Annotated in this window: 120 protein-coding genes and 5 riboswitches (2 of these 125 only partly in view); of the genes, 81 read left to right on the forward strand and 39 right to left on the reverse strand. The window is 38.5% G+C overall.

Translation table 11 applies throughout. The features are described 5' to 3' along the window. From nagE to MMB68_RS14155, 4 genes are all read left to right on the forward strand, one after another. Window positions 1-1067, forward strand: the 3' portion of a protein-coding gene (gene nagE, locus MMB68_RS14140; RefSeq protein ID WP_277549113.1) for an N-acetylglucosamine-specific PTS transporter subunit IIBC. The gene continues 811 nt to the left of window position 1, outside the view; 1067 of the gene's 1878 nt are visible here — the last part of the coding sequence; the start codon falls outside the window, past its left edge; its stop codon occupies window positions 1065-1067. Window positions 1068-1256: 189 nt separating this feature from the next. Continuing rightward, the gene (locus MMB68_RS14145; protein WP_277549114.1) at window positions 1257-1973 is read left to right on the forward strand and encodes a DUF554 domain-containing protein; all 717 of its coding nucleotides are present in this window, start codon (window positions 1257-1259) and stop codon (window positions 1971-1973) included. A 259-nt stretch (window positions 1974-2232) separates the two neighbouring features. Further along, the gene (locus MMB68_RS14150; protein WP_277549115.1) at window positions 2233-2493 is read left to right on the forward strand and encodes a VOC family protein; all 261 of its coding nucleotides are present in this window, start codon (window positions 2233-2235) and stop codon (window positions 2491-2493) included. Window positions 2494-2572: 79 nt separating this feature from the next. Continuing rightward, window positions 2573-2890 carry a hypothetical protein gene (locus MMB68_RS14155; protein WP_028407839.1) on the forward strand — a complete coding sequence of 106 codons (318 nt, stop codon included), beginning with the start codon at window positions 2573-2575 and terminating at the stop codon, window positions 2888-2890. Between the two features lie 54 nt (window positions 2891-2944). Here MMB68_RS14155 and MMB68_RS14160 read toward each other — a convergent pair whose 3' ends face one another. Beyond that, window positions 2945-3262: an iron-sulfur cluster biosynthesis family protein gene (locus MMB68_RS14160; protein ID WP_057241684.1), complete on the reverse strand. Its 318-nt coding sequence runs from the start codon at window positions 3260-3262 to the stop codon at window positions 2945-2947. Between the two features lie 517 nt (window positions 3263-3779). On the opposite strand from MMB68_RS14160, the gene MMB68_RS14165 reads away from it, so the two are divergent. The 4 genes from MMB68_RS14165 to MMB68_RS14180 are packed head-to-tail and all read left to right on the forward strand — an operon-like array spanning window position 3780 to window position 8561. Further along, window positions 3780-5474, forward strand: a complete 1695-nt coding sequence (locus MMB68_RS14165; protein WP_277549116.1) for a DUF6583 family protein — start codon at window positions 3780-3782, stop codon at window positions 5472-5474. 14 nt (window positions 5475-5488) lie between these two features. Continuing rightward, entirely contained in the window at window positions 5489-6712 is a 1224-nt protein-coding gene (locus tag MMB68_RS14170) for an ABC transporter permease (RefSeq protein WP_277549117.1), read from the forward strand. After that, window positions 6709-7854: an ABC transporter permease gene (locus MMB68_RS14175; protein ID WP_277549118.1), complete on the forward strand. Its 1146-nt coding sequence runs from the start codon at window positions 6709-6711 to the stop codon at window positions 7852-7854. Before MMB68_RS14170 ends, MMB68_RS14175 begins: the two co-directional genes overlap by 4 nt. Beyond that, on the forward strand, window positions 7851-8561 hold the full coding sequence (locus MMB68_RS14180) for an ABC transporter ATP-binding protein (RefSeq protein ID WP_221782284.1): 711 nt from the start codon (window positions 7851-7853) through the stop codon (window positions 8559-8561). Before MMB68_RS14175 ends, MMB68_RS14180 begins: the two co-directional genes overlap by 4 nt. A gap of 52 nt (window positions 8562-8613) precedes the next feature. On the opposite strand, the gene MMB68_RS14185 is transcribed toward MMB68_RS14180, so the two are convergent. The 3 genes from MMB68_RS14185 to MMB68_RS14195 all read right to left on the reverse strand — a co-directional run bounded on the left by MMB68_RS14185 (window position 8614) and on the right by MMB68_RS14195 (window position 10822). Further along, window positions 8614-9969: a hemolysin family protein gene (locus MMB68_RS14185; RefSeq protein ID WP_116737495.1), complete on the reverse strand. Its 1356-nt coding sequence runs from the start codon at window positions 9967-9969 to the stop codon at window positions 8614-8616. A 59-nt stretch (window positions 9970-10028) separates the two neighbouring features. After that, window positions 10029-10394 carry a MerR family transcriptional regulator gene (locus tag MMB68_RS14190; protein ID WP_129706973.1) on the reverse strand — a complete coding sequence of 122 codons (366 nt, stop codon included), beginning with the start codon at window positions 10392-10394 and terminating at the stop codon, window positions 10029-10031. A 227-nt stretch (window positions 10395-10621) separates the two neighbouring features. After that, window positions 10622-10822, reverse strand: coding sequence for a hypothetical protein (locus tag MMB68_RS14195; protein WP_221782286.1), 201 nt, complete (start codon window positions 10820-10822; stop codon window positions 10622-10624). 147 nt (window positions 10823-10969) lie between these two features. Between MMB68_RS14195 and gloA2 the strand changes: the two genes are divergently transcribed. After that, window positions 10970-11368, forward strand: a complete 399-nt coding sequence (gene gloA2 / locus MMB68_RS14200; RefSeq protein ID WP_014461134.1) for an SMU1112c/YaeR family gloxylase I-like metalloprotein — start codon at window positions 10970-10972, stop codon at window positions 11366-11368. 5 nt (window positions 11369-11373) lie between these two features. Next, window positions 11374-12240 (forward strand): gamma-glutamylcyclotransferase family protein, encoded by an 867-nt coding sequence (locus MMB68_RS14205; protein ID WP_221782289.1) that lies wholly within the window; start codon window positions 11374-11376, stop codon window positions 12238-12240. Between the two features lie 154 nt (window positions 12241-12394). Here MMB68_RS14205 and MMB68_RS14210 read toward each other — a convergent pair whose 3' ends face one another. Next, entirely contained in the window at window positions 12395-13270 is an 876-nt protein-coding gene (locus MMB68_RS14210) for an aldose 1-epimerase family protein (RefSeq protein WP_221782291.1), read from the reverse strand. A 140-nt stretch (window positions 13271-13410) separates the two neighbouring features. Between MMB68_RS14210 and MMB68_RS14215 the strand changes: the two genes are divergently transcribed. Next, window positions 13411-13857: a YndM family protein gene (locus tag MMB68_RS14215; RefSeq protein ID WP_277549119.1), complete on the forward strand. Its 447-nt coding sequence runs from the start codon at window positions 13411-13413 to the stop codon at window positions 13855-13857. A 36-nt stretch (window positions 13858-13893) separates the two neighbouring features. On the opposite strand, the gene lepB is transcribed toward MMB68_RS14215, so the two are convergent. The 3 genes from lepB to MMB68_RS14230 all read right to left on the reverse strand — a co-directional run bounded on the left by lepB (window position 13894) and on the right by MMB68_RS14230 (window position 15902). Then, complete coding sequence (lepB, locus tag MMB68_RS14220; protein ID WP_013055900.1) at window positions 13894-14445, reverse strand: signal peptidase I; 552 nt, start codon at window positions 14443-14445, stop codon at window positions 13894-13896. Window positions 14446-14636: 191 nt separating this feature from the next. After that, on the reverse strand, window positions 14637-14972 hold the full coding sequence (locus tag MMB68_RS14225) for a LapA family protein (protein WP_014461129.1): 336 nt from the start codon (window positions 14970-14972) through the stop codon (window positions 14637-14639). Between the two features lie 591 nt (window positions 14973-15563). After that, the gene (locus MMB68_RS14230; protein ID WP_013055902.1) at window positions 15564-15902 is read right to left on the reverse strand and encodes a YmaF family protein; all 339 of its coding nucleotides are present in this window, start codon (window positions 15900-15902) and stop codon (window positions 15564-15566) included. Between the two features lie 253 nt (window positions 15903-16155). On the opposite strand from MMB68_RS14230, the gene MMB68_RS14235 reads away from it, so the two are divergent. After that, window positions 16156-16563: a DUF1259 domain-containing protein gene (locus tag MMB68_RS14235; RefSeq protein WP_016763340.1), complete on the forward strand. Its 408-nt coding sequence runs from the start codon at window positions 16156-16158 to the stop codon at window positions 16561-16563. 212 nt (window positions 16564-16775) lie between these two features. Here the strand turns inward: MMB68_RS14235 and MMB68_RS14240 are convergent, their stop codons facing one another. Further along, window positions 16776-17528: a M48 family metallopeptidase gene (locus MMB68_RS14240; RefSeq protein WP_028414208.1), complete on the reverse strand. Its 753-nt coding sequence runs from the start codon at window positions 17526-17528 to the stop codon at window positions 16776-16778. A gap of 301 nt (window positions 17529-17829) precedes the next feature. Between MMB68_RS14240 and MMB68_RS14245 the strand changes: the two genes are divergently transcribed. From MMB68_RS14245 to MMB68_RS14265, 5 genes are all read left to right on the forward strand, one after another. Further along, window positions 17830-18024: a hypothetical protein gene (locus MMB68_RS14245; RefSeq protein ID WP_260506578.1), complete on the forward strand. Its 195-nt coding sequence runs from the start codon at window positions 17830-17832 to the stop codon at window positions 18022-18024. A 203-nt stretch (window positions 18025-18227) separates the two neighbouring features. Then, window positions 18228-18734, forward strand: a complete 507-nt coding sequence (locus MMB68_RS14250; protein ID WP_221782298.1) for a GNAT family N-acetyltransferase — start codon at window positions 18228-18230, stop codon at window positions 18732-18734. Window positions 18735-18781: 47 nt separating this feature from the next. After that, window positions 18782-19936, forward strand: a complete 1155-nt coding sequence (locus MMB68_RS14255; RefSeq protein ID WP_221782300.1) for an amidohydrolase — start codon at window positions 18782-18784, stop codon at window positions 19934-19936. Between the two features lie 63 nt (window positions 19937-19999). Then, window positions 20000-20101, forward strand: a riboswitch (SAM riboswitch). A 68-nt stretch (window positions 20102-20169) separates the two neighbouring features. Continuing rightward, window positions 20170-20412 (forward strand): hypothetical protein, encoded by a 243-nt coding sequence (locus MMB68_RS14260; RefSeq protein ID WP_028414204.1) that lies wholly within the window; start codon window positions 20170-20172, stop codon window positions 20410-20412. Between the two features lie 469 nt (window positions 20413-20881). After that, the gene (locus tag MMB68_RS14265) at window positions 20882-22495 is read left to right on the forward strand and encodes a M20/M25/M40 family metallo-hydrolase (RefSeq protein WP_277549120.1); all 1614 of its coding nucleotides are present in this window, start codon (window positions 20882-20884) and stop codon (window positions 22493-22495) included. Window positions 22496-22513: 18 nt separating this feature from the next. On the opposite strand, the gene MMB68_RS14270 is transcribed toward MMB68_RS14265, so the two are convergent. Together MMB68_RS14270 and MMB68_RS14275 are read right to left on the reverse strand one after the other, a co-directional pair. Then, window positions 22514-23311, reverse strand: a complete 798-nt coding sequence (locus tag MMB68_RS14270; protein WP_277549121.1) for a VOC family protein — start codon at window positions 23309-23311, stop codon at window positions 22514-22516. Between the two features lie 147 nt (window positions 23312-23458). Next, entirely contained in the window at window positions 23459-23863 is a 405-nt protein-coding gene (locus tag MMB68_RS14275; protein ID WP_277549122.1) for a CotG/ExsB N-terminal domain-containing protein, read from the reverse strand. Between the two features lie 113 nt (window positions 23864-23976). Between MMB68_RS14275 and MMB68_RS14280 the strand changes: the two genes are divergently transcribed. Then, window positions 23977-24438 (forward strand): GNAT family N-acetyltransferase, encoded by a 462-nt coding sequence (locus MMB68_RS14280; protein ID WP_221782308.1) that lies wholly within the window; start codon window positions 23977-23979, stop codon window positions 24436-24438. Here MMB68_RS14280 and MMB68_RS14285 read toward each other — a convergent pair. Further along, on the reverse strand, window positions 24365-24625 hold the full coding sequence (locus MMB68_RS14285) for a hypothetical protein (RefSeq protein WP_221782390.1): 261 nt from the start codon (window positions 24623-24625) through the stop codon (window positions 24365-24367). The two genes, MMB68_RS14280 and MMB68_RS14285, sit on opposite strands and share 74 nt — an antisense overlap. Window positions 24626-24719: 94 nt before the next feature. Beyond that, the gene (locus MMB68_RS14290; RefSeq protein WP_277549123.1) at window positions 24720-25889 is read right to left on the reverse strand and encodes an MFS transporter; all 1170 of its coding nucleotides are present in this window, start codon (window positions 25887-25889) and stop codon (window positions 24720-24722) included. Between the two features lie 174 nt (window positions 25890-26063). Here MMB68_RS14290 and MMB68_RS14295 point away from each other — a divergent pair, with 174 nt between their 5' ends. Beyond that, window positions 26064-26258: a hypothetical protein gene (locus tag MMB68_RS14295; RefSeq protein WP_013082184.1), complete on the forward strand. Its 195-nt coding sequence runs from the start codon at window positions 26064-26066 to the stop codon at window positions 26256-26258. 31 nt (window positions 26259-26289) lie between these two features. On the opposite strand, the gene MMB68_RS14300 is transcribed toward MMB68_RS14295, so the two are convergent. From MMB68_RS14300 to MMB68_RS14310, 3 genes are all read right to left on the reverse strand, one after another. Next, window positions 26290-27591: an NCS2 family permease gene (locus tag MMB68_RS14300; RefSeq protein ID WP_014461116.1), complete on the reverse strand. Its 1302-nt coding sequence runs from the start codon at window positions 27589-27591 to the stop codon at window positions 26290-26292. Window positions 27592-27809: 218 nt separating this feature from the next. Further along, window positions 27810-28760 carry a sensor histidine kinase gene (locus MMB68_RS14305; RefSeq protein ID WP_221782312.1) on the reverse strand — a complete coding sequence of 317 codons (951 nt, stop codon included), beginning with the start codon at window positions 28758-28760 and terminating at the stop codon, window positions 27810-27812. A 17-nt stretch (window positions 28761-28777) separates the two neighbouring features. Beyond that, window positions 28778-29476 carry a LytR/AlgR family response regulator transcription factor gene (locus MMB68_RS14310; RefSeq protein WP_016763353.1) on the reverse strand — a complete coding sequence of 233 codons (699 nt, stop codon included), beginning with the start codon at window positions 29474-29476 and terminating at the stop codon, window positions 28778-28780. A 175-nt stretch (window positions 29477-29651) separates the two neighbouring features. Between MMB68_RS14310 and MMB68_RS14315 the strand changes: the two genes are divergently transcribed. The 7 genes from MMB68_RS14315 to msrA all read left to right on the forward strand — a co-directional run bounded on the left by MMB68_RS14315 (window position 29652) and on the right by msrA (window position 34754). Further along, on the forward strand, window positions 29652-30389 hold the full coding sequence (locus MMB68_RS14315; protein WP_098333623.1) for an ABC transporter ATP-binding protein: 738 nt from the start codon (window positions 29652-29654) through the stop codon (window positions 30387-30389). Between the two features lies 1 nt (window position 30390). Then, on the forward strand, window positions 30391-31557 hold the full coding sequence (locus MMB68_RS14320) for an ABC transporter permease (protein WP_277549124.1): 1167 nt from the start codon (window positions 30391-30393) through the stop codon (window positions 31555-31557). A gap of 114 nt (window positions 31558-31671) precedes the next feature. Then, the gene (locus MMB68_RS14325; RefSeq protein ID WP_221782316.1) at window positions 31672-31851 is read left to right on the forward strand and encodes a hypothetical protein; all 180 of its coding nucleotides are present in this window, start codon (window positions 31672-31674) and stop codon (window positions 31849-31851) included. A 66-nt stretch (window positions 31852-31917) separates the two neighbouring features. Continuing rightward, window positions 31918-32373 carry a hypothetical protein gene (locus tag MMB68_RS14330; protein ID WP_277549125.1) on the forward strand — a complete coding sequence of 152 codons (456 nt, stop codon included), beginning with the start codon at window positions 31918-31920 and terminating at the stop codon, window positions 32371-32373. A gap of 130 nt (window positions 32374-32503) precedes the next feature. Next, window positions 32504-33004, forward strand: a complete 501-nt coding sequence (locus MMB68_RS14335; protein ID WP_028407862.1) for a MerR family transcriptional regulator — start codon at window positions 32504-32506, stop codon at window positions 33002-33004. Between the two features lie 202 nt (window positions 33005-33206). Further along, window positions 33207-33635 (forward strand): MarR family winged helix-turn-helix transcriptional regulator, encoded by a 429-nt coding sequence (locus MMB68_RS14340; RefSeq protein ID WP_221782318.1) that lies wholly within the window; start codon window positions 33207-33209, stop codon window positions 33633-33635. A gap of 156 nt (window positions 33636-33791) precedes the next feature. Beyond that, complete coding sequence (gene msrA, locus MMB68_RS14345) at window positions 33792-34754, forward strand: peptide-methionine (S)-S-oxide reductase MsrA (protein ID WP_269871751.1); 963 nt, start codon at window positions 33792-33794, stop codon at window positions 34752-34754. A 25-nt stretch (window positions 34755-34779) separates the two neighbouring features. On the opposite strand, the gene MMB68_RS14350 is transcribed toward msrA, so the two are convergent. The 3 genes from MMB68_RS14350 to MMB68_RS14360 are packed head-to-tail and all read right to left on the reverse strand — an operon-like array spanning window position 34780 to window position 38537. Then, window positions 34780-35904, reverse strand: a complete 1125-nt coding sequence (locus tag MMB68_RS14350; protein WP_221782321.1) for a GerAB/ArcD/ProY family transporter — start codon at window positions 35902-35904, stop codon at window positions 34780-34782. Between the two features lie 12 nt (window positions 35905-35916). After that, window positions 35917-37002, reverse strand: a complete 1086-nt coding sequence (locus MMB68_RS14355; RefSeq protein ID WP_221782323.1) for a Ger(x)C family spore germination protein — start codon at window positions 37000-37002, stop codon at window positions 35917-35919. 14 nt (window positions 37003-37016) lie between these two features. Then, entirely contained in the window at window positions 37017-38537 is a 1521-nt protein-coding gene (locus MMB68_RS14360) for a spore germination protein (RefSeq protein WP_221782324.1), read from the reverse strand. 202 nt (window positions 38538-38739) lie between these two features. Between MMB68_RS14360 and MMB68_RS14365 the strand changes: the two genes are divergently transcribed. From MMB68_RS14365 to sigI, 5 genes are all read left to right on the forward strand, one after another. After that, window positions 38740-40395 (forward strand): alkaline phosphatase, encoded by a 1656-nt coding sequence (locus MMB68_RS14365; RefSeq protein ID WP_277549126.1) that lies wholly within the window; start codon window positions 38740-38742, stop codon window positions 40393-40395. Between the two features lie 751 nt (window positions 40396-41146). After that, window positions 41147-41890: a LytR/AlgR family response regulator transcription factor gene (locus tag MMB68_RS14370; protein ID WP_264408983.1), complete on the forward strand. Its 744-nt coding sequence runs from the start codon at window positions 41147-41149 to the stop codon at window positions 41888-41890. A 159-nt stretch (window positions 41891-42049) separates the two neighbouring features. Further along, entirely contained in the window at window positions 42050-45073 is a 3024-nt protein-coding gene (locus MMB68_RS14375) for a PAS domain S-box protein (protein WP_260506581.1), read from the forward strand. Between the two features lie 76 nt (window positions 45074-45149). Then, a riboswitch (yybP-ykoY riboswitch) is annotated at window positions 45150-45245 on the forward strand. Between the two features lie 95 nt (window positions 45246-45340). After that, window positions 45341-46156: a TerC family protein gene (locus tag MMB68_RS14380; RefSeq protein WP_013082199.1), complete on the forward strand. Its 816-nt coding sequence runs from the start codon at window positions 45341-45343 to the stop codon at window positions 46154-46156. Between the two features lie 355 nt (window positions 46157-46511). Next, entirely contained in the window at window positions 46512-47222 is a 711-nt protein-coding gene (gene sigI / locus MMB68_RS14385; protein ID WP_277549127.1) for an RNA polymerase sigma factor SigI, read from the forward strand. A 51-nt stretch (window positions 47223-47273) separates the two neighbouring features. Here the strand turns inward: sigI and MMB68_RS14390 are convergent, their stop codons facing one another. From MMB68_RS14390 to phaQ, 3 genes are all read right to left on the reverse strand, one after another. After that, window positions 47274-47471, reverse strand: a complete 198-nt coding sequence (locus MMB68_RS14390) for an alpha/beta-type small acid-soluble spore protein (RefSeq protein ID WP_013055933.1) — start codon at window positions 47469-47471, stop codon at window positions 47274-47276. 143 nt (window positions 47472-47614) lie between these two features. Next, window positions 47615-48127, reverse strand: a complete 513-nt coding sequence (phaP, locus tag MMB68_RS14395) for a polyhydroxyalkanoic acid inclusion protein PhaP (RefSeq protein ID WP_014461097.1) — start codon at window positions 48125-48127, stop codon at window positions 47615-47617. Window positions 48128-48295: 168 nt separating this feature from the next. Further along, window positions 48296-48736: a poly-beta-hydroxybutyrate-responsive repressor gene (gene phaQ, locus MMB68_RS14400; RefSeq protein WP_013055935.1), complete on the reverse strand. Its 441-nt coding sequence runs from the start codon at window positions 48734-48736 to the stop codon at window positions 48296-48298. Between the two features lie 392 nt (window positions 48737-49128). On the opposite strand from phaQ, the gene phaR reads away from it, so the two are divergent. From phaR to MMB68_RS14435, 7 genes are all read left to right on the forward strand, one after another. Next, window positions 49129-49728 (forward strand): polyhydroxyalkanoic acid synthase subunit PhaR, encoded by a 600-nt coding sequence (gene phaR, locus MMB68_RS14405; RefSeq protein WP_057238759.1) that lies wholly within the window; start codon window positions 49129-49131, stop codon window positions 49726-49728. Between the two features lie 81 nt (window positions 49729-49809). Then, the gene (gene phbB, locus MMB68_RS14410; RefSeq protein WP_216142587.1) at window positions 49810-50553 is read left to right on the forward strand and encodes an acetoacetyl-CoA reductase; all 744 of its coding nucleotides are present in this window, start codon (window positions 49810-49812) and stop codon (window positions 50551-50553) included. A gap of 76 nt (window positions 50554-50629) precedes the next feature. Beyond that, the gene (locus MMB68_RS14415; RefSeq protein ID WP_013055939.1) at window positions 50630-51718 is read left to right on the forward strand and encodes a class III poly(R)-hydroxyalkanoic acid synthase subunit PhaC; all 1089 of its coding nucleotides are present in this window, start codon (window positions 50630-50632) and stop codon (window positions 51716-51718) included. Between the two features lie 121 nt (window positions 51719-51839). Then, window positions 51840-52124, forward strand: a complete 285-nt coding sequence (locus tag MMB68_RS14420; protein ID WP_277549128.1) for a hypothetical protein — start codon at window positions 51840-51842, stop codon at window positions 52122-52124. A gap of 118 nt (window positions 52125-52242) precedes the next feature. Next, window positions 52243-53622 carry a TrkH family potassium uptake protein gene (locus MMB68_RS14425; RefSeq protein WP_277549174.1) on the forward strand — a complete coding sequence of 460 codons (1380 nt, stop codon included), beginning with the start codon at window positions 52243-52245 and terminating at the stop codon, window positions 53620-53622. Between the two features lie 258 nt (window positions 53623-53880). Further along, the gene (locus MMB68_RS14430) at window positions 53881-54042 is read left to right on the forward strand and encodes a hypothetical protein (RefSeq protein WP_013055942.1); all 162 of its coding nucleotides are present in this window, start codon (window positions 53881-53883) and stop codon (window positions 54040-54042) included. A 2-nt stretch (window positions 54043-54044) separates the two neighbouring features. Further along, complete coding sequence (locus tag MMB68_RS14435; protein ID WP_013055943.1) at window positions 54045-54218, forward strand: thiamine pyrophosphate-dependent enzyme; 174 nt, start codon at window positions 54045-54047, stop codon at window positions 54216-54218. A gap of 27 nt (window positions 54219-54245) precedes the next feature. On the opposite strand, the gene MMB68_RS14440 is transcribed toward MMB68_RS14435, so the two are convergent. Next, the gene (locus tag MMB68_RS14440) at window positions 54246-56015 is read right to left on the reverse strand and encodes a B12-binding domain-containing radical SAM protein (RefSeq protein ID WP_060746702.1); all 1770 of its coding nucleotides are present in this window, start codon (window positions 56013-56015) and stop codon (window positions 54246-54248) included. Between the two features lie 192 nt (window positions 56016-56207). On the opposite strand from MMB68_RS14440, the gene MMB68_RS14445 reads away from it, so the two are divergent. The 8 genes from MMB68_RS14445 (at window position 56208) to MMB68_RS14480 (ending at window position 65815) form a co-directional block, all read left to right on the forward strand. Then, entirely contained in the window at window positions 56208-56927 is a 720-nt protein-coding gene (locus MMB68_RS14445) for a FadR/GntR family transcriptional regulator (protein ID WP_014461089.1), read from the forward strand. Between the two features lie 138 nt (window positions 56928-57065). Beyond that, window positions 57066-58586, forward strand: coding sequence for a nicotinate phosphoribosyltransferase (locus MMB68_RS14450; protein ID WP_277549129.1), 1521 nt, complete (start codon window positions 57066-57068; stop codon window positions 58584-58586). 35 nt (window positions 58587-58621) lie between these two features. Continuing rightward, on the forward strand, window positions 58622-59452 hold the full coding sequence (gene nadE / locus MMB68_RS14455; protein ID WP_277549130.1) for an ammonia-dependent NAD(+) synthetase: 831 nt from the start codon (window positions 58622-58624) through the stop codon (window positions 59450-59452). A gap of 391 nt (window positions 59453-59843) precedes the next feature. Beyond that, complete coding sequence (locus MMB68_RS14460) at window positions 59844-60563, forward strand: (Fe-S)-binding protein (protein WP_114897360.1); 720 nt, start codon at window positions 59844-59846, stop codon at window positions 60561-60563. A gap of 17 nt (window positions 60564-60580) precedes the next feature. Then, entirely contained in the window at window positions 60581-62020 is a 1440-nt protein-coding gene (locus MMB68_RS14465) for a LutB/LldF family L-lactate oxidation iron-sulfur protein (protein WP_013082211.1), read from the forward strand. Further along, a complete protein-coding gene (locus MMB68_RS14470) occupies window positions 61998-62711 on the forward strand; it encodes a LutC/YkgG family protein (RefSeq protein WP_277549131.1) in 714 nt (237 codons plus the stop codon). The genes MMB68_RS14465 and MMB68_RS14470 overlap by 23 nt, the downstream gene beginning before the upstream one ends. A 430-nt stretch (window positions 62712-63141) precedes the next feature. Further along, window positions 63142-65298 carry a PAS domain S-box protein gene (locus tag MMB68_RS14475; RefSeq protein ID WP_269871742.1) on the forward strand — a complete coding sequence of 719 codons (2157 nt, stop codon included), beginning with the start codon at window positions 63142-63144 and terminating at the stop codon, window positions 65296-65298. Between the two features lie 19 nt (window positions 65299-65317). Further along, window positions 65318-65815 (forward strand): methylated-DNA--[protein]-cysteine S-methyltransferase, encoded by a 498-nt coding sequence (locus MMB68_RS14480; RefSeq protein ID WP_277549132.1) that lies wholly within the window; start codon window positions 65318-65320, stop codon window positions 65813-65815. Between the two features lie 3 nt (window positions 65816-65818). Here MMB68_RS14480 and MMB68_RS14485 read toward each other — a convergent pair whose 3' ends face one another. From MMB68_RS14485 to MMB68_RS14505, 5 genes are all read right to left on the reverse strand, one after another. Further along, the gene (locus MMB68_RS14485) at window positions 65819-65983 is read right to left on the reverse strand and encodes a hypothetical protein (RefSeq protein WP_013055953.1); all 165 of its coding nucleotides are present in this window, start codon (window positions 65981-65983) and stop codon (window positions 65819-65821) included. A gap of 74 nt (window positions 65984-66057) precedes the next feature. After that, window positions 66058-66297 (reverse strand): hypothetical protein, encoded by a 240-nt coding sequence (locus MMB68_RS14490; RefSeq protein ID WP_221782348.1) that lies wholly within the window; start codon window positions 66295-66297, stop codon window positions 66058-66060. 126 nt (window positions 66298-66423) lie between these two features. Beyond that, window positions 66424-67482: an S-methyl-5-thioribose-1-phosphate isomerase gene (gene mtnA / locus MMB68_RS14495; protein ID WP_277448332.1), complete on the reverse strand. Its 1059-nt coding sequence runs from the start codon at window positions 67480-67482 to the stop codon at window positions 66424-66426. A gap of 35 nt (window positions 67483-67517) precedes the next feature. Then, a complete protein-coding gene (gene mtnK / locus MMB68_RS14500) occupies window positions 67518-68690 on the reverse strand; it encodes an S-methyl-5-thioribose kinase (protein ID WP_277448333.1) in 1173 nt (390 codons plus the stop codon). 135 nt (window positions 68691-68825) lie between these two features. After that, a riboswitch (SAM riboswitch) is annotated at window positions 68826-68976 on the reverse strand. 91 nt (window positions 68977-69067) lie between these two features. Then, window positions 69068-69850, reverse strand: coding sequence for a carbon-nitrogen family hydrolase (locus MMB68_RS14505; protein WP_028414170.1), 783 nt, complete (start codon window positions 69848-69850; stop codon window positions 69068-69070). Window positions 69851-69961: 111 nt separating this feature from the next. Between MMB68_RS14505 and MMB68_RS14510 the strand changes: the two genes are divergently transcribed. From MMB68_RS14510 to MMB68_RS14555, 10 genes are all read left to right on the forward strand, one after another. Then, window positions 69962-71134 carry a pyridoxal phosphate-dependent aminotransferase gene (locus tag MMB68_RS14510; RefSeq protein ID WP_264409231.1) on the forward strand — a complete coding sequence of 391 codons (1173 nt, stop codon included), beginning with the start codon at window positions 69962-69964 and terminating at the stop codon, window positions 71132-71134. Window positions 71135-71264: 130 nt separating this feature from the next. Continuing rightward, a riboswitch (SAM riboswitch) is annotated at window positions 71265-71371 on the forward strand. 80 nt (window positions 71372-71451) lie between these two features. Next, complete coding sequence (mtnW, locus tag MMB68_RS14515; protein WP_277448335.1) at window positions 71452-72696, forward strand: 2,3-diketo-5-methylthiopentyl-1-phosphate enolase; 1245 nt, start codon at window positions 71452-71454, stop codon at window positions 72694-72696. Then, entirely contained in the window at window positions 72693-73358 is a 666-nt protein-coding gene (locus MMB68_RS14520) for a 2-hydroxy-3-keto-5-methylthiopentenyl-1-phosphate phosphatase (RefSeq protein WP_277549133.1), read from the forward strand. The genes mtnW and MMB68_RS14520 overlap by 4 nt, the downstream gene beginning before the upstream one ends. Further along, window positions 73355-73993, forward strand: a complete 639-nt coding sequence (locus tag MMB68_RS14525) for a methylthioribulose 1-phosphate dehydratase (RefSeq protein ID WP_042992255.1) — start codon at window positions 73355-73357, stop codon at window positions 73991-73993. Before MMB68_RS14520 ends, MMB68_RS14525 begins: the two co-directional genes overlap by 4 nt. 15 nt (window positions 73994-74008) lie before the next feature. Further along, on the forward strand, window positions 74009-74524 hold the full coding sequence (locus MMB68_RS14530) for a 1,2-dihydroxy-3-keto-5-methylthiopentene dioxygenase (protein ID WP_013055961.1): 516 nt from the start codon (window positions 74009-74011) through the stop codon (window positions 74522-74524). Between the two features lie 122 nt (window positions 74525-74646). Next, window positions 74647-75723 (forward strand): sugar ABC transporter substrate-binding protein, encoded by a 1077-nt coding sequence (locus MMB68_RS14535; RefSeq protein ID WP_277549134.1) that lies wholly within the window; start codon window positions 74647-74649, stop codon window positions 75721-75723. A 16-nt stretch (window positions 75724-75739) separates the two neighbouring features. Further along, complete coding sequence (locus tag MMB68_RS14540) at window positions 75740-77245, forward strand: sugar ABC transporter ATP-binding protein (RefSeq protein WP_277549135.1); 1506 nt, start codon at window positions 75740-75742, stop codon at window positions 77243-77245. Continuing rightward, the gene (locus tag MMB68_RS14545; protein ID WP_042992251.1) at window positions 77242-78276 is read left to right on the forward strand and encodes an ABC transporter permease; all 1035 of its coding nucleotides are present in this window, start codon (window positions 77242-77244) and stop codon (window positions 78274-78276) included. Before MMB68_RS14540 ends, MMB68_RS14545 begins: the two co-directional genes overlap by 4 nt. A gap of 86 nt (window positions 78277-78362) precedes the next feature. Continuing rightward, window positions 78363-79703: a CoA-disulfide reductase gene (locus MMB68_RS14550; RefSeq protein ID WP_277549136.1), complete on the forward strand. Its 1341-nt coding sequence runs from the start codon at window positions 78363-78365 to the stop codon at window positions 79701-79703. A gap of 240 nt (window positions 79704-79943) precedes the next feature. After that, window positions 79944-80183 (forward strand): aspartyl-phosphate phosphatase Spo0E family protein, encoded by a 240-nt coding sequence (locus MMB68_RS14555; RefSeq protein ID WP_013082228.1) that lies wholly within the window; start codon window positions 79944-79946, stop codon window positions 80181-80183. Window positions 80184-80247: 64 nt separating this feature from the next. On the opposite strand, the gene MMB68_RS14560 is transcribed toward MMB68_RS14555, so the two are convergent. Together MMB68_RS14560 and MMB68_RS14565 are read right to left on the reverse strand one after the other, a co-directional pair. Beyond that, a complete protein-coding gene (locus MMB68_RS14560; protein ID WP_221782362.1) occupies window positions 80248-80979 on the reverse strand; it encodes a ZIP family metal transporter in 732 nt (243 codons plus the stop codon). Between the two features lie 156 nt (window positions 80980-81135). Beyond that, window positions 81136-81903 (reverse strand): DUF4931 domain-containing protein, encoded by a 768-nt coding sequence (locus tag MMB68_RS14565; protein ID WP_025749436.1) that lies wholly within the window; start codon window positions 81901-81903, stop codon window positions 81136-81138. Between the two features lie 199 nt (window positions 81904-82102). Between MMB68_RS14565 and MMB68_RS14570 the strand changes: the two genes are divergently transcribed. Further along, window positions 82103-82573 carry a MarR family winged helix-turn-helix transcriptional regulator gene (locus MMB68_RS14570; RefSeq protein ID WP_221782364.1) on the forward strand — a complete coding sequence of 157 codons (471 nt, stop codon included), beginning with the start codon at window positions 82103-82105 and terminating at the stop codon, window positions 82571-82573. Window positions 82574-82743: 170 nt separating this feature from the next. After that, complete coding sequence (locus MMB68_RS14575) at window positions 82744-84438, forward strand: M3 family oligoendopeptidase (protein WP_277448422.1); 1695 nt, start codon at window positions 82744-82746, stop codon at window positions 84436-84438. 24 nt (window positions 84439-84462) lie between these two features. On the opposite strand, the gene MMB68_RS14580 is transcribed toward MMB68_RS14575, so the two are convergent. Further along, a complete protein-coding gene (locus tag MMB68_RS14580) occupies window positions 84463-86046 on the reverse strand; it encodes a PAS domain S-box protein (RefSeq protein ID WP_277448344.1) in 1584 nt (527 codons plus the stop codon). A 340-nt stretch (window positions 86047-86386) separates the two neighbouring features. On the opposite strand from MMB68_RS14580, the gene MMB68_RS14585 reads away from it, so the two are divergent. After that, entirely contained in the window at window positions 86387-86653 is a 267-nt protein-coding gene (locus MMB68_RS14585) for a hypothetical protein (RefSeq protein ID WP_013055972.1), read from the forward strand. A gap of 50 nt (window positions 86654-86703) precedes the next feature. Here the strand turns inward: MMB68_RS14585 and MMB68_RS14590 are convergent, their stop codons facing one another. After that, window positions 86704-88818, reverse strand: coding sequence for an ATP-dependent Clp protease ATP-binding subunit (locus MMB68_RS14590; protein ID WP_264409002.1), 2115 nt, complete (start codon window positions 88816-88818; stop codon window positions 86704-86706). Between the two features lie 420 nt (window positions 88819-89238). On the opposite strand from MMB68_RS14590, the gene nhaC reads away from it, so the two are divergent. The 3 genes from nhaC (at window position 89239) to MMB68_RS14605 (ending at window position 92009) form a co-directional block, all read left to right on the forward strand. Continuing rightward, complete coding sequence (gene nhaC / locus MMB68_RS14595; RefSeq protein WP_264409003.1) at window positions 89239-90621, forward strand: Na+/H+ antiporter NhaC; 1383 nt, start codon at window positions 89239-89241, stop codon at window positions 90619-90621. 293 nt (window positions 90622-90914) lie between these two features. After that, entirely contained in the window at window positions 90915-91796 is an 882-nt protein-coding gene (locus MMB68_RS14600; protein ID WP_264409004.1) for an alpha/beta hydrolase family protein, read from the forward strand. 87 nt (window positions 91797-91883) lie between these two features. After that, window positions 91884-92009 (forward strand): DUF6254 family protein, encoded by a 126-nt coding sequence (locus MMB68_RS14605; protein ID WP_013082238.1) that lies wholly within the window; start codon window positions 91884-91886, stop codon window positions 92007-92009. A 65-nt stretch (window positions 92010-92074) separates the two neighbouring features. Here the strand turns inward: MMB68_RS14605 and MMB68_RS14610 are convergent, their stop codons facing one another. Next, window positions 92075-92794 carry a 3-ketoacyl-ACP reductase gene (locus MMB68_RS14610; RefSeq protein WP_221785714.1) on the reverse strand — a complete coding sequence of 240 codons (720 nt, stop codon included), beginning with the start codon at window positions 92792-92794 and terminating at the stop codon, window positions 92075-92077. 207 nt (window positions 92795-93001) lie between these two features. Between MMB68_RS14610 and MMB68_RS14615 the strand changes: the two genes are divergently transcribed. The 9 genes from MMB68_RS14615 (at window position 93002) to MMB68_RS14655 (ending at window position 100759) form a co-directional block, all read left to right on the forward strand. After that, window positions 93002-94600, forward strand: a complete 1599-nt coding sequence (locus MMB68_RS14615; RefSeq protein ID WP_269871866.1) for a spore germination protein — start codon at window positions 93002-93004, stop codon at window positions 94598-94600. A gap of 24 nt (window positions 94601-94624) precedes the next feature. Next, a complete protein-coding gene (locus tag MMB68_RS14620) occupies window positions 94625-95824 on the forward strand; it encodes a Ger(x)C family spore germination protein (RefSeq protein WP_221785712.1) in 1200 nt (399 codons plus the stop codon). 11 nt (window positions 95825-95835) lie between these two features. Further along, window positions 95836-96072, forward strand: a complete 237-nt coding sequence (locus MMB68_RS14625; RefSeq protein ID WP_013055980.1) for a hypothetical protein — start codon at window positions 95836-95838, stop codon at window positions 96070-96072. A 26-nt stretch (window positions 96073-96098) separates the two neighbouring features. After that, on the forward strand, window positions 96099-97220 hold the full coding sequence (locus MMB68_RS14630; protein ID WP_277549137.1) for a GerAB/ArcD/ProY family transporter: 1122 nt from the start codon (window positions 96099-96101) through the stop codon (window positions 97218-97220). 72 nt (window positions 97221-97292) lie between these two features. After that, window positions 97293-97336: riboswitch (PreQ1 riboswitch) on the forward strand. Window positions 97337-97566: 230 nt separating this feature from the next. After that, complete coding sequence (queC, locus tag MMB68_RS14635; RefSeq protein ID WP_221785719.1) at window positions 97567-98229, forward strand: 7-cyano-7-deazaguanine synthase QueC; 663 nt, start codon at window positions 97567-97569, stop codon at window positions 98227-98229. Continuing rightward, entirely contained in the window at window positions 98229-98669 is a 441-nt protein-coding gene (gene queD / locus MMB68_RS14640; protein WP_013055983.1) for a 6-carboxytetrahydropterin synthase QueD, read from the forward strand. Before queC ends, queD begins: the two co-directional genes overlap by 1 nt. Continuing rightward, window positions 98662-99393: a 7-carboxy-7-deazaguanine synthase QueE gene (gene queE, locus MMB68_RS14645; RefSeq protein ID WP_025749424.1), complete on the forward strand. Its 732-nt coding sequence runs from the start codon at window positions 98662-98664 to the stop codon at window positions 99391-99393. Before queD ends, queE begins: the two co-directional genes overlap by 8 nt. A 98-nt stretch (window positions 99394-99491) precedes the next feature. After that, on the forward strand, window positions 99492-99989 hold the full coding sequence (queF, locus tag MMB68_RS14650) for a preQ(1) synthase (RefSeq protein WP_013082243.1): 498 nt from the start codon (window positions 99492-99494) through the stop codon (window positions 99987-99989). A gap of 68 nt (window positions 99990-100057) precedes the next feature. Further along, on the forward strand, window positions 100058-100759 hold the full coding sequence (locus tag MMB68_RS14655; protein WP_013055986.1) for an NAD(P)H-binding protein: 702 nt from the start codon (window positions 100058-100060) through the stop codon (window positions 100757-100759). A 33-nt stretch (window positions 100760-100792) separates the two neighbouring features. Here the strand turns inward: MMB68_RS14655 and MMB68_RS14660 are convergent, their stop codons facing one another. Together MMB68_RS14660 and MMB68_RS14665 are read right to left on the reverse strand one after the other, a co-directional pair. Continuing rightward, the gene (locus tag MMB68_RS14660; RefSeq protein WP_221785709.1) at window positions 100793-101020 is read right to left on the reverse strand and encodes a hypothetical protein; all 228 of its coding nucleotides are present in this window, start codon (window positions 101018-101020) and stop codon (window positions 100793-100795) included. Between the two features lie 313 nt (window positions 101021-101333). Further along, window positions 101334-101519: a YkvS family protein gene (locus MMB68_RS14665; RefSeq protein WP_013082245.1), complete on the reverse strand. Its 186-nt coding sequence runs from the start codon at window positions 101517-101519 to the stop codon at window positions 101334-101336. Window positions 101520-101826: 307 nt separating this feature from the next. Between MMB68_RS14665 and MMB68_RS14670 the strand changes: the two genes are divergently transcribed. The 5 genes from MMB68_RS14670 to MMB68_RS14690 all read left to right on the forward strand — a co-directional run bounded on the left by MMB68_RS14670 (window position 101827) and on the right by MMB68_RS14690 (window position 104757). Continuing rightward, window positions 101827-102672 (forward strand): patatin-like phospholipase family protein, encoded by an 846-nt coding sequence (locus MMB68_RS14670; RefSeq protein ID WP_013055989.1) that lies wholly within the window; start codon window positions 101827-101829, stop codon window positions 102670-102672. Window positions 102673-102689: 17 nt separating this feature from the next. Beyond that, complete coding sequence (locus tag MMB68_RS14675) at window positions 102690-102884, forward strand: hypothetical protein (protein ID WP_013055990.1); 195 nt, start codon at window positions 102690-102692, stop codon at window positions 102882-102884. 147 nt (window positions 102885-103031) lie between these two features. Further along, complete coding sequence (locus MMB68_RS14680; protein ID WP_014461050.1) at window positions 103032-103358, forward strand: hypothetical protein; 327 nt, start codon at window positions 103032-103034, stop codon at window positions 103356-103358. 312 nt (window positions 103359-103670) lie between these two features. Continuing rightward, a complete protein-coding gene (locus tag MMB68_RS14685) occupies window positions 103671-104372 on the forward strand; it encodes a cell wall hydrolase (RefSeq protein ID WP_221813071.1) in 702 nt (233 codons plus the stop codon). 130 nt (window positions 104373-104502) lie between these two features. Beyond that, window positions 104503-104757 carry a hypothetical protein gene (locus MMB68_RS14690; protein ID WP_264409006.1) on the forward strand — a complete coding sequence of 85 codons (255 nt, stop codon included), beginning with the start codon at window positions 104503-104505 and terminating at the stop codon, window positions 104755-104757. Here the strand turns inward: MMB68_RS14690 and MMB68_RS14695 are convergent. Further along, window positions 104710-105069: a YueI family protein gene (locus MMB68_RS14695; RefSeq protein ID WP_277549138.1), complete on the reverse strand. Its 360-nt coding sequence runs from the start codon at window positions 105067-105069 to the stop codon at window positions 104710-104712. The two genes, MMB68_RS14690 and MMB68_RS14695, sit on opposite strands and share 48 nt — an antisense overlap. 675 nt (window positions 105070-105744) lie before the next feature. Here MMB68_RS14695 and MMB68_RS14700 point away from each other — a divergent pair. The 5 genes from MMB68_RS14700 to MMB68_RS14720 all read left to right on the forward strand — a co-directional run bounded on the left by MMB68_RS14700 (window position 105745) and on the right by MMB68_RS14720 (window position 108829). Further along, entirely contained in the window at window positions 105745-106029 is a 285-nt protein-coding gene (locus MMB68_RS14700) for a hypothetical protein (protein WP_277549139.1), read from the forward strand. A gap of 230 nt (window positions 106030-106259) precedes the next feature. Then, complete coding sequence (locus MMB68_RS14705) at window positions 106260-107558, forward strand: NCS2 family permease (protein ID WP_221785675.1); 1299 nt, start codon at window positions 106260-106262, stop codon at window positions 107556-107558. Window positions 107559-107731: 173 nt separating this feature from the next. Next, the gene (locus MMB68_RS14710) at window positions 107732-108106 is read left to right on the forward strand and encodes a cbb3-type cytochrome c oxidase subunit I (protein WP_050689415.1); all 375 of its coding nucleotides are present in this window, start codon (window positions 107732-107734) and stop codon (window positions 108104-108106) included. 204 nt (window positions 108107-108310) lie between these two features. Further along, window positions 108311-108574, forward strand: coding sequence for a hypothetical protein (locus MMB68_RS14715; RefSeq protein ID WP_013055998.1), 264 nt, complete (start codon window positions 108311-108313; stop codon window positions 108572-108574). Window positions 108575-108622: 48 nt separating this feature from the next. Beyond that, on the forward strand, window positions 108623-108829 hold the full coding sequence (locus tag MMB68_RS14720; RefSeq protein WP_013055999.1) for a hypothetical protein: 207 nt from the start codon (window positions 108623-108625) through the stop codon (window positions 108827-108829). Window positions 108830-108886: 57 nt separating this feature from the next. Here the strand turns inward: MMB68_RS14720 and MMB68_RS14725 are convergent, their stop codons facing one another. The 3 genes from MMB68_RS14725 to MMB68_RS14735 form a co-directional block, all read right to left on the reverse strand. After that, entirely contained in the window at window positions 108887-109684 is a 798-nt protein-coding gene (locus tag MMB68_RS14725; protein ID WP_013056000.1) for a Cof-type HAD-IIB family hydrolase, read from the reverse strand. 325 nt (window positions 109685-110009) lie between these two features. Then, window positions 110010-113453, reverse strand: coding sequence for a methionine synthase (gene metH / locus MMB68_RS14730; protein WP_034268190.1), 3444 nt, complete (start codon window positions 113451-113453; stop codon window positions 110010-110012). Then, window positions 113454-114920: the 3' portion of a bifunctional homocysteine S-methyltransferase/methylenetetrahydrofolate reductase gene (locus MMB68_RS14735; RefSeq protein ID WP_277549140.1), read on the reverse strand. Its footprint extends 372 nt past the window's final position; 1467 of the gene's 1839 nt are visible here — the last part of the coding sequence; its start codon lies off the right edge, out of view; its stop codon occupies window positions 113454-113456. It abuts the gene before it with no gap.

The following is a 114920-nucleotide window of genomic DNA, read 5'->3' on the forward strand; positions in this document are numbered from 1 at the left end:
AACCAATTGAATTTCTATTTATGTTCGTAGCACCGCTATTATACGTTATTCATGCCGTTTTAACAGGAATTTCGATGGCTTTAGCCGTTGCTCTTGGCATTCACGCTGGATTTGGATTTTCAGCAGGGGCCATTGATTTCTTCTTAAACTATGGAATTTCACAAAAACCGCTTCTGTTAGCGGGAATTGGAATTGTATATGCAGTCATTTACTTTGTCATTTTCTACACGCTCATCAAAGCATTAAATTTAAAAACACCGGGACGTGAAGATGATGAAGAAGTAGACACATCAAACGAAACGGTTGTGGCAACAGGCGATAAATATGTGGATATGGCGTCGTATTTTATTGAAGATTTAGGCGGAAAAGAAAACTTAACCGTAATTGATAACTGTGCGACTCGTCTTCGTTTACAAGTAGGTGATGCTAGCAACATTAACGAAGCTGCCTTAAAGCGCCACGGAGCGAGAGGAATCATGAAGCTCAGCAAAACAAATGTTCAAGTCATTGTCGGAACAGAAGTAGAGTTCGTTGCAGACGCAATGAATCAGCTAGTTAAATACGGCACAGCGTCAACCGCTGCACCTGTTGAACAACAGGCTGTTCAAGCAGATGCACACACAGAGTTTGTGTTACCGTTTGAAGGTGTAGTAAAGCCGCTTAGTGAAGTAGAAGATCAAGTATTTTCACAAAAGATGATGGGTGACGGTTTTGCGATTGAACCGATTGAAGGAACGCTCGTATCACCGATTAACGGTGAAGTCATGACCGTGTTCCCAACAAAACATGCGATTGGCTTAAAAACAGTAGAAGGAATTGAAATCCTGATTCACGTTGGATTAGATACTGTGAATTTAAAAGGAGAAGGATTTCAAGCGCTTGTTCAAGAAGGTGACAGCGTTCAACAAGGAACACCTCTTTTACAGGTGGATTTAGAGTATGTTAAAAAGCATGCACCGTCTATTGTGACACCGGTTGTATTTACCAACTTGCCAGCGGATAAAGAAGTGAAGCTGTTAAAAACAGGCTACCAAAAGCAAGGTACAAAAGACGTTATTACATTTTAATAAAAAGGCTGGAACAAATGTGTTTTAGTTAAAGATCCGAATGATTCATCGTTCGGATCTTTTTCTTTTCTTCATAATTGCAAGAATTTTGTGTTAAAATTTAGTGTGTTTGATACAGCTAGTGCAGAGCAGAGAGGGAGTAGAACAAATGAAAACAGAAACGGCATTATTCAGAGTAAAGGTGACAGCATGTTTATTATAGGAGCATTAGTAAATGGACTAGCGATTGTTGTAGGAACATTAATGGGCAAGCTTGCTCACCGCATTCCTGAAAAAGTAAGCGTGACAGTGATGCAAGTGATGGGTTTATCCGTTATCACGCTCGGTTTGCAAATGGGCTTTAAAAGTCATCAGTTTTTAATTGTAATTTTGAGCTTAGCCATCGGAGCGGTTATTGGTGAGTTCATTGATTTAGATGAAAAGCTAAACCTTTTAGGCAATATGATTGAACGAAAATTTCAATCACCGCAAAATGACAAGCAAACATTCAGTATTTCACAGGGCTTTGTAACAGGGACGTTAATCTTTGTCATTGGAGCGATGGCGATTGTCGGGGCATTAGACAGCGGAATACGCGGCGATCACAGCGTATTGTTTACAAAAGCGGTGATGGATGGATTTATCTCATTATTATTAACGACTACGCTTGGAATAGGCGTCATTTTCTCAGCAGTGCCCGTGTTTCTATACGAAGGCATCATTGCGTTATTTGCCACGCAAATCAATGCGGTCGTGCCGCAAGATTTAATGAATAGTATCATTGCCGAAGTCACAGGAGTAGGGGGCGTATTAATTTTAGCGATTGGAATTAATTTATTAGAAATTATTAAAATTAAAGTTGCGAATTTACTGCCTTCGATTTTAATTGCGGTTGTGATTGTAGTTGTACAGCATACATATTTTTGAAAAAACGTTGCGCATGGTTCTGTTTGTGAATCAGCATTGAAGCTAATGGAAGTATTATAAAATAAATGGACAATCTATCTTATTCTGATATTTGCACTTATTCTGATATTTGCACTTAGATTAAAAAACAAAAAGGAGGGTAAAAATGCCGAGTCCTGTTTTCAACAAAATGAATACGGTATTTATCCACGTATCTCATTTAAAAACTTCAGTAAAATGGTATAGCGAGTTATTGAATCAAGAATAAAAGATAAGCGAGGTGAAGAACCCCGTTTATAATCTTAACATTGATGGAGAAACAGGGTTAACACTAGACGCGGGTCCTGAAGGAACAGAAAAACAAATAGTGGCTAGTCTCCATCCAATTTTTAATTTCCATACGGAAGATATTAAAGAAGCGTATGAATTTGTTAAAGAGCTGGGCTATACGATTGATTCTCCGATTACTTCTTTTGAGGATTTTTCGTTTTTTACTATAAAAGATCCGGATGGACATGTGGTCATGATTTGTACAGGTTAAGTCGTTAGCTCCAGAAGTTTGAGGTATAGTATACTAATAATAAAACCCTAATGAGATGAAGTAAGGAGAAATACTGCTTATGAAAGATAATCAACAGATTACAGCTCTTATTGCTGCACAAGTGGAGAAGTTAGCACGTCAATTTGGCTATGACTTTTTATCTGAAAAACAAGGGGATCAAACGCTTTGTCAAATTCTTCAGCGAGATGAAGACGGATCTATTTTGGCAACGCCGCTTAGTTTTCATTTACATATGAATGAAGACAAAGGAACGGGAGATATTATTTACTACCATGAACAAGGGGAATTTAAGCGTCAGCAAGTGAATGTATATGAAGAAAATAGCCTTGTGAACGTTTTGTTATTTATCCAAGAGCGGTTGAAGGTCAATCGATAAAAACGATTGTACTAACATATGCAAGAAAAAAAGCAGGGAGCTCCCTGTTTTTTTCTATGAATTAATATAGCGTAGTCCTACGCGATTATTAAAAATTTGGTTGTGATTTTTAAAGACAAAAGCACCTGCTGCGTGATCAATCACCAGCTCATTGTCGTACACTTCTTCCATGTCATCATCAACAATAAATTCTAAGTCTTCAACCGTTACAACTTTTTCATAGGGTTGAAGGCTGCGCTTTGAGATGATCTTCATTTCATAAATTGTATTAACAATATCGCAGCTTCCCCGATCAAAAGAAAGCTGGATCATTTGATTTTGTTCTACGTTCCGCAACGCTTCTTTTGCAGAAGGGGTGACGCGTATATTCATAATGATATCCTCCTTTTTCTATCCTCAAATTAAATTGTGTAAAATGTATTTAGCAATACTTTACTCGATGTTTATATCACCGGCAAGAAAAAAGCTTTCTTATATTTATTGTTTCCCTTTCGAACCAGAACAAAACGCTGCTTTTTTTATCATGTTTTCATAAAGACGTACATAGATATCACCTGTATGTGATTAAAGGAAAAAGAGATTAGCTATAGAAAAACTGCGCTTCGTAATTCTTAGGTGTAAATGCTTAATTATAGGAATATATTGTAAAAATACAAGAAGATAAGTCATTTACCTATTTTAATAGTTATTGAGATAGTTTTGAATAATTGGTTTTATTTTCAATATATTGGGTACTTAAGTAGAGTACTTTGCACACGATATTGCACCGAAAGACATCGGTTTATCGGACTAATTATTGTCTTATTTTGTCGAAGTAGTAGAATTTATGGAAACCTTTCCTTATCATGTACAAAGTGACTAACAAAATACATAGGAGGTTCTGGTGTAGATGAGTGAGAAAGATCAAAACAGAACAACAGACGAAACAGCGGCTTCGCTAGAAACAGCGCCCGCCCCCAAAAAAGCGCCGGCTAAATGGATTATCATTTTAGCAGCTTTGATTGTGATTATTGGAGGAGCAATTACATTTGCTACGGTATTTAAAAAATCTCCTAAGCAATTATACTTAATTTCTGAAGTAAATACGTATCAAAAAGCAGCAGATGAATTAGAAACGAAGTACAGTGAAACGGTGGCTTATCAGGAAAAAGCGATGAAGCAGCCTTCTACTACAAATGCTACTATCAAAGGCGGCTTTAACATGGATTCACTTTCGTATGATCCAAGCTTTAAAATGATTCAAGATCTTATCAGTAAAGCTGAAATTAAAATTAAAGCGGAACAAGATCCGAAAAAAAGTGAAGGATACGGTTCACTGGCTCTTAATATCGGCGGTTCAAAAGCGCTTGACCTAGAAGGCTTTCAAACGAAAGAAAGAATAGGCTTTAAAGCCCCGATTCTAGCAAATGAATATTTCTATTTAAACTTAGACGAATATGGACAGGTAGCGCGTAAGTTCGATCCTTCTTACTCAGGTCCTGAAACGCTTGATATTAACACGAGCAACGTGAGTTTAGAAGACTTAAAGTTAACGGAAAAAGAAAAAACCTACATTGCAAAAGAGTACGGAACGTTCATTTATGATGAACTAGACAGCGATTATTTTACAAAAGAAAAAAATGTGGATTATAAAACAAATGGCAAAACGCTTCAGTTAACAAGCGTGACGCTTAACATGTCTGACAAAGAAACAAAACAATTTATGGATAAGCTTATTGCGAAGGTAGCAAAAGATGACAAGCTTCATACCATCTATGCAAATCACGTATCTAAGCTGTTTAAATCTTCGGCAGCAACGAATCCAGAATTAAAAGATATGGCAGATCCAAAAGAATTGAAAAAATCAGTAAAAGAAAGTCTTCAAGACTTCCAAAAAGAAGCAAAAGATACGACTTACCCTGGCGGTGTGAAATCAACTGTGTACGTTCAAGATGATGTTGTGGTAGCTCGCGATATGGACATGGGCGTAAAAAATGCTTCTAACGATAAAGGCAAACTTAACGTGGTGACTAAAAATGTTCCATATGAAGATAACAAAACGGCTAAGCAGTTTAAAGCAGTTCTAGCGGATAGCACTACCGATGATGCGTTTACGTTTGATATGAAAAATGACGTAACAACGGAAAGTGAAAAACGAAAAGAAAACATGTCTATTCATTTGTTAACAAAAGATTCAAAAGATGAAGACACGAATATGACGTTTAAAATGGATTCGGTCATCAATGGTAAAACCGATGCGAAACAAACGGCTGACCGTACTTTCTCTTTAGACTTAGGTGATCAAGAAGATCTAGTAGTAAACGGGGAAGTAAAGCAGAATCAAGCAATCAGTGCTTCAAAAGGAAAAGCAGATTATTCGTTTGATATTCGTACAAAAATAGGACCAAAAGCAGATCCGGCAAACGTTACGTTAAAAATTGACTCTGCTTCTCAATTAAAAAAATCAGCAGCTATTCCAGAGCTTGACGCATCTAATGCAACAAACGTAAAAGATGTAACCCCTGAAGATATGCTGTCGATTCAAGAAAATTTCGCTAAAAATGTTCAAGGTCTCATGATGAATATGGGAACCGCTGGTTACTAAAAGGTGCAAAGCAGATGAAGATATATTTCTCTTTGACTCTTTTTACATGTAAAGCTCTATTGAAAAATATAAAATCTCTCATACTGCTAATAATGATCCCTGCTCTGTTTTTACTTGGAGCAGGGATCATTATTAGTCAGACCATGCAAGGTGAGGAGAGAGTAAATCGGTTCCCCGTGGCAATTGTAGATAAAGATGATACTGCACAAACGAAGTACGTCATCGAACAGCTGACTGAAGGTAAGCTTCGCAAGATCATGAAACCTCTTTACACGAATGAACAGAAAGCTAAACAGCTGCTGCAGCAAAATAAAGTGGCAGCCATTGTGACGCTGCCAAAAGGTTTTAGTCATGATATTGCTCATGGAAAAAATCAGCCTTTACACGTCATTGGGAATAGCAATAAGCCGCTTCAGTCACAGCTGTTTCGCTACGTGATGGAAAGTGCAGCTGACTACACGTCAGCTGCTCAAAGCGGTATTAATACGGTTGATGCCTTTTTAGAAAAAGAAAATGTTTCCGATGAAAATAGACGCGCAGAATTTAAGAGAAGCTTGGTGACGTTTGGGCTTCACGTACTAGATAGAGGAAGTTTATTTGATGAACAAATAGAAACGAGTTTCTTTCAGCAGGATATGAAGCAATATTATGTCCTGTCTTTTTCTGCTTTGCTGCTTATGATTTGGAGCTACGGCGGATGGCTGCTTGCTAGTGAAACGCAAACTTCTCCCGTACTGGCTCGAATGAAAACAAGAGGTGTATCGTTTCTCCACATTTATTTATCGCAGCTGACGGCTCTGTTTGTTCTTTTGCTACCGGTATCTGTCGTTTTGTTTGGAAGCCTCATTAAAGGACTGAAACTGCCTGTAACCGGTACGTACGGAGAGCTTTTTTCAGGGGTAAGCGGAAGCTTGTTTGCTTTTTTATGTTTGTTTTTACTTCTTCGAGTTCTTTTTTTATCACAAAAAGCTTATCAACTAACCGGTTTGCTGTTTATTTTGCTGAGTACGATTTTAAGTGGACACGTTGTGCCGGTCGTCTATTTACCGGACTGGGCAAGTGTTTTTCAGAAATGGTCACTCAACACCCGCGTCTTGGAGCTGTTATTTTATGAATTTGCTGGATATAACACAAACGAAGCTTTTCCTTACCTTAAGCCTATTCTCATTACGGCAGCGGGAAGTTTTCTTCTTACTGTTGGCTACGTGATGACTTTGCAAAGGCGGTGGAGAAAATGATCAGTGAAAAAATAAAGCAGCTGCTGAAGCGCCCTATGCTTGTTATCATGATCTTCTTTTTACCTTTAATAGGAACGGTCATCAGCAGCTCGTTTTTAGCAAAAGTACAAAGTGATTCAAAAATACCCGTTGCTCTTGTCGATCAAGATCACAGCAACATGTCTAAACAAGTGAGGGATCGACTACGGAAAACAACAGAAATTCAGTTTCTTTCTATGAATGAAGAACAAGCGAGAAAGCAGCTGGCCAAAAATAAAATTGACAGCATTTTTGTGTTTCCTAACGGATTTCAGCAAGAAGTAGAAGCGGGGAATTATCAAGGAGTCATTGATTTGCTTACACTGCCTTCTTCTGTTGCCACAGAAGCGGTTCGAGAAGTCGTGGCGAGTGAAGTGACAAGGTTAACGACAAATGTTAAAGCGGCAAATGAAGTGCGTTTTTTATATAAAGTCTATAACATTCATGCAGGACCGGATTTATGGAAAGAAGCGTATCACTATACCGATAACCAGTGGAAGCCAAAGCCGCTGATGACAATTGATTACGAGGTGCAAGGAACGAAGAAGCATACAAAGCAAAGGAACGTTCAAATGACCGGATACGTGCCGGTATGGGGATTTTTTACGCTTTTACTTTGCTGCATCACATCAGATTGGATGATTAAAGAGCGGAGTCATCTTTTTAAACGAATGAAAACAATGCAAAAAGGACTTTACGGTTATATTCGAAGCGTCAGCGCCGCTTATGTGGTGCTATACGTGCTTCAAGCTCTCATCAGTTTTGCTCTATTTAAATGGCTGTATGGAGCGGAGTCTTACGGTGTGCTGCTGTATATGTGTATCTATGTGATTGTGTGCGTTGCTTTTAGCACGTGGCTTGCAAGTGAAAGTCAGCGAGTTGGATCTTATTATATGATCAGCGTTGTCATGGTCACAGGACTCAGTATAATAGGAGGGAGCTTTTTCCCGGTAGGAGAGCTTTCTGCAACGATTGAAAGAATAAGTCAGTGGCTTCCGCAGCATCTGCTTCTGTATCAGCATACACTGCCGCTTACGTTCCTTTGGAAAGAGATAGCTGTTTCCATTGCATGTATATGTTTGTGCGCGTTTAAAATAGTGTGGAATGTGAGGAGCATCAAATGATTGAAATTAAAAATGTTAGCAAAACATACGGAAAAAAACGGTCGTTAGCAAATGTTACGCTGACCGTAGAAAGTGGAGAAGTCATTGGTCTTTTAGGACCAAACGGCGCTGGTAAGTCGACGCTTCTGTCTATTTTGTCTACCATTACGGCTCCTTCAAGCGGTAATGTCATGATTGGAGGCTTATCGCTTAAGAAAAATCAAAAAGCAATTCGAGAAGTCATTGGCTACGTTCCACAAGACATAGCGCTGTGGGAAGAGCTTAGCGTAAAAGAAAACATGAAAATGTGGAGCAAAATGACTTCACGCTCTCTGTCGAATGAACAGCTTCAGTCTCTTTGCTCAGCTGTACAGCTAGAAGGAAAATGGAAGGAAAAAGTGAAAAATTTATCAGGAGGCATGAAGCGAAAGCTAAATATAGCCGTAGCGCTTATTCATGAACCGTCCGTCTTGTTAATGGACGAGCCGACGGTCGGAATTGATTTGCAATCTAAGCTTGAGATCATTCGTTATATTAAACAGCTGGCTGCAGAAGGAAAGACGATTATCTATATCACCCATGATTTGAATGAAATCTTAGACGTGTGTCATCGGTTTGCGGTCTTAAAGGAAGGAAAGCTGGAATTTGTCGGCACGATGGACCAAGCGAAGGAAAAGACTGGGGAAGAGGCAGAAGAGAACGTTGTGTATAAGCTGCTGCATGATTAAAGTAAAACAATAATAAAAAAAGAGCCGCTTCATGAAGAAGCAGCTCTTTTTATTATGCTTGTGTAACTTCTTGTTCTGGTGAATGGCTTTCAGGCTGCACGCGTTCTTCTTCAGGAAGGGCGCGTACTTCTACTTCTTTCATTTGGTGACCGTCCATTTCTTTTGCAATAAACTCGTATCCAAAAAGTTTGAACGATTCGCTTTCCTGGATATCGATATTTTGCATTAGCATCCAGCCGCCAATTGTATCGATATCGTCGTTTTCAATTTCGATATGAAGGACTTCGTTGACTTCTTCAAGCAGTACTTTTGAGTTAAAGACAAAGTGCTGATCGCTGATTTTTTGAACAAGCGGCTTTTCATCTGTATCAAACTCATCTCGAATTTCTCCAACGATTTCTTCTAAAATATCTTCAACGGTAACGATACCAGCCGTACCGCCGTACTCGTCAATCAACACAGCCATATGCGTACGTTTCTTTTGCATCGAGCGCAATAGGTCTTGAATCGCTACGGTTTCAATTACTTGAATAATAGGATTCATATAAAGCTTCACGCTTTGCTTTTTTAACGCATCGTTAATGACGACATCGTTTAGAATCTCTTTGACGTTGACTAAGCCGATAATGTTATCTTTGTCTCCGTCAACGGTAACAGGGTAACGAGTGTAGCGATCTTCTACAGCAAGCTTTAAGAAATCTTCAATGCTGTCGTCTTCAGAAACAGCTGAAATTTCTGTTCTTGGTACCATGATTTCGCGAGCAACACGGTTATCGAATTCGAAAATGTTGTTCACATACTTATATTCAGACTGGTTAATTTCCCCGCCTTTAAAACTTTCTGATAAAATAATGCGCAGCTCTTCTTCACTGTGCGCAAGTTCATGCTCTGAAGCTGGCTTTAATCCAAACATTCCAGTTAATAAACGGGCAGAACCATTTAACAACCAAATGAAGGGGAACATAATTTTATAGAATAAAATTAACGGACGAGCAAACAATAACGTAACTGTTTCAGCTTTTTGAATGGCAAATGTTTTTGGCGCTAATTCACCAACAACTACGTGAACAAACGTTACAAGCGCAAATGCGATAATGAATGAAAGGATGTGTGTTAAAGATGCAGCAACACCCAGTTCTTCAAACAGCGGTTCTAAAATCTTCGCAACAGTCGGTTCTCCTAACCAACCTAAACCTAAAGCAGTAATCGTAATACCAAGCTGACACGCAGATAAATACTCATCTAAGTGTGTCGTTACGGTTTTAACCGCATTCGCTCCTTTTTTTCCTTCAGCAACAAGTTGATCTACCCGTGAACTACGAAGCTTCACAATTGCAAACTCTGAAGCAACGAAAAAAGCAGTGAGTACAATTAAAATCGCAAAAATAATTAAGTTAATGGTTATCAATGAATATACTTACTTTATAGTGCTATAAAGTAAGTAAACACCTCCTGTAAATAATAAATTTACGACAGCAGCAGCAGTAAAGAGTGCAAAAGAGTGACGCTTTCTGGTGAGAGCCGATTCATCATTACTTTTCGATCTTCTTCATTAAGCTTTTCCATAAGCGGTGCAACTTCTTTTAAACTGTCGTTTAGTACGTAAAATTTGGATGCTAATTCGTCTTTGGAGTGGCTATTCTCGGATTGCTCTATAGAAAATAGAGAAGAAATCTCATCAAGAGAACGGCCTTCGCTTTTTAATTTTTCAATTAAGTAAAGACGTTTCAGCGCTTCTTCGTTATAAAAGCGATAGTTAGAAGCAGAGCGTTCTGCTTTTAACAACCCAATGTTGGTATAATAGTCAACCGTGCGCTTCGTTACATGTGCCATCTCTGCAAGTTCGCCAATTTTGTATGTCGCAACCCCATCAGAATACCACCTCCTTTAACTATATCAACCATCACGTGATGGTTTTTATCTGCGTAACTATTTATCTTTTATCCTATCGTAATTAAGTATACGCGCGTAAGATCAAAAAGTTTCATTTTTTTATTAGCATTCAGTATATCTCAAAATAAGGTAGTTTGACAAAGATTTTATAAAAAAACTCGCTTATATTAAGCGAGTTTTTTAGTAGGATGACGTACGATAATGTGCATGCGTTCATACACATATTGAATACGTTCAGTATATCCTATGAACTCAGGGCTCATTGGAGATAGCTGATCAGCAATACGGTGCATAATAGCAGCTTCTTCTTTTAACGAATCTAAATTTTGAGTTCGGTCAATTCTTGCTTTAAATGTTAACGAAATCATGTTATTCACCTCGTTGTTATATTACTTGTTATGAGGTGCTATGTCCGTGACTTTTATCACTCTAGTCAAAGGTGATAACGTAATTATTTGATGTTTGCCGGCATTTTGTGTAGGATGATTAGAAAAGGGTTTTTATGGGAGAATGAAATGAATTTAAAACGAATGCACCACGTAGCCATTATAGGAAGTAATTATGAACGTTCAAAAGCTTTTTATGTAAATGTGTTAGGATGCAAGATTATAGAAGAAACATATAGAAAAGAAAGAGATTCATATAAGCTAGATTTAGAAGTAGCTCCTGGCTATCAAATTGAGTTGTTCTCGTTTCCAAATCCGCCACAACGTCCTTCAAGACCTGAAGCGTGCGGCTTACGCCATTTAGCTTTTGCGGTTGAAAGCGTAGAGGATTCCAAGCGTGAACTAGAGCAGCAAGGGATTGATGTGGAACCTATTAGGGTAGATGAACTAACGGGAAAAAAATTCACATTTTTTGCTGATCCGGACGGGTTACCGCTAGAGCTTTATGAAGAGAAAGAGGGGGAATAAGAAGTATGTGCAATTATTTATTTGTATACGGAACGCTTCTTGAAGGAGAAGGTAATCACGGATTGCTGCATCATGCGCGCCCTATTGCCAAGCAGGCAAAAACGAAAGGGAAATTATATGACACAAAGCAAGGCTACCCTATGCTCGATATCGACAGTGAACATGTTGTATACGGAGAAGTGTATGAAGTGACCGATCAGCTTATGTGGAAGGCGCTTGATGAATTAGAAGGATACATTCATGAAGGTCATAAAGACAATGAATATGATAAAGTTGTGCAAACGGTTGAAACGGACCAAGGTGAATTTGAAGCCGTTGTGTATGTAGCAAGAGACCGTTCCCTGCTGCAGGAATTTATCCCGGGCGGAAACTGGCGCGTGTGGAAAGAAGATCTATTAGAAGGTATGCTATATTTTGCTTACGGTTCATGTATGGATAACGATCGTTTTATTAAGCACGGGGTGGATCAGCATTTCCAGGACTGTCTCGGCAGAGCGGTTTTTAAAGGCTATACGCTTCGATATAACCACGTTATTCATGACGGAGGACGTGCAGACATGGTTGAAGAAGGCGGAGTCGTTGAAGGCAAACTATACCGCGTGCCGCCCGAAGCGATTACGTACTTGTATGGCAGAGAAGGCGTAGATAATAACGGCTATCGTCCTGCTATTATTTCTGTCGAGCATGAAGGCAAGATGGTGGATCATGTTCTTACTTTTTTTGTGTTAAATAAAGAAAAAGAAGTCGCACCTCCGGATCACTATTCGACTGAAATTATTCGAGGAGCAACAGGTGTACTCAGCGAAGAATACGTTCAGAAGCTAATAGAGCAAGTCCATGCGCTAAAAAACAGCGATGTTGTAAGTAACTAATATAAAAAGAAGCAGAGACAAAAGTAGTTTAGTTGAAGAAAGCTCCGAACGAGTACTCGTTCGGAGCTTTTTATTGTTATGGTGAACGCAGGCTTAATCTATTTAGCTGCTTCTAGCTGTTGATTGGATTGATTTTGTTATGTTATATGTTGCATTAGCTAAAGGCAACAGAGAATTCTGTTTGAAATACACCGTCTTTTGATAAACGGTTGATGCCTAATTTTTCTTTGAAATTTCCGTTGTGGTCATGCGTATCTGCAATTCCAAACCAAGGTTCGATGCAAAGAAAAGGAGCAATTGTATGATTTTCTGCATCATACTTTGACCAAATACCGACATACGGGAAATCATTAAACTGAACGTTAATTTGGTTTTCATTAACCGCCGATTTAATCGTAATTCCGTCAATATGGCTAAAAATTAACGCATCATGTGCAAATAAATCTGCGCTTAGCGGCATCTGGTGCAAGTTTTCTGCATCTCCTTTTTCATGAATAAGAGCGTCTTTTAATACAAATTCTTTCGGCGTAGTTTCAGAAGGCTCTATTTCTAAAAAGTAATCAGAAATCTGCTCGTTTTCACGTAACGGAATACGAAAAGCAGGGTGGGCTCCAATTGAAAAATACATATCCTCTTTATCTTCATTTACTACTTTCCACTGAAACGTTAATCGGTTGTTTTCCAGACGGTAGCTAATTTCAACTGAACATTCAAATGGATACGCGTCTTTAAACCGGCCGTTTGTAGCGAATTGCAGCCGTGCTGTTTCGTTTGTTTGCTCAATCACGCTGAAAGTAGAATCACGTAAAAAGCCGTGCTGAGGCAAAGAGTATTCGCGCTGATCAACGGTATACTGATCATTTTTTAATCGGCCTACGATTGGAAACAATACGGGCGATACTCGTCCCCAATAAGCGGGGTCTCCGCTCCACATGAACTGCAGGTCTTTTTCTTTATGAAATACTTCTACAACTTCCGCTCCTTTTTCTTGAATGCTGACTTTCATTTGGCTATTTTCTAGTACAATCATTACAACATCTCCCAAATCATTCTTGTACGATTGAGCAGCCTCAAACGTACTGGCTTTGCTTATATTATACCCTTCTTGGCAAAAAAGGTATTAATTTCCCTATTTTTGTTCAAATTAAATAGAAAAAGGAGGGTTCAAATATGAATCATGCAACATTATTGCTCATTAAATTTGCAGCGGCACTTATTGCGTTTGGTATAGGCCTTGATTTGTTTTTTGATGCAACCATCGGAGACATTATTTCTTTTAGCTTGCTAACAACAGTTGTGACATATTTAGTAGTAGATCGAATTGTACTGCCTCGAGTGGGCAATCGCGATGCCATTATTGTTGAATTTGTTCTAACCTATATGAGCGTATGGATTTTTGGCACATTGTTATTAGACAGCTACGTTCAAATTGCTTGGGGAAGTATTATTTCTGCAGCTATTATTACATTTGCTGAAGTTTTTGTTCACCGCTACTTATTCAATTATATTGAAACCAAACATACAGCGAGAACGCGTCCGGCTTTTAAGCGAAAACTAGCGTATGACACAGAATTTGCAGAAGAAAAGCATGTAGAAAATAAGGAAAATCCAAAATAAAAAGAAGGCTCACTTTTGAGCTTTCTTTTTTATGTGTTAATGCATAAAAGTCATTTCCTTTAAAGGCCAGTATTTCATATTGACTTCTCCCATGATTGAAGAAATCGGAGTGAGGCCAAAATGCCTGCCATCTCGGCTAATGCGTCTGTTGTCACCTAGCACTAATACGTATCCATCCGGTATCGTGCCGTCTGGAGACAATTCGTACGTGGAAAAATTTTCAGTAAATCGCTCGTAAGCGGGCACTTTGGATAAATATTTATGAAGATGCGGCTCTTTTTTGACTTTGTTATTTATATAGAGAACATCATCTTTGTATTCGACCGTTTCTCCTGGTAAGCCCACAATCCGCTTTACTAGAAAATCACTGCTATAAGGAGCTTGCAAAACGACAATGTCAAAGCGCTCCAGCTTGCTGTGTTTGTTAATAATAATTCGATTGCCTTCGTGCAAAATAGGCTTCATAGAATCGCCTTTTACAGTATAGGGCTGAAACCAATAGTGCTGAACGACAACAGAAAGCAAAACGGTGCCGAGGATGACGCTTGTGTATGTAAGAATTTCACGCTTTATTTTTTTATTGACCATAATGGATGAACACCTTCTTAACGGTAAGACTGTCAATTTAAGTTTTTCATAGAGATATAACAGTGTTGATTGTACCACTCAGAACTAAAGTTTTCCATATCTATCTGTTTATGCGTATATGCCAAAAATATGCTTGGCGGAACAAAAAAATGAAAAGAGCCGCTATTCGAGAGAATAACGGCTCTTCTTTATTATAACTGAGCGCGCTCAGTTCGAGTAGCTGGTTGATTTGGTTCTTCTTCCACAACAGGCTCAACAGGCTTATGCTGCTTGATTTCTTCTTCCAGCTCAGCAATTCGCTTGTTTTTCTGTTTCACTTGTCCTCTTAGTTGAACAATTTTTACAAAGCTCAATGAAGCAGCAACAACTCCTCCAAACACAGCCGTTGTTAAGATAATTAAAATAAGAGGCCATTTTTGTGAACCAAATACATAGTTAAATTGTACAGGATCGTTGTTAATTACAGCTAAAACAGCAATGATAAGAGCAAATATAAGTCCTAAAATAAAAAAGCTCTGTCCTTTCATAAGCTGCACTTCCTTTCTTTACATGGTCATTACAACTTTTACAGCGTAACCACTCATCTTAAGTGTTTGCTATCTTGCTTATAGGTATAGGTATCCAAATTTAAACAAAATCAAACATTTTCTTGATTATATATATCTTTCTTTTAAAACACAATATATCGATTAGTGTAGAAACTTTGACATGTCCAAAGACCTGGTATGTCGAATTTTTGGAATAAAGAGCTCGCGTATCCTTTTTCGCTTAAGCAGATTAAGCATAAGCAGAGGGAGAGACTTGTACAAAGAGGCTGGGACATAACCAAATGAATCCAACCTAAAGACGAACAAATGAGATACATGAGCTGAACCGCTTATGACACCGCAGTTGATTTCTGTGCAAGGCTTCGCTTTGCCCTTCAATCACCTGCTATAAGGGACGAAACAGATGAAGCTATATTCACCATCACAAAAAAACGAACCACTCATCAAACATGTTGATCAATGGTTCGTTTTTCACTTGGGCTAAGATACTTTTGTCCCAGCCTCACTTTTATTAAAGAGGTTATATAAACGCAAGCTGAGACTTTGGCTTTATTGCATTAAATTATTTCATTATCTATCGCCCGGAGCAGGATGGTCTACACCTTTGACATGATGCCGATGCTGGTTGTCTTCGCTGGTGTAAAAGTCATAATAGTGAACATGCATACCGTTGCCAATAGGAATAGCGGGACCAGAGTAGGCTTTGTAATGATGGGTATGTCCGTCTTCAAAAACAACATAGCCTTCTGTATAGTGAATGTGGCTTCCATCCTCGCTTTGAATTGGAGGAGACGTTACATCGAGGCACTGATGGACATGTCCTGACGCAACAGAAGTGTAGTCCACTGAGCCATGATTATGATGAGGAACAAACCCTGAAATAAAATCATCTTTGCCTATTTTTTTCATTTTACTTCCCCCTACAAATTCAATTTTAAAAAATTGTTTAAGTAAATTCTTTAAATGGGCATTTGAATTTCTCTTTTTAGTTAAATTCAAAAATACATGCTATTGATATGAACAAAGAAAAATAAATATGACTTTTGATAAGCAGGATTCATAAAATGGGTAGTTTCCCTGTGTGTCTGCCGTTTCTACTTGACAACTTTCACATATATTGATTAAGGAAGGACAAGTTATTATAAGAGAGGAAGTCAGCATAATGAGTTGGGAAAATAAAAAGAGTCTGTGTCAGGAGTTTGCGAGAATTCTAGGTGGACAAGGCAGTTTAGATGAAAATGGCGTTTGTTTGGTACAAAAGTTTCGTACGATTCGTTTTAAAATTTTAGGGCGTCCAACACGCTCTCCGTTAGTTACCCCTCAATTTTTCACTTTTGAAGATTTAGACAGCAAAGGAAGAGCGCTAAATCTAGGTGAAACCGTGCTTTTGCAAGAAGAAGTAAATCCATTATTAACGGAGCTTAGAAAAAGAGATATTAAGGTTACGGCCGTTCACAACCATTGGCTATTTGAAGAGCCGAGAGCAATGTATATGCACTTTGAATCCGTAGAGCCACCGTTAGATTTTGCACGAAAAGTAAGAGAAGCGTTTAGAGTATTAAAAGGATAAAAAGCAGCTTTTTATAGAATCAGTTTAGTCTTACTTACTGCTTTTAAAATTAGGTTAATAACATTTTAAACATGTATATTATATATTTGTTTATAAGATGCACTTGAATGAACCTATCAGGTTAACTAATTTTTGAGCAGTGAGATTATTCGAGTACTTCTATTTAAATAAAAAAAGCACGCGTTCGCCGCGTGCTTTTTTTATGTATAAACTTAAAATGCGTTTAGGGTGTTATCGCTTAACCACTGTTTGCGTTCAGCTGCATCTTCGAATAACTCATCTGCATTTGTAAATTGAGAAGCGATGACATATTCAATTGTTGCAAGAGGAGCTGTTAGCAAACGCCAGTTTAATACGATTGTATTATCTTGAGTCGTAGCGTATTCTTCACCTAACTCGTCCCACTTAACAGATTCAGGAGCATTGTCAGCTGCTTTTTTAACAGATTTCAAAGCTTCTTGGAATTTTTCACCTGCGCGGCCTTGGTACCACTCTGTTAATAGTTGTCCAATACCTTCATTTGTTTGCTGCTCGTTCCAGCTTTCAGGTACTGTAGCAATGAATTTTGCACGGAATGTCATTTCAGCCTTTGCTACATCTCCACGAACGATGTTTAAGCGGTATTGACGTCCTAGGTAAGGGAATTTGTCTCCTTCTTCAAAAGAACCAGTTTTAGCTGCAGAAGCTGCTGCTTTAGGAGCCTCTTTTTTAGCTGTTTCTTTTTTTACTGCTTCTTTCTTTGGAGCAGCTGGCTTTTCCTCAGCTGGCTGTGAACCGTTTAGTTGTTTTAAAATCCATGTTGCTTTGCGTGCGATGATTGAACGCACATTGTTTTCATTAAGACCTCTTGGGATAATAACTTTTACCCCTTCTTTGTCACAAATTTGCACCGTGATATCGGTTCTATTTGGAACGACTTCAATTTTGTAGTCAATTGTTTGATTGCCTGTTTGATACGTATACATAAAATTTTTCGTACTCCTTTCTACAAATCTTCATTTTATAAGCAAAGGTAGAGTTTGGTCAAATGAAAGAATAATCAGACAGTTATCAACTGCTGTTGCAGCGCCTTGCAGAATGATATGTATTCCAATATTTAGTGGAAAAGCGCCAATAATAATTGCTTCAATTCTTCTTTAGTTTTTACAAAAACATATAAAAATATGCCGATACTACTAATATAGATTAGACATTCTATGTCTTTAGATGGTATAGGGAATGAAAAATAAAAAAAGCGTTTCAAAGTTTACATGTGAAATGCTATATATGATGGTCATAACACTTACTGTAATTGAAGTGACAAATTATTATCTTATTATGAAACAAGAGCAAGCAGCCTCGATTATGCTAGTGATTACATTTCTGTTTGCTTTTCTTACAACTACCGTGTTCTATTTTATCATACGTGGCTCTATAATTGCGGTTGAAAATTTAACGAAAGTAATGAAAGGGGTTTCGTAAGGGGATTTATTGATATTTGTTCAGTATAATAAACTGTAAGTATTGGTTTTTATGATAGCTTTCATAGAAAGAGATAATGAAATTTGACACGTTATAAAAGCAGTTGTATAGTGAGTACGCAAGGCGGCAGTCTGTCTTTTTTAATTCTTAGTAAACTTATAAGTTAAATGAAATATTTAAGCACTACATAAGGAGACGAAGAGATGAAAAATGAATTCCGTTTGGCAACAAATGACGATGCAGATAACTTATTGAACTTGACTCTACAAGCATATAAGCCTATTCGAGAGCTAGGCATTCCTTTCTTAGCAGCTACTGCTGATCTTGCCCTCGTTAAGAAAAACATTTCTCAAAACCTTTGCTATGTATATGAAGAAGATAAAAGAATCGCTGCAACTGTGTCTATACGAATGCCTTGGGGAGAACATCCAGGTCCGTTTGCTGTTCCGCACCTTTGGTGGTTTGCAGTGGACCCGTCGTTTGCCAGTAAAGGCGTTGGATCTAAGCTGCTGCATCTAGTAGAGGAAGAGATAATAAAAAATATGTTTAAATCACCAGGTGTGTCTTTAGGAACAGCAAAAGAACATCCTTGGTTAGTTGAGATGTATGAACGAAAAGGATATGTTCAAGCTAAAGAAAAGCACCTTGCAGAAGGTTATACGACTGTATTTCTTTATAAAAAATTCAACGAGGTACATTCTTTGTCGTAAAAGATAGAGAAGTGATCCAAATTAAGACATGTGAAAGAGTGATAAAGATGACAGATCAATTACTACTAAATAAGCTAATAGACATACGCCGTGAGCTGCACCGGTTTCCAGAACTTTCAATGAAAGAATATGAAACAACTAAACGTATTAAAAAGTGGTTAAAACACTATGATATTTCTATAGCGGATGAATTCCAATTAGACGTAGGAGCAGTAGCAGAAATTGTGGGAGGAAAGCCGGGACCTACTATCGCTATTCGAGCTGATATTGATGCGCTGCCAATTGAAGAAAAAACCAATCTGCCCTTTGCTTCTGAAGTGAACGGTGTTATGCACGCATGCGGCCATGACTTTCACACGGCTTCTATAATCGGAGCAGCCATTCTTCTCAAAGAGCGTCAGAAGGAGCTTTGCGGCACGGTTCGATTTATCTTTCAACCAGCTGAAGAAACGGCTTCTGGAGCAAAAATGCTAGTTGAAAAAGGTGTGCTCGAAGGAGTGGAAGCGATATTTGGGATGCATAACAAACCGGATCTTCCTGTAGGAACCATTGGTATCAAACCGGGACCTTTAATGGCAAGTGTTGATCGTTTTGAAATTGACGTCAAAGGAGTAGGAGGTCACGCGGGTATTCCTGAAAAAACAATAGATCCGATTGCTGCTGCTGGTCAAATTGTTACTAGTTTACAAACCATTGTCAGCCGTAATCTCAGCCCCTTTCAAAATGTTGTTGTCAGCATAACTCAAATCCATGGAGGGAGCTCGTGGAACATCATTCCTGACAAAGTAACGCTTGAAGGAACGGTGCGTACCTTTCAAGAAGAAGCGAGAGAAAAAATACCGGCTCTTATGAAACGAACTGCTGAAGGGATCGGCGCAGCTTTCGGGGCTTCAGTAGACGTTAAATGGTATCCATATCTTCCTGTAGTAAACAATGATGATACGCTGGAAAAACTGGCTATTAAAGCGGCGGAGGATCTTAGTTATCAAGTCGTAGAAGCTGAACAATCGCCTGGAGGAGAAGATTTTGCCGTATATCAGCAGCATGTACCAGGATTTTTTGTATGGATGGGTACAGCTGGAGAATATGAATGGCACCATCCTTCTTTTTCATTAAATGAAGAGGCATTGCTTGTAGCAGCTGCGTATTTTGCTAATCTAAGCTTTCATTTTTTGAATTCATTCCATTACCTAAAAAATTAAAATATTTTTATTTTTCTATTTACGCGGATGAAATTGTTTGATAAAATAAATTTTAAATTAAAAAAGTTATCACGAGTGGACGAGAGATCTGGCTCTTTGACTCCACAGCAACCTACGAATGTAAGGTGCTCCTACCAGCAAAGCATGTGCTTTGGGTGATAAAACGGGTGAAAAACTCATTTTGCATCAAAGCAAAATGAGTTTTTTTTATTTTTCTAAAAGGAGAGGGTTTTATGAGTCATACAGCAGTTGCAGCACATACAGGAGAGAAAGCATTAAAGGAAGCGGTGAAATTATTAGGAAAGCATTATCAAGTAGCTTATCGTGAGTTAGAAACATTTTATGAAATTGTGGTCGAAAACCATGTTCGTACATATGCTGTAGGCATAGATATTAAAGATGTACAAAAAGCAAATGAACTAGAAATTTATTCATCATGCTGTTCCAAACTTGAGCGAGTAGGCTGTCTTTTATAGAAGAAGTCTGCTCGCGCCTCTATTTTTTAAGTATTTTTAAATAGAAAGCATGGTTTTTGACAAGCAAAGAATCTGGTGGGTATAATCAATATTCACTAGGTTTTAAGATTAATCATAAATTGTCGAAATTTTTACACAAATTAAAGGTTACATTCGAAATGAATTGTGGTATGTTATAAAACAAGAATATTTTATGAAAGGAGCATTGAAATGGAAATGTCTCTTGAACACGGAAACGATGCAGGAAGCGAACAGCTTATTGATCGTATCCTAGACTTTTTAGAAGATGACGAAAAGTAAAAAAAGAGTGTGCGGTGCTATCCCTAGCCGCGCACTCTTTTTTTATCATGTGCGTAAAGGCAGCGCCATACTATGATACATAGGGATAGAATGAAAGGGTCTCTGTCAAAGGGATTGACGAATGGTTTTGTTTGATAGAAAATTTAGAAAAAGGAAAGAGATGAAGGGTATGTCGAACAAAACATCTTTGTATCAAACAAAAGAACAGTTAAAAAAGCTTGTAAGCGAATTGGTTTCTATACCTAGCGTGACAGGAACGATGGCAGAAGTGGAAATGGCTGAATCGATAGCGTCGTATTTATTGAAGCTGCCTTACTTTCAAAAAAACGAGCAGGTCGAGCTTCATTCAACAGGAGACGGGCGATCAATTGTCACAGCTTTTGTTCAAGGGAAAAATACGAATAAAACAGTTGTATTAGTAAGTCATTACGATGTAGTGGATGTACAAGATTATGGACAGTGGAAAAAGGATGCTTTTCACGCTGATACATTAACGAGTACTTTTTATAACCATATGGAACAAGTTCCGGCACACGTACAAAAAGATATGATAAAAGGAGACTGGCTTTTTGGCCGAGGAACGATGGACATGAAAGCAGGCATTGCCTTGCATATCAGTATGGTTGAACGAGCGTGCAACGGAGAGTTTGACGGAAACATCCTGCTGCTGTCGGTGCCGGATGAAGAAGTAAATTCGCTTGGGATGAGAAAAGCAGTGCCTGTTCTTTTAGAGATTGCCCGCAAACATAAGCTGGATTTTTCTCTCATGCTGAATGCAGAACCAGTGTTCAGCCGCTATCCTGGAGATCAAACGAACTACGTGTACTCAGGATCGATTGGGAAAATCATGCCAAGCTTTTTGTGTTATGGAAAAGAAACTCATGTAGGGGAACCGCTAGCTGGTTTAAATGCTAATTTACTAGCTTCTTATTTAACAAAAGAAATAGAATTAAACGTTGATTTTTGCGAAAAAGTAAGAGATGAAACAAGTCCACCTCCTACGGTGCTGATACAAAAAGATTTAAAAGAAGAGTATTCAGTTCAAGTTCCGCACTCTGCCGTTGTCTTATTTAATTTATTTATGTTAAACCGCTCTCTTAAAGAAGTAACAGGTCTGCTGTCGAAATCGGCTGACCAAGCGGCTTTGAATGTGAAAAAACACTATAATAAAGCCGCTAGGCAGTACGCTGCGGGAATGGAGGGTTCATCTCTTGACGTGAACGTATGGACGTATGAAGAACTTTATACTCATGCAGTCAAACAGCACGGTGAAAAATATGTGCAAGAAATGGAAGCAGCACTTTTGGCACAAGAGGATGACGATAGAAATAAAACCATTAACTTAGTAAACTCTTTAGCTGGTTTATGTAAAGAAGCAGCTCCGATGATGGTCTTATTTTTTACGCCGCCTTTTTATCCGGCCGTTTGTTCACATGATGATCCCTTTGTACAAGAGATTTTGTCAAACGTACAGGCAACTGCCAAAGAGCAATTCCAAGTGGAGCTAGTTGAACAAAGTTATTTTGGCGGAATTTCGGATCTAAGCTATGCCAGCCTGCAGCATCCGCTTCATACATTTAACACGTTAGTAGCAAACATGCCCCTATGGAATAAAGGGTATCATATCCCGCTAGAAGAGCTAGAGGAGCTGAAGATGCCGGTGCTGAACATTGGACCGCTGGGAAGAGATGCGCATCAATGGACCGAAAGATTAGACGTTCAGTATTCCTTTGAAATTTTGCCTCATTTCATTTATCAAGCTATAAAAGAAGCACACAAATAAACATCCGCCGGCGGATGTTTATTTGTTGAATTTAAAAGAAGCTCCTTGTACGGTAAATTGTTGCGGTGTTAGAGCGTGATCCAATTCAACCAAAAATGGACGCTCTCCAACTTTTTTTAATGTATCACCGACAACACCTTGGGTTCCGCTGCAAAAAATAAGGTTTCCTCCATTGACATATAGTTTTTGACAACGTGCATCAAGTAAAGAGTCTTTGTAGCTTTCGGCAGACTGAATGTCCAGCAATTTCGTCCACTTGCTGATGGATTCTTCGAGGTTATGTACAGCACAGTAAATATTTTTTAGCTGCAGCTGACCAGCTTGGTGAGAAGAAAGAGCCGCTAGCTTTGGCTTGCGTTTTTCTTCTGGTTCACCCCATTCAATAAAAAAAGGAAGAGGCAGGGAATGGTGGTCAGCTTCAATAAAGCACATTTTCCATTGAAGTCTTTCTCCATCATTGGTTTGACGAGAACCCGCTACAGGACCTTTTACAGTGACGTTCTTGCTTTCCAGCTCTTTTATCAGCAAATCCATATCATCTGTACGGAATGCAAATCGACCAAAATGACCAACCGGTGTATGTTCGTTAACAAGCTGCTGAATAAGGTCATTATCTGTAACAGTTTGAGCTAACGCGATATCTCTAAGCCCAAGCCATTCAATATAGCTGAGGTTAAAATAAGCCAACGTGTTAAAAGTGCCCCATTTTTCATGGATGCCGCCTTTGACGACATTTATTCCGTATTCGTTTAGTTCTTTCTGAGCTTTAATAGGATCAGGTGAAAAATGAACAAGATGATCAAAAGATAAGTGCACGGATAGGCCTCCTTTTAAGAGAGATTCTTTCCCACTATTATACGTCGTTTTCTTTTTCAAGAAGAGTAAAACGAATGATTATGTAAAATAAAAATCTTTAAAAAAGCAAGCCGCGTATGTTTTAAACTCGACTTGCTTTAGATTTATTTAGCGACGACAGCCATGCCCTTTAAAGCAGCAGCCAAATGATTTATTAAACCATGGATATGAGCAGCAAGGTGAACCGCAGCGACAGCGGCGACGGCTAGAACGGCGAGTAGAACGGCGAGTAGTGCGAGTAGTGCGGCGAGTAGTGCGGCGAGTAGAACGGCGGGTAGTGCGGCGAGTAGAACGACGAGTAGTGCGGCGAGTAGTGCGGCGAGTAGTGCGGCGAGTAGAACGGCGGGTAGTGCGGCGAGTAGAACGACGAGTAGTGCGGCGAGTAGTGCGGCGAGTAGAACGGCGACGAGAGCGTCTGTGGCGTGCAGTTGGCTCTTGGTACATAAATGTTTCAAGCTCAGTAGAAGCAATCGCTTCTGTTGCTTCTCTAATTCTTTCAGCAGTGATATGCATATAAACACCTCCTGGCTAATTCGGTACATAATACAATATGTACAAGGAAGGCGTTTGGATATAGTGAAAACATGGAATTTGTCTAAATTTGTGAAAGAAATGGAGTGGTTTTCATGCTTCAAATCCTCGAACATCAAAGAGTGGATATCGCTCTTCAAATAGTAGCTGTGCAAATAGAAGCTTATCAAGAAGAAGCAAGGCTTATTGGTTTTTCAGACATTCCTCAGCTTACAGAAAGCAAAGAAGATATTATGAAAAGCAAGGAAGTGTTTATCGGAGAAATGATTGAAGGTAAGCTAGCTGGCGTGCTGTCGTTTGAAATAGAAAATGAGCGATTGACGATTTGCCGCCTCGTTGTGCGTCCTCGTTACTTTCGAAAAGGAATCGGAAGCCGTCTTTTAACACATGTACTTCAAAGATATTCTGAATGTGAATGTATGGTGTCTACAGCCGAAAAAAATATACCTGCGATTAAGCTATACGAAGCTCATCAGTTTTCAATTATAAAACGTACTGCAGCTGCTGATAATCTTGTGTTAGTAACGATGAAAAAGATTGAGACATCGCTAAATTAATCCAAAGGCCAACAAATAAGCCACATGAGCTAGTAGGAATCGGCTGTTGATTTCCGTGCAAGACTTCGCTTTCCGGAGGCGGGGATGGGCCTCCTCGTCGCTTCCGCTCCTGCGGGGTCTCATCTATTCCGCTTATCCCGCAGGAGTCTCCGTCTTGCTTTTCAATCAACACAGCTAGAATACTCATAACAATGAAAAATCCGAACGCGTTGGATTCTCCATCAAGAATCTTGATTCACCGTTCGGATCTTCTTTCAACTAAAATAATGTTGTTCCAGCCTCTACGATGAGAGTGTTTGTTCAGAATAATCTAGAGCTGTATGGCGCTGAATCAACAGTAAAGCAGCTAGAGTTACAACTGCTCCGATAATAAAAGGCAGCGTCATATTGAGTTTAAAGGCAAATGCACCAAGCAGAGGGCCAAAAATACGCCCTAAGCTATCCATTGAGGCGGTTAGCCCCGAAGCAGAGCCATATCCTACTTTGGTTCTCATCGTAATTAATGAGAGGACACAAGGACGAATAAGGGCATTTCCTGCTGTAAATATGCACAAAAATAAGGTAGCATTAACGGCACTGGAAGATAACAAAATAGACGTAAATCCCATTGCTGAAACCAATAAGCCAATGGCCATCAGCTTTTTTTCATTTCCTTTTTTAAATCGCTGCAGCACACCGCCTTGAATCAGCGCTTGAGTTAAACCGCTCGCCATAAACATCCATCCGATTGTCGTAGGAGTAGCATTAATTTTCGCTATTTGAAAAAATTGAAAAGTAGCTTCTAAACCAGCGAGCGTAAAAGTCGCTAAAAATGAAAGAACATATAAATACTTCATAGCTCCTTGGAAATCTGACGTGAAGTCATGCCATCTCGATGTCTGTACTTTATCAGTAGATTCTTTTCGTAACGATTCTTTTAACGTAAAGAATGAGAACGCTGTCATAATCAGTGACAAGATACCAGAGATAACGAAGGGAACAAACAAGCCGAAAGATGAAAGGACACCGCCTAATGCCGGTCCAAAAATAAAGCCTAAGCCAATCGACATTCCTAACAGTCCCATTGCTTTCGTGCGGTTTTCTTCATCTGTACTATCAGAAGCGTATGCAAAAGCACAAGGAATAACAGCTCCTGCAAACAAACCTCCGATGATGCGTGACGTATACATTAAAGTCAGGGAGTTTTCTGCCACCGAAAAAAGAAAAAAGCTTGCGCTAAAGCCGAGTAAGCCCCAAAGTAAGATGGGACGCCGGCCTTTTATATCGGAAAGCTTCCCCCAAAAAGGTGCAGTAATAAAAGATGCGATCGAATAGCTAGCCATTAGTATTCCTAAATTGACCGTGCTTGCACCCGTGGCACGAATAACTTCAGGTACGATCGGGATGATCACTCCAAAGCCTACAAATACCATAAAAATAACAAACATTAACGTTCCAAGCTGTTTGTTCATATGCAATTAAGCCCCTTTCTCTGTAGAACATGCCGTGAGTTTAGTATACCAAATACAAAGACGTTTTTTGCGTATATTTGGTAAAAAGCGTTTTATTTATAAGTGAAGAAAATATGTTAATATTTACCTGTTGTGCTGATGATGATATAATTTTAAAAAAAGGGAGTGAAGCAATTGCCGATATGGATTGTATTTGCTGGGATCATAGGCGGTCTTTTAGGATTTGGGGCACTAGTGGATTATATAGCTAAAAAGAGAAGTATCGAGCTAGATCCAGAAGAAGGGATAAAGAATGCTTCTGACGCAGAACAAATCTATGTGGAAAATTATCTTTATCAAACAAAAGAAAATAACAATCACTTTCAATAAAAAAAGCTTGGAGACGAATCTCCAAGCTTTTTTAATGCGGTAAAAAGATGAGCTGATAGAGAAATAAAACAGCAAAGACATACACAAGCGGATGAACTTGTTTGCCTTTTCCTTTTACCAGCTTCATTAACGGATAAGAAATGAAGCCAAGCGCAATTCCTGTTGCAATACTTGATGTAAGAGGCATCGCTAGAACAACTAAAAAGGCAGGGAACGCTTCATCAAAGTCATTCCAATTAATTTTAGCTACAGCACCCATCATCAAGCTTCCGACAATAATTAATGCAGGTGAAGTAATAGCTGCTACGCCAGAAACCGAGCTTACAACTGGACTAAAGAATGCTGCCACAATAAATAAAATAGCTACTGTCACACCCGTTAGACCCGTACGTCCGCCTGCTGCTACACCAGATGAAGATTCAACGTAAGCCGTTGTTGGGCTTGTACCAAATAAAGCGCCAATCGTTGTACCAAATGAGTCAGCAAGCAATGCTTGACGGACGCGAGGCATCTTATTACCTTTCATAAGACCGGCCTGTTGAGCTACTCCTACCATTGTACCTGTTGTATCAAAAATCGTAACAAGTAAGAAAGAAAAAACAACTGTGTACAAATCATGATGAATAACATCTCCAAAAGCAGCAAAAGGATTTGAAATCATTAAGCCGTCTGGAAGGTGAGGAGATGCAAACAAACCTTTATCAAATGAAAGCTGTCCTCTAAAGAAAGCAATTAATCCCGTAATAATCATACCGAAGAATAGAGCGCCGTTTACATTTAGCGTATATAAAATGATTGTAATTGCAAGTCCGATTAGTGTTAACACTACTTTTTCAGACTGCAAATCACCAAGTCCGATTAAATTTGATTTATTTGCAACAATAATACCGGCTGAACGAAGCCCGATAAAAGCAATAAATAAACCGATACCAGCACTAATCGCGTGCTTTAAATTGCTTGGAATAGCTTCAATTAATTTTTCACGAAACGATGTTAACGATAGGATGATAAAGATAATACCCGCTACAAATACAGCTGAAAAAGCAGTAGCATAGTCGATACTTCCATTTGAACCAACAACTAAAGCAGCAAAGTATGCGTTCATTCCCATACCGGGAGCAATAGCGATTGGATAGTTAGCTGCAAGAGCCATCCATAGCGTAGCTACGACCGCTGAAATAATAGTAGCTGTAAAAACTTGATCAAAAGGAACGCCGGCGCTGGACAAAATAACTGGGTTCACAATGACGATATAAATCATGGTTAAAAACGTTGTAATACCAGCTAAAATCTCTGTTTTAGCATCCGTGTTATATTCTTTTAACTTAAACATAAGTAACCTCCAAAAATAACGAACATTAAAAGCAACATGATATATAATATTCGTTTTTTACTTGAAATGCAATAGATTTGCATATAAAAAATCAAAAACTAAAAAAGTGACGATAAAAGAGCTAAAACAAGTGTGAAATATTTCTTTTTTTCGGTGCTTTTTATAGTGTGTACGTATAGAAGAGGCTCATACGAAAAAAGCCGCTTGGGCTGCAGCGGCTATGTTGCTTGTCTTGATGAAACGACTATCGGAAATTTTATTTTAATGGAAAGAGTTAAATCGTGGTACGTATATTCCAAGCGTCCGTGGTAGTTGGAAACAAGTTCAGAAATGATCCACGTGCCAAGGCCTTCGTGGCGTTCTTTCTTTTCCGTAACATGAAAAGAAGTAAACAAGTGATCTTGACGCTCTCGTGATAAAGGAGCGGTAGAATTGCTGACTTCTAAAATGTAAATGCCACTTCGAATCATACTCGAAACGGTTATCTCTTTTTTCTCAGAAGAATGAGCGGCTTCTAAAGCATTATGCATTAAATTCATGATGAGATTCATTTGGTCAAGGTGCTTTAAAGGCAGCTGTGATAACGGTGAATCTAATTGAACATTCATATGTATTCCCCACGTATGTGCTTGATTCTTGCTTTGATGTACAACAGAAGCAACGTGCGAATGTTCACCTTGAATATATGAATGGGTATCATTCAAAGCTTCAACGTAATCTTGAATGTACTCTTGTGCCTGCTGTCTTTGGTTTGTTTCTAGAAGATAGGATACGGCACTGACATGTTTAATAAAATCATGTCTTTCAGCTCTTAACGCTTGAAAAAGCTCATTGCTCTTTTGAATTTCACGTGAAGCACTGCTTTCCCGGTTAGTTACGAATATGTATTGTTGATAAGAAGAAAACATGTCGGTCATGTAACTAATCATTGCGATAACGGTTAGGCTAACACTAAAAGGTGAAGATAGGCTAAATAAAAGCAGAAAAAAAGACGTCAGTACGATTGCTTTTTTTATAGTTATTAAAGGAGCCGTTTGATATTTTTTTCTCCATATAAAAAATGAACCAATTATAAAAAAACTAAGTAGGAGATGTAAACTAACAGGCAGGTCTTTAAAAAAGAGGAGCACGAAAGCAGTTAGTAAAACTAGTGTGTAAAATAGTTTCATTTTAGATAGTCCCTCCTTTAAAAGTATTCTTTTTGCAAGATGTCTAAATTTGTTTTCGTGATTAAAGCTGTTTTTTCGGTGCTTTGAAACATCACTGAGTAGGAGTGCTTAGTATACAGGGAGAAATTTTGAATATAGGAAATGTTGATAATAAAAGCTCGATGCGACCTTAGAAAATGACTCGCTGTTAATTCTTTTTCAATTTCGTTTAATGATTGATAGGTACTAAATTCTCCATTTGTCGTTATGATTGTGGTAGAACGACCCGTTCGTTCTGCAAATATAATATCTTGTTTGTTCAGCACTTGCATTTCGGTTTTTTGTTTTAAAATAAGCTTATCTCTTGTGTCAGTTGATTGTTTTTTTTGATGAAAACGCTGAATGCCTTTTAACAGACGCTCTTTAGAATAAGGCTTCATAATGTAGTCTAAAACGTTGAGTTCAAATGCATGAACGGCAAAGCCGCTGTGCCCAGTGACAAAGATGACTTGAATATCAAGTGCGTAAGCATTGATAAAGTCTGCAAGCTCATAACCTGATAGCTTTGGCATTTCAATATCTGTAATTAATAAATCAATTTCATTTTTTTTAATTTCGTTATAAGCTTCCTCCGCGCTGCTAGTCGAAAAAAGTATGTCTATATCATCTTCTCTTTCTAAAGAAATCCTCAATTTTTCTAAATCATATGAATGATCGTCCACTAATCCTACCTTCATAAATAAAAACCCTCTTTGTTTCATTCTATTGGATATTACCACACTATTTTACCATGATTTACAAGATGGAAAGGACGTTTCGCGACATAAAAAACCCTCTTTATGACAAGATGGAAGATGCTGTATAAAAAAAAAGCTAAGATATAGTCAATCACAGTAAAAGGGGAGAGCGGATATGATTGAAATCAAAGGTGTTACAAAATATTTTAAAGAGAAAAAGCAAACAATTGCAGCTGTTCAAGATATTCATGTAACCATCGCACAAGGAGAAATTGTAGGACTATTAGGTGAAAATGGAGCGGGGAAAACAACTCTTTTACGTATGCTGTCGACTGTACTTGAACCATCGGAAGGTAATATGTTCATTCACGGAATTAACATTCATAAACAGCCTGATAAAATAAAACAAAGAATTGGCGTGCTTTTTGGCGGTGAAACAGGTTTATACGACCGTTTGACCGCTCGTGAAAACTTGGCTTATTTTGCTAAGTTTTATGGCATGAGCAAACATGAAACAAAGATAAGGATTGAGGAACTGGCCAAACGTTTTGGAATGAAAGACTACTTGGATCGCCGCGTCGGAGGCTTTTCAAAAGGAATGCGTCAAAAAGTAGCCATTGCACGCACTATTCTTCATAACCCGGACGTTATCCTGTTTGATGAGCCGACTACAGGATTAGACATTACATCAGCAAACATGTTTCGTGAGCTTATTAAAAGTCTGCAAAGAGAAGGGAAAACGATTATTTTTTCCAGTCACATTATGGAAGAAGTGGAGATGCTGTGTCAGTCTATCATCATGATTCATAAAGGAAAAATGATTTATCAAGGAACAAATGAACAGCTGTATAAAGAAGAAGAAAGCACAGACTTAAACTACATCTTTATGTCGCGTATCGTGAGGGGGGCTTAATATGATTTGGCACATTTATAAAAAAGAGTTAATTGATTGTTTACGAGATCGCAAAACGATTATTTTTAGTGTGTTGATTCCGATTTTGTTAAATGTAGGGATGCTGTTTTTTGTAGATAGAATGATGTCTAGTAATCAACCTGATGGTATGTCCATAGCTGTTGAGAAAGGCTCAGATACAAGTGTAGTGGAATGGTTAAAGGAAGATAGAAACCTTCAAGTTGTGGAAAGCGAAGATCCACTTCAAACAGTAGAAAAAGGCAAAGCATCAGTAGCTTTAAAAGTTGATAAGAAATTTTCTGATAAAATTCTCCATATGCAATCGCCGGACGTAATCATTTATACAAGTCCAGATAGCGTGGAATCTTCACGTACAACAGAGTACGTTACAGCTATATTAAATAAACAGAGGGACGGTATTATAAAAGAACGTTTAACACAATTAAATATTAATGATCAAACGATTCAGCCCTTCTATGTCAAGGAACAAAGCCTTTCAAATAAAGATAATAGTTCATTAAGTATGGTGGCAATTTATGCTCCTATGATTATTGCTATAGGGGTGTTAGGAGGTATTGTACCTTCCGCTAATGATATTTTCGCAGGAGAAAAAGAGCGAAAAACGATGGAAGCTCTACTCATGGCTCCTATTAAAAGACTACATATACTAATAGGAAAGTGGTTCACTATTTCTACATTTGGAGTCTTAAGCGGAGTGCTTTCTACTATTTCATTTGTGCTTTTTGTACGCTACTTTACCGTGACGTTAAATGATGCCTTGAACCTAAATAATCATCTCATTGCTTTTAGCGCTTCATTACTAGTGGCTATCACTTTGTTTGCCTTATTAGCAGGGCTAATTCTTTGTATCTTTAGTCTCTTAGCAAGTTCCGTTAAAGAAGCGCAAAGCTATACATCGCAAATTGTTACAGTAGCGATACTGCCATGCTTTTTACTGATGGGAAAATCCGTAAACGAGCTGCAGTCCAATGCCTTTTTAATTCCTATTTATAACGTATTTGCACTTATGAAACAGCTTCTCTATGGTGTCTATGACATGCAGAGTCTTGCGTATACAGCAGGAAGCTTGTCGGTTTGTATTATTGCTTTATTTACGATTGGTTATACAATGTTTAACAAAAGCCGTTGGGTGCTTGGTAAAGGGTAAGAGATTGGGCAAAAGTAGTTTAGTTGAAGAAAGAGCCGAACGAGTAATCGTTCGGATTTTTTTATTAGAATGGTGAACGTAGGTTTCAAGTAAATAGTTATTTGCTTCTAGCTGTTGATTGGAGGGAAAGACGGAGACTCCTGCTGGAAAAGCGGAACAGGTGAGACCCCGCAGGAGCGGAAGCGACGAGGAGGCTCCGCGGAAAGCGAAGTCTTGCACGGAAACCAACAGCGGCGTAACAAGCGCTTCATAACAGCTCATTTACCACATTTGTTTGTTTCTAGATTAAAGTGATTTCGTTATGTCTTATCCTTTTTGTAGGGAAAGAGCAATCAAAAGAGAATGTAGAAAGAAATGAGAGTGAGACAGCTGCATCCTATTATAATAGAAGAAATTCTTTATTCAATAAAAAAATATGTAAAGCAAATGGAAAAAGTGACGTTTCCAAAGCAAGGGTGTACCTCAGATGTTGATAGCCTTCATACGGCTAAAGGGAGATATGTTTTAAAGAGAGCAAAAAGGGAAAAGTACAGAAAATGGTTATATAAGGAATATTATGTATTAAAAAATATACGGGCACTGGCGGACTTTCAAAGCCCGAGTGCTTACAAATTCGTTCTAACAGCTGTTATTGACTGGAGCGGAGGAAGCTGCGGAGATGCTCGTTATGTGATATGGCGCTTGCTGTGCGCTTTGAAGACGGAATCTTTACAGGTAAAGAGCGCGCGTCTTTTTTTAAGGGATATGGCAAGGGGATTTCACAGCACGAATTTTGTTATTTTGCAGAAGGATTGTACGAGTTTTTCTAAGCAATAATGACATCATTTTCTTCATTTGTTGAACGTCCACTTTCTTTGACGAATTCATACTAGTTTTGTCACGTATGAAGGGATTTGAAAATTTCTCTCGAAATGGCTAGTAAATGAAAAAAATGGAGGGATGGAACATGACGATGAAAACGGTAGATGTGGCAAAAGCGCTGGGAATACATCCAAGTACGGTATTAAAGTGGGTCAAAATGGCGGATATCGAGCTAGAGAGAAATGAATCGGGACACTGTGAGTTTACAGAAGAAAATATTGAAGCACTTAGAAACTTTCAAAAAAACCGCAATCGTCAAGCCGTCGTCAAAGTGGTAGAAAAAGTAGTAGAAAAAGAGGAGGTCGTTATATCTGATGAACGTGCACAAGACATGCAAAAGCAGCTTGATCAGCTTTTTTTAAGGCTGATTGAAAATGAAAAGCGTACAGAAGAAAAAGCGGGAGAAGTAGTGACGTTTCAAATTTTAGAGCATCGTTCAGAAATCGATCGATTAAATAAAGTTATTACGAAATTAGAAAATCGAGTAGTGGAACTTGAAAGTCAGTTAAAAAGTGAAGACAGCTTAAAAGGTAAAAAGCCTGTTCCGAGATGGAGAAGCTTTTTAACCGGTATTTTTAGCTACTAGCAGCGATTTACCATAACGGTAAATCGCTTTTTTTATGGAATTTTATGAAAAATACATCAATTCGTACAGAATTGTGGAAAAAAATCTCAATAATAGTTGACGAAACGCTTAGTAATTTGATAAAACTAATTAAGTTAAGAAAGTGAAATACTTTCGTAAATACATATTCGTTATCATGCGATAGCGTTAAGGAGAGTGACAAGTGAAAAAAAGAGAAGAGCTCGTTCAAGAAATGGAGACGCTGTTTCGCTTTGTGTTCAGACAGCTTCGCCAAGAAATTAATGAAGTATACAATTCAGAGCTATCAACAAATGAATTTATGGTGCTTCGTATGCTGGTTGATTCAGGTAGACAGCGATCAACTGATTTATCCAAGTATCTTCAAGTGTCAGCAAGCCACATTACGGCGGTAACCGACTTGCTTTTATCAAAAGGCTACATTGCACGCAAACGGTCTGAAAACGATCGGCGTATTATTGATATTGAACTGACCAAGGAAGGACAGGATATTTTTAATGCTATTCAAGAGAAGAAACGAGCCTATTTCCTTGAGCGTTTTGAGCACTTTACAGATAAAGAAATTGAAACGATGAATCAGCTGTTTCACAAAATTAAAGGCCATCAAAAATAAAGCGCTTTAAATACGGAAGAATAATCAGTGAATATGAGCTTCACTGATTATTTTTTTGTTTTAAAACGCAAAGAGTATAAAAGGCAAGTTAGTTGGTGAGAACATAAAATCAGCGTATAATAATAATAGAAAGAACACATGAAGGAGGTCATCTTTTTGACAGAACAATATGAAGTAGCAACTTTTGCGGGCGGCTGTTTTTGGTGTATGGTGAAGCCCTTTGATGAACAGCCAGGCATTATAAAAGTTGTATCTGGCTATACAGGCGGTCACAAAGAGAACCCGACGTACAAAGAAGTATGCTCAGAAACCACGGGCCACTATGAAGCGGTCCAAATTACATTTGATTCAGAGGTTTTTCCATATGAAAAGCTTTTAGAACTATACTGGCCTCAAATTGATCCAACGGATGCAGGCGGACAATTTGCGGATCGAGGCGATTCATATCGAACAGCTATCTTTTATCACAATGAACACCAAAAGACACTAGCTGAAGAATCGAAGCAGCAATTAGAAGCAAGCGGTCGTTTTTCTGAGCCGATTGCTACACAAATTCTACCGGCAAAACCGTTTTATGAAGCGGAAGAATACCATCAAGGTTACTATAAGAAAAATAAATTCCGCTATGCTATGTATCGACGCGGGTCTGGACGTGATCGTTTCATTAAAGAAAACTGGAAAGACTTTGGACGCGATGAGAAGCTGAAAACGACATTAACGCCTATTCAGTATGAAGTGACTCAAAATGATGCAACGGAACCTCCGTTTCGCAATGAATTTTGGGATCATACAGAAGAGGGAATTTATGTAGATGTTGTATCAGGAGAGCCATTGTTTAGTTCAACTGATAAATATGATGCCGGATGCGGATGGCCATCTTTCACAAAAGTGATTAATAAAGATGAAGTAAAAGAAAATATGGACGTTAGTCATAATATGGTTCGTACAGAAGTACGAAGTAAAACGGCTAACTCTCATTTAGGCCATTTATTTGATGATGGTCCCCAAGATGCAGGCGGCTTGCGCTACTGCATCAACTCAGCAGCTCTTCGCTTTGTTCCCAAAGAAGATTTAGAAAAAGAAGGATACGGGGAATACGCTGTTTTATTTAACAAATAAGGTAGTATGAAAAGAAGAGAGTGATTCAACTTAAAGTTGGCTCACGCTCTTCTTTTTGTGTTTTCTTTTGTTTTATTTTGGCTCGAATGAGGCTATAGAGAAAAAGGAAAGGAATGTAGCCATAAATAAAATAAAAGCCGGTCATGGATAAACGTGTATTAAGCTGATCGATGGTTTCCCGATCATCAAAGAAAATAGAAAAACCAAGAAGGGCAATAAGAGCTAATATGAGAAAAATCGTAGGCGGCTTATTAAATGTTTTACTAAATCCACGAATTGTACACCATACGCTGACAGCAATTGTAGGAAGAACGACTAAAAGCCACAGAGAAATTAAAATATATTCAAAACGCTGTAAAAATGGAATTTCAATAATTTTGGCCATCGTTAAAGTTGGCCAGATCGTATGCATTAACTGTCCTTGACTAAAGTAGGCAAATGAAACTAATGCTGTGCACAAGTATAAAAAAGTGCTGAACAAAACGCCAAGTTGCCCCCACTTCTGACTAGTAGCGCCATTTTTTATAAAAGGATAGAAAAAAAGCACGGCTTCAAATCCTAAATTCTCAAAAGTCATCATTTTAGTTGAAATTAAAAATTCCCATATCGTGTGGTCAAACAAAGGAAATAAATTATTAAGGTGCCCATATTTTAATGGGTAAATCAATGCAAATACGAGCGGTAAGGGAAGCACGACCCCAAAAAAAGCAATCCCAGTGATCACACGAAACCCACCGGAAACTGTATAGTAAATAATAGGTAAGTAAACAAGTGATACAATCCATGTTTCCAGCTGTGGAAACATCCATATTTGTAAAATTTCTACGTACGTCCGGTAAATGGTTAACGCAAAGATAAAATAATAAGCCGATGCCGCAAGAGTTAAAGCTCCTCCAAGGTATTTCCCAAAGTATAACCGGTGAATATCGACAATATCGCTGTTTTCGCGAGTTAAGATATTAAAAATCATCGCTAATAAAATACAGACGCTGATCGCAGCAAGAAAGATGGATATCCAAGCTTCATATCCAGCTCCTTTAATAATATAACGCTGAAATCCTAGGATCCCAACGCCAATTTGCGTAGAATGCACTAAGAAAAAAAGAAAAGAAGGGGAAACTTGATTTTCTTCTTTAATTGTATTATGCATCTTTTCTTCCTCCTAGTTGCTAATACCGGTTTGAATAAGATGAACGCGAGCTTTTACTTCAATATTCATATCCGGATATTGCGCTTTGAATTTTTCACTGTTAAACCCGCGTGTTTTACTTCGAACATAATCTGTAAAACAAATGGGGTCGATTTTGTGCCGCTGAAGTTTCTTAATAAAGGCATCCCCATCTTTTTCAATATGTTTTTGAAGCGTTTTTTCAACCATTTTAATACTAGACGAGTCTGTTAAATTTATCCATCCAGGAAACTCTTTTACAAGGCCATCGATAGTTAAGTGCGCAATAATACTTGGGTGTTGATGATTTCCTTTAATTTCATACTTTGTTTTGGTGCGCAAGTTTTGTAGAATGATTTCGCCTTCGCGGTCACTTTCTTTAACTTTCACTGAGTAGCGGCCGTGCTTTGTTCCGCTTGTTAGCAGCTTAAATAAAAATGTTTCTTTCATTCCGATAGTTGTAACGACTTTTTGTTTTTTGAAAAGCGCCAGTCCCTTTAATTTAATAGCATCTTTTTCTTGTGCTAAAACAGGAAGATACGGGTCCCGGTCGTCGCTAAAAAAACTGAATAAAAAAATTTGTAAATTAGTGTTAGGCAAATTTTCTGTTCGGATATTTTGTTCAATCAAATTAGAAATAAACTGATAGTCTTTAATTTTCTTTTTTGTAACGGAGCTCAATAATTCATGTGCGTTGCCGTCTGCAATGCTTAATTTAATATTACGTCCAAGGTCTGGATTTCTAGCAATTGTATTTACTAATTCATCCACGCCATGTGTTGCAAATTCTTTTCCCATGACGATGCTCCTCAGCTGCCCAAAAGCGACCGGAAGAGATGATTTATTGTTTAAACGAAGTGGAATATCAAATGATGAATTAGCAGTAGCCGCAATAATACTGGGTTCTTCCGTTGGCCCGTACTTATAGATAGGGTATAAAATGGTTCCTCTCACTTTATTGCTTTGAGGAATATAATCATATCCTATGGAGTTAACTACTTGAATTTCGTCAATTGTTTCACGGTCTGCACAGCTCGTTAAGAAAGTAAGGCAAGTGCATAAAATAAGTATTCTCTTCATGACGTTTCCCCGCTTTACTCATTATCTAAATTACTTTTTCGTTTAGTCTTATTCGCTTTATTAGGGTTATAGCGAAAGCGTTCTAAAGGACGCAAGTAGCTTGGACGCTTTGCCGTATGACTATAGGGCAATCGCAGAAAGGTATCCCTATACTCTGTTGGACGAAACGGAAAAAGCGGAACAAGATAAGGCATGCCCAAAGACTTTAAACGAAGCAAATGAACCAGTAAGAAACAAAAACCAAAGGTGATGCCGACTAAACCGAACGCAGTGGCAAACAAAATAAACGGAAAACGTAGCAGCCGGATGGTATTAGACATTTTAAAAATAGGCGTTGTAAAAGAAGCTAAAGCTGTCAGTGAAACAATAATAAGCAAAATATTGCTTGTTAACGCCGCTTCGACTGTTGCTTGCCCAATAACAATCCCGCCTACGATTCCCAGAGTTTGACCTACTTTTGTTGGAAGTCTGGCTCCGGCTTCGCGAAGCAGTTCAATGGTTATTTCTAAAAAAAGTACTTCGATGACGGGTGGAAAAGGAACATTGGTCCTTGAAAAGATAATAGGACCCAGCAAATCTTTTGGAAGCATCTCATAATGATAAGTAACAATGGCTACATAAAGAGGAGTAGCAAAAATAGAGAAAAAGACGCCTAAAATACGAATAACGCGGAAAAACGATCCTAGAACCCATGGTAAATAGTAGTCTTCAGGTGAAATAAAGAAGTCAAGCAGCGTTGACGGTCCCGTAACTGCGTAGGGTGAACCGCTTGAAAAGAAGGCAGCTTGCCCGTTTAACAGACTAAACAAGACTCGGTCAATCCGCTCTGTTGTTAAGAAAAGCGGAAACGCCGTAGAAGAATTATCGGAAATTAATTGATCAAGCATTGTGCTATCAAAAATGACGTCGAAATCTATATCTTTAAGGCGTTGGGTCATGGTGTCCACGTGCTGAGGGTTCGTTACGCCTTCTAAGTAAACAAGCACCACGCGCGTTTTCGATTTATTTCCTACGGTGAGTTCTTTAAAAATAAGGTTTTCGGAAATGACCGTTTTTCTCATTAAATAGAGATTGACATCTAAATCCTCTACAAAACCAATTTTAGGACCAACGACGCTGAACTCATTTTCCGTTTCATTTTCTTTTCGAAACCCTGTATCAAAGCTTTGAACTTTAATAAGCGCTACTAGCTTATCGTCTTTATGTAATTGAAACATCACATAGCCGCGCAGCATCTTTTCTAAAATTTCTTTTGTATCTTTTGTGACTGAAATATCTTCAATCGGCAGAACATTTTCAACTTCATATATACTGCTTAACGTGAAGTCTAGTTTTTGAAAAGGCTCGAGTATTTTATCTTCAACACTTTGCATGTTTACGAGCTGCTTAAAATAAGTAATGATGTACTTTCGATGCTGCGAACCAATGGCTAATGTTGTAAAATCACTTGATTTTTTAAATTGTTTAATCAGTTCATCCAATGTTTTTTTGGGCTGATCGTCTGCATTCTTTTTTTTAAATAAATGTTTAAACATAACCGTGCCCCTCGCATGACTTTCTATTACTGGTAGTTTGTTCATGTACTTCCTTTTTATTCGACTATTTTTTCTCAAGAAGAAAGGAAGAATATAAAGACAAACTTTACACTCTTTTACAGCGGGTAAACAGTGGATTTACGTTTGAATGGTAACTTTAGACATGTCGAAGACAATTAAATAAAGGAGCGGGTACATTTATATGAGAAAAAAATTAGCAGGTATTACACTGGCAGGAGCAGTAGCATTGGCCTCGTTTGGTGTAGGAAACTCCCTTATTCAAACGGAAGCAAAAGTGGAGCATAAGTCAGCTAAGAAACCTCAAAATGTCATTATGATGGTAATGGATGGGACGAGTTCAAATGCTACTACACTCGCAAGATGGTACAAGGGAAAACCGTTACATATGGATCAGCTGATGGCCGGGGGAGTACGTGCGTATTCGGCAGAATCTGCTATTACAGATTCCGCTCCGGCAGCTACTGCTTTAGCGACAGGAAATAAATCAAATTCAGGTTATGTAGGTGTGCTGCCTTCGGTAGTGAACACGCCTGGGGTTAAACCAGTAGAAAAAGAGGATCAATTTCGTCCGGTAGCAAACGTTCTAGAAGGAGCAAAGCTTTCAGGGCGCGCGACAGGAATTGTGGCTACTTCTGAAATCCAGCATGCCACGCCAGCTGGTTTTTCAGCTCACAACTATAATCGTGATGATTTTCAAACGCTAGCGGAGCAGCAAGTGTATCAAAACATTGATGTAGTGCTTGGAGGAGGTAAGCAATCTCTTCTTCCGGGAAAAGAAGAAAAAAGCCGGAAAGACGGTGAAAACTTAGTCAATGTATTGAATAAAAGAGGATATGACTTTGTAGAAAATAAAAAGGAATTAGAACAGTCACGCGCCAAAAAAATCTGGGGGAGCTTCGCCGACCGAGACTTGGCGTATGATATGGACCGCCTGCAGACAAAAGCAGAACAGCCAAAGTTGTCCGAGATGACAAATAAAGCAATAACGACGTTGTCAAAAGATAAAGACGGTTTTTTCTTATTTGTTGAAGGCAGCAAAACGGATTGGGCAGCTCATGCGAATGATCCAGTAGGAATGATTAGCGATGTATTAGCGTTTGATGAAGCAGTGGGCAAGGCAGTAGAGTTCGCTAAAAAAGATGGAAATACGATGGTTATTGCGATTGCCGATCACGGAAACAGCGGTCTTTCAATCGGTAATGCAAATACAACAAAAGGATACGATACTACACCTGTTTCTGCTTATATTGATCCATTAAAAAAAGCAAAAATGACGTTAGAAGGTGCCACGTCTAAATTAAAAGAAGATTTATCAAATAAAGAAGAAGTAGCTGCTTTGTATGGTTTATCAAATCTAACTTCAGAGGAAAAAGCGCAGCTGACTAAAGCAAGAGATAAAAAAGAAATCAGTGCTGCACTATCGAAGTTATTAGCCAACCGAGCAAACCTTGGATTCACAACGGGCGGTCATACGGGTGAGGATGTATTTCTGTATTCATACGGCGTAAATCGACCAACGGGGCACTTTGATAATACGGATATTGCCAAACATATGGCTAAATCAATGAATATTAACTTAAATGAGTTAACAAATGAATTATTTATTGAAGCAAATAAAGCTTTTGAAGGCTCAAAGGTAGCGGTTGACTCAAAAGACAAAAACAACCCTGTGCTGGTTGTTACAAACAATAAGCGAACGGTGCGTTTTCCAGTAAATAAAAATATTGCTATTGTAAATGGAAGAGAAATTCAAATGGACAGCGTGGTGGTACAGGATAAAAAGAATCGCTTCTTTGTATCAAAACAAGCACAGCAAATTGTAAAAAATGAAAAATAAGAAATGAATGCAAAACAGGCCGCGTCATAATTTTAGGCCTGTTTTTTTACAAATAATAGATAGTTAATTAAGTTATGTAGCCTTTATAGAAGAATGAATTGATTTATTTTACAAATAAATAGCTTTGAACACTTAAAGGAATGGAAAGTCTTCACGTTTAACTATATGTGATTTATACTATGAAATGGTATAATAATCATAGTTTTAAAAGGAACTAGTTCGGAATACATATGTAAGTTCATACCTTTATATGCTAGAATTTTTATAATAAAATGAATAAAAAATACATAAATTCTTTTGGGTGAAATCACAAAGTCATGGTTATTAAGGACAATATGTAAGTAATTACCTTGAATAAAAAGTAAAAAAATTAACAAAAGTATGGGTGAAAGAGCGTAGAACATGTTTTAATAGTAAGAGAAAACAAAATGATTGAAAAGAGCGTGTCGCCTTTATCGAAAATGTTAAATAAAGATTTTGGCATGCTGATTTACAGATTATAAAAAGGGTATTAAATCATTGTTAGGAAAATAAATGATAATAGATAAACGGTTTTTATGTCTTCTTCTAGAAAACCTACAATTATTGCAATATTCCCCATGAACAATCGTTGTGTGTTCATTAACGATTAGCGTCCGTGTAGATCATTCATCTCAACATAAAAACACTATAACGATGTGTAGACATGCATAAAACAGAATGGGCAATAGTTCGTACTATACTTTAACATTGTATCCTAGGGGGAGTCAGGATGAACAAAATTAACTTAATTATTGCCGATGATAACGAAGATTCGGTTGAAATTTTAGATTATTTTATAGAACAGCTTCCGGAATTTGAAGTGATTAGCATCTGCAAAGACGGAGAGCAGCTTGTACAGGAAGTGATGGCTAAGAGTCCAGACCTTGTGCTCGTAGACATTAATATGCCTACGATTAACGGTGTAGATGCCATAAAAAAGTGCCTGCGCATTAAGCCGAATTTAAACTTCATTTTTATCACCGGTTATGATGAATTTGCGGTGAAGGCATTTGAGTTGTCAGCACTGGATTACATTGTAAAACCGATTGAAAAAACCAGGCTTTATATGGCGTTAGAGCGGGCAAAAAACTCCATTGGAATTGATAAAAATCAGTCAAAAAAGCCAGGTGAGCAATTAAAAAGACTGCCTGTAAAATTTAATGGTTCTACTTATTACATTCCAATTGATCAAATTATTTTTATCGAGAAATCCGGAAAAAAATGCTTAATTTATACTCAATCACGTGTCTATGAGACATATGAAAATATTAGTGATATCTATATGTATTTGAACCCTTCTGTATTTAGTCAAACACACCGGTCTTATATCGTGAATTTACAGAAAGTTTCGCACATCACACCAAAAAACGAAACATATCTTGTTTATTTCTTAGAAATTGATGAATATGCTCATATCTCAAAATTAAAAATCCAAGACGTTCAAAAACAGCTGCATCAGTTAATGACGAATTAAGAGATGCTGCTGCTTCTAAAATAGTTATGTTGATGAAAGGACGAAGCTTATGTAAGTTTCGTCTATTTCATGTGTCTGCTTTCGGAACAAACAATAGTAATATAGTTCTTATGAGAAGAGTTAGATAGAAGAAGTAACGTTGAATTGAAAGGAAAGAAAATGATTTCAATTACTGGTCACTATAATGAATTTACCGTATTTCTTGCTGTCATTGTAGGGATTCTTGCCTCTTATACAGCACTTGATATTATGAGCAAAATGATGAAAAAACAGCGGAACAATTATTTGTGGCTTACACTGTCAGCGGCTTCAATGGGGCTTGGAGTGGGGGCGATGCATTATATTGCTATGCTTGCTTATTATGTTCCTGTTAGCTTTCATTTTGATGCTGTACTTTCTATCCTTGCTTTAATGATAGCAATTAGCGGGTCACTAGTTGCGTTTTGGACATTCTGGAAATGGCGCACGTCGGTATGGTCAGGGCTTATTTTAGGAAGCAGTATTCTGGGTACACATTATATTGCAATGGCAGCAATCGAAACAGAAGCACGCATTCATTATGCAGTGCTATCTGTTTTGCTTTCCGTCATCATCGCCCTGGTCGTTGCATTTTATGCGATGCACTTGTTTTTTCGTTCGAAAAGCGTGAAAGCTAATCCGTTTCTTAAACTTGTTAGCTCTATTTTGCTAGGTATTGGAATTTCAGTTATGCATTTCATCAGTATGTATGGAATGAAGCTGCATATTACACATTCAGTTGCTAGAAGGTGGGGCCAGTGGCTGCCGTATCAAGCGCCATTTTCCAACATTATTGCAAGCATCACGATTACGCTACTCATTGTCTTCCTGCTCGTTGCTGCTTTTAAGCGTCAGGAAGAAGTGAGGGAAAGTCAATTAAAAGAAGAGTATTATCAATCTCTTTTTAACTACAATCCCAATATTGTGTGTGCGGTTGATTTGTACGGTAATATTCAAACGATTAATCCAAAAGGAATAGAACTAACAGGATACACGTTGCATCAAATGGAGAAAATTCCGTTTCCTTATATGTTCAGAGAAGCTGGAAAAGCTGAAGAATATATGTGGAAATCCCTGAGCGGAGACTCTGTTTATTATGAGGCAACGCTCATTCGCAAAGATAATCAGCCTGTATACGTTGAAGTAACGCAAATGCCTATTATTGTTCATGGTCAACTTAAAGGCAGTTACGTCATCGCCAAAGATGTTACAGACCGAAAAAAGGCGCAACAGCAGCTTATGGATTTACAAGAAGATTTAAAACGCACGCTTTCACAGCAAGATGGCGCTATTTTTAAATTTGTGAAAAACGATAAAGGGTATATTCATACCATGTGCGAAGGCAAAATGATTCGTGAAATGGGATATGAGGAAATAGATGTTGTCGGTAAAACACTTGAAGAATTTTTACCTGAATCCTACGCAAAAGAAAATAAGAGATACTATGAGAAAGCATGGGCGGGAGAGAAAGTGTCGTATGAAGTACTTTTGAACGACTTTGCTTATTATACGAAGTTAATACCTCATATTTCCAAAGGAGAAGTAAAAGAAGTCATTGGTTCTATAGTAGATATTACAGATCTTCACGAAGCAAGAGAAAAGCTGGCTAAAAGTGAAAGCATGTATCGATCCGTTCTTTCTACAATGTCAGAAGGGGTGGTGTTTCATGACCTTGAAGGTAACTTAATTGCTGCCAATGCATACGCTGCTAAGATTCTAAACGTACCTTATGACCAAATGTTATCGGTTAACCCGTTTGGTTTAGACTGGGAAATTATTCATCCTGATGGCACAGCTTTTGCACTCGAAGATATTCCATCTGTCCGCTGTCTTCATACAAAAGAGCCTGTGCGAAATACAGTGATGGGCATTTATTTAAATGAGAAAAAGTTGACTTGGCTTTCGGTGAATGCTGAACCTCTTCAAGAAAGCAAATATTATAAAGGCGTAGTTGTCACATTTTATGATATTACAAAGCAGCAGGAACAAGAACAAGACCTGCTTCATTCCAATCAGCAAATGATTATAGCAAAAGAAGAAGCCGAAAAGGCAAATCAAGCCAAGTCTGAATTTTTATCAAAAGTAAGTCATGAGCTTCGTACGCCTTTAAACAGTATTTTAGGTTATGCACAGATATTGGAAGAACAAGGGGAAAAAGATTTAACAGAAAAACAATTGAATCGTATACGAAAAATTTTAAAAGCAGGTAATCATCTTCTTTATTTAATAAATGAAACGCTTGATTTATCGAAAATTGAATCAGGTCACTTAGCGATTAATCTTGAACCGGTGTCGGTAAAAGAGGCGATTGAAGACGCGCTTAAAATTATGAAACCATTAGCAAAAGATAAGCATAGTATCCTTTATACTCGCTTTCACGCATACCAAGAAGTCTTTGTTGAAGTAGATGAACTTCGGTTTCAGCAGATCTTATTAAATCTGCTTACAAACGCCATTAAATATTCGCCCGCTTATCGCGATATCACTATCTATACCGACATCACTCAGCATCACGTAACTATATCGATTGAAGATAAGGGCTTTGGAATTCCAGCTTCAGAATTAAATCGGATTTTTGAACCTTTCTACCGTGTAAATAGACTAGAAAAAGACGGAACAGGAATTGGATTGGCGCTGGTAAAGCAGCTTGTTGTATTAATGAATGGTACGTGCGGAGTGCGAAGTGAAGAAGGAAAAGGCAGTACATTTTGGGTTCGTTTTCCCTTAGTACATCCACCTGTTCCTAAAAGATTATCCGATGAAGGAGAAGCCGAGCCGTTTTTAGGTTTTTCCATGCCGACATCAATTGTATATATTGAGGATAACGATACAAATATTGAGCTTATGCAATCGATTCTTTCTCCATATAGAAACGTTAAGCTCTTAGTTGCCAAAACAGGAGAAAACGGCATCGGGCTAATCAGGTCCATTTCACCGGATATAATCTTAATTGATATTGATCTGCCTGATATGAATGGTTTTGAGGTATGCACACAGCTGCAGCTGGAAAAAGAATTGAAGCATATTCCGCGAGTCGCCCTGAGTGCAAGCGCAATGCAAAGCGATATCGATCAAGCTTTTTTAGTCGGTTTTAGTGAATACGTAACAAAGCCTATTCATATTGCAACGTTTTTGAATGTATTAAAACGCTTAACAAAAGCTTAACAAAAGTTTAGAGGGCTTTTAATTGACTTATTAGTGGACTCTTTGTAAAATAAAAACAACTTAATACATTTACTTCTTAAGGAGTAAAGGGGAGTAGCGTCAGGGAAACCTGAAACAAAGTCGTCATTACATGGAGTATTCCATCGGCTTTGTTGGCATAATGATTATGCTTAGCAAGACCTTTGCCATATTTGGCAAAGGTCTTTTTGTGTTTTATTCCTGTAATGAGGATAAATAAACTTATACAAGAAACGAGAGGGGATTTTTATGGATGCATCGCTTTTGTTAGAGTATGGATGGGTATTGCTAGTGCTGGTTGCATTAGAAGGAATTTTGGCGGCGGATAATGCTCTTGTGATGGCTATTATGGTCAAACATTTACCGGAAGAAAAACGCAAGAAGGCATTATTTTACGGACTAGCCGGTGCCTTTATTTTTAGATTTGGTTCGTTGTTCTTGATTTCATTTTTAGTCGACGTATGGCAGCTTCAAGCTATAGGAGCCATTTACTTATTGTTCATTTCCATTAATCATATTGTGAAGCGATATGTGAAAAAAGACGATCATGAAAAAGTGAAAGAAGCAGACGGGAAAAAGGGCTCAAGTTTCTGGATGACGGTTTTAAAAGTAGAAATAGCAGACATTGCTTTTGCCGTTGATTCAATTTTGGCTGCTGTGGCTCTCGCCGTTACATTGCCAACAACAAATCTTCCTCAAATTGGCGGACTCGATGGCGGACAATTCTTGGTGATCTTCGCCGGAGGAATTATGGGATTAATCATTATGCGTTTTGCTGCAACTTGGTTCGTGAAGCTATTAAATACGCGCCCAGGTCTAGAAACGGCGGCTTTTGCTATTGTAGGCTGGGTAGGAGTTAAGTTAGCGGTGTATACCCTTGCTCATCCGGAATTAGGTATTATTAATGAACATTTCCCTGAATCAAAAGTGTGGAAAATTACGTTTTGGATTGTGTTACTTGGCATAGCAGCTTCAGGGTGGTTTCTATCTAAAAACAAAGAACAAACTGATCTTGAAGGCTCAGAGAAAGAAAAAGAATCGTTAAAAAAAATTGAAAATCAATAACAAAAAAACGCGCCTTCAATGCTAATTGAAGGCGCATTTTCTATATTGAGACAAAATACCTAGTTTAGATTGTTTAGATAAAGGGTAAAAGAACTAACTGCTGTTTAATTACTGTATATCCGAATGTTTTGCTTTTTCGTTCATATTCTGTAGAGAACAGAAGCAGCCGTGAGTAATTCAGTTCAATGAAGTTTATTTCAGTTTATAAACATATATTTCAAATGTATGTTAATTGGTAAAATTGAGCTATTATGGGTTATAATAAAGGGAAATTAAAAGGAGCAGAGCGCTTCTCAACCCTGTTCGATATTAACATGGTATAAAGCAACTGAGTATAGTAAAAGAGGTGAAGCCAATGCTCACAAAAGTTCAAACGCCTCCATCGCTTGAAACGCTTGTACTGACGATTCAGCAAGGGGATAAACAATTACATAATGAAATGATTCAACAATATAAACCGTTTATTGCTAAAGTTGTTTCAGCTGTATGTAAACGTTATATAAGTGAAGCTGACGATGAATTTAGCATTGGTCTGATTGCATTTAATGAAGCCATTGAAAATTACACAATCCAAAAAGGGCGATCTCTTCTTGCATTTGCGGAACTTATTATTAAAAGAAGAGTAATCGACTATATTCGAAAAGAAAAGAGAAATCAAACGCTGCTCTATAGCCGAATTGAAAATGAAGGTTTTATTCAAGGTAAGGTAGAAAGGGATATATCGCTTTCTAACTATAAAAGGCAAAGTGAAACTTCATATATTCAAGAGGAAATGACTTATTTTTGTCAGACGCTAAAATTGTTTAAATTAACTCTTGAAGACATTATCAACACGTCTCCTAAACATAAGGATGCAAGGGGAAATGCTGTGGAAGTTGCATCATTTATCGTCAATGAAAAAGAATTAAAAGATAAGCTGTTTTTAAAGCGGCAGCTTCCTATTCGCTTGATTGAAAAACATGTTAAAGTGAGCCGGAAAACAATTGAAAGAAACCGTAAATATATTATCGCGATGGTTATTATATTAGCGGGGGACTACGTGTATTTAAAAGACTATATTATGTAAGAAAAAGGCACACGCAGGTGCCTTTTTTTAGCCATGTTATGAAGTTATGTTTTATTTTTGTGTGCTGCCGCTTAAGTGAGCTTGAGCTTGTTGCACCAAGCGTTTTGTGATTTCTCCGCCTACTGAACCGTTGCTGCGTGCAGCAGTGTCAGAACCTAGAGTTACCCCAAATTCTTGAGCGATTTCATATTTATATTGATCTAAAAATTGTTCTACGCCTGGTGTTAATAGTTTATTTGTTCTAGCCATGATTAGTCATCTCCTTTTTTAGTGGTACAGCAGTTCACTGCTGTACCTGTATTATTTGCTGTTTACTATTTTGCATACTGGTAATGGTTTGCAAGAAAGTATAAAAAAGCCCAGCTTTCAAAGAAGCTGGGCTTTTTTATATATTATTTTACAACTGCATATTGCTCAAGAGACTGAGCAAATGACTTTTGAAGAGATTTTACTTGTTCTACGTATGCATCAGATACGTGTTGGAATTCTTGGCGTGTTTTCTTTTGCTCTTCTACTAATTGTGTTACTACTTGATGATATTGTTCTTGAGCTTGTTTTACTAAAGAATAGCTTGATTTGCTTTGGTTAAGAGAAAGCTCTTGTAATTTATTTAATGCTTCATGCGTGCGGTTTGTCCATTCTTCATAAGAATCGGCAACAGCGTTTCCAGCTGTCTTACGTAAGTTTTCAACTGTTTTTTGTTGAAGGTCTTCTAATTCAGCTTTCCATTGTTTGTCTGTTGCTTGAAGCTGTTCAACTGCTTTTGTTACAAATTCTTGCTGTTGCTCAAGTGCTTTTAACGTCCATTGCTCAATTTGTTTGTTTCCGTCTGCAATGTTTTGTAACCCCTTTGTCCATTGTTCCCACATTGCATCAATTACTGTATCATACTTTACTGTTGACATAATCAAATTCCTCCTTGAATAATTTGGTCTGGCGAACAGTTATCGTAATGAACAAAACGTTAAAGAAGAAATTCGTAGTTGTGTGATAAACCTAACATTCCGCGCTCGCTGGTTGACCGTGAAATTTAACATTATATTAGGAAACGCAGATGTACTGCGTGAATCCCTTTAATCGTTTTCTTCCTCTTTTGATTCTTTTGACTTTTTAGAAGAAGAAGAGCTAAAAGGGAACAACATGTCGGTATACATGTGAAAAAATGAATCTAACATGTTTTGATACTGTTCAAGTGAATTAGCCCACATGCTTAAATATTGTTCACCGGCATCTGTTAATGAATAAATCCGGCGTGCAGGTCCTTCAGCTGACGTATCCCATTGCGATGTAATCAAGTTGTCCTTTTCAAGCTGTCTCAGCGTGCGGTAGACATTTCCTTGATCAACTGATGTGAATCCAAAGCTCATTAGTTGCTGAATGAGCTTGTAACCATGTAGATTCCACCCTCTTAAACTTAAAAGAAGAAAAGGAACCATCAAGTTTTTTGGTGCACCGCTAATCGATTTTTCTAAGTTGTTTGAATTAGAGGTGTTATCTTTTTCACTTGATCCCAAGGTAATCACCCCTTCGAAAAAAGAGAATTTGTTTTCTATATGTGTAATTTACACCTAGATGAAAAAATTGTCAACACTTTAAAACAGGTCTTTCAAATACAGGAAAAAAGAACGATTTTTTGGATTTCGACAAAAAGCGTCAAAAAAATTCAAAAATAAACAAAGATTTAGAATTGTTTATTTTGGAAAACGAATTTATAATAGTACATGTAGGTAATTTTTATAACATTTATAATTTGTTGGTAAGTGAATTGTGAAAAGATTTACATTATCCAATAAATAAACGCAAAATTGGTTGCGTTTACTTAGAGCTTCTAATATGTCGCTTGTCACATTAAGTGTCCATATTGAAAGCCATCACTTTTAACGTACACAAGAAAGGAGATGGAGTTTTGGAACAGCAAAAAGTATTTGATCCGTTTCAAGCATGGAAAGACGTATATGACAAAACCGAATCTTACTGGGGTAAAGTTATTGGGGACAATATGAATCGTGAAGAATTTTCCCAGCTCATGGGAAATGTGCTAAATATGAACCTTCAATATCAACAAGCAGTAAATGAAGTAACGGGGCGCTATCTGCACCAAGTAAATGTACCCACAAAAGAAGATGTAGCAAACGTTGCGTCATTAGTCATCAATGTGGAAGAAAAAGTAGAATTATTAGAAGAGCAATTTGACGATCGTTTTGATGAATTAGAAGCACAGCAAGAAAGTGCATCTGCTTTGAAAAAAGATGTCACTAAGCTGAAATCTGATGTCAAATCGTTAGACAAAAAACTCGACAAAGTTTTGTCTCTTCTTGAAGGGCAGCAAAAAAACCAAGACGAGTTAAAAGAAACTATTCAAAAACAAATTAAAACTCAAGGTGAGCAGCTTCAGGCTCAGCTGTTAGAAAAACAAGAAAAATTAGCTGAAAAGCCAAAGGCAGAAGCTAAATCTGAAGCAAAACCGTCAAACGCTCAAAAAACTGAGCAGCCGGCTCGCAAGTAAGGTGTAGGGGATTTTATAACAACATTAACTGCTGTATTTACAGTAAAAATCATCGCTGAAGAAGCAAGGGGGAAATTTTTCATGACAACATTACAAGGTAAAGTAGCAATCGTAACAGGCGGATCTAAAGGTATCGGGGCAGCAATTACACGTGAGCTTGCTTCTAATGGAGTAAAAGTAGCAGTAAACTATAACAGCAGTAAAGAATCTGCAGAAGCTATCGTAAAAGAAATTAAAGACAACGGCGGAGAAGCTATTGCGGTTCAAGCCGACGTGTCTTATGTAGATCAAGCAAAACACCTAATCGAAGAAACAAAAGCTGCGTTTGGTCAATTAGACATTCTAGTAAACAATGCTGGAATTACGCGCGACCGTTCATTCAAGAAGTTAGGTGAAGAAGATTGGAAAAAAGTAATTGATGTAAACTTACATAGCGTATACAACACAACATCAGCTGCGCTAACGCACCTTTTAGAATCTGAAGGCGGTCGTGTTATCAATATTTCATCAATTATTGGTCAAGCGGGCGGATTTGGTCAAACAAACTACTCAGCTGCTAAAGCAGGTATGCTAGGATTCACTAAATCATTAGCTCTTGAGCTAGCTAAAACTGGCGTAACGGTTAATGCAATTTGCCCAGGATTTATTGAAACGGAAATGGTAATGGCAATGCCGGAAGAAGTTCTTGCAAAAGTTGTAGCAAAAATCCCAACTCGTCGCTTAGGCCATGCTGAAGAAATTGCACGCGGAGTTGTTTACTTAGCAAAAGACGGCGCGTACATTACAGGACAACAGTTAAACATTAACGGCGGCTTATACATGTAATAGATGCTGGCCCTGACTTTTGTCGGGGCTGTGCTTGTTAACTAACTACTAATGAAATGAAAGGGTGTGTATATTCGTGGCAATTCCTTACGTGCAAGAGTGGGAAAAATTAATCAAATCAATGCCAAGTGAATATAAAAGTTCTGCAAGACGTTTTAAGCGTGCATATGAAATTATGACAACAGAAGCGGAACCGGAAGTTGGATTAACACCAAAAGAGGTTATTTGGAAAAAGAACAAAGCGAAATTATATCGCTATACGCCAGTAAAAGATAACCTGCATAAAACACCAATCTTACTCGTATATGCACTGATCAATAAACCGTATATTTTGGATTTAACACCTGGAAACAGCCTTGTTGAATACTTATTAAACCGCGGTTTTGACGTGTATTTGCTTGACTGGGGAACTCCTGGGCTTGAAGACAGCAATATGAAGCTAGATGATTATATCGTGGATTATATTCCAAAAGCGGCGAAAAAGGTGCTGCGTACTTCTAAATCTCCTGATTTGTCCGTTCTTGGTTACTGCATGGGCGGAACTATGACATCTATTTTTGCTGCATTAAATGAAGACTTGCCGATTAAAAACTTAATTTTTATGACAAGTCCATTTGATTTTTCGGATACAGGTTTATACGGAGCATTCCTAGACGATCGCTACTTTAATTTAGATAAAGCAGTAGATACATTCGGAAACATCCCTCCAGAGATGATTGACTTTGGAAACAAGATGTTAAAGCCAATCACGAATTTCTACGGCCCATATGTAACGCTAGTGGACCGTTCGGAAAATCAGCGTTTTGTTGAAAGCTGGAAGCTTATGCAAAAGTGGGTTGCCGATGGAATCCCATTTGCTGGTGAAGCTTATCGTCAGTGGATTCGTGACTTCTATCAACAAAACAAATTAATCAATGGTGAACTTGAAGTTCGCGGACGCAAAGTAGATTTGAAAAATATTAAAGCTAATATTTTAAACATTGCTGCTAGCCGTGATCATATTGCGATGCCGCATCAAGTGGCAGCTTTAATGGACGCTGTTTCAAGTGAAGATAAAGAGTACAAATTGCTGCAAACAGGTCACGTATCTGTTGTATTTGGCCCAAAAGCAGTGAAGGAAACATATCCTTCAATCGGCGATTGGCTAGAAAAACGTTCTAAATAAAATAAAGACGCGGCTTGGACAAAAGTGTTTTAGCCGACGTGAAAAACGAACCACTGATATCAGTGGTTCGTTTTTTTGTTATGGTAAACGTAGGTTTCAAATATATAGTTGCTTCTAGCTGTTGATTGGAGGGCAAGGCGAAGACTCCTGCGGGAAAAGCGGAACAGGTGAGACCCCGCAGGAGTGTCAGCGACGAGGAGGCTCACGGGCCGCCCGCGGAAAGCGAAGTCTTGCACGGAAATCAACAGCGGTGTCACAAGCGGTTCAGCTCATGTATCCCATTTGTTCGTCTTTAGATTGGATTCATTTAATTATGTCTCAACCTCGTTTTTTTTGTAAACAGACAATATTGATTGACGGTTTTTTATGCGGGCTACTGGAATATATGATATCTAATGACAAGTGAGGTGACTTCTTTTATACTAATGTAGTCACCTTTTTGAACATGGGATTTTTTACATGGATATTGCGATCCGTGTAACAATGAGTATGCTTTGGGAAGAAAGAAGAAAACTATTAGTATTATAACAAAAAAGGAATGTCAGATTATGCCGCAACCATGGAAACGACGAGTAAGGCAGATGTCTTCAGCTCAAATTATTGTTACATTTTACATAGTGGCTGTTACGCTTGGATTTCTATTACTTAGTATCCCAGAAGCTTTAAAGCCGGGAGTGAAGTTAGCATTTATTGATCGCTTATTTATTGCCGTCAGTGCGGTAAGTGTAACAGGGCTGACACCTGTCTCTACTCCGGATACATTTAGTACGACGGGCTATTTTTTACTCGCTTTTATTTTTCAAATCGGTGGTATTGGTGTAATGACACTCAGTACATTTATTTGGATGATTTTGGGTAAAAAAATCGGTTTAAAGGAACGTCAGCTCATTATGACAGACCATAACCAATCCCGTTTATCAGGATTAGTTGACTTGATGAGAAATATTTTATTTATTATTTTTGCCATTGAACTAGCTGGGGCCATTATTTTAGGATTACATTTTCTCCGTTATTATTCGAGCTGGACAGATGCGTTTCTGCATGGTTTCTTTGCTTCTGTCAGCGCTACAACAAATGCTGGCTTCGATATTACAGGATCTTCATTTATTCCGTATGCCCACGATTATTTTGTGCAAGTGGTAACCGTTATTTTAATTACGCTTGGAGCGATTGGATTCCCTGTATTAATTGAAATTAAGCATTATTTTTTAACATTTAAAGATAAGCGCAAATTTCAATTTTCGCTATTTACGAAGCTAACGACCATTATGTTTTTTCTGTTGTTAGCAGGGGGAACAATCTTGATTCTGGTGCTAGAGCATTCAGGATTTTTAACAGATAAATCTTGGGATGAATCGTTTTTTTATGCGTTTTTCCAATCCGCTGCTACAAGGAGCGGAGGAGTAGCGACCATGAATATTAATGAGTTTTCGCTTCCTACGTTAATTATGATGAGCGCGATGATGTTTATCGGTGCTTCACCGAGCTCAGTAGGGGGAGGAATTCGTACGACGACGTTTGCATTAAATATTCTTTTCCTGTTTTATTACGTAAGAGGAAATAAGACGATTAAAATCTTTCGCCGCGAAATTCATGAAGATGACATTATTAAATCAGTAGCTGTATCGATGTTAGCGGTAATCATTTGCTCGATTTCTCTTCTTATTTTAAGTATTACAGAACATTTTTCTCTCATTGAGCTTATTTTTGAAGTGTGTTCAGCTTTTGGGACAACAGGTTTATCAATGGGAATTACAGGAGGGCTTTCTGATATCGGTAAATGCGTTATTATGATTTTAATGTTCATCGGCCGAATCGGCATGTTTTCATTTATTTTAATGCTTCGCCGTCCAACGTCTGGACCGGATTATCACTATCCGAAAGAACGTATTATTATTGGATAAAAAAGGATGGGACAAAAATATTTTAGTTGAAGGAGGATCCGAACTAGTTTGTTTCTTGATTAAGAATCATACTCGTTCGGATTTTTTTATTATGATGATGAACGCGGATTTCATGTATCCCATTTGTTCGTCTTTAGATTAAAGTAATGTCGTTATATTTCAACCGCTTTTTTACAGCTTTTTCTGCTTATATTGCGCATCAGAAAGTGCATTCTAAGAAAAGGAAGTTCAATGGACTTCCAAGCATAGGAGGGATATATGATGGCAAAGCGTAAAGTAGGGTACAAATCAGCACTGACTAACAATAATACACCAAAAGAGAGTCTTTCAGATGCAGAATTTGCTGCTGAATATGCTGGCGGTGAGGAGCCGGCTAAAGGCGCGAATCGCAATTCTAAAAAAGGAAAGCAAGGTAAGTAACGATGAGCAAACATAAACAAAATAATAAGCATATCGCAAGCACTGAAGCGAAGCAAAAACAGTTACTGCAAGAAGAGTTCGGAGCGGAAATGGGCGATCCCAACGCAGCTAAAATATATGAATCCCTAGGAAAGACAAAGTCTGATAAAGAGCAAAAAAAGAAAAAAGAATGTTAAAGAAAAAAACCTCGGATATCCGAGGTTTTAGCTTACAACTGGAAGGCCAAATGCCTCTACAGGTGCTGAATAAAGTTTTGTATCATTTGCTTTTTGATCATAATAAGCAAGAAGAACAGATGGTTGTTCATTTATTTTTCCCGTTTGTTTATAATACATATAGTCAAATGGAAGAATCTCTAAAACAGTGTGCTTGTATAATTCTTTTTCAGCGAGCTGTTCAGCTTCAAAAGCCTGTCCCATAATAGAAGGATTAGCAAGCATTTGCTGATAGTAATGAGAGCGGACTTGTTTTTCTACTTTATCGTCCCACCAAGGTTTGCGAGGCTTATGCTTTTGGTTTTGTAAATAATCAATTTTCATAAACCCTTCAATCATTTCTTCATTTGAAAAATTCTCTGTTTCAATATACTGTCTAAGGCGTCTGAATAAATCTTCAAGCTGGTGGCCGATTCGAACCCAGCCCATTTCATCCCAATACGTCCCGAAGTTTTGGAAGAAATCAAAAGGTGTATCATAGCAGTGCTCTACTAAAAACTCGATTGTTTCATCCATTCGGTGGTCATTCCAAAACTTTTCTAAAATATCTTCCACATGTTTAATACGTACCACATCTGAAAATGGCAAGACGTTATTGCTTAAAATTTCGTAAGGAGACTGATCCATGTATTGATAATTATAGCGAGGCGCACTTAAGCGTAAGCCGGTGCCGCGAAGCATTTTTAAAAAGCCTAACTGAAGCTCTTCAGGGCGAAGTGCAAATACATCATTAAACGTATTCTTAAATGAGTTATAATCTTCGTCTGGCAGTCCCGCGATTAAGTCTAAATGCTGGTCGATCTTTCCGCCTTCTTTTACCATTGTGACGGTACGCGTTAATTTTTTAAAGTTTTGTTTGCGTTTGACTAGTTCATTGACAGCGTCATTTGTAGATTGAACGCCAATTTCAAAGCGGAATAATCCTTTTGGCGCATGATCGTTTAAGAACTGAATAACTTCTGGGCGCATAATATCGGCAGTAATTTCAAATTGAAATACCGTACCTTCGCGGTGTTCATCAATTAAAAACTGGAACATTTCCATGGCGTAGCTGCGGCTGATGTTGAACGTGCGGTCTACGAACTTAATCGTACGTGCTCCGTTATCCATCAAATAGCGAATATCTTCTTTTACCTTTTCTCTATCGAAATAACGAACGCCGACTTCAATAGAAGAGAGACAGAACTGACAGCTAAACGGACAGCCGCGGCTCGTTTCAATATACACAACGCGTTTTGAAAGTTCTTGGCGGTCTTCTTCAAAACGGAAAGGAGAAGGCATTTCGCGCAGGTCAATTTTATTGCGCTGCGGGTTAACAACTGGTTTTCCTTCTTTTCGGAAAGCCACGCCGCTTACGTTTTCAAACTGACGCTCTCCGTGAAGTTCGTCTAACAGCTGCTTGAATGTTTCTTCTCCTTCACCGATCGCGATAAAGTCAGCTTCAGGAATACGCTCTAGCCAGTGAGTTACATCATAGGTTACTTCTGGTCCACCGAATATAATGATGAGCTCGGGATTGATCTTTTTAAGCATTTGTGCGACTTTAATCGTTTCTTCAATATTCCAAATGTAACAGCTGAAACCAATAATATCTGGGTTGCGTTTATATAAATCCGTGACAATGTTCATAGCAGGATCTTTAATCGTATATTCGGCCATATCCACTTTATAGTCAGGCTCGGCATAGGCTTTTAAACATCGAAGGGCTAAAGAAGTATGAATATACTTCGCATTCAATGTACTGACAACAATGTTCATTCAAAAAGCTCCTTTTAACTCGTAATATGAAATCAATTTACTATTTTAGCACATTTGAGAAATAAAGTATAAATACCTTGCCACTTTTGTTGTGGAGGGGAAAAGATTTCGGTAAAATGTAACAGAAACGTAAAAGAAGAAAGAGTCTCGGTTAATATGAACCTTGGTGAACGAAAAAATGAGGTGGAAAACGTGGAATATAAGCGAATTAAGCCAAAAAAAATATACGAAGAAGTAGCCGAAACGCTTCTTGAAAATATAAAAGAAGGCAGTTTAAAGCCCGGAGACCGTTTGGATTCAGTGCAGCAGCTGGCGGAAAATTTTCAGGTAGGGCGCTCAGCTATTCGTGAAGCTCTTAGTGCTTTGCGGGCGATGGGGCTGCTCGAGATGAAGCAGGGAGAAGGCACATTTGTACGGGAATTCAACTCAGACATGCTGTCTTTGCCTGTAACTAGCGCTGTATTAATGAATAAAAATGATATTGAACATTTGCTTGAAGTGAGAAAAGTATTAGAAATTGGAGCTGTTCGAGCGGCAGCTCAAAAGAGAACGGATGCGGATCTCAACCAGCTGTCCGATAGTCTAGAACAAATGAAAGGAGCGTTTGGCAATGAAGAGCTTGGAGAGAAAGCAGATTTTGCTTTTCATTTAGCCATTGCCAAAGCCTCGCAAAACCCTCTTTTAGTGAAGCTTATGAATAACGTGTCAGAAATGATGATTGAAACGATGAAAGAGACAAGACGCATCTGGCTTTATGCTGAAGAAAAAACGGCTGAACGGATTTATAAAGAGCATCAGCAAATTTATGAAGCTATTCTTTCTCAGCATGCAGAAGACGCTCAGCATTTTATGATGAGTCATCTTGATAATGTTGAACACGTGTTAATGAAATACATACCGGAAGAAAAATAATGCCATTTCAGGTAGAAAAGTGTGCACCAAATAACAGAAAAACTAAAATTCAAGCACCTTCCGATAATTTATGCTTGCTCTATTGTGAAAAGATTTACATAATAGAAACTAGGATTGTCAAATGGAGGGTTACAAAGTATGAAAAAGCAATATAGAGATGATAGTTTAGCTTTGCATACAGATTTATATGAACTGAATATGGCACATACGTATTTTAAAGACCATATTCATAAACGCCGTTCTGTATTCGAAGCTTACTTTCGTCGGATGCCGTTTGAAAGCGGTTATGCTGTGTTTGCCGGGCTAGAAAGAGTAATTGATTTTATTGCTAATTTTAGGTTTAGCGAAACGGACTTAGATTATTTATATGAAGAATTGCATTATGAAGCGGAGTTTATCGACTATTTAAAGCAAGTTCGCTTTAGCGGTAATGTTCGTTCGGTTGTAGAAGGCGAAATGATTTTTGCTAACGAACCAATTCTGCAGATTGACGCTCCTTTAGCGGAAGCGCAGCTTATTGAAACGCCGCTTTTAAATATTTTAAATTTCCACCCGCTGATTGCGACAAAAGCATCGCGTATTCGCCTAGCCGCGGGAGAAGATAATTTATATGAGCATACGGGTACGAATCAGCTTATGGAATTTGGTTCAAGAAGAGCACACGAGATGGATGCTGCATTTTACGGGGCAAGAGCTGCTTATATTGGAGGCTTTGATGCAACCAGTAATGTAAGAGCGGGGAAAGTATTTGGAATTCCCGTGTCCGGCACTCATGCTCACGCGCTTGTTCAAGTCTATCGTGATGAATACAGCGCGTTTAAAAAGTATGCGGAATCACACCGTAACTGTATCTTTTTAGTAGATACATATAATACGTTAAAATCAGGTATTCCCAATGCTATTAAAGTAGCAAAAGAAATGGGAGATCGCATTAATTTTATCGGTATTCGATTAGATAGCGGAAGACTTCCATATCTTTCTCAAGAGGCAAGAAAAATGCTTGATGAAGCTGGCTATCATGATGTGAAAATTTTTGCTTCGAATGACCTTGATGAGTACAGCATTCTAGATTTGAAAGCGCAAGGTGCCAAAATTGATGGATGGGGAGTTGGAACAAAGCTCATGACCTCTTTTGATCAGCCTGCGCTAGGAGCGGTGTACAAGCTGGTTTCTATTGAAGATGATTATGGAAACATGGTGGATACGATTAAGCTGTCAGAAAATCCGGAGAAAATTTCAACTCCCGGCCTAAAAGAAGTATATCGAATTGTAAATCAAGTGAACCACAAATGGGAAGGCGATTATATTACGATGCAGGACGAAGTGCCGAACGAAGAGCAGCATTTAAAAATGTTTCATCCTATTCATACACACGTCAGCAAGTTTGTCACGAACTTTAACGCACGTAAAATTCACCAGCCAATCTTTGCGCAGGGAAAGCTTGTGTACGAGCAGCCTACCATTGAAGAAATGAGAGCTTACTGCTTACAAAACTTAAAGCATCTATGGGATGACTACAAAGTCATTACAAAATCGAACGAAGATGTATTCCGTCCTACAGAGTATCCGGTAGACTTGAGTACAAACTGCTGGGATAACAAAATGCAAAATATTGAAGAGACTAGAAACAAGTTACTATCTGATACCGTACTTGTGTAGATTTCGTCAGCTAGTAATGAGAGGAGAGTTTTTTTATGAAAGAGCTACAAAAGCAAATTATTGAAGAAATGCACGTCCAAAAAGAAATTAATCCCGTGGAAGAAATTCGCCGCAGCGTTGATTTTCTGAAATCCTACATGAACAAATATCCTTTTTTACGTTCGTTTGTACTAGGTATTTCCGGCGGGCAAGATTCTACGTTAACTGGAAAGCTGGCGCAGCTAGCGGTTAATGAGTTGAACGAAGAAGCGGGAGAAGAGCGCTATCAGTTTATTGCTGTTCGTCTTCCATACGGTGTGCAGGCAGATGAAGCAGACTGTCAAGATGCACTAGGTTTTATTCAACCAACAAAATCTATTTCTATTAACGTAAAGCCAGCAGTAGATGCGATGCTTTCTGCTGTTGAAGAAGCGGCAGACGATAAAGTGTCCGACTTCAACAAAGGAAATGTAAAAGCACGTGAACGAATGATTGCACAATATACGGTAGCGGGCATGTACAGTGGAGTCGTACTCGGAACGGATCACTCTGCTGAAGCTGTTACAGGATTTTATACAAAATTTGGTGACGGAGGAGCTGACTTAGTACCTATCTTCCGTCTGAACAAGCGACAAGGAAAACAAATGTTAAAAGAATTAGGCTGTCCCGAGCATCTATATATGAAAAAACCAACAGCTGATTTAGAAGAAGATCGTCCACAGCTTCCGGATGAAGAAGCGCTTGGCGTAACGTATGAGCAAATCGACGATTATTTAGAAGGCAAAGATGTAGGTGAACATGCAAGTCACGTCATTGAAGGTCACTTTTTAAAGACGCAGCATAAACGCCAATTGCCAATCACAGTATTTGATGATTTTTGGAAATAAATAAGTAAGAAGCTGAAACGAACGTATTTTAGTTGAAGGAAATCCGAACGAATTTGATTCTTGATAGAGAATGAAACTCGTTCGGATTTTTTTATGGTTGTGGTGAACGTAGGTTTCACGTGTTTCGTTTCTTCTAGCAGCTGCCCGAAAATCAACCGCGGTCTAACAAATAATCCACATTAAATCATTTATCCAATTTGTTCGTCTTTAGATTGAAATGATTTAGTTATGTCTCAATTTCCTATTTTTTATGAAAAAAAGATAGCAAACAAAGAAAGGTATTTTTGAAAAACTAGTGAAATTAGAAAAACATAGGAGTATAATAGCATTAAGTCATCTGATGACCTGTTAATTAAAAGAAGTAAAATGATCAACTTGGAGGGAGCAAATGATGAAAGTATCTTTATTTGCGACATGTTTGATTGATATGTTTCAAACAAATGTAGGAAAAGCGACGGTAGAATTGTTAGAACGACTAGGATGCGAAGTGGATTTTCCAAAGAGTCAAGTTTGCTGCGGACAGCCTGCATATAACAGCGGTTACGTAAAAGAATCAAAAGAAGCGATGAAAAACATGATAAAAGCGTTTGAGCATGCAGAGTACGTTGTATCTCCATCCGGCTCGTGTGTGACAATGTTCAAAGAGTATCCCCATCTTTTTAAAGGTGATGCTGCATGGTATGAACCTGCCGTGAAGCTTGCTGATAAAACGTATGAGCTAACGGATTTTATTGTAAACGTTTTAAAAGTTGAAGATGTAGGGGCCAGCTTAAATGGGAAAGCCACTTATCATTCTTCCTGTCATATGACGCGTTTGCTAAACGTAAAAAAAGAACCTTTTACACTATTAAACAATGTAAAGGGTCTTGAAATGGAGAACCTTGAAAACAGTCATAACTGCTGCGGATTCGGCGGGACGTTTTCGGTTAAAATGGGGCAAATCTCTGAACAAATGGTCGATGAAAAAGTGGGCTGTATAGCTAAGACAAACGCAGAGTACTTAATTGGAGCCGACTGCGGCTGTCTTATGAATATTGGAGGAAGAATTGAACGAAAAGGACAGCCTGTAAAAGTGATGCATATCGCTGAAGTGTTAAATAGCAGAATGTAAAGAAAGGAGAATGCTGAATGTCTATGAAAATAGGAAACGATCAGTTTAAAAAACGCGTTGATGATGGAGTCAATAATGCGTTTATGCGCTTTGCGGTTTCAAGTGCTCAAGAGCGCTTAAGAAGCCGTAGATTAGATGCGGCAGAAGAGCTAGGGAACTGGGAAGAATGGCGAGCGCTTGGTGAAGAAATTCGTCAGCATACGCTTGAAAATTTAGATTACTATTTAGAACAGCTTACTGATAATGTAGCTAAACGCGGAGGCCACGTTTTTTTCGCTCAAACAGCTGAAGAAGCGAATGAGTACATAAAAAATGTAGCGAGGCAAAAGCAGGCAAAGAAAGTCGTTAAATCCAAGTCAATGGTTACAGAAGAAATTCATATGAACGCTGCTTTAGAAGAACTGGGCTGTGAAGTTATTGAAACGGACTTAGGAGAATATATCCTGCAAGTAGATGATCACGATCCGCCTTCTCATATCGTCGCTCCTGCACTTCATAAAAATAAAGAACAAATTAGAGATGTATTTCAGGAAAAGCTTTCGTATAAAAAAACAGAAAAACCTGAAGAACTAGCTCTTCACGCCCGGGAAATGCTGAGAAAAGAATTTTTATCAGCAGATATTGGCATCACGGGATGTAATTTTGCGATTGCAGAATCTGGATCTATTTCACTTGTAACCAATGAAGGAAATGCAAGGTTAACAACTGCCCTTCCTAAAACGCAAATTACGGTTATGGGAATGGAAAGAATTGTGCCAACTTTTGAAGAGTTTGAAGTGTTGGTAAGCCTGTTAACTAGAAGTGCAGTAGGTCAGCGGCTTACAAGTTACGTAACGGCGCTTACGGGACCTAGACTTCCAGGGGAAGTAGACGGACCGGAAGAATTTCACCTAGTGATTGTAGATAACGGACGATCTGCGATTTTAGGAACTGAGTTTCAATCTGTTTTACAGTGTATTCGCTGTGCGGCATGTGTGAATGTATGTCCCGTGTATCGCCATATTGGAGGACATTCATATGGATCTATTTATTCAGGTCCGATTGGAGCTGTATTATCTCCTTTGCTTGGAGGCTATGAAGATTACAAAGAGCTTCCATATGCTTCAACGCTATGCGCGGCCTGTACAGATGCCTGTCCAGTCAAAATTCCGCTGCATGAGCTATTACACAAGCACCGTCAGCGGATTGTCGAAAAGGAAGGAAAAGCACCTATTTCAGAAAAGCTGGCGATGAAAGCATTTGGCTTGGGGGCAGCTTCTTCTTCTCTATATACAGTGGGCGCTAAAGTAGCACCGGCAGCTCTTACTCCTTTTATGTCAGGAAGCAGTATTTCCAAAGGACCTGGTCCATTAAAAGCGTGGACGGAAAGCAGAGAGTTTCCGGCGCCTACAAAAGAGCGCTTACGAGATTGGTTTGATAAAAGGAGTGATGATGATGAACGGAAGCATTCAAAATAGAGACAGTTTTTTAGATAATATTGCAGCTAATCTTAAGCGAAGCAGGCGAACAAGCGGCGTAGTAAGGCCACAATGGAAGCATGCTCCTCAGCATGAGGTCTACCGCAGCTATTCGCCAGATCAATTAAAGAAAGAGCTTGAAAACCATTGCGAACGTATTCATACCCGCTATTTAGAAACATCATCACAACACTTGCCAGCTGTCCTTGAGGAAGCCGTAGCGAACTATGGAAATGGTCTTGTGAGCACGTGGGATGATCCTAGGTTTTCCGAATATGGATTGAACCTGCTGATGGAGAAATGGGAAACAAGCAGTAGCCTTCATGTATGGAATTCTGCAAAAGGCGAGGAGAATATTAAACTAGCTGAACAAGCAAATGTTGGCATTACCTTCAGTGATTTGACGCTAGCGGAATCCGGCACAGTTGTTTTGTTCAGCAGCGCTGAAAAAGGACGATCGGTCAGTTTGCTGCCCGCCACTTATATTGCGATCATTCCTCAAAGCTCAATTGTCCCTCGCATGACACAAGCCGCTGAAATGATTCATGAAAAAGTAGAGCGAGGAGAAACGATTGCTTCTTGCATTAACTTTATTACGGGACCTAGCAATTCAGCTGATATTGAAATGAATTTAGTAGTTGGCGTGCATGGACCTATTCAAGCAACTTATGTTGTAGTAAATGATCGATGAGGCTGGGACAAACGTATTTTAGCCGAAGTGAAAAACGAACCGTGAATCAACATGTTTGATTCACGGTTCGTTTTCTTTGTTATGTTGAGCATAGGTTTTATCTGTTTCATTCCTTCTAGCAGTTGATTGGAGGGCAAGGCAAAGACTCCTGCGGAAAGCGAAGCCTTGCACGGAAATCAACAGGGGGTGTCACAAGCGGTTCAGCTAACTCATGCATCTCATTTGTTCGTCTTTAGATTGGATTCATTTTGTTATGTCTCAGCCTCTTTTATTCATGCTCCATTTTTAAATAGCGGGAGAATGCGAAGAAATGTCGCATTTTGAATAAACGTGGCTAATTTTAAAAAGGTAAAAAGCAAATCTTGTAGAATACTAAGTCTATAGATAAAAGGTGGGGAAATGGGAAGTGCAAAAGAAAGGAGCAATGAGCATGTCACCACACAGAGAATTAACATCTGAAGCTGAGCAAAAGCAGCAAGGTGAATTACAGCAGCTACGAGCTATTTTTAATGACGTATTAGATGCCATTGTCGTATTTGATGAGTATTTTCAAGTTATAAATGCAAATGAATCAGCCTGCGGGCTGTTTGAAAAAACAAAGGATGAGCTATTAACGTATCAAATGAAAGATTTTCTGATGTATTTTCCGTATGACATGATTGAAGCGTATTATCCAGCACTTTTAGAAGAAAGCTATTTCAAATATGAAGGCGCGATGACGCTTCGAAGCGGCATGATGAAGCATGTTGAATTTACTTCACACAAACATAGTCACATGTCGGGCATTATTGTGTGTACATTTCGAGATATTACGCAGCACAAGATGATGGAAAATGAACGGTTTATTAGTCATCATATGTTTATGGATGTATTTAATGAAGCGGTAGACGGAATTGTCATTTTTGATCGAACGGGTCAGCTTATCGACGCGAACCCTTCATTTTGCGAACGATTAAATTATACAAGAGCACAGCTTCTAACCAAAACATTAGAAGAACTTGTAGAACCTACTTATCATTATAAGGTGAAAAAATTATGGAGGACTCTTCATCAAGAAGGAAAGACAAGCGGTGAGCTGCCGATTAGGCTCGAAAATGGAGACGTTACTTTTTTTGAATTTACCACAACGGCTAATATATACAGTCAATACTATATGTCCATTATGAGAGACGTGACGGAAAAACGGCTGATGGAGCAGCAGCTGTTGAGAAGCGAAAAAAATTTCAGAGCTATTTTTGAAAATGCGATTGAAGCGATCTTGATTTGGGGAGACGATGGTGAAATCTTGAACGCTAATCTTGCTTCTTCGCGTACCTTTGAGCTGCCGTTAAACAAATTAATTGGAAGCAATTTGTATACGTTTATCGATACAAAAAGCTTTAGTGCGTTAAAGGTGCTCCAAACGTTTCAAACAAAAGGAGAAATTCGCAATCAGCTTCCTTTTTACATGCCAAATGGAGAAATCAAACAGTTGGAATTCACAGGGAAAAAAGGCATTATAGAAGGAGACCATTTAACGATTTTTCGAAACATCAGTGAACGTACAAAAATCGAACAGGAGCTTCGGAATAACGAAGAGAAATTCAGACAGATTTTTAATGGTTCGATTGATGGGTTAGTTTTATGGGACGGCAAGCGAAATATTATTGATGTGAATTCTTCTCTTTGTGATATTTTAGAACTCAGCAAAGAGGAGATTTGTGCGCACTCCATGGAGGATTTTATTTCTTCAGCGAATTTAGATGCGGTCATTGAGCATAAAGAAACGATTGAGCAAAAAGGGGAAGCTGAAGGAGAGATTACGTATGTTACGGGAAACGGAAAAGTTAAAAATATCGAATTTTCCACGAAAAAAGATATCTTGCCAGGTCTATATATGACGCTTTTAAGAGACGTAACGGAACGAAATCAAATGCAGGAGCAGATTCGGAAGTCAGATACGCTTCAAGTAGTCGGACAGTTAGCAGCTGGGATTGCGCATGAAATCCGCAACCCGATGACAGCTTTAAAAGGGTTTGTTCAGCTGTTAGAAAGCAACATTCAAGAAGATCACTCTCTTTATTTTGATATTATTAAATCCGAATTAAAAAGAATTGAAACCATTATTACAGAGTTTCTAGTACTCGCTAAGCCACAGGCCGTAAAGTTTGAAAAGAAAAATCTAGCTGCGGTTGTTAAAGAAACGATTGATTTATTAAATGCTCAAGCACTTTTAGAAAATATTCAGTTTGAACTAAGCGTGTCCCCTCAGCTGCCAATGGTATACTGCGAACCGAACCAAATTAAACAAGTACTAATAAATGTAATTAAAAATGCAATTGAAGTCACGTCAAACGGAGGAAGAATTTTTGTTGACGTTTACTCGACAGAGCCGCACTACGTGACGGTCTCCATCCGAGATCAAGGAGACGGAATGCCCGAAGAGCGCATCAAGCGCTTAGGAGAACCATTTTATACGACAAAAGAAAAAGGAACGGGACTCGGTTTGATGGTCTCATATAAAATTATCGAAGAACATAAAGGGCGAATTGAAGTGGAAAGCAAAATAGGAGAAGGCACAGCTTTTCGTATTATTCTTCCAGCCTAAAAAGAAAGGATACGCAAGTATGTACTATGGAGAAATGAACTTATTTTCTGATTTGAAAATTTATATTGTAGCCTCGGAAAAAGGGGTTCAACATATTTGGTTTGATAGCGATGATCATAACGAGCAGCTTAAAAAACTTGTCCATGACGAGAATTATCACCATGTGAAAGAAGCAAAGAGACAGCTGCAGGATTATGCTGCAGGACGCACGCTAACATTTGATTTACCTTTGGATATAAAAGGAACAGACTTTCAAAAAGAAGTTTGGTTAACGCTTAAAGGTATACCTTATGGACAAACGTGGTCTTACAGTGAGGTAGCGGAGTCTGTTAATCGCTCTAAAGCCGTAAGAGCTGTGGGACAAGCGAATCGTCGAAATCCACTGCCTATTATTTTGCCTTGTCACCGTGTGATTGGCAAAAATGGAGCTTTAACAGGTTATGCAGGCTCCCAAACTCATATAAAAGAGAAGCTATTAATGCTTGAAAGAAATGTAGCAAAAGGCGCTTATAATTAATAGCTATTCACCGTCTAATTTCCAGCCTTCTCCTTGCACAAACACACCGTCAATTTGCTGAGGAGAAGGGAGGGAATTTAGTTCTTCATCTTTGGATAAATCGAATAGTTGATATTGCTGCTTGCGATTCAGCGCTTTGTTTTTATCCGTTTTTTGCTCTGAACTCATATTTACTCCCCCTTATTCAAAAAGAATCCCCTATAATATATGTAGAAAAAGAAGAGAGTACTGTTACAATTGTGTTACAAATGCAGCCGAAAAGCGCTGTTTACTAAAAGAGGTTGAGACATAACAAAATCAATGCCATCTAAAGACGAACAACTCGTATACATGAGCTGAACCGCTTGTGACACCGCAGTTGATTTCCGTACAAGACTTCGCTTTCCGCGGGCGGGCGCTGATCCTCCTCGTCGCATACGCTCCTGTGGGGTCTCACCTGCTCCGCTTTTCCCGCAGGAGTCTTCGCCTTGCCCTCCAATCAACTGCTAGAAGGAACGAAATAGATGAAACTATATTCACCATAACAAAAAAAACGAACTATTAATCAAACATGTTGATTAATAGTTCGTTTTTCAGTGGGGCTAAAATACTTTTGTCTCAGCCTCTTGTTATTGAGCGGATTGCAGCAAAACTTTTTGAATGGATTCAAAAGACGGGGAATGGATAATTCCATGCTCTGTAATAATGGCCGTAATCAGTTCGCTTGGCGTCACATCAAAAGCTGGATTGTACACAGAGATTCCGTCTGGAGCAATTTGCGTATCTCCAATGTGCGTTACTTCTTTAGGTGAACGTTCTTCAATAGGGATGCTGCTGCCGTCTTGAATAGATAAATCAAATGTGGACTGCGGCGCTGCTACGTAAAATGGAATACCGAATGCTTTCGCTAAAAGAGCAAGTCCATATGTTCCAATTTTGTTAGCCGTATCGCCATTTGCTGCAATGCGGTCAGCGCCTACAATAATCCCATTAATTCCTTTTGTTTTAATCGTATGAGCGGCCATATTATCCGTAATCAGCGTAACGTCCACTCCCGACTGCTGAAGTTCCCATGCTGTTAAGCGAGAACCTTGAAGAACAGGTCTTGTTTCACAGGCAAATACTTCAAGCGGAATATCGCGCTGCTTAGACAAGTGAAAAGGTGCTAAGGCTGTTCCATAATAAGCTGTAGCAATTGAACCAGCATTACATATGGTCATGATTTTATCTTTCTTTTTAAATAAAGAAAGAGCATGATCTCCAATTCGGTAGCACGTTTCTTCATCTTCTACTTGAATTTGAATAGCTTCATGAACAACTTTTGTTTTAGCTTCATTAACGGACGAAGCCGACTCAGCGCTTTTTGCTACGCGTTCTAGTGCCCAAAATAAATTGACGGCAGTAGGGCGTGAACTAGCTAAATACTGTTGATCAAGAGCTAGCTTTTGGTTAAATTCCTTGACTGAATCTGTGTCATAGCTAAGCGCAGAAAGAGCAAGACCAAAAGCCGCCGTAATGCCAATTGCAGGGGCTCCGCGTACTTTCAAGGTAGTGATAGCATCCCATACGTCTTTAATGGTTTGCAGCTTAATATATTCAACTTTGTCAGGAAGCTGCTGCTGATCTAATAAAGTAATATATGATTCATTCCATTCCACTGAGCGCGGAAGTGATAGTGTATTTGTCATGCTGATACCGATCCTTTCATTGTGTACATTATTCGTTATCGAAGTAAATGTTCAAATTCATTTGGTGAAACGTCTTGTTGGTGCAGAAGCAAATAGCGTCCAATTTTTAACGCAGTACGTTTAGCGTTAATTTTTCTTTCCTCTGAAGAAATTTCGTCTAAGTCTGCGACGTGAGCTAAGCCAATTGTACGTCGAATGATTTCACATCCTGCATATCCAACAGCATCTTGCCACGTTTGCGTTAAAATTTCATGTAATAAGCGCTCATCTTTAGCGAAAGGTTCAGTGTTTTCAGAATGCCAAAGCGCAGTAAAGGTATCTTTAAATACGTTCCATGTGTTCGTAATGTGTTCAAATAATGGTTCGCGATTTGTTTCTCGAGAAAGAGCATTTAAAAATAAATTCGCAACAAATTGTCCTAAATCGAATCCAAACGGACCGTAAAAAGCAAACTCTGGATCAATCACTTTTGTTTCTTGACTGCTAGCAAAGATGCTGCCTGTATGTAAATCACCGTGGATTAGCGTTTGCGCATTTGTTAAAAATTTATATTTTAATTTTGCTGCTTGTAGCTTTACATCACTATCATTCCATAATTCTTCTACATCAGGACGCAGCGCTTTTTCGAATTCATTTGTATCAATATCAAAAAAAGGATCTGTAAAAACTAAATCTTCCGTAATATTGCATAAGTCCGGGTTGCTGTACTTAACAATTTCTTCTTTTTTATCCTGAGGCTTTAAGGCGAAATCAGACGTTTTGAACGCAATATGTCCTAAAAAAGAACCGATATGCTGTGAGAGCAGAGGATAACTTTCACCTTGAATAAGTCCGGCGCGAGAAATCGTTAAATGAGACAGATCTTCCATGACCGTAACAGCAAGCGTTTCATCGTGGTAATAAACAGCGGGCACAAGTTCTGGCGTAAATGCACCAAATTGCTTGAGCGCATTGCTTTCAATTGTGGCACGGTTCAATGATAGAGGCCAGCTTTCGCCTACAACTTTTGCATAGGGAAGTGCTTGTTTGACGATAATGGATTTATTCGTTTGATCATTTATGATGTGAAAGACGAGATTTAAGTTGCCGTCACCAATTTCACGGGCAGTCAGCGCTTCTGTGGCATCAAAAAGACCTAGCTTTTTCACAAGTTTGATTGCTGAAATTTCTGTTAAAGGCTGATACTTCTCTGTTTTTGTTGTTGACATCGGAATCCCTCCATAGTTTATTAAACTGATTTGTTTACTAAGTTAATAGGTTTAAGAATATATGGAGGCTTTTATAATTTTAGAAAATATAAAAGCCTCTTTCGTTGGAAAGAGGCTTGATTGTAGTGTTCAAACCTCTTATCTGCCAGAAAGAATTACTTTCTGTTGGAATTAGCACCGTGCCTTTGTAAAACATGTTTTACGGGTGTGATCCATCTTAGGATGGAATGACGGTCGGTTGCTGGGCTTCACAGGGCCAAATCCCTCAGCCAACTCTTGATAAGAGTACGATTACTTATTCAATTTTGATTTGTTTGAATATTTTATGATATCTGGTGAAAATCGTATCATGCAAAAAAACGGCTGTCAATACATAATTAATAAAATTCTGTGCGGCGATCTGTAAAGACAGGAATTTGTTTGCGAATTTCTTTTACAAGTTCCAGGTTAACGTCAGCACTTAAAAGTTCTTCGCTATCGCCAGCTTCAGCGATTATTTCTCCCCACGGATCGATGACTAAGGAATGTCCGGCAAATGTGTTATTAGGATCTTGGCCTACACGATTACACGCGATTACATAGCATTGATTTTCGATTGCACGGCTAATGAGAAGTGCTTTCCAGTGGGCAAGTCTTGGAGCCGGCCACTGAGCGACAACAAACAAGACTTCTGCTCCGCTGCTAGTATGAACCCGAATCCATTCTGGAAAACGAATATCGTAACAAATAACTCCTGCGCATAGTGACTGTTCAAGTGTAAAAAGATTTTTTGCCGTTCCTGCTTCTAGATAGAGGTGCTCATCCATTAATTTAAACAAGTGCAGTTTACTGTATTGTGATACTTCACGACCTTTTCGGTCAAAAATATACATCGTATTCGTGACGCCTTGCTCTGTTTTTTTCGCGATCGAGCCTGCCACAATATTTACTTCGTTCGTTTTAGCAAACTGAGAGATTAATTGCTTGGCCTGCTGTCCTTCATCATCTGCAATTTCGTCTAGCCGCGTCAAATCATAAGCTGTATCCCATAGCTCAGGAAGCACCAGGATATCAGGGTTTTCTTTCAGAGCTTCTGTCATTTTTTGTTGAATATATTTTCGGTTTTTAGTTGGGTTTCCAAACGCAATATCAAGCTGCAAACACGTAATTTTTACACTCACTTTATCATCCGTCCTTTTTTAGTAGTTGAAAAAAATGACTTTACAAGTTGAGTATTACAATATATTATTTGTGACTAGAATTTCAAGAATTTTTTGAGAAGGTGTGCGATGATGAAACAATTTGAGCAATCGGAACTATTAAAAAGTTTACCAAAACAATTTTTTGCATCACTTGTAGGCAAGGTAGGAAAAGTAATGGCCCAAGGGCACGACGTTATTAACTTAGGGCAGGGAAATCCTGATCAGCCTACTCCTTCACATATTGTAGAAACACTGCAAAAAGCAAGCGCTAATCCTATACATCATAAATATTCTCCATTTCGGGGGCATCAGTTTTTGAAAGAGGCCGTTGCGACTTTTTATAAGCGAGAATACGGGGTTGATGTGGATCCCGAAAAAGAAGTAGCTATTTTGTTTGGCGGGAAGGGTGGACTTGTTGAAATCCCGCAGTGCTTATTAAACCCTGGAGATACGGTGCTGGTTCCGGATCCTGGATATCCTGATTACTGGTCTGGAGTAGAGCTTGCAAAAGCCAAGATGGAAGTGATGCCGCTCACGGCTAAAAATCATTTTCTACCCGTATACGAAGAGATAAGTGAACGTGCTAAAGAACAGGCAAAGCTCATGTTTTTAAACTATCCCAATAATCCTACTGGTGCAGTGGCAACGGCAGAATTTTTTGAAGACACCGTGGCGTTTGCTGCCAAGCACGATATTTGTGTGGTACACGACTTTGCCTACGGAGCAATTGGATTTGATGGTAAAAAGCCAATCAGCTTTTTACAGACTCCTGGTGCAAAAGAGACGGGAATTGAAATTTATACTCTTTCTAAAACGTATAACATGGCGGGATGGCGAGTTGGATTTGCTGTAGGAAATGAAAGTGTAGTAGAAGCTATTAATCTTCTTCAAGATCATATGTATGTCAGTCTCTTTGGAGCGGTTCAAGAGGCAGCAGCCGCAGCTCTGTTAGAATCTCAACAATGTGTGAATGATTTAGTTAAGCGCTATGAATCTAGACGCAATACATTTATTCAAGGGCTTCGAGAAATTGGTTGGGACGTTACATCTCCAGCGGGCTCCTTTTTTGCATGGCTAAAAGTTCCTGGAGGATATACTTCTGAACAATTTTCAGATTTACTTCTTGAAAAAGCCCACGTTGTAGTGGCACCTGGAGTAGGCTTCGGAACATATGGTGAAGGCTATGTGCGCGTAGGACTGCTGACGGATGAAGAGCGCATGAGAGAAGCTGTATCTCGAATAAAAAAATTAAATTTATTTTAAAAACGCATTGACAATCCTTTTTGAGTTGGCTTAATATGTAAGAAGTTAACGAGATTAATAACCGATAAATCCTAGCGGTATTTTTTATTTAGTATATAATCTACGAATTCAATTTAAATAAATAGCAACTTTCTTATTAAGAGTAGGTGGAGGGACTAGCCCGATGAAGCCCGGCAACCGACTTAACGCATGTTAAGCACGGTGCTAATTCTTGCAGCAGCAGCTGAGAGATAAGAAGAGCAACGAAAGCCTCTTCTTAATCACAGAAGAGGTTTTTTTTATTAACGATATTAAACAGCAAGGGAGTTTTTAGCATAATGAGTGAAATCGTTGCAAGCTACTTACTACATGACAATAAAGGAAATTTTCATAAAAAAGCGGAAGGAATCGCTTTAGGACTAACCGTCGGCTCATGGACAGATCTGCCGCTTTTAGATCAGCAGCAGCTTCAAAAGCATAAAGGGCGCGTCGTGTCCGTAACGGAGCTTCAAGATTGCGAACGTGTTAACGGATATTTAGGCAGAGAGGTTAAGCAGGCTATTGTCAAAATTGCTTATCCAACTGCCAACTTTTCAAGAGATTTACCGGCTATTTTAGTTACTGTTTTCGGAAAACTATCACTTGATGGAAAAGTGAAATTATTAGACTTGGATTTTCCTGATGAATTATTAGCTGAATTCCCAGGACCGCGCTTTGGAATAGAAGGTATACGAGAGAAACTAGGCGTTTATGACCGTCCGCTTGTGATGAGTATTTTTAAAGGCGTGATTGGAAGAGACATGACGTACTTAACAACTCAGCTGCGTGAGCAAGCGCTTGGCGGAGTGGATTTGGTTAAAGACGACGAGATTTTGTTTGATAGTGAACGAACACCTTTTGAAGCTCGCGTTACAGAGGGAAAAAAAGTACTGAATGAAGTATACGAAAAAACGGGACACCGCACGCTGTATGCTGTTAATTTAACGGGACGAACGTTTGAATTAAAAGAAAAAGCGAGAAAAGCAGCTGAGCTAGGAGCCGATGCTCTTTTATTCAACGTATTTGCTTACGGATTAGACGTACTGCAGGCACTTCGAGAAGATGATGAAATTAACTTGCCGATTATGGCTCACCCAGCTGTTAGCGGAGCGCTTACGCCATCAGAGTTTTACGGTTTTTCAAATTCATTACTGCTTGGAAAGCTATTACGCTTAGCCGGAGCAGATTTTTCGCTATTTCCATCACCATACGGAAGCGTAGCGCTTTCTCTTGAAGACACGACAGGCATTGCCTACGAATTAACGCGTCCTGTGTACAAATATAAGCAGACTTTCCCGGTTCCTTCAGCAGGAATTCATCCTGGAATGGTACCGCAGCTTGTGAAGGACTTTGGAATCGACAGCATTATCAATGCAGGAGGCGGAGTTCACGGTCATCCAGACGGCGCTATCGGAGGAGGAAAGGCATTCCGTGCGGCGATAGATGCAGTACTCTCTCATCAAACACTAGCCGAAAAAGCGGAAGAATCAAAAGAGTTGCAAAAAGCTTTGCAACTATGGGGAACAGTAGAGGTGAAAGCATGACATCGTTAAAAATCTTTTGTGACTTTGATGGAACAATCACAAATAGTGATAACATTATTGCGATTATGAAACAATTTGCTCCTCCGGAGTGGGAAAGTATTAAAGACGACGTGCTAGCACAGCGCGTTTCTATTCAAGAAGGAGTAGGGCAAATGTTTGCCTTACTCCCCGTGGAATTAAAGGAAGATATTATTTCTTATATTTTAAAGACGTCTGCTATTCGAGATGGATTTGATGATTTTATTGCCTATACAAAAGAGCATCATATTCCGCTTTATATTGTAAGCGGAGGAATTGACTTTTTTGTAAAACCGCTTTTGGGAAATCGAGTTGCAGAGGAAATGCTCTACTGCAACGGATCTGATTTTTCTGGTGAGCATATTTCCATTACGTGGCCTCATACATGTGATAAACAGTGTACAAATGACTGCGGCTGCTGTAAGCCAACGATTATTCGCAATCTTGCAGATGAAAGAGATCATACGGTTGTTATTGGCGATTCCATTACGGATTTGCAGGCTGCCAAATTAGCTGACACTGTCATTGCACGTGACTTTTTAATTGAAAAATGCGAAGAGCTATCTCTACCGTATCGTCCTTTTTCTACTTTTTATGATGTCATTCATCATTTACAAGAATTAACAGAAGAGGTGAAAGCATGAGTATCATGGCTCAGCAAAGGTTGCATGAGCTTGCGGATATAAAAGATGAGTTGGCAGAACGCGATTGGTTCTTCGGTACAAGCGGAAACTTAGCAATTAAAGTGGACCAAAATCCGACAACTTTCTTTGTATCAGCAAGTGGAAAAGACAAAAGAAAACGTACAAATGAAGATTTTTTATTAGTTGATCAACATGGAAAACCTGCAGAAGAAACGCATTTAAAGCCTTCTGCTGAAACGCTTTTACACGTTAAGATTTACGAGTTAACGAACGCTGGGTGCAGTCTTCATGTACATACAATCGACAACAACGTGATCTCTGAACTGTACGGAGATGAAGGGCTTATTTCATTCAAAGGCCAAGAAATTATTAAGGCACTGGGTATTTGGGAAGAAGATGCGGAAATTACTGTTCCGATTATTCCGAATTACTCGGATATTCCGACACTAGCAGAAGAGTTTTCTCACCATATAAAAGGCGATCAAGGCGCGATTTTAATTCGTAACCACGGGATTACGGTATGGGGGAAAAATGCGTTTGAAACAAAAAAAGCGCTAGAAGCCTATGAATTTCTATTTAGCTACCATGTGAAATTACTGTCACTTAAAGGCATTAAGCCAAAGGTGCATTTATAAAAGGAGGAAACAGCAATGGCGCAAATTCGCTTACATGTAAACAATAAAAGAATTGAAACTCAAGAGGAAGTATCAGCTTTTCTGGCAAACAATGAAGTTATTTATGAAAATTGGGACATTACAAAACTTCCAGAAAATCTTCGTGAAAAATATGATTTAACTGATGAAGAAAAAACAGAAATTTTAAACGCTTTTGGTGAGGATATTAAAGATATTTCTGAACGCCGCGGCTATAAAGCGCAAGATGTTATCTCGTTATCGGAATCTACACCAAATATTGATGAATTGTTAAAAAACTTTCAGCGCAAGCATATTCATACAGATGACGAAGTTCGCTTTATTGTAAGCGGTCATGGAATCTTTGTTATTCAAGGAAAAGACGGCGAATTTTTTGATGTTGAATTAGAGCCGGGCGATTTAATTTCAGTACCAGAAAACATTCTTCATTACTTTACATTAATGGAAGATCGTAAAGTAGTCGCTGTCCGAATTTTCGTGACAACTGAAGGATGGGTACCTATTTACGCATAACAACTACTTGTAAAGCATAGGTCATGATCACCCCGCTTTTACATCTAAAAGCGGGGTATTCTTTGGATTGTTATAAAACTAACTATTTTTATATGAATAATAAGTTTAATGGGAGGAACACCATGAAAAAGAGTGAAAAAATGCTGTGGCCACTTACTTTGCTCGTGCTTCTAGTTTTTGCACTGGCTGCCTGCACGAAAGAACAGCCAAGTCTAAACGAGAAAGCACAGGCAGCTCCAGCGCAGCAAGCGGCTTCTGCTAAGCCTGTACAGCAAGAAGGAAAAAAGATTACGAAAGATACAAAAATTGCGCTTATTTCTGAATTTACATCAGGCACTCACGCTGCTCAGTACATAACAGGTGTGACAAAAGCGGCTAAAAAAGCAGGAGTACAGCTATCCGTTTCTGATTCAAACAATGATCAATCTAAAATGGCGGCTTATTTAGACACGGCTATTAACCAAAATGTTGACGGCATTATGATTGACCACGGCCGGGCTGAAACCCTTGAACCTGGCGTGAAGCGCGCGATTGCAAAAGGAATTCCCGTTATTGCAACAGACGTAGAATTAAAAGTAGAAGGCGTTACAACCATTGATCAAGACGATTATATGCTTGCGCTGCAGGGTCTGAAACAAATGATGCAGGACATTAATGGAAAAGGAAATATTGTATATGCATTTGTTGGAGGCTTTGCACCGATGGAAAAGCGCGACAGCATTTATAAAATTATGATGAATCGCTATCCAGATGTAAAACAAATTGCCACGTTCGGAAGCGCAACGGACAACACCTCTCTAGACACGCAAAATAAAATGGCAGCTGTGTTGAAGCAGTATCCAAATAAAGGAGACATTGCGGCTGTTTGGGCGCCATGGGACGAATTTGCAAAAGGAGTCACAAGAGCTATTAAAGAAGCAGGACGAGACGAGATTAAAGTGTACGGAGTAGACTTATCTGATGAAGATCTGCAAATGATGCAGGCAAAAAACAGCCCGTGGAAAGCGTCAGCTGCCGTAAATCCAGCTTCAGTAGGAGAAAAGCAAGTTGATCTGCTTCTTAAAAAGATTTCCGGTCAAGAAATCCCTCGTTATTATTCCTTTGATCCGGTTTTAGTCAAACAAACTGACTTGCCTAATCAAACGATTAATATGGATCAGCTTAGTCAGTACGTAGAAGAATGGGGCAAAAAAGAGTAGAAGTGGAGGGACAGACATGACGAACGAGCTTTCAATGAAGAACATTACAAAAAACTTTGGTTCTTTTCAAGCGCTGAACAAAGTTGATTTTACTGTTCAAAAAGGGGAAATTCATGCTTTATTGGGAGCCAATGGTGCCGGTAAAAGTACGTTGATGAAAATATTGTGCGGAGCTTACGACGAGTACGAAGGAAAAATCTATAAAGACGGAGGAGAAATCTCTATTTCTTCTCCTAAAGAAGCGAAGAGCCGCGGAATTGGAATTGTACACCAAGAAGTGGATGTAGCGCTGATTCCTTCGCTGTCAGTAGCTGAAAACATTGTGTTAGACGTGCAGGCTTCTAATAAAAGTAAGGCATTTGTAAACTGGAAATCTATTTATAAGAAAGCGGAAGAAGCTCTTTCTTTACTTGGTTCTTCTCTATCCGTTAAAAAAAATGTCGTTGATTTAACTCTATCAGAAAAACAGCAGGTGCTTATTGCACGTGCAATTGTACAGAATGTTGATTATTTAATTTTGGATGAACCAACCGCACCTCTTAGTGTGGAAGAGACGAAACAATTGTTTTCTGTGATGAGAGAGCTGAAGAAAAGCGGAGTAGGCATTATTTACATTTCACATCGCCTTCAAGAAGTGGTTGATATTTGCGACCGCTTAACGGTTTTAAAGGACGGACGCTATGTAGCTACAAAAGAAACTTCACATACATCAATTGAAAACGTGATTACGCTCATGTTAGGAACGTCTTCTGTAAAACAGTGGGTCAAAAAATCAGTAGAAGTTGGAAACGAACTTTTACATGTAGAAGTATTATCTCTTCCAGGGCGCCTTTCTAATATCTCTTTTCATGTAAAAGAAGGAGAGGTAGTCGGTATTGCAGGGCTTGTAGGAGCGGGGAAAACGGAGCTTTGCCGAAGTCTATTTGGTTTAGAGCAATATGTCAGCGGCAGCGTTCGGTTAAAAGGCAAGAAACTAAAGTTGAATAAGCAGCCGTATTATTATATTGCACAAGGTCTTTCTCTTGTTCCTGAAGAACGAAGAAAAGAAGGAATTTTTGTTCATGAATCGATTGCCGATAACTTAGTTTTGCCAAGTCTATCCCGCTTTACAAATTATTCGTTTCTAAAGCGAGGAAAGATCAAGGAAAAAGCGCAGAAAACGACTGGGCAAGTTGGCGTAAAGTCTCATTCTATCGAGCAGTCAGTTGGAACGTTAAGCGGCGGAAATCAGCAAAAAGTAGCAATCGGAAAATGGCTTGTTACGGATTCTGACGTACTGTTGTTTGATGAACCAACTAAAGGAGTTGATGTAGGCTCCAAGCGAGAGATATTTGATTTAATTACAAATCTTGTGTCACAGCAAAAAGGCGTTGTTTATGCAACCTGTGAATTCGAGGAGCTGCTAGGGGTAGCGGATCGAATTTATGTTATGTACAACGGAAAAATCGTGAAAGAATTATCCAAAGAAGAAGCAACTAGTGAAAAATTATTTTATTATACAGCAGGAGGAGTAAAAGGATGAGTGCGGAGTATGTAACAGAACCTGTAGCGAAACCAAAGAGAAAAATAAGCGTTTTCGACTTTTTTTATAAATATGGGACAGTCTTAATGATTTTTGTTATTATGATTATTTTCTCCATTGCCACACCTAACTTTTTAACAGGAGAAAACATTAGTGATATCCTGCGTTCTATTTCCATTGTTACCTTAATAGCGCTTGGTGTGACGATATCGTTAACCGTCAATGGGCTGGATTTATCTGTAGGGTCTACGGCTGGGTTAGCCACTATTTTATCAGCCTCTATGCTTGTTTTACACAGACAAGAAATTGCAGTCGCTATCATTGTTCCGATTATTGCATCGCTTCTTATCGGGTTAGTAAATGCTTTTTTAGTAGTGAAAGTAAAGATTCCTGATATTTTAGCCACTCTTTCCATGATGTTCATCGTACAGGGGATTTTATTAACGTATACAAAAGGCTCAGCTATTTATACCAATATGCCTCTACCAAGCGGAGACAGAGCTCCGGGAATTTTTATTCCTTCTTTCCTTGCGCTGGGGCAAGGTCACTTTCTAGGTATTCCTGTTCCTGTTATCATTATGCTGCTGACTGTGCTGCTTGTTCATATCGTTTTTTCCTATACGAAGTTTGGGCGTTTTTTCTACGTAACAGGAGGTAACATAGAAGCAGCAAGACTTTCGGGTGTACCGGTTAATCGTTACCGTATGTATGCCTATATGTTTTCAGGTTTGCTTGCTGGAATTGGAGGAGTCGTTTTAGCTGCCCGTATTGGAGTAGGAGAAGTGAACGCGGGCTCACCATTTTTAATGGATGCCGTAGCTGCTACATACATTGGTTTTTCCGTATTTGGAGCAGGGAAACCGAATGTATTCGGGACGCTGATTGGCTCTATTTTAATTGGTGTGCTGTTAAATGGATTAACGATGCTAAATGTTCCGTATTATATGCAAGACATTATTAAAGGAGCTGTATTAGCAGGAGCCTTGGCTTTAACGTATTACCGCTCGAAACAAACATCTACGGCTGTGTAAACAGCCGTTTTTTTTCGTTTGAAATCGGGAAGAATAAGGAAAAACAATAGTATAATCTATTATTTATGTAGAAAGAGGGAGTATAGATGAAACGTGTCGTCATTATAGGAGGAGTAGCCGCCGGAATGAGCGCAGCTTCACAGCTTCGCCGGATGAAAGAAAAAGAAGAAGTGGAAATCCTTGTGTTTGAAAAAGGTGGAGATATCTCTTACAGCGCATGTGGCATGCCTTACTATCTGTCAGGTGTTGTAAAAGAAAAAGACGATTTGATTGCTCGTACGAAACAAGAGTTTGAAGAGCGAAATATCTCCGTCCATCTTTTTCACGAAGTTAAAGAAGTAAATCATACAAAAAAATACATAGTAGCACAAGATGTAAAAACGCACGCTGAAAAAGAGATAACATATGATGAACTCATCATTGCAACTGGAACAACGGCTGTTAAACCCAATTTTATGAGTGATAACATGCCGAATGTATGCACATTAAAGTCATTAGAAGACAGCGAAAGAATCTATACATATCTACAGGCTCACTCCGTAGAAAAAGTCACCATTATCGGCGGAGGATATGTCGGAATGGAAGTAGCTGAAGCAATGAAGGCTTTGGGAAAAGAAGTACGGGTCATTGAACAGGGAAAGCAGATTCTATCTATTTTAGATCAAGACATGGCAGAGCATTTACAAAAGCGGCTAGATGACGATATTTTATTTCATTTCGAAGAAGAAGTGGAAGCATTGCTGCATTCAGATGGTTTCGTCACTCACGTTCAAACAAACCGTCAAACGTACCAAACGGATTTGGTGATTGTAAATGTAGGAGTTCGTCCGAATACGCAATTCTTAGAAAGAAACGGACTAAGAATGCTTGAAAATGGAGCTATTTTAGTAAACGAGAAGTTGGAAACCAACGTGCCTCATATCTACGCAGCAGGAGATTGTGCAACGAGCTATCACCGCGTATTAAAAAAAGATGTTCATATTGCTCTTGGAACCATTGCCAATAAGCAGGGAAGGGTTCTTGGCTACCGATTAGGGGGAGAAAATAGAGAATTTCCGGGTGTTGTAGGTACAAGTATTGTCAAAGTGATGGACTATGAAATTGGAAAAACCGGCATTTCAGAAAGAGAAGCAAGAGAAAATTCTCTTTTATACGAAGCCATCACAGCCGAGGCTCCGAGTCATGCTTCTTACTATCCAGGAGCTGAAAAGATTGTGATAAAACTTGTTTATCATCCTGAAACAAAAGAGATTTTGGGGGTTCAAATGATTGGTAAAGAAGGAGTAGCAAAACGAATCGATGTATTTGCGACAGCTATTACTTGTCGCCTCACAACAGATGAAATAACCATGCTAGATCTTTCGTATGCTCCTCCTTTTGCTACGGTATGGGATGCTGTACAAATTGCTGCCCAGAAAGCCGAATAAAAAAGTCACCGTCTTACAAAAGACGGTGACTTTTTTATTCGACAAGCAGCATCTTTTGTCGAAAAACAACTTGTAAAAAAAAGATAAACGGTATTCCTATAGTAATGTAAGCGTTTGTAAATTCCGACAAAATAATTTTTTCGCGAAAAAAATGTCTATTATTGCGACTCTATTTACATTTTTAGTAGAATTTGTAATAATGCGTTATAAGCTAATTTCTTTGTCATAGGAGAGGATTTTGTGTTTGGAGTGAGAAATAGAACGAAATCAGAGAGATTATTAGTGGAAATCGTCCAAAAAAGACAAAAGATGGTGCAGCTCGGAGAAGAAAAAGGTCTGACTAATGAAGAAACCGTTACCTGTAGTCAAGAGCTTGATCAGCTCTTACTCGTTTATCAAAAGCAGCGTTTAAAAGAAGAGGAAGAAAAGACATCGTTTGCCACACTGATTAGCCGTTTTTTATCTTTTTCAAAGCTGTAATGCAGGACAAGCATTCGGGATCGGGCAGTAAAACAATTACGCTGCCCGTGGCCTCTCTTCAGCTTTAAAAAATGTTAATTAAAAAAATCATAAACAAAATACCAAAAATAAACGAATAAGTAGCAAATCTTTCGTTTCCATCGCCGTGACTTTCTGGAATCAACTCTTTATAAATAATAAAAAGCATGGCTCCAGCAGCAAAAGCTAATCCATATGAAACGAGAGAATCAACAAAATTAGTTAAATAAAACCCGAGTAAAGACGTTACAATTTCAACGGAGCCTGTAAGGGTCGCAATTAAAAATGCTTTTATTTTACTAATATTTTGCTGAGCTAAAAATAGCGCGACCAACAGTCCTTCAGGTGCATTTTGAAGACCGATTGCGAGGGCAATTAAGTTCCCTGTATTTTCAACATTTGAAGCGTAGCTAACACCAACAGACAATCCTTCAGGAAGGTTGTGTAAAGTAATAGCGGAAACAATTAAAAGCGCTTTTTCATCAAACTGAATGCCGGTTTTAGAATGCTCAAGATCAATGTGAGGAATATTCTGCTCCAAGAGTGTTAATGTTACAACTCCAAGCAGTAAGCCAATTGCTAAGGCAAAAAATCCGCCGCTTTGAAGAGATTCTGGAATCAAGCTCATAGTAGAAGCAGCTGTCATAATACCTGCAGTGAGCGCAAGAAGTATATCTTTCCAGCGATGAGTGAGTTCTTGATTCAAAAACAGAATAGGCAAAGCGCCTACTCCAGTCGATAGCGCAGAAAGAATGCTTCCAATTAGTACCTCAGTCATAAACCGTCTCCTTTTACGTATTCTTCTTTTTATCCTCAATTCACATCGTTCTTTTAGTGTATGTTTTTTTGGTTTCTATGAGCATGACTATTTTAAAAATGAATAGCTTTATGCAATAACCTTACAAAAAAGTTGAACCAGTGAAGGTTCAACTTTTTAGGTAAAGTACAGCTCCTGAACTTGGTTAGCAATATGCTCAAGCTTATTGGAAACTTGAGGAATGCCATATCCTACATACAAAGGAGATGTGGCAAAGCGAGGAATGATTTTCGCCGCAATTTTGCCGTTTTTAAGATTATAAAAAAATAAGTTGTAGCTCGTGCAGCTACGATGAAAATGATTTAATAAATAGTGAGCAGCCGTTTGAAGATAATCTGCAAATGCGTGCAGCTCTTTGTCAAGCTGATCCGTTATCACGTTAAATTCAAAAAAGCCCATTCTAGGTTTTACAGATAAATTAAATGTGACGTGTTCATTTTTGGCAATTGTGACTCCTTCAAACTGCTCTAGCTTCACGTTTTCATTTACATCCATCTCATTTAAACCAATAATTTGCATATGAGGATGCCGTAACGATCCTCCGGACATAGGTCCATGGTTTTTGAAGAAAAGAACAGAAGCATATTCACCGCTGTTCATCATCGATATCCATCGTTCAGTAGCGAAGCTCAGCAAGGTGTACAGATGTTCTTTTGGATAAATAGACAGTTCTGAAGAACATTCATCGGTCTCAATAATAACCGTTTGATAAGCATCTTGCAGAACAGGAAATTTATTTTTCAGCCAAATGATAGGTCCTTGTTTTTCAATGATGCCTGTGAGAGATTCAACGTCACAAAATGGACAGGGATTTTGCCGGTTAACGATTGTTTCAGGCTTTTGTGAACCAATCGCGGAATTAAATAATAAATGGGTTGGTTTCATAATCATTCACCTTTTTATGTAATGGTCATATGTTTATTGTATTAAAAGCATATGTATAAATCCACTTATATACATTTTTTATCAAAAAAATTGTACAAGCGGAGAGAATAACCGATGAAATAAGCCTGCTTTGATTGACTTTGAAGGGAAATTTTAGTATTATCTTGATATCAAGATAATATTAAAGGAACTGATTAAAATGACGAATGATGTAACTAGAGAAGAGTTAGACCAATCTCTTAAATTATTTATTGTACTATCTCGTGCCAATCGTTCAATTAATGATCATGTGCATAAATTTATTCAACAGCATGGAATGAATCCAACCGAATTTGCTGTCCTAGAGTTATTGTACCACAAAGGCCAGCAGCCTCTTCAGCAAATTGGCGGAAAAATTCTGTTGGCAAGCGGCAGTATTACGTATGTAGTAGACAAGCTTGAGAAAAAAGGCTTCTTAGAGCGCGTTGCTTGTCCGAACGATCGTCGCGTAACCTATGCAGCTATCACCAAGCAAGGCAAGGAAATGATTGAAAGCATGTTTCCGAGTCACGAAAAAAGAATTCATGATATTTTATCCGTTTTATCTAGCGAAGAAAAGGAAGTTGCCATTTCGCTGCTTAAGAAACTAGGGCACTATGCAGATGAATTTTTGCCGGAATCGACTAATTAATTAAGGAAAGCTCGTTTGTTTCTGTTGAACAAACGAGTTTTTTCTATGACTTCTTTCATGACCAATCGACATAAAAAATAAAAAGTGACAAAAAATTGAAATTAACAGGAATACAGCTGGATAAAAACGAATTAGGTTACATACAGACAATAGAGGAAGGGGAACAAATGATGAGATTTGAGAATTATACATATACGCGACCTGATATGAATGAAATTGAAAAGCAGTTTGAAAAGGCCATTACACATTTTACGGAAGCAGCGTCAGTCAGTCAGCAAAATGAGGCAATTCGTCTAGCAAACGATGCGTATTCTCAGTACAGTACAATGGGGAACATCTGCTATATTCGTCATTCTATCGACACAGCGAATGAATTTTATAAAGAAGAACAAGACTATTTTGATGAAACACAGCCGCTTTTAGAAGGATATGTAGAGAAATTTTACAAAGCCTTAATCTCTTCGCCTTTTAAAGAGAAACTAGAAGAAAAGTGGGGAAAGCAGCTGTTTTCTCTTGCTGAAATGCAGTTAAAAACGTTCTCTCCTGAAATAGTAAAAGAGCTGCAGGAAGAAAATAAGCTATCATCTCAATATACGAAACTAGTGGCATCAGCTAAAATTGTATTTGAAGGAGAAGAAAGAACGTTAGCTCAGCTCGATCCGTTTATGGAGTCACCTGATCGAGAAATGAGAAAAAAAGCAGCAGAAGCGAAGTTTCAATTTTTCACCGATCACGAAGAGGAATTTGATGATATTTACGACAAACTTGTAAAAGTAAGGACCAAGCTTTCTGAAAAATTAGGCTATAAAAATTTCGTAGAAGTGGGCTATGCTCGTATGTCTAGAATAGGCTATGATGCTGAAATGGTTGCCGCTTTTCGCAAACAAGTAAAAGAGTATATTGTTCCCCTTACTGAAAAACTAAAAAAGCGTCAGCAGGAAAGAATTCAAGTAGAGAGCTTAACTTATTATGATGAACCGTTTCAGTTTGAAACAGGAAACGCAGTGCCAAAAGGTGATGAAAAGTGGATTATTGAAAATGGACGGGTTATGTATAAGGAGCTTTCTAAAGAGACGGACGAATTTTTTTCCTTTATGCTTGAAAATAATTTGATGGATTTAGTCGCTAAAAAGGGCAAAGCAGGCGGAGGCTACTGTACGTTTATTGAAGAATACAAAGCGCCGTTTATTTTTTCAAATTTTAATGGAACATCAGGCGATATCGATGTGTTAACGCATGAAGCAGGGCATGCTTTTCAAGTGTATTCCAGCCGAGATATGGAAACCAATGAGTATCACTGGCCTACGCATGAAGGAGCTGAAATTCATTCGATGAGCATGGAGTATTTTACATGGCCTTGGATGGAGTTGTTCTTTAAAGAAGACAAAGATAAATACCAGTTTTCTCACTTAAGCTCAGGCTTAACTTTCTTGCCTTACGGGGTAGCGGTAGATGAATTTCAGCATGCTGTATACGAACGCCCTGAGATGACGCCTTCGGAACGAAAACAAACGTGGCGAGAAATTGAAAAGAAATATATGCCTTCTAAAAACTATGACGGCCATCACTATCTAGAAAGCGGGGGCTTCTGGCAGCGCCAGCTTCATATTTACACGTCTCCGTTTTATTATATTGATTACACCCTCGCTCAAATTTGTGCATTTCAATTTTGGAAAAAAGATCGAGAAAATCATGAACAAGCATGGCAAGATTACGTTCATTTGTGTAAGCTTGGGGGAAGTAAGCCGTTTTTAGAATTAGTAGAGGAAGCGAATTTGATTTCTCCATTCGAAGAGGGCTGCGTGCAGTCTGTGGTAGATGAAATTGAAAACTATTTAAATAGTATTGATGATAAAAAGCTATAAAAAAAGCCGCGTTTGCGGCTTTTTTTATTGACATGTTCCTTCTTTCCATAGAGGAATCATAAGGGTAACGCTGGTTCCTTCGCCAACAGTGCTTTTAATCTCAAATGTTCCTTTATGCTGATACAAAATGTTTTTAATCACAACAAGTCCAAGACCGGTGCCTGAGGGCTTCGTGGTAAAAAAGGGCTTTTGAATGTGCGTAAGCAAATGTGAAGGAATGCCGACTCCTGTATCTTTAATGAAAATAGTAAGGTCTTTAGTATGCTGAGTAACGTTTAAATGGATTTCTCCTCCGCTAGGCATAGCTTCGAGCGCATTTTTTAATAAATTAATGAGTACTTGCTTAATTTGATTTGCATCACAGCAGATGTATGTATGCGGAGCTTCCACCTGCGTTTTAACTATGACATTTTTTAATACACATTCTGATTCATACAGAAGGATAACGTCATTTAAAATAGTAGAGAATGCATGCTTTTTCATAACCGTATCATGAGGTTTAGCGAGCAATAAAAATTCTCCAACGATTGAGTTAATACGATTCAGTTCACTCAGCATGATGGTTGTATAAGAATGATAGCGGCTGCTGTCTTCATGAATAAGCTGAATAAATCCATTCAGAGAAGTAAGCGGATTTCGAATTTCATGAGCGATTCCCGCTGCCATTTCGCCCGCTAAAGATAACTTATCGGTTTGGCGAAGAAATTTTTCTGTTTCCTTTTCTTCTGTAAGATCGCGTGAAATACCAAAAAGCGCAACGACTTGCTGATCACGATTAAAAATAGGTGAAACAGTGATTTCTACATCAATTATTTTTCCGTCTTTTCGCTTATCTTGGGTTTCAAAGGCTACCAGCTTTTCTCCTTTTTTAACCCTTTCTAATCGGCTTTCAGCGTCGCCTTTTAAGCCAGCAGGAATGAATGGAATGGCTTTTCCGACAATTTCTTCCGCTTTCCATCCGTATATTTGCTCAAAAGCATCGTTTACTTTAATCACTTTGCCGTCTAGACTGAACACGGAAATGGCGTCGCGATTGTATGTGAAAAAAGATTGTAAATACTCTTGAGCTGAGTAAAGTTCATCTTCGGTTTTGTTCATTTTGACCGTCGTAATAGCAATCAATTTTTTAGAGAAATGAGCACAATACAACAAAATAATCATTGTGATCAGCGTAAACAAAATGAAATAAACGATATCTAATTTCACGAAAGTCACAGATGTAAAAAGAGTGTTGCTTACATAAAAGTACAAAACAATTATTATGGACATTAATGTAGAGGTTACAATAGCGATATAGCTATAGTAAATAAAGCTAACAATTATTCCAAGAAACAAAAACAAATAATTAATAACAGCAGGTTCAATAGATGTTATGTACGCAATATAGGCATAATAGCATATAAAAAAAGAATACATAATGATAGCCGGATGAAAACGAAAGTAGTACATAGCCGTCACTACCAATAATAAAATTCCTCCGCTTATAAAAACAATCATATGAGGATCAGCTGCAATAAAGTGATATAACACGATGTGGACAAGATATAGCAGCCAAAAAATAAGTAAAAGAATAAAATTCCGTTTTTTTATGAGGTTGTGTGATTCCATAAAAAATCCCTTTCTTAAATGGTGAATAATTTTATAGGAGAATAACTTTATAGTCAGCTAGTCGCACGATATAGTGATATATCACTCATATTAGCATAGTTACAACTGTGTGAATAGCCGAATTGAGCACTTAGACCAAGGAAGATAGATCTAGAATGTAGCTGGTCATAAACTATTAAGGAAATATGAGGGGAATATGAACGAAATGAAGGGGATGTAAAGCTTTTGTGATAACCTTGTAAAAGTGAACTTTTTTCTAATTGGATAGGCTATACTGCCAGTAGAGCCATATGAATGGTGACTACATAGAGGCTCAGATGATTCGAAAGGAGACGGTAAAATGAACAAAAGTTTATTAGTCAAGTTATTTGGATCACTTCTAGCAATTATGTTAATCACAGCATGCAACTCACAAACAGATGAAAAAGATGCCACAGAACAGCAAACAGAACAGTCGGATGATACTCAAGCGGAGGATACAACTACAGATGATTCACAGGAAACAATGAAGCAAGACGAAGCAGATGATTCATCTGGGGATGAAGCAGCTGATGATCAAGAAGAATCAACGGATAGTGCTGACGAAAAAACAGATGAAAGTAAATAAACGTAAGTATTTCTATAAAAAAAGCGACTCAAGTAGAGTCGCTTTTTCTATTAGTTTTGTACGGTGATTTCGCTTGCTTCATTTAACGTTACGTTCACTGTAGATACGTCTCCGCCATCTAACAGTAAATCTGTAATTCGATCTTCAAGCTGTTCTTGAATTGCTCGGCGGAGCGGTCTAGCACCGAATGCAGGGTGATAGCCAAGTTCAGCCAGTTTTTCTTTTACCTCATCTGCTACGTGGAGCGTGATGTTTTGTTCTTGTAATGTTTCTTTTAATTCAGCAAGCATAAGGTCAACGATTTTAATCAAGTTATCTTTTTCAAGGTGATTAAATTCAATGATTGTATCAAATCGATTTAAAAACTCTGGTTTGAAATAAGATGAAAGTGAATCTAAAACGGAGGCCTGTTTAAGTGCGTCATTTTCTGCGTCAAACCCAACCGTAATTTTCTTTTCACCTACACCAGCGTTACTTGTCATAATGATAACTGTGTCTTTAAAGCTTACTGTGCGACCTTGACTATCTGTTAGACGTCCGTCTTCTAGAATTTGCAGAAACATATGCTGAACGTCTGGATGAGCTTTTTCAATTTCATCTAGTAAGATGATGGAATAAGGATTACGGCGTACTTTCTCTGTTAATTGTCCTGCCTCTTCGTGACCTACGTAGCCAGGAGGTGAACCGATTAATTTAGACACCGCGTGTTTTTCCATATATTCACTCATATCTAGACGAACCATAGCATCTTTTGAGCCGAACAGTTCTTCAGCTAATGTTTTGGTTAACTCTGTTTTACCGACACCTGTTGGGCCGACAAATAAGAATGAACCAATTGGGCGATGCTTCGCTTTTAATCCAGCACGAGAACGTCGAATCGCTTTTGCTACTTTTTCTACAGCTTCCTGCTGTCCGATTACTTTTTGAGCTAAGTGCTCTGCTAAATGCTTCATTTTTGCTGATTCATTTTCTTGAAGTTTACCAACAGGGATACCCGTTTTCTTTTCAATAATTGCTTGAATGTCAGCAATATCCACATTCATTTTTTGCTGTTCTTCGTTCAATTGTTTTTCAAGAGCAGCTTCTTCATCGCGCAGTTTTGCCGCAACTTCATATTTTTCATCCTTTAGCGCCTGCTCTTTTTCTTTTGTAATTTCTTTTAAGCGAGCGGCCGCGTCGTCTTTATTTGTAATGCCTGCCTGTAAATTCATTTTTGAGCCTGCTTCGTCTAGCAAGTCAATTGCTTTATCAGGCAAGAAGCGATCTTGAATGTAGCGGTGTGATAAATTTACACAAGCGCGGATCGCTTCATCTGTATAGCTAACGCCGTGATAATCTTCATATTTACTTTGAATTCCTTTTAGAATTTCAACGGCTTCTTCTACAGACGGTTCGTGAACCATAACCGGCTGGAAGCGTCGTTCAAGAGCCGCATCTTTTTCAATGGAACGGTACTCTTTTAAAGTTGTAGCTCCGACTACTTGAAGTTCGCCTCGTGCAAGAGCTGGTTTTAAAATATTGCTTGCGTCCATTGAACCTTCCGCTGAACCGGCTCCTACAAGAAGGTGAATTTCATCGATAAATAAAATTACGTTTTTTCGCTGTTGAAGCTCAGAAATTAACTGTTTCATGCGCTCTTCAAATTGACCGCGCACGCCCGTATTAGCTACGAGAGATGCTACATCTAACAGATATACATCTTTATTTAACAGCTTGGCAGGAACTTTTCCTTCCGCAATTTTTAAAGCTAAACCTTCGACTACAGCTGTTTTACCAACACCGGGTTCTCCGATTAGCACCGGGTTGTTTTTGTTTCTTCTATTTAAAATTTCAATGACACGCTCTACTTCTTCTTCGCGGCCAATAACAGGGTCAATTAATCCCGTTTTCGCAATTTGAGTTAAGTTTCGACCAAATTGATCTAAAAAGCCTCCGCCGCCATTTCCTTGCTGCGGCTGTTCCGGTGCAGCTTGTTCGTGAGCCATTTGCTTGAATAAATCATCGATGTTCATAAAGCCGCCACCTCCAAAACCCGATGGGATTTTATGTTCTTTCATTAGTGCTTGATAACATGTATGACATAAACGATATTGAGATTTTTGGTTATTTGTTTGTACATTTAATTGAATAGATGCTTCACGTTTATTACAGTTTTGACAAATCATTTAATTAGCCTCCCTAAATGATTTTAATCGAAGATCAGTAGGTGTTTGACCTTTCTTGACCTTTCGTAGTTTCATTATACTTTGACCTTTTTTGACTTTCAAGTCTTTTGCTTAAAAAATTTTTGAGGGAAGTTCCTCGCTTATGTACAAAAGGTAGTACATTAAAAAAAGATGTGTTTTATGTGTACCCGTTCTATACATGTAAAAACATTAGAAGCATTTTGTACAATGATCTGCTTGGAGAGGGAATTAATATTAATAAGAAGAAAAGTGGACAAAATGAGTGCAGAGCTTACCGTCGGATAAAATAAGTTATTGACAGCAAGAAGGATAAAAATTATACTCAAGAAGGTTTGCACTTAACTGCGTAAAAGCATAAAAGCGTTTAAGTGAAAAAGAAAGATAGAAAGGGAATATCTCATGAAAAAAGAAATTTCATTTATACAATCAATAGCGGTGGTTTTGGTGCTATTAGCTATTATTTTTGTTTCATTATTTATGTTAAAGCTGCCGCCTCATATTCCGCTGATATTTGGTGTAGCATTTATTAGTGTGATTGGCTTTTTGTTGAAATATAAGTGGACAGAAATGGAAAAAGGGATTTTAGACGGTGTTAGACTGGGCATTAAGCCTATCCTTATTTTAATGCTGATCGGGATGCTTATTGCGATTTGGATGGTAGGAGGAACGATACCGACGATTTTATCCTACGGCTTTCACTGGATTTCACCGCAGTACTTTTTAATTAGTGCTTTGGTTATTACCGTATTAGTTTCAACATTCACGGGAAGTTCATTAACAACCGTCAGTACGGTAGGGGTCGCTTTATTTGGCGTAGGAACTGCTATTGGTGTACATCCAGGGCTAGCAGCGGGGATGATTGTTTCAGGAGCTGTATTTGGAGATAAGATGTCTCCATTGTCTGATACAACAAATTTTGCTTCTGGTATCGTTGAAGTCCCGCTTCCTAAACATATTCAGCACATTACGTGGACGACGGTTCCAAGTATTGTCATTACAGCAATCATTGCACTGGTAATCGGAATCAACGGAAATCAGGAAAGCGTCAATTACGGGGAAATTCAAGGAATTCAAGACGCATTAAAACATACGTTTAATTTACACGTGTTAACGTTGCTTTCTCCACTTTTAGTTCTTGTTTTTTCCATGAGAAGAGTCGATGTATTGCCAACGTTAGTTTTAGGGATTGTCACGGCCATTATTACAGGAATGATTACACAGCATGAATTTACGCTGAGTCAATTGCTAGGCGTTCTTCAAAGCGGGCCGGCAGTAGAGTCAGGAAATAAAGTAGTCGATGCGATTGTAAATAAAGGCGGATTACAGTCCATGATGTTTTCTATTTCTCTTATCATGATTGCCTTGTCGCTAGGTGGCTTGATGAGAGCGATTGGAATTATTGATGCTTTATTAGAAGGATTAGCAAAACAAATCCGCCGCAGCGGAGACGTTATTTTTGCTACGCTTCTATCTTCAATTGGAGTGAACGTTATTACAGGAGAACAGTATTTATCGATTCTTCTGCCTGGGCAAACGTTTAAGCCGCTGTATGAAAAGTGGAACTTAGATCCAAAAAACTTATCACGAACGCTTGAAGACGGAGGAACGGTTATTAATGCTATTATTCCGTGGGGTGTCAGCGGTGCTTTTATTTCAACAGCATTAAATATTCCAGCAGCTGACTACGTTCCATTTACATTCTTTAGCATTTTATGTCCGATCTTTTCGGTTATTTTAGCATATACAGGCATTGGTATTGCCAAGAAAAAAGCTCAGTCTTAACTGGGCTTTTTTCTTTTTGAAAAAGGACAGGTAAAAAACGACAAAAAAAGTATCATTCCACTTTTCAAATCTATAATTTAATAATACAATTTACTATACGTCTTTCTTGTTCATGTATTCGTATGAATTCTTATTTCTTTACAGATGAAGAAATTTGGGTTTTGCGGTATGATAAATAAGCTGTATTGGCGATGGGATGAATGCCCTTTTTAGCAAACATTTAAGAAGGGTAAAGCCAAATGAAAACACTCATTATAAAAGAGAAAAGATATTTATTGAGGAGAGGGTTTCTGTTGAAAAAATGGGGCATCATTGCATTAATCACTGTAGCTGTGCTCGGTGTGACAGCGGTTTTTAACCGAGCTGAAAGTGATGATGTAAATAAAGAAAAATTGAATTTATTATCGCCTTATTCAAATAAAGTAGATGTATATAGCATTACGTATCCTAGTGATAATTTAAAGATAAAAGGGTTTTTAGTACAGCCTAAAGACATTGCAGACAAACATTATCCGCTTTTAGTATATAATCGCGGAGGAAATCGCGAACATGGCATGATTCGCGCAAAAACACTGCAGTACTTATCATATTGGGCAAGTAAAGGCTACGTCGTGGTTGCGACTCAATACAGGGGAAATGGCGGAAGTGAAGGTACAGAGACGTACGGCGGTAAAGATATTGACGACGTATTAAATCTTATTAAGTGGGGAGAACAGCTTCCTTATGTAAATCACCAGCAAAAGGTAGCGCTAGGATATTCACGCGGCGGCATGATGACGTATTTAACGATGAAAAACGGCGTTAAATTTGATGCAGTTGTCGTACAATCAGGTATTACAGACATGTTTCAATTCTATGATCAAAGAGGGCCTGAAATGAAACAAGTGCTGCGGACGATTGTAGGAGATCCGGCGCAGTATCCAGAGAGGTATAAAAGTCGTTCTGTTGTCTATTGGAGCGATAAAGTAAATTCACCTCTTTTGATTTTACAGGGTGATCATGATCGTAAAGTTCACCACACGCAGGCTGAAAAGCTTGTGAAACAATTAGGTGAGCAGGGAAAAGAATACAAATACGTACTGTACAAAAACGGAGACCATCCGCTAACTGCTTATTATGATCAATATAACGCGGAAATTGATAAATGGTTTAAAATACATTTAGCTAAGCAGTAAAGAAATTGGAAGCAGTTTTGATGAATGGAAAAGAGCAGCTTGTTTTATCCTACTACATGTAAGCATATAAAAAGGGGATGAAGCAAAATGACTCAGTCTAAAAGTCAAAAAGAGCGTCAGTGGAATGTACGAAAACAATCACAAAACCCATCGCATGGAAAAGTAAAATCTTTTGAAGAACTATCAGAAGAAATCACGCCTAAACGTAAATAAGGTAACCATCATATAAAGGAAGACACAAAAAAGGAGAGCTGAAGCTCTCCTTTTTCTATGTTTGTTTATGGATTTGTGGACCACATGCCCGCAGATTTGATAAAAATACGCGGATGCAGTTTTAATTGTGCTACCATAATTTCTGCTAGGTCTTCAGGCTGCATCACTTTATCAGGATTGCCATCCGTTAAGTTTTCTTTATATGCTAATTCCGTTGCTACTGTACTTGGTGTTAGCGCTGTTACACGAATATTGTGTTTGCGTACTTCTAGCGCTAGAGATTCAGTTAAGCCGAGCACGCCAAATTTTGAAGCACTGTAAGCACTTGTAACGGGAGCGCCTTTTTGACCAGCAGTGGATGAAATATTGATGATGTCTCCACCGTTTTTTTCGATTAATTGAGGTAGAACGGCGCGCGTTACGTAGTAAACGCCCATTAAATTCACATCAATGATTTGTTTCCACTCAGCTGGGTCTAGCTCTAAAAAGCTTCCGAATTTACCGATTCCTGCATTGTTGATTAAGATATCCGTTGCCCCTAATTTTGTATGTAGATGCTCAACTGCTGCGTTTACTTCTTCCATAGAAGAAACATCTGCTGTTGCATAAGCAACGTGTACATCAAATGCTTCTAGTTCAGAAGCAACAGCCTTTAAATCTGCCTCTGTACGAGCAATTAAACCGATATTTACGCCTTCTTTTGCTAATTCAATCGCAGTTGAACGACCGATGCCTTTTCCTGCTCCTGTAATAAGAGCTACTTTGCCTTTAAGTGATTGTGCCATGTATAGACTCCTTTCAATATTCTGCATAAACATTCTTCATAATAACAAAGAATTATCCATTACTATCCTATAGAAATGCACAAATGATGTCAAAAATAAAGATTATTAAAATGGCTTCAAGTATAAATTTCCTTTTCATACAAAAACTATAAAGACTAAAAAGAAGAAATTCCGTTTCTTTTCGTTCAATGTAGTGGAGGATGAGCAATGCGTATAAAAAAACTATCTGAGTTAACGAATAAATCCAAACAGCGGAAAGAAAAAGCTGATGAATCGAAGGACTCTAAGGAAACTAGTGCTTCTTCTACACAGGAAGAGCAGAAATTATCGGAGAGGGTGGGAGATAATTTATCCCGCATGAAAAAAGCACTGGGACAGAGCACGGACTTAGTTGTGCGAGAGTTTCGAATTTCGATTGAAGAAAAATTCACTTTAGGCGTTGCTTACATCGACGGATTAGTAAATAAAGACGAAGTTGAACACTATGCGCTGGACTCCATTATGCACTATCACGATGAACATTTAACACATGATGACGGCATCGTTAATATGTACGAATTGATTAAAAGCTATAGTTTGGCAGCGGGTGAAATCACCGAAGCAAAAACATTGAATGACGCTCTTCTTCATATTTTATCAGGAGACACCGTGCTATTTTTAGAAGGGTATCAAACGTGTATTGTCGCAAGTACAAGAGGCTGGAGAGACAGAGCCGTTTCTGAACCACAATCTCAGACCGTTGTAAGAGGGCCTCGAGACAGTTTCACAGAAACATTGCGAACGAATACCGCATTGATTCGGCGCCGAATAAAATCTCCAAAACTTTGGATTGAATCTCAGCAAATAGGAGAGTTTACAAAAACGGATATTGCGCTCATTTATATAGACGGCATTGCGGATGAACAGATCATTCAAGAGGTAAAAGAGCGTCTTTCTAAAATTGATATAGATGGTATTTTGGAGAGCGGATACATCGAAGAGTTGATTCAAGATGAAGATTATACACCTTTTCCTACTATGCATAACACGGAGCGTCCAGACTCCGTGGCAGCAGGTCTTTTAGAGGGGCGAATAGCCATTTTAGTAGACGGTACACCTTTTGTATTAATGGTCCCTGCCCTATTTATTCAATTTTTTCAAGCAGCCGAAGATTATTACCAGCGTGCAGATATTAGTACATTGATTCGCTTAATGCGCTACATGGCATTTTTCTTAGCCCTTTTAACACCTTCCGCTTATATTGCTTTAACTACTTTTCATCAAGAGATGCTTCCTTTTGCTTTGTTAATTAGTATTGCAGCTCAAAGGGAAGGTGTTCCTTTCCCTGCTATTATTGAAGCGTTTATTATGGAAATCACGTTTGAAATTTTACGAGAAGCAGGAGTCCGATTGCCTCGAGCAGTAGGTTCAGCTATTTCGATTGTGGGAGCACTCGTTTTAGGAGAAGCTGCCGTACAAGCGGGATTAGTTTCACCTGCAATGGTTATCGTTGTATCCATCACCGCTATTAGTAACTTTGTGTCACCTGTGTATGATATGGCTATTGCAGTAAGGATGCTGCGCTTTATTTTAATGGTTTTAGCAGCTACTTTTGGCTTATTCGGTATTATTCTGGGGCTAATTTTAATGATTTTACATTTATGCAGCTTAAGGTCATTTGGAGTCCCTTATATGACACCTATGGCTCCATTTGTGAAGCGTGATCAAAAGGATGTTCTAATTAGACGTTCGATCAAAAAAATGAAAACAAGGCCAAAGCTTATTAACGAGAAGAATATTTCACGTCAAAAGACGCAAAAAAACTAAACTGTGTAAAGGTGGCCGTTTACTATGAAAGCATTTCTAATGTTATGTATCTGTTCATTGCTATTAAGCGGCTGCTGGAGCAGTCGAGAGTTGAATGAACTAGCCATTACGGTTGCTGTCGGAATTGATAAAGCAGAAGATGGCATCATTGTTACAGTTCAGCTGATTAACCCTGGTGATATTCAGGCCAAAACCCCTACAAACGGGCCTTCTGTTACCACATTTTCTATTAAGGCTTCGTCTGTAATGGAAGGGTTAAGAAAAATAACGACAAAATCCCCGCGGAAAATTTATCTTTCTCATTTACGAATGCTCGTCATTAGCGAAAGTATGGCGGAAGACGGTATCGCTGAAGTGCTTGATTTCTTTGCTCGGGATCATGAAGTGCGTACCGATTATTTTGTTGTTATTGCTAAAAACACGAAAGCATCGAGCGTGCTGAACGTATTAACAACAATCGAAAAAATACCAGCTAACCATATGTTTGCTTCATTAGACGTGTCACAGCGTATTTGGGCACCTACTAGAGGAGTAAAGTTAAATGAACTGATTAGCAATTTAACCAGCGAAGGAAAGCAGGCGGTGTTATCAGGAGTATTGTTAAAAGGCAATGTGAAAAATGCAGGAGATATGTCTAGCATTTCTCGCACCAATCTTTCCACTCTGCTCAATTTCAAAGGATTGGGTGTCTTTCAAAATGATAAGCTTATCGGCTGGTTCAATGAAGACGAAAGTAAAGGATATAACTATATTACAGGAAATGTAAAAAGTACGTTAATTGTTATTCCATGCGAAAAAAAAGAAAAACAGCATGATATCATCGGAGTAGAAATGCTTCGAACGAATGTCAAGGTGACAGCTACTATGAAAAATCATAAACCTCATATTCACGTTGATTTAAAAGGAGAAGCGAACGTGGCTGATGTAGAGTGTCAAGTGAATTTACAGGACCCAGCTGTAATCAATATGCTCGAACGAAAAACAGCAGCCGACGTAAAAGAAAAAATGAATGACGCGGTGGAAAAAGCTCAAAAAACCTATAAAAGCGATATCTTTGGTTTTGGCGAAGCGTTTTACAGACAAGATGTGAAAAGATGGTACAAAATGAAAAGAGACTGGAACAGAATTTACGCAGAGGATTTAACCGTCGATTTAGATGCAAAAGTTCAAATCCGTCGCTTAGGCACGTTAAATAACTCATATATGAAGCAAATGAAGCATTAAGGAGAAAGAAAATGGAGGGATTTATAGCCTTACTTGTACTGCTTGCTTATTTGACTAAAAAAATCATGATCAACTTCCGAAAGGAAAAGTATTACCGTGAAATAGTCGTCTACCTTTGTCTCATAGGTTTGGGTCTATTCTTTTGGGGAGCGATTACACTCCGTAAAGAAGTTCCTACGCCTCTGTACTTTTTAGAGGCACTAATTAAGCCTCTTACTAGAACCGTTCATCATCTGTTATTCACGTGAGCAAGCATGTAGGAGAGAAGGTGTGTATGATGCAAATAAAAGAATATATTAGTCCGAAACAATTTCTTTTTCTAATTTATGTTTTTTGTATCGGAAGCGCCATCTTGGCAGTTCCGGCTACATTATTAGAGACGAATAGACAAAATGCGTGGTTTTGCGGTGTGCTTGCTATTGGCTTTGCACTTTTAATCGTTGCGGTGCTTTTATGGCTGATTCAGTGTTACCCTCAGCAAACATTCATTCAAATAGCTAAAAAGGCGCTCGGTCGTTATGCCGGAACGTGTATTTCTCTTATTTACATTTTCTTCATGTTCATTCAATCTACGTTTTCGCTTCGAGACATCAGTACGTTTATGACGACTCAAATTGTCCCTGAAACGCTGCCTACGTGGATTCATGCTCTTGTTCTTTTAGCTGTTATATACGGAGGGTATTTAGGTATTGAAGTGGTAGCTAGAACCGCGGAAATCTTTTTGCCGTGGATTGTGGTCCCTTTTTTATTGTTAATTGTTTTAAATATTCCTCAGATGAAATTTGATCGTCTTTATCCTTTTTTTGAATTCAGCATGGGTGATTTAGTATTAGGGACCACTTATTTTTTAGGAAACCCGTTTATGGAATTGATTTTTATCCTAATGATTACGCCTCATGTAAAAGGTGGAAAAAAGGTAAAAAAAATGTTTGTTATCGGCACTGTCGCATCGGGCTTGACGATTACGATTGCAGTTGCGGCTTGTATATTAGCTCTTGGCGCGAATATTGCGTCGATGCACAGTTATCCAGTTTATTTATTAGGAAAAATGATTTCGTTGGGTGCAACGATTCAGCATGTTGAAGTATTAGTAGCCATTATTTGGATGTTATCTATCTTTTTTAAAGTTGTCATTGTGTTCTATGCTATTCAGTTAAGTATCGTCCAATTGTGTAATTTACGGGTGCGCAATTTTTTAAGCTTTCCTTTAGGCCTAATTATTACAGGCGTGGCGTATTACATTATTCCCAATACAGCGTACTTCAATTATTTTGAAAAATATTACTGGCCGTTTTATTTATTTGTACTAAGCGTCTGTTTTCCGTTGTTATTTATTGCGCTTTCTTATATAAAGAAAAATAAGACAGCTAAAGGCGATAGAAGCCAACAAACATAGCATTATTTATACGCATGTGGTATAGTATACGATGACAATTCAAGAAGAAACGCCGTACACGTTTGTATACGTACGGGAGAGGTTCGAAAACTCCCTCTATAAAAAACTAAGATCATCGTTGATGACAAAAGACACGGTTTTAGCGTGTCTTCTTTCACGTGCTTTTCTATTAACACGTCTTTTTGACGTGTTTGGTAAGGACGTGTATCTTAGTTGCTTTTTAGGGAGATTGCTGGAAAAGAGCAGTCTCTTTTTTGTGTTATAAAATTAGTCACAAAGGGAACGAACGGTTCAATAAAGTTTCTTCTTCTTTTGATTTCAATCAAAAAGGAGACGAACAATAATGATGAAAAATGAAAAAGCGATTGTTGTATTTAGCGGAGGTCAAGATAGTACGACATGTCTGTTTTGGGCTTTGAAAAACTTTAAAGAAGTAGAAACGGTTACTTTTCAATACGGTCAGCGTCATAGTCAAGAGATAGAGGTAGCAAAAGATATCGCAGCTGATTTAGGTGTGAAGCATACCGTACTAGATATGTCACTTTTAAATCAATTAGCACCAAATGCCTTAACGCGAGATGATATTGAGATCGAGCAAAAAGAAGGAGAGTTGCCTACAACGTTTGTGGATGGCCGCAATCTGTTATTTTTATCATTTGCAGCCGTACTGGCTAAAAACAGCGGAGGCCGTCATATCGTAACAGGCGTTTGTGAAACTGATTTTTCAGGATATCCAGACTGTCGAGACGTATTTGTGAAATCGTTAAACGTCACGCTTAATTTATCAATGGACTTTGAGTTTGTGATTCATACGCCGCTTATGTGGATTGATAAAGCAGAAACGTGGGCATTAGCGGATGAGCTAGGAGCGCTTGAATATGTGCGTGAAAAAACGTTAACGTGCTACAACGGTATTGTTGCTGACGGATGCGGTGAATGTCCCGCATGTCAATTGCGAAAGCGTGGATTAGATCAATACCTGCAAACAAAAGAAGGAGGAGAAAAATAATGCTGCAACAAATGTATCCTCAAGTGTTTCATGACTATGAATATGAACTGAACAAAGATATGCAGTTTGCTGCGGCACATTTTGTTCCTCACACAGAAGCAGGTAAATGCCGTCAAGTCCATGGACATACGTATTTTGTAAATCTAACTGTTGCCGGAGATACATTAGACGAAGCGGGCTTTTTAGTAAACTTTGCGCTATTGAAAAAAATTGTTTCTGGTCAATTTGATCATACATTATTGAACGATCATTCTATCTTTAACGAAGAAAATCCAAATGATTTTCCTACAACTGAAGTTGTTGCCCGTAAAATTTATGAGTTGGTTCAAGAATATCTAGACACACTACCAAATAAGCCTTCTTGCGTACAAGTATTCGTGCGGGAAACGCCGACAAGTTACGTAGTTTACCGCCCAAAGAAGGTGAAAAAACGTGGCTAATACAATTCCAGTACTTGAAATATTCGGACCAACAATTCAAGGGGAAGGAATGGTTGTAGGACGTAAGACGATGTTTGTTCGTACCGCCGGCTGTGATTATTCCTGCAGCTGGTGTGATTCAGCTTTTACATGGGATGGATCAGCTAAAAACGATATTCGTCAGCTAACAGCAGAACAAATTTGGACGGAGCTAAAAGAAATTGGAGGAGAGTGCTTTGATCACGTCACCATTTCTGGAGGAAACCCTGCGCTTATCAAGGCGATTGGTTCACTTGTAGAGCTTTTGCACAGTCATGGGGTAAAAGCAGCTCTTGAAACACAGGGAAGCCGTTATCAGGATTGGTTTCTAAAGATCGATGATTTAACGATTTCTCCTAAGCCTCCAAGTTCATTAATGAAAACAAATTTCTCCGTATTAGACGATATTATAGAGACATTAATAAAGGAAAAACGCATGGCGCATATAAGCATAAAAGTCGTTGTATTTAATGATGAGGACTTTGAGTATGCAGCGTCTGTTCATGAACGTTATCCTGAGGTTCCATTTTTTGTTCAAGTAGGCAACGAGGACTTAACGACAATCGATAATGCGTCGTTAACACAAGAATTGCTTAAAAAGTATGAGTGGTTAATTGATAAGGCAGTAGCAGCTAAAAACATGAACGATGTAAGAGTTCTGCCGCAGGTTCACGCCCTTGTTTGGGGAAATAAACGAGGCGTGTAAGCGTATAGCAAAAAATTTACAAAGAAAAATAAAAACAGATATATACAAAATAAAAAAACGCTGTTAGAATGACAATCGTAGAAAGAGAGGAAATGCAAATGAGCGGTCGAAAAGATGAAGAATTAGAAGGTGTATCACTCCTTGGAAATCAAGGAACAAACTATTTGTTTGAATATGCACCAGAGATTCTAGAAGCATTTGATAACAAACATCCAAATCGTGATTATTTTGTGAAATTCAACTGTCCGGAATTTACGAGCTTATGTCCAAAAACAGGTCAGCCGGATTTCGCAACCATTTATATTAGCTACATTCCAGATGAAAAAATGGTAGAAAGCAAGTCGTTAAAGCTTTATTTGTTCAGCTTCCGTAACCATGGAGATTTCCATGAAGACTGTATGAATATTATTATGAATGACTTAATTAAACTGATGAATCCAAGATATATTGAAGTATGGGGAAAATTCACACCGCGCGGCGGGATTTCAATTGATCCATATACAAACTATGGCCGTCCCGGTACGAAGTATGAAGAAATGGCTAATTATCGCCTGATGAATCATGATTTATACCCAGAAACAATTGATAATCGTTAATTTGAACAAACAGGTTGTGTATGCAACCTGTTTTCCATTGCAAAAACAACAGGTGAGAAGGTGAAAGAATGTCACAGAGATCAGCATTAGTATTAGGTGCAAGCGGACTTGTTGGTCAAGAACTTTTAAAAATGTTATTAAGCAACAGCTTATATAACCATGTGACAGTGTTTGTTCGAAAAAAGCTACCAATCGAACACACAAAGCTACGTCAGCTTGAAATTGATTTTTCAGAGCTTGATAAGCACGAAGAATGCTTTGCAGTTGATGATGTATATTGCTGTTTAGGCACGACAATGAAAAAAGCAAAAACAAAAGCGAAATTCATTAAGGTGGACTACGAATTTCCTTTAAAAGCGGCTAAATGTGCAGAAAAATATCGCTGCAAAAACTTTTTAACGATTACAGCAATTGGTGCTGATCTTCGTTCGCCATTCTTTTACAGTAAAGTAAAGGGGCAAGTAGAAGAAGATATCGCAAGCTTGTATATCCGTTCTACTCACTTTTTCCGCCCATCGTTATTATTAGGCAAGCGCCAAGAGTTTCGCCTATTTGAAAAGATTGGGGGATACACGTTGAAGTCGTGTTCATTTTGCCTTGTAGGAAAGTGGAGAAAGTATCGTCCAATTAAAGCGTATAACGTAGCCAAATCGATGATGAAAGCTGCTCTTGAAGATAAATGTGGCGTTCATGTACATGAAAGCCAAGACATTTATACAGGTGAATGCTATTATTCGTTTACCAACGGCAAGCGAGTATTATCAAAATAAAGAAAAGCCTCTTCATAAGAAGGGGCTTTTTTTCTATCTTCCGTCACCATCCGCATCTCCACCGCTATCTCCATCGCCATCATGATCGTGATTAGAAGCAGATTCACTCCAACTTGTGTAGGAGTTAGAATCTTCTTCGGCATAATTCATGGGCTCAACGGATGTTTTTTTATTTGAAGTTTGTTTGCGTTTAAAAACGAACTGCATGATGAAAAAAAGAATGACAATAAGAGCGACGATAAACAATACAGTATCAAACATGCTAGTAGTTCCTTTCGGTAAGAAGATAGTAGTAGCTTTTTTATTGTCACACGAAAATAAGCCCCTTTCAAGAAAAAAGGGGCCTGTTTTTGTTTCTTTAAGGAAACTTTTTTTATCTTAGCCATATATTATTGTATGAAGAAACATTTTAGAAAAGAGGGAGTACAGTGAAAAAAAGTTCGAAGGATGTTAAGGTGCAACAGTATATTTACCTCATGTATAAACTAGGGATTATTACAGAAGAACAAAAGAATCAATTCTTTCAAAACCAATAAAAAAGCAACCGCTTTTGCTTTCCGGCTGCTTTTTCTCTTTACATAGCTGGATTAATGATGATGTAGTTTTTGTGGTTGACAACAGTTCGCTGTTCTAAGTCTAAATCGCGGTAGTTTGTCATGTAAGTCAAATCTACAATCACGGAGTTTTCATTTACTTTTTCGACAATGCCCTGTAAGCCATTTTTAAATTCTATCAAGTTTCCTACCTCTGCTATTTTCATGAGTCATCGCTCCTTTGTTTTAAATTAGTTCATTATAAATTTTTTCAATAATTTTAATTTTAAAAATAGTAAAACTAGTTAGCGTTTTCTTTTTTACAATTTTGCCTTAAAACTGGGAATTAGTAAAGAGTTTTTTGAAAAAATATAAAATAAAATTGAAAAAATAAGTAAAATGTGCTGAGAAATAAAAGGAATTGGTAGCTTTTACGAAAGAGAGAAGCAGGACAGTTCCATCTTTGTTCATCTTTCGTTATAATAAACGAGGTATAATCTTGTCATAAATTATAAGAATTAGAAGGTGTAGAAATTGAAAGATACTGGACTCGTGCTCGAAGGAGGCGGTATGAGAGGCCTTTATACAACTGGAGTTTTAGATTACTTTATGGAAAGAAATCTGTACCTTCCGTATGTAATTGGCGTTTCAGCCGGCGCTTGTCATGCCACTTCTTATTTATCTAGACAAATAGGAAGAAGTCGCAAAGCTAATTTAGATTTTTTAGAGGATCCTCGCTACTTGTCGTGGAAAAATTATTTTAAAACAAAAGAGATATTTGGAATGGATTTCGTTTTTGATGAAATTCCTAATCAGCTTCTTCCATTTGACTTTGAGGCATTTGCTGAGCGTACAGAGAAGCTTGTAGTAGGAGCAACGGACTGTGTGACGGGAGAACCCGTTTATTTTGATGAGTATGACCGGGACATTTTGACAGCGGTTCGCGCTTCTAGTTCCCTTCCATTTTTAGCACCTGTCGTTACATATAAAGGAAAAGAGCTGTTAGACGGAGGAATCAGTGATCCGATTCCAATCAAAAAAGCAGTGCAGGATGGATATAGAAAAAATATTGTTGTGCTAACGCGAAATGAAGGATATCGAAAAAAGAAATCAAATATGCTTTGGTTATTGAAGCGCAAATATCGTCATTATGATGGGCTGACTCGTGCGCTTGAAAACCGCTATAAATTGTATAATGAAACATTGTCATATATTGAAGAACAGGAAAGACAGGGGAATATCTTTGTGATTCGTCCGCAAACCCCTCTTGTAGTAGGACGAATTGAGAAGAATCGTGAGCGTCTCGACGCTCTTTACAACCAAGGATATAAAGAAGCTGAAGCTCAATTTGCATCTCTGCAAAATTGGCTGAACAGTTAAAAGCGAGGTGAAACTGAATGGATGAACAAACAGCCATAAACATGTTGAATGAGTTAAGTGAAGGAAAAGTAACCGAAATTAAAGTTAAAAAAGAAGACTTTCTTGCTTTTCGCCCTTTTTTAGTAAATCGCCCTGATTTCAAACATTTTCGTGGAATAGCCGGACGCGGTGGAGATTTCACCTATACGTATCTAGAAATTCCTAGGAGCTAAACGAAATGATGGCATTATTTGATTATGCCTTATATAATGGATGTATGAGCCTGTACAGTAGAGAATATACTGTTACAAGTGCTTGTGCGTTTATTTAGTAGCGTACGGTAAGAGCGAATAAACGTTTTTAGTTATAGGAGGGATATTATGGATGAGTTTCGAAAAAGTACAGCACCTTTTTATTTTGCAGATCATATATGGAAAGATAAAAATGGAATGACGACTTATGGGATGCTGTTAACGAACCGGCCCGAAGATGACGGGGACTATGACCTCCATTCGTTATTAGAAGAAGCATATGTAGATCATAAAAAAATTCTAATTACTACTGTTTACGACAACAGTGAACAGCAGTTGACCGGATACGTGATACATTTAGCAGATGATCAAGACGTCTTTACGTTTATGGATGATACGGGTGCTAAGCTAGTGATTGATTTCTATGACGTTGTAGAAATTGAGATTGAAGATTAAAAAGAGCTGAATGTTGATTACAACATTCAGCTTTTTTATGTAAAAGCAGATGAATTTAGATGTTTACTATGAGAAGCAAAAGGGAAATACAATTGGAGAAATTTCTGATTAAACTGAAATAAAGCGGGAAAATATACCTGTATTTTAGAAAAATTACCGTGATTATGACAAAAAACAAGGTACAATGTCATATTTGTGTTCCGAACGTAATTTTGTTCATCAAACTTAAAGAAATGTAATTGAATCGTTCGGTGAAACCCCTATATAGCTATGATAGAGTAATACCATACGAAATTTCAGGAGGTATTACCTATGAAACATAGTTATATGAAATCAATGGTAGTAGCATGTTTAGCTACTCTTTCATTTATAGGTTTTAATGCAACAGCTACGGCTGCAACTAATTATAAAGTAGTCAAAGGCGATAGTCTTTGGAAGTTAGGTAAAAGATATAGTGTAACAATTGACGATATTAAAAAATTAAACAATCGTCAAGGAGATATGATTTATATTGGTGAAACATTAGCTATTCCGAGTAAGACAAAAGTGCTGGCTGCTGAAACAACGGAACCTTCAACGGCAGCACCGGCTCATACGGCTAAGCCAGAAGCAAAACCCGCAGAGCAGGAAACACCTGCAGTTTCGATCTCTGCAAGTGAAAAAGATTTATTAGCTCGCTTAGTAGAAGCTGAAGCAAAAGGCGAATCATATGAAGGAAAAGTAGGGGTAGCAACAGTGGTGTTAAACCGTGTAGATTCTCCGAAGTTTCCAGATACGGTAACAGGAGTTATTAAACAAGTTGTCGGAAAAGCATACGCTTTTTCACCGGTCCAAAACGGATCAATTAACAAACCTGCTTCAGAAGATTCGAAAAAAGCAGTAGAGCAAGCATTGACTAGAAAAGATCGTTTAGATGATTCCATTTACTTTTATAATCCAAAAACAGCTACCGATAACTGGATTCGTTCACGTGCTGTAATTAAAACAATTGATCATCATGTATTTGCTAAATAAAAAAGAGGCTGCGACAAAAGTATTTTAGACGAATTAAAAAACGAACCCTTAATCAAGATGTTTGATTAGTGGTTCGTTTTTTATTAAGGTGAACGTAGGCTCGATTTGTTTAGGTCTTTCTAGCAGTTGATTGGAGGGCAAGGCGGAAGACTCCTGCGGGAAAAGCGGAACAGGTGAGACCCCACAGGAGCGTATGCGACGAGGAGGCTCAGCGGCCGCCCGCGGAAAGCGAAGTCTTGCACGGAAATCAACTGCCGTGTCACAAGCGGTTCAGCTCATGTATCTTATTTGTTCGTCTTTAGATTGGATTCATTTCGTTATGTGTCAACCTCTTTTTTTAGTCTACAAAGATATCTCGTTCCAAACTGCCTTCAGAACCCGTTAAAACCAGACCAATATCAGTATCAGCTTCTAAGTTCTGAACGATGGTAAAAGGCACTTTATGTTGGTTAGCCGCTTGAATATAGGGGGAGAGGTATGAATAAGACAAGGAGCCATTTAAAAACAAATGACCGTCTTTCACTTTTTTTAAAAGAGGCTTTATTTTTGCTGCATCGTTTTTCATGACTTGCCCCTTTTTTAGCGCAAATTCAATATTCTCACGTAGAGCAGTTAAGAAATATCTTCTTTCGTCTCTTTTTGTTTCCTTTGCTCCGTACATTCCTCGTTCTAAGTATTCTTCTAGTTGATCAGACATTGCGTCACTTCCTTTCGTTATAAACTATAAACGATTATGGCTATAAGTAAAAGGGACAGGAAAAAAGGAAAATCACTGTGCTATATCACCTGTTTTTTTGCTGAGTACAAAGAAAAACAAAAAAAATGTTGAAATTTAGCCTGAAATATTGTTTAATGTAAATAGATAGAAAATCATATCGGTTTTTTATTAAAGGTTTGTAAGCGATTACAGATATACATACATAGCAGCGTTTGGGGAGACGCTCCTATGATTTTATGTTCAAAGCGTATTGTATAAAAAGGGGATTATATAGCTTTAGGGCATATACGGTCAAGCAAAGGGTCAGATAAATTAATAAAAAATCGCTATGTATTTTCATAAGAAGAACGGTCAACATTTTTGTTGAGCGTTCTTTTTATACGTTCATATTATGTTTATTTCTCATTGCAGCAGCTGCTGCAAATTATAAAGGTGCATTCCTCGTTTCATCTCTCTTATTTTACATAAGTTACATGTAGTATGTTTCAAAGCCTTAAAAAATATATGTTTGTACGCTTGTTTAATCCTAATGAGGTAGTAGAAAAGGAATATTTTTTAAGAAATCACAAAAAAAGAGGCGATTGCCTATGCAAGAAGTAGGTGAATAACATATGTAATAAAGAGAATGAAATATAATTTGAGGAGGCATGTATCATGCAAGAATTTGATATTAATGACATAAGAAGACCATTCGGTGGTTTTGGAGGTTTTGGAGGCTTTGGAGGCTTTGGTCGTCCAGGATTCGGTTTCGGTCGCCCAGGTTTTGGTTTCGGCCGTCCTGGTTTTGGTTTCGGCCGTCCGGGGTTCGGCTTTGGCTTTGGAGCTCCATTTCTTGGAGGATTAGTTCTTGGAAGTGCACTAGGAGGTCCAGGTTATTACGGTTATCCACCACCATATTATTATCCGCCGTACCCACCATATTACCCTTATTATTATTAAAACAATGAGCGCTGATAAAGCGCTCTTTTATTATGTCCAATCCAAGGTATATATAGAATGAATGGAAGACGTTACGTTTAGAAAATGATAACAGTTTTAAATAAGGAATGAACGCTTAAGCTAAAGGAGACAAGTTTTCCTTGCAACAATTGTTGATTTTGCTATAATAACTTCGGTGGCATTTTTGGTCACTGGGTGGGCGAGGGATAGATGAAAAGAAGGAAATTAGATTGAACGCATTATTTGAAAAGTTGTTTCGTTTAAACGACCACCAAACAACTGTTGGAAAAGAAAGCTTAGCTGGGGTCATTTCATTTCTTTCCATCGTGTATATTATTGCTGTTAATTCAACCATTTTGTCTGATGCCGGTATTCCGCTTGAAGCAGGAATATTCGCAACAGTAGCTTCGGCTTTTGTAGGCTGTGTTATTATGGCTTTTTGGGCAAATGCGCCTCTTATTCTGGTGCCAGGTATGGGGATTAATGCATTGTTTACGTATACGATGGTTCAATCAATGGGATTATCTTGGCAAGAAGGGTTATTAGCAGTAGTGATATCCGGATTTCTTTTTATAGCACTAGCTTTTTCACGACTGTCTGCCAAAATTGTCTCTTCGATTCCGCATTCGCTAAAAGAAGCGATAACAGTCGGTGTTGGCTTATTTTTAACATTTATCGGTTTGCAAAAAGGGAAGCTTGTAGTTCCAAGCGAAAACACTTTTGTAGCACTTGGAGACTTGTCAGATCCGTTTGTGATCAGTACGCTGTTGACGTTAATTATCACAATCGTACTGTTTATCCGAAATGTGAAAGGTAACTTTTTGTTAAGCATGATTGCTGGATCAGTCCTTGCCTTCTTGCTTGGTGTAAGAAGCGGTGCAGAAAAAGGACAGTCCGCTGAGAGCGTGAACGACTTCTTTAGCAGCTTTGGCACATTGTCTTTTGGAGCTATTGGAGACGTTGCGTTTTGGGCAGCTGTCTTTTCATTAACAATGGTATTGATTTTTGAAAATATCGGTTTGCTGCATGGTCAGCTAGGTATGATGAATCAAGATAGCAAATTTCCGCGGGCCTTTCAAGCAACAGCCGCCTCAGCGTTACTAAGCGGCGTGTTTGGAACAAGTCCAACGGTGTCTTCTGTAGAAGGAGCATCTGGTATTGCAGCTGGAGGGCGAACGGGTTTAACATCGCTGATTACAGGAGTTTTATTTTTAAGTTCACTTCTGTTTATTCCATTTATCAAGCTGGTTCCAGATAGTGCTATTGCACCTATTCTTATTGTTATTGGAGCATTGATGATTCAAAATATCAAAAACATCAATTTACAGGACTTAACAGAAGGTTTCCCTGCATTTTTAATTATTGCGCTTATTCCTCTTACGTACAGCATTGCTGATGGAATTGCATTTGGGTTCATTGCGTATCCACTGCTTAAATTATTCCTTGGTAAAATGCGTGAAGTATCGATGTTTATGTATGTAAGCGCGCTGTTGTTTTTCTTGAATTTTGTGCTGCATTATATTGCTTAAAATAGACAGCTGAGTACTTTTGCTCAGCTGTTTTTTGTGTTTGCGGTAAAGAATCCTCTTTTTAGATATCATACTCCGTATTTCGTGTCCTTTGGTTAATCAGCCGCTTCTAAAATGACGTTTCCTGCGTAAAGTAGTACAGAAGTCGGAGGGGATATAAGGGGGAGAAAACAATGGGAATTAAATTAATTAAAATATCAGCCGTTTATTTTGGAATTGGCATCATATTGGGGTATTATATGTCAATTGTTCACAGCTACGCTTTGACGCCTGTTCACGTGCACATCAATTTATTAGGATGGACGTCTCTTACATTAGCGGGGCTTATTTATTATTTGTTTCCTGCGTTTAGCGAAAGTAAATTAGCTAAACTGCACGTATGGTTGCATAATATAGGATTACCGGTCATGATGATTGGTTTATTTTTCATGATCGTACTAGAAAACCAAGCTTTTACACCCGTAGTGGCAGCAGGAGCAACACTTACGGCTATTGGCGTTTTAATTTTCGTATATCACATCCTTAAAAATTTGAAATCGGAACGATAAACGAAGAAGGTCGTTGACGATGGCTGCTAATTTCAAAAGGAAAAAGAACCAGCTATGGCGAATATACATGTAAACAAGGTGAAAGTGCGATTTACATAAAGGTGTGCTAGGCATCTTTATAAGGAGGGGTAAGCTGCAGGGATTTCTAGCTCTTATAAAAGCCAATAAAAGGGCTGATTATAAGTTTCCTGCGGCGGAGATACTATGGGAGAACATCAACAATTAGTGCGTGTTAGGGAGCTAGCAAATGAAATTATTCGACTTCGTCTTCAAGACCGTACGACTTATGACGAATTAGAGTTGCAAAATAATGTAGAGTTGTTGTCTCGTTCTGTGGTTGACTTAGTAAACATTATGTTAGCCGAAGATGTGGATTCGTCTACGTCTTTAAAAGCTACAGCCTCTAAAATGAAAATGGTGTATAATAACATGCATCAAGCTGAGAAAAAAGATTATTTGCATTTCTAATTGCTAGGCTCCTTTTCGCCACAAACGAAATGGAGGTGTACGAGGCAGATGCTATCGTCACTAACGACTTCTGAAGCTATTGTAGCATCCGTTCTTGCACTGGTTGTCATTGCCGTTTCCATTATCTTTTTTGCCACTCTTATTATGGTTGTTGTTCGACGAGAAAGAATCAGCAGCTTGGTTAATCACGGAGAGCATGCAGATGGGAAGCAAAAAAGCTTAGGTGAATTTTTTCGTTCTTTACGAAAAAAATAACTACCGTTTTCTTATTAAATAGATAAAAGCGGTCAATTTAAACGTTGACCGCTTTTTTTAGGTTGTTTGCTTATTTTTTTCTAATACAATACGCGCTGCTTCACTAACAGATGACACAACGGCAGAGGCGTGGCGCTGAACAGCTTCAGGAGCTGTAGCCATAGCGAAACTGTTCGGCGTTAATTGAAACATAGGAATATCATTAAATGAATCCCCCACACATGCAATTTCCTCTGGTTTTAGCTGAAGATGATTTAATAAAATTTCAATGGCATTTCCTTTGCTGATATGTTTAGGCATAATATCCAAACACTGCTTGGCAGAAATATATGTATCAATATAATCACCAAACTCTTCGTTCACTTCTTTTTGCAGAGCTACCATTTCATCATGATCTCCAAGAACCGTGATTTTAGATGGAGAAAGAGCGTGACCAAATGAATCCGTCATTTCAATTTGTTCTTCGATAGGGAAAAACATGTGAGTTTCAATTGCTTCAATAATTTCATTTCGCTGCTCTACATAATTCGTGTCGTTTGAACAGACAAGCGTAATACGATTAGGATCTATCGTTTTTTTATAAAGTTGAACCGCTAAATCATCTTCAAACACTTTTCCATGAAGTTCTTGATTTTCTTTGGTCCACACAAATCCTCCGTTTTGGCTAATGCGATGAAATGTATTATTAATATCAGTAGAAATTTTTAAAATTTCCGTATCCATTCGTCCAGAAGCAAGACAAACCTCTACTCCCTGGCGCTGAAGTTCACTAAGTGCGTCTGCATTATGCTGTTCTACGTATTTTTCTTCGTGTAAAAGAGTGCCATCTAGGTCGCTTACAAATAATTTAATCATACCTTGAAAATTCCTTTCCCTGAAAAATTTGCTGTGATAAGAGTGTTACAAATTTATTACATTCCTTATTCTATCAGTGTTTCCCAAGAAACTCATAAAAAAAGCTCAAGCCGGCGGTGAATTCAAAGAGATTAAGACATAACTATATCAATTCTTTTCCCCGGAGTCTTGGCCCTGTCCTCCAATCAACAGCTAGAAACAGCTACATGAAATCTAGTTCACCATTACAATGAAAAAAATCCGAACGGAGTTGATTCTCAATTAAGAATCTGGATTTGCCGTTCGGATCTTTCTTCAACTAAAATACATTTGTCGCAGCCATGTTTTACAATACGTTAAAATATTTCGCTTCAGGATGTGCAAAAACAAGAGCTGTAACAGAAGCTTCTGGTTCCATCATGAAACCGTCTGTTAACTGAATGCCGATGTCTTCAGGTTTAATTAATTTAAACAGTTTTGCTTGGTCTTCAAGGTCCGGACATGCAGGATATCCGAATGAAAAACGCTGACCTTGGTATTTGGCTGAAAAACGCTCCGCCATTGTAAAGTCTGGCGAATCGGGGAATCCCCATCGGTCACGAATTTGCTGATGAACACGTTCTGCTAATCCTTCAGCTAGTTCAAGCGCAAGAGCTTGGAACACGTGACTTTTTAAAAACTCGCCGTTTTCTTTGAATTTCGCCGCGCGTTCGCGAATGCCTGTTCCTGCTGTTACAGAGAAGAAACATACATAGTCCATCTCTTTTTCTTTAGGCTTTGCAAAATCAGATAAGCACAGGAACTGTCCTTTTGCTTGACGAGGGAAGGTAAAGCGTTCAATTTCTGTTTTTTCATCAGCAGGATCATAAATAATTAAATCATTTCCATCTGCTTGAGCAGGAAAGAACTGATAAATAACCGCTGGCTTAATTAAGTTTTCTTTTAGTGCCAGTTCGAGCAGGTCATCAACGGTTTCTTTTAATTGAACGGCACGCTCGTCTTTTTCAGCAAGCAGCTTATTTACTTTTCCTTTTAGTCCTAAGTGATGGCCTAGAAGCATCTGCCAGTTAATATACGGAAGAACCTGTGCCAAATCGTAGTGTTTGACAACGTGCCGCTTTAAATCAGCCGGTACAAAAACAGGAACGTCCGTTGAAATGGCGGATCTTTCTAAAACAGCCGTAGCTGCTTGGGCGGTTTGAGGCTGGCGTTCTCGAACCGTTACTTTCTTTTCTTGCCGCGTTTTTAAATCTGCTAAAAGCTGAATAACTTCTTCTTTGTTCTGCAGCTTATTTGCTAACGCTAATCCGTCCATCGCATCTTTGGCGTAGAGGACCGCACCTTCATATTCCGGGGCAATTTTAAAGTCAGTAAATTTACGGGAAAGGGCAGCGCCTCCTACCATAATTGGAACATCAATGCTTGATTGTGTTAAATCTTGGGCAGTCAAAACCATTTGCTGAGCTGACTTTACTAGAAGACCTGACAGGCCAATGATGTCTGGCTTTTCGTCTTTTACTGCTTCAATCAGCTGCTGGGGCGTTACTTTAATTCCTAAATCAATTACTTTAAAACCATTGTTGCTTAAAATGATGTCCACTAAGTTTTTACCGATATCGTGCACGTCGCCTTTAACCGTTGCAAGAATCACTTTGCCTTTTCCAGAATCATTTTCAGTTGCTTCCATATGAGGTTCTAAAAAGGCAACGGATGCTTTCATAACTTCCGCACTTTGAAGCACTTCTGCTACAATCAGCTGGTTGTCATTAAACAAACGTCCAACTTCCGCCATCCCCTTCATAAGCGGTCCATTAATAATGTCTAACGGATCATCATATTGAGCTAAAGCCTGTTCTAAATCAGGAAGCAATCCTTCTTTTGTACCTTCGACAATATACATTGCCAATCGTTCTTCGAGTGTTAACGTAGAAATTTCTACTTTTGCTTCTTTCTTTTTATCACGATAAAAGTCGGTAAACGTGCTTAACGTTTCATCAGTTGTGTTAAATAATAACGCATTAGCAAGCTCAATTTCAGCTTCTGGAATAGAAGCATAGCGCTCTAATTTTTCTGTATTAACAATGGCATAATCGAGTCCAGCCTGCGTACAGTGATAAAGGTAAACCGCATTTAGTACTTCACGTCCGACTGGAGGAAGACCGAATGACACGTTACTTACGCCAAGAATGGTCAGGCAATCAGGCAGGGCTTCTTTAATCATTTTAATTCCCTTAACTGTTTCTTCAGCAGAACCAATATATTGTTCATCACCAGTCCCTACAGGAAACACAAGAGGGTCAAAAATAATATCTTTTGGATTAAAGCCATGTTTTTCAACAAGCAAATCATGTGAGCGTTTAGCAATCTCTACTTTTCGTTCTGCAGTAACGGCCATGCCTGTTTCATCGATTGTACCGACAACCAGAGCTGCACCGAATTTTTTTACTAGCGGTAAGATTGCGTCAAACCGCTCTTCACCATCTTCTAAGTTAATGGAGTTAATAATGACCTTACCTTGCGAGTACGTTAAAGCTTTTTCAATAACTTTCTCGTCGGTTGAATCGATTACAAGAGGAACCTTCACTTTTTTTACAACTTCTTGAATAAATTCCTCCATGTCTTCCATTTCTTCACGGTCGGGATCTGCTAAGCAAATATCAATAACGTGAGCACCATTTTTAACTTGAGCACGCGCAATTTCAGATGCTTCTTCAATTTTTCCTTCCGCAATCAGGCGTTTGAACTTGCGAGAACCGATTACATTCGTGCGTTCTCCCACAAAAAGAGGGCGCATAGAATCGTCATATACAAGTGGTTCAATACCGGTTACAGCATGGTTATGCTCGGAGCGATCAAGCGAACGAGGCGCAACCTCTTTTACCGCTTCAGCCAGTGCTTTAATATGAGCAGGCGTTGTACCACAGCATCCGCCTACAAAGTTCAGCCAGCCTTTATCAGCAAACCCTTTAATTTTTTGAGCAAGCAGCTCAGGGGATTCATGATAATTGCCTTCTTCATCCGGAAGTCCAGCGTTTGGATAACAGCTAACTGCTGAAGTGGCTAGGTCTGAAAGAGAGCGAATATGATCCGTCATAAATTCAGGGCCTGTCGCGCAGTTAAGTCCGACTGAAAGAGGCTTCATGTGTTCCAGTGATAAGTAAAAAGATTCGATATCTTGACCAGCGAGAGTTGTTCCCATCGGCTCAATTGTTCCTGAAATCATAATAGGAACTTCGATTTTTAGTTTTTCAAACGCCGCTGTAATGCCTAGAAATGCGGCTTTTACGTTCAGCATGTCTTGACAGGTTTCGACTAAAAGCAAGTCAACGCCGCCGTCTAACAAACCTCGAGCTTGCTCTTCGTACGATTCTACTAGCTCAGGGAATGTAATACCTCCGGTAACAGAGAGAGTTTTAGTGGTAGGACCGATAGCTCCAGCTACGAACCTAGGCCATTCGGGAGTTGAATATTTATCGCGGGCTGCACAAGCAAGCTTCACAGCTTCGATATTCAATTCATACGCCAAGTGACCTAAATCGTATTCATCAAGTACGGTAGATGTTGAGCCGAACGTATTGGTTTCAATGATGTCAGCACCTGCTGCAAAGTACTCTTCATGAATGCGCTGAATGACATGAGGCGCTGTTCGAGTCAAATATTCGTTGCAGCCTTCATATTCTTCGCCGCCAAAATCTTCAGCGGTTAAATCAGCGTCTTGAATCATCGTTCCCATTGCTCCATCGATGACGAGTATTCGCTTCTTTAGTTGTTGTTCGATAAGTGAGCTCATTTATATCTTCCTTTCTGATGTAACAAGTTGCTTGTCATGAATATAGCGTGTTAGAATTTCGGTCATTTCATAGCGCATAAACGGCGTAATTAAGTAAATACCGTCAAATAGCTCATATGCTGTATCAATTAAGTTTTTTGCAATCGCAAGGCCTTCGACTTCACCGCGAAGCCGGTCATTTCCCGTTGCGTCCATGCGTTCTAGAATATCTTCTGATAATTTAATTCCAGGTACTTCATGGTGAATAAATCGAGCATTTCTTGCGCTTGTTAACGGCATGATCCCGATGTATACCGGCGTTGTTAAATGTTTGGTTGCTTCATATACCTCTTCAATTTGCTTAGTTGAATAGAGAGGCTGAGTAATGAAATAGTGAGCCCCGCAGTCGATTTTCTTTTCCAAACGCTGAACGGCTCGGTCTAAGTGACGCACGTTTGGGTTAAAGGCAGCTGCAATGGAAAAATTGGTTTTTTGACCAAGCGGTTTGCCGGAATAAGATAGTCCTTCATTAAACTGAGCGATTAAACTAATCAAGTCAAATGAAGATAAATCGTAGACTGAAGTGGCGCCAGGGAAATCGCCAACTTTTGACGGATCACCAGTAATTGCAAGTACTTGATTCATTCCTAGCGTATGAAGTCCCATTAAATGAGATTGAAGTCCAATTAAATTTCGATCGCGACAGGTAATATGAATAAGCGGTCGTGCTTTTGTTTCTTGCTGCATCAGTGTTGCCATTGCCAAGTTGCTGATGCGAGGTGAGGCAAGAGAATTATCAGCTAATGTAATAGCATCTACGCCGACTTTATCAAGTGCTTTTGCGCCTTCTAAAAATTTCGTCGGACCAAGCTGTTTAGGCGGATCTAGCTCGACGATAACCGAGCGGCGCTTCTTCACAATTTCATGCATATGAGGTTTATCCTGCTGCTCACGCTCTTGAACCGTAACGGCAGGTCTCATTTTAACGACTTTACTTGTAATCGGAGGTAGGTCTTTTAAGGCAGATGACATTGCGCGTACGTGGGCTGGTGTTGTACCGCAGCATCCTCCAATTAAGCGAACCCCTTGTTCGCGGAATAAACGTGCGCTTTCTACAAAGTAGTCTTCATTCGTTTCATATTCGAGCTTTCCTTCCACATATGCCGGAAGGCTGGCATTAGGGTAAGCAGATAAGAAAGCACGATCAGGAAGCGGTACTTCTTCAAGAGACTGAATCATATGATAAGGACCTAAACGGCAGTTTAGCCCGACAACATCTGCTCCCAACGCTTCTAGTTCTTTTAATGCATCTGCTAAAGGACGCCCATCTTGCAGTACGCCAATATCATGCAGGGAAACGTGGGTAATAATAGGCTTATCCGTTTCTTTTCTTGCCAGTGTAAGAACGGTCTTTAATTCTTCGAAATCATAGTATGTTTCAAATAAAAGGCCATCCACGCCTTCATTTAAAAGCCAAAACATTTGTTC

The organism is Priestia sp. Y58 (assembly GCF_029522095.1).
Classification (GTDB): Bacteria; Bacillota; Bacilli; order Bacillales; family Bacillaceae_H; genus Priestia; species Priestia megaterium_E.

What these genes read in the sequence shown, in the direction of transcription:
- MMB68_RS14710 (WP_050689415.1), top strand. Translation starts at nt 107,732, where the DNA reads ATGGGAATTAAATTAATTAAAATATCAGCCGTTTATTTTGGAATTGGC.
- MMB68_RS14575 (WP_277448422.1), top strand. Translation starts at nt 82,744, where the DNA reads ATGAGATTTGAGAATTATACATATACGCGACCTGATATGAATGAAATT.
- MMB68_RS14355 (WP_221782323.1), bottom strand. Translation starts at nt 37,002, where the DNA reads ATGAAGAGAATACTTATTTTATGCACTTGCCTTACTTTCTTAACGAGC.
- MMB68_RS14360 (WP_221782324.1), bottom strand. Translation starts at nt 38,537, where the DNA reads ATGTTTAAACATTTATTTAAAAAAAAGAATGCAGACGATCAGCCCAAA.
- MMB68_RS14655 (WP_013055986.1), top strand. Translation starts at nt 100,058, where the DNA reads ATGTCACAGAGATCAGCATTAGTATTAGGTGCAAGCGGACTTGTTGGT.
- queF (WP_013082243.1), top strand. Translation starts at nt 99,492, where the DNA reads ATGAGCGGTCGAAAAGATGAAGAATTAGAAGGTGTATCACTCCTTGGA.
- MMB68_RS14255 (WP_221782300.1), top strand. Translation starts at nt 18,782, where the DNA reads ATGACAGATCAATTACTACTAAATAAGCTAATAGACATACGCCGTGAG.
- MMB68_RS14620 (WP_221785712.1), top strand. Translation starts at nt 94,625, where the DNA reads ATGAAAGCATTTCTAATGTTATGTATCTGTTCATTGCTATTAAGCGGC.
- MMB68_RS14315 (WP_098333623.1), top strand. Translation starts at nt 29,652, where the DNA reads ATGATTGAAATCAAAGGTGTTACAAAATATTTTAAAGAGAAAAAGCAA.
- MMB68_RS14250 (WP_221782298.1), top strand. Translation starts at nt 18,228, where the DNA reads ATGAAAAATGAATTCCGTTTGGCAACAAATGACGATGCAGATAACTTA.
- MMB68_RS14630 (WP_277549137.1), top strand. Translation starts at nt 96,099, where the DNA reads ATGATGCAAATAAAAGAATATATTAGTCCGAAACAATTTCTTTTTCTA.
- MMB68_RS14460 (WP_114897360.1), top strand. Translation starts at nt 59,844, where the DNA reads ATGAAAGTATCTTTATTTGCGACATGTTTGATTGATATGTTTCAAACA.
- MMB68_RS14245 (WP_260506578.1), top strand. Translation starts at nt 17,830, where the DNA reads ATGATGGTCATAACACTTACTGTAATTGAAGTGACAAATTATTATCTT.
- MMB68_RS14370 (WP_264408983.1), top strand. Translation starts at nt 41,147, where the DNA reads ATGAACAAAATTAACTTAATTATTGCCGATGATAACGAAGATTCGGTT.
- MMB68_RS14390 (WP_013055933.1), bottom strand. Translation starts at nt 47,471, where the DNA reads ATGGCTAGAACAAATAAACTATTAACACCAGGCGTAGAACAATTTTTA.
- MMB68_RS14570 (WP_221782364.1), top strand. Translation starts at nt 82,103, where the DNA reads ATGACGAATGATGTAACTAGAGAAGAGTTAGACCAATCTCTTAAATTA.
- metH (WP_034268190.1), bottom strand. Translation starts at nt 113,453, where the DNA reads ATGAGCTCACTTATCGAACAACAACTAAAGAAGCGAATACTCGTCATC.
- MMB68_RS14680 (WP_014461050.1), top strand. Translation starts at nt 103,032, where the DNA reads ATGGATGAGTTTCGAAAAAGTACAGCACCTTTTTATTTTGCAGATCAT.
- MMB68_RS14685 (WP_221813071.1), top strand. Translation starts at nt 103,671, where the DNA reads ATGAAACATAGTTATATGAAATCAATGGTAGTAGCATGTTTAGCTACT.
- mtnK (WP_277448333.1), bottom strand. Translation starts at nt 68,690, where the DNA reads ATGTCAACAACAAAAACAGAGAAGTATCAGCCTTTAACAGAAATTTCA.
- MMB68_RS14210 (WP_221782291.1), bottom strand. Translation starts at nt 13,270, where the DNA reads ATGATTGTACTAGAAAATAGCCAAATGAAAGTCAGCATTCAAGAAAAA.
- nadE (WP_277549130.1), top strand. Translation starts at nt 58,622, where the DNA reads ATGAAAGAGCTACAAAAGCAAATTATTGAAGAAATGCACGTCCAAAAA.
- MMB68_RS14675 (WP_013055990.1), top strand. Translation starts at nt 102,690, where the DNA reads ATGGATGAACAAACAGCCATAAACATGTTGAATGAGTTAAGTGAAGGA.
- MMB68_RS14225 (WP_014461129.1), bottom strand. Translation starts at nt 14,972, where the DNA reads ATGAAAGGACAGAGCTTTTTTATTTTAGGACTTATATTTGCTCTTATC.
- MMB68_RS14545 (WP_042992251.1), top strand. Translation starts at nt 77,242, where the DNA reads ATGAGTGCGGAGTATGTAACAGAACCTGTAGCGAAACCAAAGAGAAAA.
- MMB68_RS14145 (WP_277549114.1), top strand. Translation starts at nt 1,257, where the DNA reads ATGTTTATTATAGGAGCATTAGTAAATGGACTAGCGATTGTTGTAGGA.
- MMB68_RS14195 (WP_221782286.1), bottom strand. Translation starts at nt 10,822, where the DNA reads ATGATTTCGTTAACATTTAAAGCAAGAATTGACCGAACTCAAAATTTA.
- MMB68_RS14665 (WP_013082245.1), bottom strand. Translation starts at nt 101,519, where the DNA reads ATGAAAATAGCAGAGGTAGGAAACTTGATAGAATTTAAAAATGGCTTA.
- MMB68_RS14560 (WP_221782362.1), bottom strand. Translation starts at nt 80,979, where the DNA reads ATGACTGAGGTACTAATTGGAAGCATTCTTTCTGCGCTATCGACTGGA.
- MMB68_RS14535 (WP_277549134.1), top strand. Translation starts at nt 74,647, where the DNA reads ATGAAAAAGAGTGAAAAAATGCTGTGGCCACTTACTTTGCTCGTGCTT.
- MMB68_RS14350 (WP_221782321.1), bottom strand. Translation starts at nt 35,904, where the DNA reads ATGCATAATACAATTAAAGAAGAAAATCAAGTTTCCCCTTCTTTTCTT.
- MMB68_RS14320 (WP_277549124.1), top strand. Translation starts at nt 30,391, where the DNA reads ATGATTTGGCACATTTATAAAAAAGAGTTAATTGATTGTTTACGAGAT.
- MMB68_RS14530 (WP_013055961.1), top strand. Translation starts at nt 74,009, where the DNA reads ATGGCGCAAATTCGCTTACATGTAAACAATAAAAGAATTGAAACTCAA.
- MMB68_RS14310 (WP_016763353.1), bottom strand. Translation starts at nt 29,476, where the DNA reads ATGAAGGTAGGATTAGTGGACGATCATTCATATGATTTAGAAAAATTG.
- phbB (WP_216142587.1), top strand. Translation starts at nt 49,810, where the DNA reads ATGACAACATTACAAGGTAAAGTAGCAATCGTAACAGGCGGATCTAAA.
- sigI (WP_277549127.1), top strand. Translation starts at nt 46,512, where the DNA reads ATGCTCACAAAAGTTCAAACGCCTCCATCGCTTGAAACGCTTGTACTG.
- MMB68_RS14285 (WP_221782390.1), bottom strand. Translation starts at nt 24,625, where the DNA reads ATGAGTATTCTAGCTGTGTTGATTGAAAAGCAAGACGGAGACTCCTGC.
- MMB68_RS14475 (WP_269871742.1), top strand. Translation starts at nt 63,142, where the DNA reads ATGTCACCACACAGAGAATTAACATCTGAAGCTGAGCAAAAGCAGCAA.
- MMB68_RS14335 (WP_028407862.1), top strand. Translation starts at nt 32,504, where the DNA reads ATGACGATGAAAACGGTAGATGTGGCAAAAGCGCTGGGAATACATCCA.
- MMB68_RS14305 (WP_221782312.1), bottom strand. Translation starts at nt 28,760, where the DNA reads ATGAAACTATTTTACACACTAGTTTTACTAACTGCTTTCGTGCTCCTC.
- MMB68_RS14660 (WP_221785709.1), bottom strand. Translation starts at nt 101,020, where the DNA reads ATGTTTGATACTGTATTGTTTATCGTCGCTCTTATTGTCATTCTTTTT.
- MMB68_RS14525 (WP_042992255.1), top strand. Translation starts at nt 73,355, where the DNA reads ATGAGTATCATGGCTCAGCAAAGGTTGCATGAGCTTGCGGATATAAAA.
- MMB68_RS14175 (WP_277549118.1), top strand. Translation starts at nt 6,709, where the DNA reads ATGATCAGTGAAAAAATAAAGCAGCTGCTGAAGCGCCCTATGCTTGTT.
- MMB68_RS14510 (WP_264409231.1), top strand. Translation starts at nt 69,962, where the DNA reads ATGAAACAATTTGAGCAATCGGAACTATTAAAAAGTTTACCAAAACAA.
- MMB68_RS14450 (WP_277549129.1), top strand. Translation starts at nt 57,066, where the DNA reads ATGAAAAAGCAATATAGAGATGATAGTTTAGCTTTGCATACAGATTTA.
- MMB68_RS14240 (WP_028414208.1), bottom strand. Translation starts at nt 17,528, where the DNA reads ATGTATACGTATCAAACAGGCAATCAAACAATTGACTACAAAATTGAA.
- MMB68_RS14550 (WP_277549136.1), top strand. Translation starts at nt 78,363, where the DNA reads ATGAAACGTGTCGTCATTATAGGAGGAGTAGCCGCCGGAATGAGCGCA.
- MMB68_RS14470 (WP_277549131.1), top strand. Translation starts at nt 61,998, where the DNA reads ATGAACGGAAGCATTCAAAATAGAGACAGTTTTTTAGATAATATTGCA.
- MMB68_RS14695 (WP_277549138.1), bottom strand. Translation starts at nt 105,069, where the DNA reads ATGTCTGATCAACTAGAAGAATACTTAGAACGAGGAATGTACGGAGCA.
- MMB68_RS14440 (WP_060746702.1), bottom strand. Translation starts at nt 56,015, where the DNA reads ATGAACATTGTTGTCAGTACATTGAATGCGAAGTATATTCATACTTCT.
- MMB68_RS14275 (WP_277549122.1), bottom strand. Translation starts at nt 23,863, where the DNA reads ATGCATATCACTGCTGAAAGAATTAGAGAAGCAACAGAAGCGATTGCT.
- MMB68_RS14290 (WP_277549123.1), bottom strand. Translation starts at nt 25,889, where the DNA reads ATGAACAAACAGCTTGGAACGTTAATGTTTGTTATTTTTATGGTATTT.
- MMB68_RS14725 (WP_013056000.1), bottom strand. Translation starts at nt 109,684, where the DNA reads ATGATTAAATTATTTGTAAGCGACCTAGATGGCACTCTTTTACACGAA.
- MMB68_RS14375 (WP_260506581.1), top strand. Translation starts at nt 42,050, where the DNA reads ATGATTTCAATTACTGGTCACTATAATGAATTTACCGTATTTCTTGCT.
- MMB68_RS14520 (WP_277549133.1), top strand. Translation starts at nt 72,693, where the DNA reads ATGACATCGTTAAAAATCTTTTGTGACTTTGATGGAACAATCACAAAT.
- MMB68_RS14190 (WP_129706973.1), bottom strand. Translation starts at nt 10,394, where the DNA reads ATGGCACATGTAACGAAGCGCACGGTTGACTATTATACCAACATTGGG.
- queC (WP_221785719.1), top strand. Translation starts at nt 97,567, where the DNA reads ATGAAAAATGAAAAAGCGATTGTTGTATTTAGCGGAGGTCAAGATAGT.
- MMB68_RS14435 (WP_013055943.1), top strand. Translation starts at nt 54,045, where the DNA reads ATGAGCAAACATAAACAAAATAATAAGCATATCGCAAGCACTGAAGCG.
- MMB68_RS14155 (WP_028407839.1), top strand. Translation starts at nt 2,573, where the DNA reads ATGAAAGATAATCAACAGATTACAGCTCTTATTGCTGCACAAGTGGAG.
- MMB68_RS14430 (WP_013055942.1), top strand. Translation starts at nt 53,881, where the DNA reads ATGATGGCAAAGCGTAAAGTAGGGTACAAATCAGCACTGACTAACAAT.
- MMB68_RS14180 (WP_221782284.1), top strand. Translation starts at nt 7,851, where the DNA reads ATGATTGAAATTAAAAATGTTAGCAAAACATACGGAAAAAAACGGTCG.
- MMB68_RS14625 (WP_013055980.1), top strand. Translation starts at nt 95,836, where the DNA reads ATGGAGGGATTTATAGCCTTACTTGTACTGCTTGCTTATTTGACTAAA.
- MMB68_RS14205 (WP_221782289.1), top strand. Translation starts at nt 11,374, where the DNA reads ATGTGCAATTATTTATTTGTATACGGAACGCTTCTTGAAGGAGAAGGT.
- MMB68_RS14585 (WP_013055972.1), top strand. Translation starts at nt 86,387, where the DNA reads ATGAACAAAAGTTTATTAGTCAAGTTATTTGGATCACTTCTAGCAATT.
- MMB68_RS14480 (WP_277549132.1), top strand. Translation starts at nt 65,318, where the DNA reads ATGTACTATGGAGAAATGAACTTATTTTCTGATTTGAAAATTTATATT.
- MMB68_RS14615 (WP_269871866.1), top strand. Translation starts at nt 93,002, where the DNA reads ATGCGTATAAAAAAACTATCTGAGTTAACGAATAAATCCAAACAGCGG.
- MMB68_RS14380 (WP_013082199.1), top strand. Translation starts at nt 45,341, where the DNA reads ATGGATGCATCGCTTTTGTTAGAGTATGGATGGGTATTGCTAGTGCTG.
- mtnW (WP_277448335.1), top strand. Translation starts at nt 71,452, where the DNA reads ATGAGTGAAATCGTTGCAAGCTACTTACTACATGACAATAAAGGAAAT.
- MMB68_RS14215 (WP_277549119.1), top strand. Translation starts at nt 13,411, where the DNA reads ATGAATCATGCAACATTATTGCTCATTAAATTTGCAGCGGCACTTATT.
- MMB68_RS14465 (WP_013082211.1), top strand. Translation starts at nt 60,581, where the DNA reads ATGTCTATGAAAATAGGAAACGATCAGTTTAAAAAACGCGTTGATGAT.
- phaP (WP_014461097.1), bottom strand. Translation starts at nt 48,127, where the DNA reads ATGTCAACAGTAAAGTATGATACAGTAATTGATGCAATGTGGGAACAA.
- lepB (WP_013055900.1), bottom strand. Translation starts at nt 14,445, where the DNA reads ATGGTCAATAAAAAAATAAAGCGTGAAATTCTTACATACACAAGCGTC.
- MMB68_RS14565 (WP_025749436.1), bottom strand. Translation starts at nt 81,903, where the DNA reads ATGAAACCAACCCATTTATTATTTAATTCCGCGATTGGTTCACAAAAG.
- MMB68_RS14165 (WP_277549116.1), top strand. Translation starts at nt 3,780, where the DNA reads ATGAGTGAGAAAGATCAAAACAGAACAACAGACGAAACAGCGGCTTCG.
- mtnA (WP_277448332.1), bottom strand. Translation starts at nt 67,482, where the DNA reads ATGACAAATACACTATCACTTCCGCGCTCAGTGGAATGGAATGAATCA.
- MMB68_RS14590 (WP_264409002.1), bottom strand. Translation starts at nt 88,818, where the DNA reads ATGATTTGTCAAAACTGTAATAAACGTGAAGCATCTATTCAATTAAAT.
- nhaC (WP_264409003.1), top strand. Translation starts at nt 89,239, where the DNA reads ATGAAAAAAGAAATTTCATTTATACAATCAATAGCGGTGGTTTTGGTG.
- MMB68_RS14365 (WP_277549126.1), top strand. Translation starts at nt 38,740, where the DNA reads ATGAGAAAAAAATTAGCAGGTATTACACTGGCAGGAGCAGTAGCATTG.
- MMB68_RS14265 (WP_277549120.1), top strand. Translation starts at nt 20,882, where the DNA reads ATGTCGAACAAAACATCTTTGTATCAAACAAAAGAACAGTTAAAAAAG.
- MMB68_RS14610 (WP_221785714.1), bottom strand. Translation starts at nt 92,794, where the DNA reads ATGGCACAATCACTTAAAGGCAAAGTAGCTCTTATTACAGGAGCAGGA.
- gloA2 (WP_014461134.1), top strand. Translation starts at nt 10,970, where the DNA reads ATGAATTTAAAACGAATGCACCACGTAGCCATTATAGGAAGTAATTAT.
- MMB68_RS14170 (WP_277549117.1), top strand. Translation starts at nt 5,489, where the DNA reads ATGAAGATATATTTCTCTTTGACTCTTTTTACATGTAAAGCTCTATTG.
- MMB68_RS14230 (WP_013055902.1), bottom strand. Translation starts at nt 15,902, where the DNA reads ATGAAAAAAATAGGCAAAGATGATTTTATTTCAGGGTTTGTTCCTCAT.
- MMB68_RS14540 (WP_277549135.1), top strand. Translation starts at nt 75,740, where the DNA reads ATGACGAACGAGCTTTCAATGAAGAACATTACAAAAAACTTTGGTTCT.
- MMB68_RS14235 (WP_016763340.1), top strand. Translation starts at nt 16,156, where the DNA reads ATGAGTTGGGAAAATAAAAAGAGTCTGTGTCAGGAGTTTGCGAGAATT.
- MMB68_RS14715 (WP_013055998.1), top strand. Translation starts at nt 108,311, where the DNA reads ATGGGAGAACATCAACAATTAGTGCGTGTTAGGGAGCTAGCAAATGAA.
- MMB68_RS14485 (WP_013055953.1), bottom strand. Translation starts at nt 65,983, where the DNA reads ATGAGTTCAGAGCAAAAAACGGATAAAAACAAAGCGCTGAATCGCAAG.
- MMB68_RS14280 (WP_221782308.1), top strand. Translation starts at nt 23,977, where the DNA reads ATGCTTCAAATCCTCGAACATCAAAGAGTGGATATCGCTCTTCAAATA.
- MMB68_RS14160 (WP_057241684.1), bottom strand. Translation starts at nt 3,262, where the DNA reads ATGAATATACGCGTCACCCCTTCTGCAAAAGAAGCGTTGCGGAACGTA.
- MMB68_RS14260 (WP_028414204.1), top strand. Translation starts at nt 20,170, where the DNA reads ATGAGTCATACAGCAGTTGCAGCACATACAGGAGAGAAAGCATTAAAG.
- MMB68_RS14580 (WP_277448344.1), bottom strand. Translation starts at nt 86,046, where the DNA reads ATGGAATCACACAACCTCATAAAAAAACGGAATTTTATTCTTTTACTT.
- MMB68_RS14605 (WP_013082238.1), top strand. Translation starts at nt 91,884, where the DNA reads ATGACTCAGTCTAAAAGTCAAAAAGAGCGTCAGTGGAATGTACGAAAA.
- MMB68_RS14300 (WP_014461116.1), bottom strand. Translation starts at nt 27,591, where the DNA reads ATGTTTAAGTTAAAAGAATATAACACGGATGCTAAAACAGAGATTTTA.
- MMB68_RS14700 (WP_277549139.1), top strand. Translation starts at nt 105,745, where the DNA reads ATGCAAGAATTTGATATTAATGACATAAGAAGACCATTCGGTGGTTTT.
- MMB68_RS14720 (WP_013055999.1), top strand. Translation starts at nt 108,623, where the DNA reads ATGCTATCGTCACTAACGACTTCTGAAGCTATTGTAGCATCCGTTCTT.
- queD (WP_013055983.1), top strand. Translation starts at nt 98,229, where the DNA reads ATGCTGCAACAAATGTATCCTCAAGTGTTTCATGACTATGAATATGAA.